Source organism: Actinomadura sp. NAK00032, assembly GCF_013364275.1.
Classification (GTDB): domain Bacteria; phylum Actinomycetota; class Actinomycetes; order Streptosporangiales; family Streptosporangiaceae; genus Spirillospora.
In genome coordinates this window covers 276,635-388,386 of sequence record NZ_CP054932.1, presented here as the reverse complement: position 1 = coordinate 388,386, position 111,752 = coordinate 276,635, and the positions used below count along the sequence as shown (strand labels likewise).

Sequence of the window (111,752 nt, the reverse complement as noted above, 5' to 3'; positions counted from 1 at the left end):
CCCGGTCATCGGCCGGGACGCGGAGATCCGCCGGGTCGTGCAGGTGCTGTCGCGCCGCACGAAGAACAACCCGGTGCTGATCGGTGAGCCCGGCGTCGGCAAGACGGCCGTGGTGGAGGGTCTCGCGCAGCGCATCATCGCGGGCGACGTGCCCGAGTCGCTGCGCGGCAAGAAGCTCGTCTCGCTGGACCTCGGCGCGATGGTCGCGGGCGCGAAGTACCGCGGCGAGTTCGAGGAGCGGCTGAAGGCCGTGCTGAACGAGATCAAGGAGTCCGAGGGGCAGGTCGTCACGTTCATCGACGAGCTGCACACCGTCGTCGGGGCGGGCGCGGCCGAGGGCGCGATGGACGCCGGCAACATGCTGAAGCCGATGCTGGCGCGCGGCGAGCTGCGCATGATCGGCGCGACGACGCTGGACGAGTACCGCGAGCGCATCGAGAAGGACCCGGCGCTGGAGCGCCGCTTCCAGCAGATCTTCGTCGGCGAGCCCACGGTGGAGGACTCGATCGCGATCCTGCGCGGGCTGAAGGGCCGCTACGAGGCGCACCACAAGGTGCAGATCAACGACTCGGCGCTGGTCGCGGCGGCGACGCTGTCGGACCGCTACATCACCTCCCGGTACCTGCCGGACAAGGCGATCGACCTGGTGGACGAGGCCGCGTCCCGGCTGCGCATGGAGATCGACTCCCGGCCGGTGGAGATCGACGAGCTGCAGCGCGCGGTGGACCGGCTGAAGATGGAGGAGCTGAACCTCGCCAAGGAGACCGACGAGGCGTCCCGGCAGCGGCTCGACCGGCTCCGCAAGGACCTGGCCGACAAGCAGGAGCACCTGACCGGCCTCGTCGCCCGCTGGGACAAGGAGAAGGCGAGCCTGAACCGGGTCGGCGAGGTCAAGGAGACGATCGACCAGCTGCGCGGCGAGGCGGAGCGCGCCCAGCGCGACGGCGACCTGGAGACGTCCGCGCGGCTCACCTACGGCGAGATCCCGGCGCTGGAGAAGCAGCTGGAGGAGGCGTCGGAGGCGGCCGAGAACCGCGACGCGATGGTCAAGGAGGAGGTCGGCCCGGACGACGTCGCCGACGTGGTCGCGTCCTGGACGGGCATCCCCGCCGGCCGGCTGCTCGAAGGCGAGACGGCCAAGCTGCTCCGCATGGAGGACGAGCTGGGCCACCGGCTGATCGGGCAGGAGGCCGCCGTCCGCACGGTGTCGGACGCGGTGCGCCGCGCCCGCGCGGGCATCTCCGACCCGGACCGCCCGACCGGCTCGTTCCTGTTCCTCGGCCCGACCGGCGTCGGCAAGACCGAGCTGGCGAAGGCGCTCGCGGAGTTCCTGTTCGACGACGAGCGGGCGATGACCCGCATCGACATGAGCGAGTACTCCGAGAAGCACAGCGTCGCCCGGCTGGTCGGCGCGCCGCCCGGATACGTCGGCTACGAGGAGGGCGGGCAGCTCACCGAGGCCGTCCGGCGGCGTCCCTACTCGGCGGTGCTGCTGGACGAGGTGGAGAAGGCGCACCCCGAGGTGTTCGACATCCTCCTCCAGGTGCTGGACGACGGCCGGCTGACGGACGGGCAGGGCCGCACGGTCGACTTCCGCAACACGATCCTGATCCTCACGTCCAACATCGGGTCGCAGTTCCTCGTCGACCCGACGCTGGAGAACGGCGCGAAGCGGGAGGCGGTGTGGAACGCCGTCCGGAACTCGTTCAAGCCGGAGTTCCTGAACCGCCTCGACGACGTGATCCTGTTCGACGCGCTGTCGACGAGCGAGCTGACCCGCATCGTCGACTTGCAGGTCGACAAGCTGGCCGACCGGCTCGCCGACCGGCAGCTGACGCTGGAGGTCACGCCGGCGGCCCGCGAGTGGCTGGCGCTGACGGGCTACGACCCGCTGTACGGGGCGCGCCCGCTGCGCCGCCTCGTGCAGACGGCGATCGGCGACCAGCTCGCCAGGGAGCTCCTCTCCGGTGAGGTCCGCGACGGCGACGAGATCGTGGTCGATCTCGACGAGGCCGCCGACCGCCTGACGGTCGCCCCGAAGAGCGGTCTCTCCTTCACCAAGTAACGGGGCTACGACGGGCCGGCGCACACCGCGCCGGCCCGTTCGCCTTCCCAGCGTGCGGGCCCGTGAGCAGGGGCGGGAGGCGCCTTCACGGTCCCTTCGAGAATTATTAAAGTTTCTTTAGGGATTCCCCGGCTAGCGTCCCACGGCATTGCGGCACGCCGAAATCCGGTGGCCGCGGGACGACCGTTGGGAGATCTCCTCATGCACAGGTCCGTCGCCTACCCCCTCGCCGCCGCGGCGGCCGTCGCGGCACCGGTGCTCGTCGCCGCCCCCGCGTCGGCGCACGGCTACGTCTCCGCTCCCCCGAGCCGGCAGGCGCTGTGCGCGACGGGCGCCGTCCCCGACTGCGGCCCCATCCAGTTCGAACCGCAGAGCGTCGAGGGCCCGAAGGGGCTGAAGAGCTGCGACGGCGGCCTGAGCCAGTTCGCCGTCCTCGCGGACGAGAGCCGGAACTGGCCCGCCGCGTCCGTCGGGACGTCCGTCGACTTCCGGTGGGTGTTCACCGCGCGGCACCGCACGTCCAACTGGGAGTACTTCATCGGGAACACCAAGGTCGCGACGTTCGACGGCGGGAATCAGCAGCCGGACGCGGTCGTCACGCACAAGGTCGACCTCAGCGAGTTCCCGGGCAGGCGCACCATCCTGGCGGTGTGGAACATCGGCGACACCCCGAACGCGTTCTACAGCTGCATCGACCTGAACGTGGGCGGCGGCGGGGGCGGCGGCTCGCAGCCGGAGCCCACCACGGAGCCGGAACCGGCGCCGAGCCCGACGACGCAGGTTCCGACCGCACCGGCACCGCCGCCGAGCAGCCGTCCGCCCGCGCCGACCGGCGAGCCCGCGACCGGCGGGACGTGGCAGGCGGGCGAGGCGTACAAGACGGGCGACGTCGTGTCCTTCAACGGCGCCCAGTTCCGCTGCCGCCAGGGCCACACGGCGCTCCAGGGCTGGGAGCCGTCGCAGTTCACGCTGGCCCTGTGGCTGCCGCTGTGACGGCCGGTCGCCGCACGCTCCTGCTGGCCGCCGCCGCCCTCACCGTGCCCGTCCTGCTGACGGCGTGCAGCGCCGAACCGGCGAAGACGAAGCCGGCGAGCGCGGCCTCCAGTGCTCCGGCCTCCGGCTACAACGACCAGGACGTCGTCTTCCTGCAGATGATGGTCGCCCACCACGAACAGGGCCTGCAGATGGTGCGCCTGGCCGCCGACCGCGCCCCGCGCAAGGAGGTGCGGACGCTCGCCGCGGCCGTCGACGCGACGCAGTCGGAGGAGCTGAAGCTCATGAAGGCGTGGCTCGGCAAGTGGTCGAAGCCAGCCACGTCCGAGGCGGCGACGCGCACGCATCTGCACCACGGCGCCGCGCCCGCCACCGGCGCCAAGGAGATCGGCACCCTGCGCAAGACGAAGGGCACCGGCTTCGAGCCCGCCTTCCTCAACCTGTTCGTCGGGCACCAGGGCAGCGCGGTGGAGATGGCGCGGGCGGAGCAGAGCAAGGGCGCGAGCCCCGACGCGACGGCGTTCGCGAAGCGGGTCGTGGAGTCGCGCACCGCCGAGATCCGCCAGATGCTGCGCCTGCTCAACACCTGACGGCAAGGCCCGTCCACCGGGTGTGCGCCGGTGGACGGGCCGTCCGCCGTCATACCTCCAGGTTCTCCTCGATGTCGCGGAGCCGGTGCCTGGCCATGGCCAGGTTCGCGCGGGACCTGTCGAGGGCCATGTAGAGGAAGAGGCCCTTGCCCTTGCGTCCGGTCACCGGGCGGATGACGTGGTACTGGCTGGAGATGCTGATGAGGATGTCCTCGATCTCCTCCTTGAGGCCGAGCTGCTCCATGGTGCGGAACTTGGCCCGGACCACCTCGGTGTTCCCGGCGGCGGCCACCTCCAGGTCGAGGGTCTTGGAACTGCCCAGATGCCCGAGGGCCATGCCGCTGTTGTAGTCGACGACGGCGGCGCCGATCGCCCCGTCGATCGTCATCATGTCCTTCAGCGAGAGGTCGAGGTTGGACACGTGCTCCCCTTTCGTTGTCATTGCCTTCGGCGCGGGGTCGACAGGTGGGCGGCGACGGCGCGCGCGACCGGGCGCGACTCCAGATGCAGCCGCCCCACGTTGACGGTCGGTTCCGCGAGGACGGTGAGGGACGCGGTCGGGCCCGCCGCGTAGATCACCACGTAGCCGTCCACCCCGCGGATCACGACCTCGTGGAACGCGCCGCCGTGCGCGGTCAGCGCGATCCGGTGCGCCAGCGACAGGCCCGTGGCCGTCACCGCCGCCATCCCGGTCGGTTCGACGGCCGCGGCCAGGTCGTGCGCGATGAGCAGCCCGTCCGCCGACGCGACGAGGCTGCCGGTGAGCTGCGGGACGCGCGCCCGCAGTGCCCGCAGCTCCGTCGCCACCCCGGCCTCGGGGACCCGCGCCGCCGTCCCCGGCCCCGCTCGTTTCGCCACCTTCGCCAGCCCTTCGATCAGTCGTTTCACCGGTCGTCCGGTCAGCCGAGCTCCACCAGCGCCGCCCGCAGCCGGCCGAGCAGCTCGTGATCGGGCGCGGCCCACTCGACCGCCCCCTCACCCCACTCCCGGGGCTCCCTCTCCACGAGCGGCGCCGTCTCTGCGGGCGGCGCCGTCTCCACGAGGGACGCCGTCTCCACGAGGGACGCCGCGGCCAGGCCGCGGACGGCGAGCAGGCAGCCGAACGCCGTCCGCCCGAGGTCGCGGGCCAGCCGCGCGGGCGTGCGCCGCCCGTCGGCGTTGAGCAGGATCTCCGCCTGGACGCCGGTCAGGATGACGCGCTGCCGCCGCACCCGCCGGACCGGCACGACGGGCGCCGCGTCGACGCCCCCGCCCGGCCAGGCCGCGTCGAGCCGGGCGCGGCGCCGCCGCTGCTCGTGCACGAGCGTCGCCACGCCGATCCGCAGGGCGCCGCCCGCCTGCTTCCCCGCGACCAGCGGTTCCTCCGCGAACACCGGCTCGGCCGCCGAACCGAGCAGGAAGTAGGCGGCGTCGAACAGCGCGAGCAGCGCCGGCAGCTCGGGGCCGGGCCCGCCCGGCAGGTCGCCGGCGCCCGGCACATGCCTGCTCTCGGCGTGGACGACGGCCCCGCCGGCGAGATGGAACGCGCCATCGTCGCCCACGCGCAGCACACCGGTGCACCTTTCCCGCTCCAGTGCGCCGAGCGCGCCGCAAATGTCGCCGCCCATGTCACCCGTCCGCCATTTCCTGGACGAGGCTCCGCATGCGCAGCCGCGCGAGCGCGATATTGCCGTTCTCCCGGTCGAGCAGTAAATGGACGAAGAGGTGCCCGTCGAGGTCGGCTCCGGAGAGGGCCAACAGGTGATATCCCGCGGCGCCGCACACGATGATCTCCTCGATGTCATCGCCCGCCGCGGTCGCGCTGAGCGCCGGCGACGCCAGCACCGCCCGCACCACATCGGTCGCGCCGGCCGCGTCCTCATGCTGGTCAACGATGTCCTCGCGACCGGCCGCCGCGACGGCGAGCCCGCTGGCGCAGTCCACCAGCGTCACCCGCCGGGCCCCCGGGATCGTCATCATCCGGGCAAGGCAGTCGTCGATCCGCACTCATTCCCCCACCGAATGAGAGTTGCAGGAACTCGACCATAGCCACAACTTTGCACCCCGCAACACCAAGCGGTTAAATCCCGCCTACATCTCCCGACCGGAGCATGAATACTGCCCCGTATCCAAACCGGTCAGCCCTGTTTCACCGTTCCATCCGCAGAATCGGCCCGCCCGATCCCGCCAATTCCGTCCCACCCACAACCGCCCAACGCGACCCGCCGCCGACCGGCGGGGCGGTTCCGCTGTGAGCGTGCAGGGGTTCTGCAGGGAAAGGCGCGGAGGCAGAGTTCTCCTCATGAGGCTTCTGATGCTGGGCGGGACGGAGTTCGTGGGGCGGGCCATCACCGAGGACGCCCTCGCACGCGGCTGGGACGTGACCGTCTTCCATCGCGGACGCCACGACCCGCCCGCCGGGGTGCGGTCACTGCACGGCGACCGCACCACCGACGACGGCCTCAAGGCCCTCGCAGACGGCGAGTGGGACGCGGTGGTCGACACCTGGTCGGGCGCGCCGTCCACCGTCCGCGATGCCGCGCACCTTCTGGCGGGCCGGGTCGGGCGCTACGTCTACATATCCAGCGTTTCCGTCTACCAGTTCCCGACGCCGCCCGGCCTCACCGAGGAGACAGCCGTGGTGGACGGCTCTCCAGACGCCGGCGACGTCGACTACGCTGCCGCCAAGCGAGGGAGCGAACTGGCGGCAATCGACACCTTCGGAGACAGGGCCCTGCTGATGCGGGCCGGCCTCATCCTGGGCCCTTACGAGAACATCGGGCGCCTGCCGTGGTGGCTGAACCGCATCGCGCAAGGCGGCGACGTCCTGGCCCCCGGCCCGCGCGACTTGGGCTTGCAGTACATCGACGTACGCGACCTGGCCACCTGGACCTTGGACGCCGCAGAGCAGGGCCTAGGCGGCGCCTACAACCTGGTCAGTCCACCGGCCCACACGACGATGGAGGAGCTTCTCCAAGCCTGCATCCACGTAACCGGCTCGAACGCGAACCTCGTCTGGACGCCCCCGGAGACCATCCTCAAAGCGGGCATCCAGCCGTGGACGGACCTCCCCGTCTGGCTGCCGCCCGGCGAGGCCCACGACACCATGCATCAGGCCAACGCCGACAAGGCCCTCGCCGCAGGGCTGCGTTGCAGGCCCGTCCAGGAGACGGTCGCCGACACCTGGCAGTGGCTCCAGTCCATCGGCGGACGGGCACCGCAGCGCCCAGACCGTCCAGTCGTGGGTCTGGCCCCCGGCAAGGAGGCCGAGACGCTGCGCTCAGGGGAGATGGGTGGAGATCCGGGTGAGGAGGGCGCGAAGTAGGGCCAGTTCCTCGCGGCCTACGGCGTCCTGGACGTTGGTCCACTCGGTCTCGACGGCGGCGGTCAGGCGGGTGACCTCCTCCTGGCCGCGCTCGGAGAGGAACACGAGGATCCTGCGGCGGTCGTCCTCGTCCGGGCGGCGGTAGACCAGGCCCGCGGACACCAGGCGGTCGACCACCTTGGTGAGCGTCGGGGCGGGCAGGAGGGCGTGCTCGGCGATCTCGGTCATCGGATGCCCGGCGCCGTCGGACAGCAGGGAGGTGACGCGCCACTCCTCCACGGTCGAGCCGGCGGTCTTGAGGGCGGCGCCGAGCCGGGCGGTGATGTCGCGCTCGACGCGCGCCAGCACCCGCGGGAGGTCCAGCTCGTGCTGCGGAACACCTGTCGTAGTCATCGCAACAACAAAGATTACCGCGTCGTAGAAAGTATTTTTGGACGCCCATGGGCTACCGTCCCCGTATGGACGACCTGAACGTCGCCCTGGTGGTGCCGCTGCAGGGGCCCGCGGGACTCTTCGGGCCCTCCGCCGAGCTGTGCGCTCGATTGGCACAGGAAGAAATCAATGCCGAGGGCGGCGTGCTCGGCCGCCGGCTGCGGCTCGTCCTCGTGGACGGCGGCGCCCCGCCGCCGGTGGTCGCCGACCGGGTCGGGTCGCTGGTCGGCTCGGGCGCCGCGCACGCGGTCACCGGCTGGCACATCTCGGCCGTCCGGCAGTGCCTGGCGCCGCGCCTGGCCGGGCGCGTCCCGTACGTCTACACCGCGCTGTACGAAGGGGGCGAGCGCTCGCCGGGGGTGTTCCTCACCGGCGAGACGCCCGACGGGCAGCTGCGGCCGGCGCTGCGGCGGCTCGCCGCGGAGTTCGGCGTCCGGCGCTGGACGGTCATCGGCGACGACTACGTCTGGCCGCGCGTCTCGGCGCACGCCGTCCGGTCGTACCTGGCCGAGCAGGGCGCGGTGCTGTGCGACGAGATCTTCGTCCGGCTCGGCACGCAGGACTTCAGCGGCCCGCTGCGCCGGATCGACGCGAGCGGCTGCGAGGGCGTCCTCATGCTGCTGGTCGGCGACGACGCGGTGGCGTTCAACCGGGCGTTCGGCGCGGCCGGGCTGCCGCACCTGCGGTTCAGCCCGCTGATGGACGAGAACATGCTGCTCGCGTCGGGCGTGGAGGGCACGCGCGGGCTGTACGCGGCGGCGGGGTTCTTCGAGACGCTCCCGACCGGGGACGGCCTGGACTTCGGTGCCCGCTACCACCGTCGCTTCGGCGCGCAGGCGCCGCCGCTGAACAGCATGGGGGAGTCCTGCTACGAGGGGGTGCGGCTGCTCGGCGAGCTGTTCCGGCGCAGCGGCGAACCGGACGTGCGAAGAATGAGCGCGCTCGCCGAGGGCATCGGCTACGACGGGCCGCGCGGGCCCGTCGAGGTGCGGGACCGGCACCTGCGGCAGCGGGTGTTCCTCGCCGCCGCCGACGGGCTGGAGTTCGACGTGCTGTGCCAGCTCACCCCTTGACCATTAGTTCATATCAAAATAATTTCTACAGGAACTAAGGGGGTTTCTCATGGCGGCGACCTACGATCTCGGCGACTTCACCCTGCAGGGCGGCGCGACCCTGCGCGGAGCGCAGCTCACCTACGAGACCTACGGCGACCTGGCGGCCGACAAGAGCAACGCCATCGTCTACCCCACCTGGTACTCCGGACGGCACCAGGACAACGAGTGGCTCATCGGCGAGGGCATGGCGCTGGACCCGGCCCGCTACTTCATCATCGTGCCGAACATGCTGGGCAACGGGCTGTCCAGTTCGCCCAGCAACACCCCGCCGCCCTACGACCGCGCCCGCTTCCCGCACGTCACCATGTACGACAACGTCGAGGCCCAGCACCGGCTCGTCACCGAGCACTTCGGCATCGAGCGGCTGCCGCTGGTGACGGGCTGGTCCATGGGCGCGGGCCAGACCTACCAGTGGGGCGTCAGCCATCCCGAGATGGTCGAGCGGATCGCCCCGTTCTGCGGATCGTCCCGCACCAGCTACCACAACCAGGTCTTCCTGGAGGGAGTGAAGGCCGCACTGACGGCCGATGGCGCGTTCGCGGAGGGCTGGTACACCTCTCCCCCTACGCGGGGGCTGCGCGCCGCCGCGCGCGTGTACGCGGGCTGGGGGTTCTCCCAGGCGTTCTACTGGGACCGCCTGTACGAGCGTCTCGGCCACACCTCTCTCGAAGACTTCCTCGTCGGTTTCTGGGAGGGCTTCTTCCTGGACGACCGTGACGCCAACAACCTGCTCACCATGCTCTGGACGTGGCAGAACGCCGATGTCGGCCGCACACCCGGCTTCAACGGCGACACCAAGGCGGCACTCGCGTCCATCAAGGCGCGGGCCCTCGTCATGCCCGCCGAGAAGGACCTGTACTTCCCGCCCGAGGACGAGGAGTGGGCCGTCCAGCACATCCCGGGTGCGGAGCTCCGCGTCATCCCCGGCGTCTGGGGGCACTTCGCCGGCCACGGAAGCAACCCGGAGGACACCGCCTTCATCGACGCCGCCCTGAAGGAGCTCCTGGCCGCCTGACGAGGCCGCGTGACGGGATCCGGCCGCGCGTCCATTGACTATTACTTCACATCCGAATAGTTTCTGTGGGAAGTAATCCGTGCGGCTGGAGGCCCCGTCATGGTGATCTATCAGTACCGCTGCGCCCGGTGCGGACCCGTCGACCTCGCGCTGCCGATGGGCGGCGCGCGCCCCGAGAACCCGTGCGCGGAGTGCGGCGGCACCGCGCGCCGCGTCTACACCGCCCCGGCGCTCACCCGGCCCGGCGCGCCGCTGACCCGGGCACTGGACGCCCAGGAGGCCAGCAGGCACGAGCCCCAGGTCGTCTCGGCGCCGCCGCCGGGGCGTCCGCGTCCCGTCCCGCCCGCCGACCCCCGGCACGCGCTCCTCCCCCGGCCCTGACCATGGGAAGCGTGGGCCTGCTCTACGTCGGCGCGGCCCTGTTCGTCAACGCGCTGATGATGCTCGGACGCGTCGAGGCCCGGTCGGCGGCGCTCCTCAACCTCTTCGTCGGCGCGCTGCAGGTGGTGCTGCCGACGCTGCTGCTCGTCGCCGCCGGGGACGACCTCGCGGCGATCACCGCGGCGGCCGGGATCTACCTGTTCGGGTTCACCTACCTCTATGTCGGCATCGGCCTGCTCGCCGGGCTGGACACCACCGGCGCCGGCTGGTTCTCGCTGTTCGTCGCGCTGGCGGCGCTCGGCTTCGCCGCGATCAACTTCTTCGACGTCCGGGACCACCCGTTCGGGGTCATCTGGCTCTGCTGGTCGTTCCTGTGGTTCCTGTTCTTCCTCGTCCTCGGCCTCAAGCGGGACGAACTGACCCGCTACACGGGCTGGGTCACGCTCGCCAACGCCGCGGGCACCACGACGCTGCCCGCGTTCCTGCTGCTGACGGACGCCTACTCGACGTCCGCCGTGTTCGCCGCCGTCCTGGCCGGCTGCGCCGTGGCCGTCCTCGCGGGGCTGTGGGTCCTGACCCGTCCCGGACGCGTGCCGGCCGGGGCGCCGCCGCAGCCCGTCGCCGGCCCCTGACTCCGTCTCCTTCTCGCACCTTCTCGCCCGATCCGCTTCAGGAGGTACCCCATGCCCGAAGTCGTCTTCAGCGTCGACCAGGCCCGGTCCATGCGCGACCAGAACGTGCCCGGCCACAACCGGTGGCACCCCGGCATCCCCGCCGCGGCGACCGTCCGCCCCGGCGCGGAGTTCCGCGTCGAATGCCGCGAGTGGACGGACGGCCAGATCGGCAACAACGACTCCGCGAACGACGTCCGCGACGTCGACCTGTCGCCCTGCCACATGCTGAGCGGGCCCATCGCCGTCGAGGGCGCCGAACCCGGCGACCTCCTCGTGGTCGACATCCTCGACCTCGGCCCCATCCCGCAGGAGACGGGAGGCATCGCCGGACAGGGCTGGGGCTACACCGGCATCTTCGCCAAGCAGAACGGTGGCGGCTTCCTCACCGACTACTACCCCGACGCCTACAAGGCCATCTGGGACTTCCATGGACAGCAGGCCACCTCGCGCCACATCCCAGGGGTGCGCTTCACCGGCATCACCCACCCCGGCCTGTTCGGCACGGCCCCATCACCGGAACTGCTGGCCCGCTGGAATGCGCGGGAACAGGCCCTCATCGACACCGACCCCCTGCGCGTACCGCCGCTCGCACTGCCGCCCCTCACCGACGGCACGCTCGCCGGGACGCTCACCGGCGACGCCCTCGCGAAGGTCGGCGCCGAAGGGGCCCGGACCGTCCCGCCGCGCGAGAACGGCGGCAACCACGACATCAAGAACTTCACCCGGGGCTCGCGCGTCTTCTACCCCGTCCACGTGCCGGGCGGCATGCTGTCCGGCGGCGACCTGCACTTCAGCCAGGGCGACGGCGAGATCACCTTCTGCGGCGCCATTGAGATGGGCGGCTTCATCGACTTCCACGTCGACCTCATCAAGGGCGGCATGGAGAAGTACGGCGTCACCACCAACCCGATCTTCATGCCGGGCAACGTGGAGCCGCGCTACTCGGAGTTCATCAGCTTCGTCGGCATCTCCGTCGACCACGGCACCGACACCAACCACTACAACGACGCCACCCTCGCCTACCGGAACGCCTGCCTCAACGCCATCGAGTACCTCAAGACGTTCGGCTACAGCGGCGAGCAGGCCTATCTCCTGCTCGGCGCCGCGCCGATCGAGGGACGCGTCAGCGGCGTCGTCGACATCCCGAACGCCTGCTGCTCGCTCTACCTGCCCACGGCCATCTTCGACTTCGACGTCCGCCCGACGGCCGACGGCCCGCGCCGCGCCGACCGCGGCCAGTGCGCCGTCTCGTCCTGACCCGGTCCTGGAACCGCGGCCCGGTCCATGCCCTCGGGCAGGGGCCGGGCCGCGGCCATGGAGCACGGCGCGCACGACCGCGTGACCATCGCGCATCGAGTGGACGCGGCGGGGTCACGTCCGCTAGAGAGACGTCCTATGAGCGCTTTGGTACTCGGGCCACATCTCCGGCATGTGAGTCACCACACCGCGACCATCTGGGTGGAGACCGAACGGCCCTGCGAGGTCCGGGTCGTCAACGAGGAGCACGGCGTCGACGCGTCCGCCCGGACGTTCACCGCACACGGCCACCACTACGCGCTCGTCGAGATCGACGGGCTCGCGGCGGGCTCGCGGATCCCCTACGAGGTGCGCACCGACGGCGACACCGTCTGGCCCGAGGACGACGGCTTCCCGCCGTCCCAGATCAGGACGCTGGACGAGAGCGGCGGGCTGCGGATCTCGTTCGGATCCTGCCGCCGCTCGCCCGGCACCGTGGCGGAGTTCGGGCACGACGCGCTCGCCGCGTTCGCCGAGCGGCTCCGGACCGGCGGCGACGCGGTCACCTGGCCCGACATCCTGCTGATGGTCGGCGACCAGGTGTACGCCGACGAGCTGAGCGAGGAGATGCGCGCGTTCATCGGCGGCCGGCGCGGCCCCGACGAGCAGCCCGCCGACGAGGCCGCCGACTTCGAGGACTACACGCACCTCTACCAGCTCGCCTGGCACGGCGACCCCGCCGTCCGGTGGCTGCTGTCGACCGTCCCGACCCTCACGATCTTCGACGACCACGACATCCGGGACGACTGGAACACCTCCTACGCCTGGCGGCGGGAGATGTGGTCGCAGCCCTGGTGGAAGGACCGCATCACCGGCGGGATCGGCTCGTACTGGATCTACCAGCACCTCGGGAACATGTCGCCGCGGGACCGGGCGTCCGACCCGCTGTTCGCGAAGCTGCGCGAGGCGTCCGACACGACGGGCGACGCCGGGGCCGTCCTGGACGCGTTCGCGGAGAAGGCCGACAAGGAACCTGCCAGTACGCGCTGGAGCTATGCCCACGACTGGGGCGGCACCCGCCTGATCGTCGTCGACAGCCGGTGCTCGCGGCTGCTCACCGCCGACCGGCGCGGGATGCTCGACGACGAGGAGTTCGACTGGCTGGACGGCCAGTGCCAGGGCGGCATGGACCACCTGCTCATCGCCAGCTCCCTGCCCTACCTGCTCCCCATGGCGATCCACCACGCCGAGTCGTGGAACGAGGCCGTCGCCGGCGGCGCCTGGGGCAGGCGCGGCGCGGCGGTCGGGGAGAAGATCCGGCAGGCCGCCGACCTGGAGCACTGGGCCGCGTTCGAGCGGTCGTTCCGCGACGTGGCCGCCGACGTCGTCGCCGTCGGACGCGGTGAGCGCGGCCTTGCGCCGGCGAGCATCTCCTTCCTGTCCGGCGACATCCACTACTCCTACCTGGCGCGGGTCACCGAGCCGGGCACGCAGTCGAAGGTGTCGCAGATCGTCTGCTCGCCGCTGCGGAACCCGCTGCAGGGCAAGTTCAAGTGGGCGAACCGCATCGCCTACTCGCGGGCGTCGGGCGCCCCGTTCCGGATGCTGGCGAAGCTCGCGAAGGTGCCCGTCCCGCCCATCCGGTGGCGGATGACCGAGGGCCCCTGGTTCCACAACGCCATCGCGACGGTCGAGCTGTCCGGCCGCGACTGCAACGTGCGCTGGGAGAGTCCGCACGGCGACGGCCGGCTCAGCGAGATGGGCCGCGCCCGCATCACCTGAGTCCGCGCGGAGCGCCCCGCGGCCCGGGCAAAAGGAAATCGCGTCCGAAATGTATGACGGTCAGTGGTCAAGCGAGCACAACGTGCGAGACCCGGAAAGGTTTCGAGTAGGGTGCGGATACCGGTTCCGAACCTGTGAGCTGCTTCTTCCCGTAAAGATCCGGCGGAAGCGCGGGGCCGGCGCGAAACGGCTGGTAGCGTCCCGCCGCGGCTCCCATTTCATAGTTACCGGGGAGTCGCCAACGGGCGGGTCGTCATGAAAGAGTGGCGAATCGCCGTATTGGCCTACTGGGCTGCAGGGCTTCACTACGCTATAAGCGCCCGGGGTCGCTACGCCGAGTGGGCACGCTGTGAGCTCCCGTGTTGAGGAAGGACGGTGCCGCATGGATCGTTGCGCGCTGTTCGTTGACGCCGGCTATCTGCTGGCGGACGGTGCCATGGCTGTGCACGGCACGCGCCATCGCGAAACGGTCTCGTGGGACTTCGGCGGCCTCCTGCAACTCCTCGGCAACCTGGCCAGGGAGCGCACGGGCATGCCGCTGCTGCGCTGCTACTGGTACGAGGCGACGATCGAGGGCCGCCGCTCGCCCGAGCACGACGCGCTCGCCGACCTGCCCGGCCTCAAGCTGCGGCTCGGCCGCGTCCGGCCCGGCCGCCGCGAGGGCGTCGACACCGAGATCCACCGCGACCTGATGACCCTGGCCCGCAACGGCGCGCTCGCCGACGCCGTGCTGGTCAGCGGCGACGAGGACCTCGCGCAGATCGTCACCGACGCCCAGGACCTCGGCGTCCGCGTCACCGTCGTGCACGTCGCCGTCGACGGCAACTGGACGATCTCCCGGGTGCTGCGGCAGGAGTGCGACGACCTGATCGAGATCGGCTCCGGCCACCTGCGCCCCTACGTCAACCTGCTCGCCGGCATGGACGGGACGTCCGGCTCCTCCCTCGGGACGAGCCCCCTGTCCAACGGGCACGGCGGCAACGGCCACGGCGGCCCGCTCGGCCCGCTGGCCCCGGCCGCGCACAGCGGGCCGCCGCCCGCGTCCCCGGTCACCGGGCCGCCGATCCCGACATCGTCCGCGCCGTCGCTGCCGTCCGTCCGCGACCTCGGCCCGGCCATGACCGGCGGGCTGAGCGGCAGCGCCGGCACCGGTACCGGGCCGATGCCACTGCCCGGCGGCACCGGTGGCGGCCTCGCCGGATCGTCCTACGGCTCCGGCGCCCAGAACGTCCCACTCCAGCCCGCCTCCACGACCGGGCCGTCCCCCTTGACGGGGCCGTCCTCCCTCACCGGGCCGTCCTCCGCCCAGGCGCCCTCGGCACCGGCCCCCTCCGCGCCGCCGATGCCCGCACCGCCGCCGAGCACCGGGCCGCAGTACGGCTCGTCGCCCATCCCCGCGCCGTCCCCGCCGCCCCCGCCCCAGACGCTGCCGTCGCAGCCGAGCGGCCAGCACGGCCCCTACACCGGGCCGCAGCAGCTCCCCGTCCCGGCGCAGAGCACCCCGACCCTCGCGGACGCCGTGAAGTCCGCCCACCAGGAGGGCCAGGACTTCGGCGAGTCCGTCGCCCGCGACGCGCCCGCCCTGTGGCTGGAGGCCGTCCTCGCCCGCAAGCCGCGCATGCCGTCCGACCTGGAGGCGCGGCTGCTGCAGGGCTCCTCGCTGCCGATCGACTTCCTGCTGCACGACGAGGTCCGGCACGCGCTGCGCCGCGGATTCTGGGACGCGCTCGAACGTTCCCGCAGGTGAGCTGACAGGTACGCGGGGGATTCGGCGATCATCGTCGATTCGCCCGCTTCGGCCGGGCGCCGCCGGGTAGCGTTGAAGCGTGACGCATGTGACGGAAGACGATCTCGACGATCTGGAGTTCGACACCCTGCGCACCGGCGATCACATCTCGGCGGCCCGCCGGCTGTCCGAGCTGGCCGAGTCGGTCTCCGGTGGGGTGTCACGCGCCAACGTCCTGCTGCGCGCCGGCGAGCAGTGGCAGCACGCCGGCGACCACGCGAAGGCCGCCGAGCTGTACCGCAGGGCCATGGACGACGGCGGCGAGACCTACGGCGACCCGCGCGCCTACCTCGCCGACGCGCTCTTCGAACTGGGCCACGCCGACGAGGCCCGCACCCTCCTCGACCAGATCCGCGCCGACAGCCCCCGCGACCCCGAGGTCTACCGCGCCGTCGCCGAGGTCCTGTACGCCCAGGGCGACGCCACCGGCGCCCACGAATGGGCCACCAGCGGCGCCGACGTCGTCCTCGCCATCCGCGACCGCGCCGTCGGCACCGGCATGGGCGGCGGCCCCGACGAGGCCCCCGCCCCCGACGCCGACACCCTCACCCCCGGCCCCGACGACGCGGCCATCGCCGAAGACAGCCTCGAAGCCCTCCTCCGCCTCCGCTACCGCGCCCGCGTAGACCTCGGCCGCAGCGAAGACGACTACGACGCACTCCTGGACGACCTCCTCAAGAACGCGTGAGGTCTGAACCGCCGGAGAGGCGGCGTCGGCACGTCCCCCGCGCGGCTAGAGCTCGGTTATTAGTTCGCTTAGGGATTGGGCGACTGTTGTCGGGGGCTCGTGGTCGGTTGTTCGCCAGCCTCTCAGGTGCGCCTCTCTGAGGGCCTGGGCGTGGTTGGCGGGGGCGGTGCGGTCCGCATGGGTGCGGAGGTAGCCGCAGGGCGCCTCCGGCCAATCTGGGGCCAGGGGGAGGTCGTTTCCGGGGTCGGCGTGGTCGTGCTCGCCGCGGCGGGGGAGGTCGGCGTCCACGAAGACGAATCCGGCGACCGGGCGGTGCGCGGCGCGCTGGGCGAGGGCGATGCCCGGCAGGAGGGGGCCGGCGGCGCCGTGGGCGACGAGGGCGAGCGGCGGGGCCGGGGCCGTCGCGGTGATGATCAGGGAGACGCGGGCGATGTAGCGGGGGCCGGTCTCGTCCGGGACGTCCGGCGCCACCACGTCCAGGCCGTAGGAGCGGAGCATCTCCGGCAGGTCGCCCCAGGAGGCCGCGGTGGCGTGCGGGGCGTGCAGCAGGACGACGGTTCCGGGAGTCACGCCGCCGAACCTACACGGGCGGCTGCGGGGTGCCGGGGCGGGGTCAATAGGCTCTGACCGTGAGCGATCGTGACGAACTGCTGCGGCAGATCAAGGACAAGGCCGTGGTGCACGGAGACTTCGTGCTGTCGTCGGGCAAGCGGGCGTCCTGGTACGTGGACCTGCGCCGGGTGACGCTGGACGGGGCCGCGGCGCCGCTGGTGGGGCGGGTCATGCTGGACGAGACCGCCGACCTGGAGTACGACGCCGTCGGCGGGCTGACGCTCGGCGCGGACCCGGTGGCCACCGCGATGCTGCACGCGGCGGCGGCGCGGGGGCGGGCGCTGGACGCGTTCGTCGTCCGCAAGGCGGGCAAGGCGCACGGGCTGCAGCGCCGCATCGAGGGGCCGGACGTCGCCGGGCGGCGTGTGCTCGCGGTCGAGGACACCTCCACCACGGGCGGGTCCGTGCTGACCGCGGTGGAGGCGCTGCGGGAGGCGGGGGCGGAGGTCGTGGCGGTCGCGACGATCCTGGAGCGGGGCGCCGCCGGGCGCATCGCCGAGGAGGGGCTCGTCTACCGGCACCCCTACGACGTCGCGGACCTGGGCTTGGGGTGACGTCCGGTCAGCTCTTGGCCTTGACGAACCACTGGCCGCGCTGGCCGGCGGTCTTGCGCGGCTGCACCTCGCCGTAGATGACGACCTTCAGGGAGCCGCCGTTGCCGGCGACGACCTGAAGGGGCGCCTGCTCGTACTTGAGGGTGTCCCCCGTGTTGAGCGTGGTGTTGGTCAGCACCTTGCCGCCGGTGTCGGCGACGCGGACCACGACGTTGGTGGGCTGCCCGGTCACGCTGATCACGAGGGGTACGTCGGACGCCGGCGTCGCCTTCTCGTTGGCGCTCGGAGTCGTCTTGCCGCCGCTCGTTGGCGAGGCGGCCGTCGACGGCCCGGTCTGATCGGGTTCGCCCGTGATCGCGTTGACCAGGGCCATGCCGCCGACCACGAGAAGGGCCAAGGCGGCCACCACGGCCAATGCCGCGATCAGTATGCGCGCGAGACCCCTAGGGTCCGACCGATGACGTCCCACATGGGGAGGTTAGCGATAACTGTCACCGCTGAGCGACGGACGTGACTCTTCGGGACCATTCTTATTTGGACCGTGGTCCGCTTTACGCCCCTTCAGCACCTCCCGGATGATCGGAATCACCGACAGGACGAGGATCACCGCGACGCCGGGAAGGATGTACTTCTCGATGTCGGGGACCTCGGAACCGAGGAAGTGGCCGAGCAGGAACAGGGCGTCCGTCCAGAGCACGCCGCCGATGGCGTTCCAGATGAAGAACCGCTTGGCGTCCATGCCAAGCATGCCGGCGAGCGGGTTCAGGAACGTGCGGACGATCGGGATGAACCGCGCCAGCACCACCGCCTTCGCGGGACCGAACCGGTTGAAGTAGTGCTCGGCCTTCTCGACCCACTCCTGCTTGAAGATGCGGGAGTCGGGACGCTCGAACAGCTTGCGGCCGTATCTGGCGCCGAGCCAGTGGCCGAGCTGGGCGCCGGCGATCGCCGCGATCGGGCCGCCGATCAGCAGCCAGGGCAGCGACAGCGGCTGGAACTCCTGCCCGTTGACGGTCGAGACCGCCGTGAGGATCCCCGCCGTGAAGAGCAGCGAGTCGCCCGGAAGGATGCAGCCGAAGAGCAGTCCGGTCTCCGCGAAGATGATGGCGAGCACGCCGATCGTCGCGAAGGTGCCGAAGAGCTGCAACCATGCGGTGGGGTGCAGCCACTCTGTGATGTTCAGGGGAAGGGTCGTGAGATCCACACGGCGAGCGTACCTTTCAACCCGCTCCGTAGAGGCGGGATACTGGGGGTGGACGGCATGCCCGACCCGGAAACCGCGTGACCTGGGCGCTCACCTGGGTACGCGGACGACCGGGTGCTACCGCCCGGCGGGACGCCCGGCGGCACCGCTGCGTATGAAAGGACGCTGACAATGCCCATCGCAACGCCCGAGGTCTACGCGGAGATGCTCGACCGTGCGAAGCAGGACGGCTTCGCCTTCCCCGCGATCAACGTGACGTCCAGCCAGACGCTGAACGCCGCGCTGCGCGGCTTCGCCGAGGCCGAGAGCGACGGGATCGTGCAGGTGTCCACCGGCGGAGCCGAGTACCTGTCCGGCTCCACGGTGAAGGACATGGTCACCGGCGCGACCGCGCTGGCCGAGTACGCCCGGGTCGTGGCCGCCAAGTACCCGGTGAACATCGCCCTGCACACCGACCACTGCCCGAAGGACAAGCTGGACGGCTTCATGCGTCCGCTGATCAAGATCTCCCAGGAGCGGGTGGCGCGCGGCGAGGAGCCGCTGTTCCAGTCGCACATGTGGGACGGGTCCGCCGTCGAGCTGCACGAGAACCTGCAGATCGCCGCCGAGCTGCTGGAGCAGTGCGCCAAGGCCCGGATCATCATGGAGATGGAGATCGGCGTCGTCGGCGGCGAGGAGGACGGCGTCGCCAACGAGATCAACGAGAAGCTCTACACGACGCCGGGCGACGCGCTCGCGACCGCCGAGGCCGTCGGCGTGGGCGACAAGGGCCGCTACATCCTCGCGGCGACGTTCGGCAACGTGCACGGCGTCTACAAGCCGGGCTCGGTCAAGCTGCGTCCCGAGGTGCTCAAGGAGATCCAGGACGCGGTCGGCGCCAAGTACGGCAAGGACAAGCCGTTCGACCTGGTCTTCCACGGCGGCTCCGGCTCGTCGCTGGAGGAGATCCGCGAGGCCGTCTCCTACGGCGTCATCAAGATGAACATCGACACCGACACGCAGTACGCGTTCACCCGTCCGGTCGCGGAGCACATGTTCCGCAACTACGACGGCGTGCTGAAGGTCGACGGCGAGGTCGGCAACAAGAAGCAGTACGACCCGCGCTCGTGGGGCAAGGCCGCCGAGACCGCCATGGCCGCCCGCATCGTCGAGGCCGCCGAGAACCTCCAGTCCGCCGGCAAGAAGCTGTAACTCCCAGGGGGGCGACCCCCTGGAACCCCCGTCAACGGTCGAGAGGCCGTTTCCCCGATCCGCTGGCGCGTCTCGGCGAAACAGCCTCTCGACCGGCGGGTCGGGCGGCCTCCGGGCGCTAGGGCGCCCTCCGGCCGCCCGACCCGTGGGTGCCGCTTGGGGTTGGTTGTGGCTAGTTTTTTCATGAAACTGGGTAGGGTGCTGGTGTGGCGCTACCCCGTACGTATGAGTCGCAGAACTGTTCTATCGCTCGGTCGCTGGAAGTGGTCGGCGATCGGTGGACGATGCTGGTGATTCGCAGCGCCTTTCAGGGCGTGCGGCGCTTCGACGACTTCCAGGACGTGCTCGGTGTGGCGCGCAACGTGCTCACCGACCGGCTGAACCGGCTGTGCGACGAGGGCATCATGCGCCGCGTCCCGTACCAGCAGCGGCCGGAGCGGTTCGAGTACCGACTCACCCGCAAGGGCGTGGAACTGTGGCCGGCGGTCATGACCCTGATGATGTGGGGCGACCGCCACTACGCGCCGGACGGGCCGCCGCTGATCATCGGCCATCGCGGCTGCGCGGGCGCGCTGGCGCCGGACTTCACGTGCGACTCCTGCGGCGCGCACCTCGGCCCGTCCGATGTGGATCCCCGGCCCGGTCCGACAGCTTGATCGACTTTTGGGTTGCTTCACGCAACTTTCTGCGATGCAATGAGTTGCATGAAGAAACTCGAAGTGCGCGGCATCGGGGACGTGCGCATCCGGCCGTACGGGATCACCGACGGGCCGCGCGTGCGGCGGATGTCGGACCGGCTCTCGGCCGCCAGCCTCTACACGCGCTTCTTCTCCGGCACGCCCCGCATCCCCGACTACTACGTGGGCATGCTCGACCGGCTCGACCACTGGGACCGCGAGGCCATGGTCGGCCTGGACGGCGAGGACATCGCGGGCATCGCCGAGTACGTCCGCGACTCCGCGCGGCCCTGGCGGGCGGACATCGCCGTCCTCGTCACCGATCCCTGGCAGCACTGCGGGCTCGGCAGCACCCTGGTCGGCTACCTCGCCCAGCTCGCCGCGCGGCGCGGCATCACCGAGTTCGACGCGGACGTGATCCTGACGAACCGGCAGGGGCTCCGGTTCGTCCACCGCGGATGGCCGGCCGCCCGCTCCGTCCTGGACGGCGGCGCGGCCCACTTCACCCTGCCGGTCCTCGGCCCGTGACCCGGGTTGTCGAAGGCGTCGCGGGGCTGCTTACCATGGCCCGCATGACCCAGAACCTGCTCGGCGGCCCTCCTCCGACCGAACTCCCGGACAACACCGAAGCCCGGACGGCCTTGGAGAACGGCGTCGACCCGTTCGAAGTCGCCGCGCGCCACCCGGACTACCCGGGCGCGTGGGCCGAGCTGGCCGACCGTGCCTTCGCCAACGGCTCCGTCATCGACTCCTACGCCTTCGCCCGCACCGGCTACCACCGCGGCCTCGACCAGCTGCGCCGGGCCGGCTGGAAGGGCCAGGGGCCCGTCCCGTGGGAGCACGAGGCCAACCGCGGCTTCCTGCGCGCCCTGCACGCGCTCGGCCGCGCCGCCGCCGCCATCGGCGAGGAGGACGAGGCCGAGCGCTGCAAGGCGTTCCTGCGCGACAGCAGCCCCACGGCCGCCGATACCCTCAACGGCTCCTGATCGAGCGGGCCGCCCGGTGCGCCTGGGCGGCCACGCCCGGAACCCCCGACACGACGAACGGGCCTCCGCCGACCAGGTCACCGACCACGTGCAGGCGCTGATCGGGCCGGTCCCCGATGAGCAGCCGGCCCGTGCCGGCGTCGATCGCCAGGCCGCCGTCCGGGTCCTGCGCGGCGCCCTGGGCCAGCAGGGACGAGGCGAGCGCCTCCGCCGCCCTGGGGATCGCGTGCGGCGGCGGGTTGACCGCGTTGATCACGGCGTCGGCGGTGCGGACGCCCGCCGCGTGCGTGATCCGGAACCGGCGGCCGGCCTCGATCTTCTCGATCCCGGACAGCGCCTCCAGCGTCCCCGCCTCGAACAAGTCCAGGAGCACGGCGGCATTGCGGGGCACCATCGGCGACGCCAGGCTCGTGACCGTGCGGTAGTGGCGGGCGCGGAGACGTTCCCGGTCGGTCGGCGAGAGCAACCGCCATGCCAGGGGGCCGAGAGTGTGCGCGGTTTCCTGGACGATGCGGCGGGCCAGTTGCGGGGCGTCCACCATGGCCAGTTGCTCGCGCAGGTTCGCGGCCGGGTGCCGACGTGTCGCTGCGGCTATCCAGGTGGTCAGGTCGTCCCAGCTTTCGCCGTGTTCCGCCAGCTCCGTGCGGATCAGGTCGGCGAAATCGTTGAGGGGGACAGGGGCATTCAGGGTCCGCAGGCGTTCGGGTGTCAGGTGCCGGATGTCCGTCTTGACCGGGCGCTGCCAGACGAACGGGAGCGTGCCGCTCCGCGACACCAGGCTGATCCGGCCGGTGTGCCCGCGCGCGGCCAGCGACACCACGATGTCGACGGCGGTCAGGCCGCCGCCGATGACGGCCACGTCCCGTCCGGACGGGATGCCCGCGAGGGTCCGTTCCAGCGGGTAGGGGTCGGCGGTGAAGCCGGGTGCTCCCGCCAGCCCGTACAGGTCGCGGGGCGTGCCGCCGCCGACGCACAGGACGACCTGGTCGGCGGTGCGGGTCCGGCCGTCCGCCGTCCGGACGGCCGGGCGGCCGTCGAGGGACACGCTGGTCACCGGTGAAGGAACGACTTCTGTGTTGGTGAATCGGGCCAGCGCGGCCTCGGCGGTGTCCGCCAGGTAGCGCCCGTAGACGGCGCGGGGCGGGATGGGGCTGCCCAGGCGCTCGTCGGTGTAGGTCGCGGGCTGACCGTCCAGCCAGCGCGCGTAGTGCTCCCGGTCGCCGAACCGGATCGACATGATCGGCGGCGGGGCGTTGACGAGGACGGAGTCCAGGTCGGGCCGGTAGGGGCGGCCCCGCCACGGCGTGTCCGAGGGGTCGAACACGGTGACGGTCCGCACGTCCGAGGGGTCGAGGGCGTCCAGCAGCGCGACGGCCGCCGCGCCCGCTCCGATGATCGCGATGTCCATGCCGCCGAGCCTCGCCGCCCGGCCGCGGCCGGCCCATCCCGCGGGACGGGGGATCCGGCCGCGCCCGGATCCCCCATCTGAGGGGGTACGGCGGCGCGGGGCGGCGGGCAGACTGGAACCATGATCGACCAGCGGGAACGGCGGGCCCTCCTCGACGCGGCCGCGCGTGCGGGGGACGCGGCGGGCCTCTTCGCCGCCGCCTCCGCGCGGCTCGGGCGGCTGGTCGGCTTCCAGGCGGCGGCCTGGTCGGCCACCGACCCCGAGACCGGGCTCGTCACCGCGCCGATGCGGGTGGAGAACCTGGGGCGCGGCGAGGACTGCTTCGCCTACTGGGAGTGCGCGCTCCTGGAGGAGACCGTGCTCCCGTTCCGCGAGCTGGCCCGCGCCGCCGTCCCGGCCGCCGGGCTGGCGGCGGGCACCGGCGGGCTGCCCGCGCGCAGCGCCCAGTTCCGCAAGCTCCTCGACCGCCAGGGCGTCGGGGACGAGCTGCGCGCCGTCCTGCGGACCGGCGGGCGGCCCTGGGGCGTCGTCAGCCTGTTCCGTGAGAAGGGCGAGGAGCCGTTCGGCCCGGCGGAGATCTCCCTGGTCGCCGGGCTCTCGGCGCCGCTGGCCGACCGGCTGCGGGAGCTGGCCCGGCCGGTGCGGACGGCGGAGCCCGCCGCCGCGCAGGACCCGGGGCTCATCCTGTTCGACGCGGCCGGGACGCCCATCTCGATCAACGCCGAGGCGCGCCACCATCTCGGCCGCCTCCCGGACGGCCCGACCGTCCCGTCCCCGCTGGGCCCGCCGCTGCCGGTCTGGCTCGCCGGGACGGCCGCGCAGGCCCGTGCCGTCGCCGCCGGGCACGACCGCGGCGCCGCCCGCATCCGGATCCGCACGCGCGACGGCCAGTGGCTCGTCGTCCACGCCTCCTGCATGGACGGCTCCCCCGGCGGCGCGCCCGGCCCGACCGCCGTGGTCGTCCAGCCCGCCACCGGCTCCGACATGGCGCCGGTCATCGCGGAGGCGTACGGATTGTCGGCCCGCGAGCTGGAGATCACCCAGCTGGTCGCGCGCGGGCTGGCGACCGGCGACATCGCCGCCGAGCTGGTCATCTCCCCACATACCGTTCGCGATCACGTCAAGGCGGTGTTCGCCAAGACGGGCGTGTCGAGCCGCGGCGAACTGGTCGCGAAACTGTTCGCGGAGAACTACTGGCCGCGCCGCACCGCGCCCCGTTCGGGGCCCTGACCAGCGGAGCGGATCAGGCTCCGGTTTCCTTGCGGCCGAGGTGCGGGTACGCTTTGATCGCAAGAGGCCCCTTCGCCCTTGCGGCGACCGGGGCCTTCGTCGTGGGAAGGAAGAGTGGCATGCCCGCCATCGTTCTTGTCGGTGCCCAGTGGGGAGATGAGGGCAAGGGCAAGGCAACAGACCTGCTCGGCGGGGACGTCGACTACGTCGTCCGCTACCAGGGCGGCAACAACGCCGGCCACACGGTGGTCATCGGCGACAAGAGCTACGCGCTGCACCTGCTGCCTTCCGGGGTCCTGTCGCCCGACGTCGTCCCCGTGATCGGCAACGGGGTGGTGATCGACCCGGCCGTGCTGCTCCAGGAGATCGACGGCCTGCGCGAGCGCGGCATCTCCTGCGAGCGCCTGCTGATCTCGGCGAACGCGCACCTGATCATGCCGCACCACCGGGCCCTCGACAAGGTCACCGAGCGGTACCTCGGCAAGGCCCGGATCGGCACCACCGGGCGCGGCATCGGCCCCACCTACGCCGACAAGATCAACCGGATGGGCATCCGCGTCCAGGACCTGTTCGACCCGAACATCCTCACGCAGAAGCTCGACCTGGCGCTGCGCGAGAAGAACCAGGTGCTGACGAAGGTCTACAACCGGCGCCGCATCGAGACGGGCCCGATCGTCCAGGAGTACCTGGCGTACGGGGAGCGGCTGAAGCCGTTCGTCGCCGACACCACGCTCGTGCTGAACAAGGCCCTGGACGACGGCAAGGTCGTCCTGCTGGAGGGCGCGCAGGGCACGCTGCTGGACATCGACCACGGCACCTACCCGTTCGTGACGTCGTCCAGCCCGACGGCGGGCGGCGCGTGCGCGGGCTCCGGCGTCGGCCCCACGAAGATCACCCGCGTGATCGGCATCCTGAAGGCCTACACGACCCGTGTCGGCTCCGGGCCGTTCCCCACCGAGCTGCTGGACGAGCAGGGCGAGTACCTGCGCACGACCGGCGGCGAGTACGGCGTCACCACGGGCCGCGACCGCCGCTGCGGCTGGTTCGACGCCGTCATCGCCCGGTACGCGACCCGCGTCAACGGCATCACCGACTACTTCCTGACGAAGCTGGACGTCCTGTCCGGGCTGGAGCGGGTCCCGGTGTGCGTCGCCTACGACGTGGACGGCGAGCGGGTCGACGAGCTGCCCACCACCCAGACGGAGTTCCACCACGCCAAGCCGATCCTGGAGTACCTGGACGGCTGGCAGGAGGACATCACCGGCGCGAAGAAGTTCGAGGACCTGCCGGCGAACGCCCAGGCGTACGTCCGGGCGCTGGAGGAGATGTCCGGCGCGCAGATCTCGGCCATCGGCGTCGGCCCCGGCCGCGACCAGACCCTCTCCCTCCGCCCCCTTGTCTGACGTTCTTCACCCGGCGTTCAGTCACGGACGCTAACGTGCGTGCGGTGATCTCTACCGTCGAGGTGCACGGGCACCGGGGCGCGCGCGGCCTCCGCCCGGAGAACACCCTCCCCGGTTTCGTCCACGCCCTCGACCTGGGCGTGGACGCGATCGAGCTGGACGTGGGCCTGTCCGCGGACGGCGCGGTCGTGCTGAACCACGACCAGGTGCTCTCGGCGCGCAACCTCGTGGACGGCGGCCCCGCCCAGCCCGACGACCCCGGCTTCCCTTATGTGGGCAGGCCGATCCGGGAGCTGACGCTGGCGCAGCTGCGCACGGTGGACGCGGGCGCACGTCAGGGGATGCCCGGCACGGGCATCCCCACGCTGGCCGAGGCGTGCGCGCTGCTCGCCCCTGAGGCGGAGGTCGCTCTCTCAGTCGAACTCAAGACCGATCCGACATGGACGGACGAAGAGGTCGAACTCTTCACCGCCGCCGTGGTGGACGTCCTGAGGTCTCATGGCCTGGCCGGTCGTACGCGGCTGCTGGCCTTCGACTGGCGCGTCCTGGCCGAGGCCCGCAGCCACTACCCGGAGCTGGGACGTGTGGCGCTGATGGAGCGCAAGACGCTCGTCCCCGGCACGTCCTGGCTGGCGGGGCTCTCCCCGGCCGATCCGGTGGCCGCGGCCCTCGCGGCCGGTGCGACCGCCGTCTCGCCGGAGCACGTCATCACCACGCCAGAGCTGGTGGAGCAGGCCCACGCGCTGGCCTTGCCGGTCATCGTGTGGACGGTGAACGGCCAGGACGACATGGTCCGCTTCATCGAGTACGGCGTGGACGCCATCGTCACCGACTACCCAGACCGCCTCCAGGACGTCCTAGCGGCGGTCTAGGCGGGCGAACGGTCGAGGGCCCGGGTCTAGAGCCAGCCGTTGCGGCGGAAGCCCCTGTAGAGGGACAGACAGGCCAGGCCGATGACGCCGAGGATCAGCGGGTAGCCGTAGTGCCACTGGGTTTCGGGCATGAACTTGAAGTTCATCCCGTAGACCCCCGCGATGGCGGTGGGGACCATGAAGATGGCGCCCCAGGCGGAGATCTTGCGCATGTCCTTGTTGTCGGCGACGGTGACCTGGGTCATGTGCGCCTGGAGGATCGGGTTCAGCAGCTCGTCGTAGGACTCGACCTGCTCGCGGACGCGGGTGAGGTGGTCCTCGACGTCGCGCAGGTACTCCTTTATCTCCGCCGGGACGAACCGGCGCCCGGAGAGGTTGCGCAGCGGCCCGGCGAGCGGCCCCACCGCGCGCTTGAGCTGGATGACCTCGCGCTTGAGGCGGTAGATGCGTCGCGACTCGTCGGTGCGCTCCGGGGAGAAGACGGCCTCTTCGACCTCGTCGATGTCCTCCATGACGGCGTCGGCGACGCCGACGTAGCCGTCCACGACGCGGTCGGCGACGGCGTGCAGGACGGCGGCCGGGCCGAGGCCGAGCCGGGCCGGGTCGCGCTCCAGGTCGCGGCGGACGGTGCCGAGTTCGCCGTGGGTGCCGTGCCGGACGGTCACCACGAAGTCGGGCCCGCAGAACAGCATGATCTCGCCGGTCACGACGACCTCGGCGCCGCCGGGCTCGCTCGGGACGTAGCCGACGGTCTTCATGACGACGAAGTGGACGTCGTCGTAGCGCTCCAGCTTCGGCCGCTGGTGGGCGTGGATCGCGTCCTCGACGGCGAGCGGGTGCAGGCCGAAGACCTCGGCGATGTCGGCGAGTTCGGTGGCGGACGGCTCGTGGAGCCCGACCCACACGAAGCCGGCGCTGTCGCCGTCGGGGGTGAGCCGGCCGTCGCGGACCATCCGGACGGCGTCGGCGACGGTGTCGGTGCAGACCCGGTGACCGTCGATGTAGGCGGCCCAGTCGATGACGGCCGAATCGCGGTTCGGAGCCTGCACGCCGCTAGGGCGGCCGCGCGTCTTGAACAGTGCGCGGCCTGGGCGGACTCGTGTCATGGCCATGAGGTGCTCCTAACCCGCCGGCCACACGCGCGCAGCGCGCGCTCAACCCAGGCTGATCAGCGAAGGGAGCGCGCGAAGGCGGTGGCCGGGCGCCAGACGGAGGCGGACGGAAGGACAGTCCTGTGCGGACTGTGAGGGTTTTCCGGCGAACTGCAAGTATCGCCAGGACTCATCCCGACCACCTCCTTTCACGCACCTCGACACCGGGCGGTCAAGCCCGTCGCAGCTTACCAGCCGACATTTAGGACGCTGCCCATAACGGAGAGGTTCACGCACCACGGGTGTGACGGTCGCCTCAGTCGACCCAACGCCCGCGGCGGCGGGCCTTATGCCCGCCCTCCCCGCGCCTCCCCGGCCGGGCCCCCGCGCGCGCCCGGATCTGTAAGCTCGCGTGACGTGCGAGTACTCGTCCTTGGATCGGGTGGCCGCGAGCACGCGCTCGCCCGCGCCCTGCACCGCGACCCAGCCGTCACCGCCCTCCACTGCGCCCCGGGCAACCCGGGCACGGCCGAGATCGCGGACAACCACCAGCTCGACCCGTGCGACCCGACGGCGGTGACCGAGCTGGCCGAGCGGCTGCGCGTCGACCTCGTCGTCGTCGGCCCCGAGGCGGTGCTGGTCGCCGGGGTGGGCGACATGCTGCGCACGCGCGGCATCCCCTGCTTCGGCCCGGACCGCGCCGCCGCGCGCATCGAGGCGTCCAAGGCGTTCGCGAAGGAGATCATGGCGGCGGCCGGGGTGCCGACCGCCGAGGCGCGGGTCTGCGACACGACCGTGCAGGTCGAGGAGGCGCTCGACGCGTTCGGCCCGCCCTACGTCGTGAAGGACGACGGCCTCGCCGCCGGCAAGGGCGTCGTCGTCACCGAGGACCGCGGCGCCGCGTCCCGGCACGCCACCGCCTGCGAGCGCGTCGTCATCGAGGAGTTCCTGGACGGCCCCGAGGTCTCCCTGTTCGCGCTCTGCGACGGGCAGCACGCCGTCCCGCTGCTCGCCGCCCAGGACTTCAAGCGCGCCTACGACGGTGATGACGGCCCTAACACGGGCGGTATGGGCGCCTACACGCCGCTCCCCTGGATCTCCCCGGAGCTGGTGGACGAGGTCATGTCCACGGTCGTGCAGCCCGCAGTGGACGAGCTGCGCCGCCGTGAGATTCCTTACGTCGGGACCCTTTACGCCGGTCTGGCGCTGACGTCCAAGGGCGTGCGGGTCATCGAGTTCAACGCGCGTTTCGGCGACCCCGAGACCCAGGTCGTCCTGGACCGGCTCGCCACCCCGCTCGCCAAGCTGCTGCAAGCGTGCGCGATCGGCGGGCTCGACCCCGAGTTCCGTCCCGAATGGCACCCGGGCTCGGCCGTCACGGTCGTCGTCGCCGCCGAGGGCTACCCGTCCGCCCCCGTGAAGGGCGACGAGATCACCGGCCTGGACGAGGCCGCCGCGGTCGACGGCGCCTACGTCCTGCACGCCGGCACGAAGCTCGGCGGGGAGGGCCGCCTGGTCGCCAACGGCGGCCGCGTCCTGAACGTGGTGGGCACCGGCCCCGACCTCGCCGCCGCCCGCACCGCCGCCTACGAGGCCGTCTCCAAGATCTCGCTGCGCGGCTCCCACCACCGATCCGACATCGCCCTGAAGGCCGCGCGCGACGTCGTCCCTGGGTGATGGGACAATCGTCGGGTGATCGAGCGGTACACACTTCCGGAGATGGGGCGCGTCTGGAGCGACGCGCACAAGTACGAGCTGTGGTGCCAGGTGGAGGTCCTCGTCGTCGAGGCCCACGCCGAGGCCGGCACCATTCCGCCGGAGGTGGTCGAGCCCGTGCGGAAGGCGCCGCCGCCGACGCCGGAGGCGGTGCACGCGATCGAGGCGGTCACGCAGCATGACGTGATCGCCTTCCTGTCGGCGTGGGCGGACAACACCGAGCCCCGCGAGGCGGCCCGGTACGTCCACTTCGGCATGACGTCGTCCGACCTGCTGGACACGGCGCTCGCGCTGCAGCTCGTCGAGGCCACCGACATCCTGCTCGCCAAGGCCGACGCGCTCGTGGCGACGCTGCGCGACCACGCGCTGGCCCACAAGGGCACGCTGCGGGTCGGGCGGACGCACGGCATCCACGGCGAGCCCGACGTGTGGGGGCACCGCGTCGCCGACTTCGCGTTCGCGATGGCCCGCTCGCGGGACCGGCTGCGCCGGGCGCGCGCGGCCGTCGGCGTGATGGCGATCTCCGGCGCGGTCGGGACCTACTCCAACATCGACCCCGCGATCGAGCTGCACGTGGCCCGCAAGCTCGGCCTGACGTCGGCGGACGTGTCGACGCAGGTCGTGATGCGCGACGGCATCAGCGAGTGGGTGTCCGCGCTGGCGATCATGGCGACGGTGTGCGAGGCGGTGGCGCTGGAGGTGCGGCACGGGCAGCGCACCGAGGTCCGCGAGCTGTGGGAGCCGTTCGGGAAGGGCCAGAAGGGCTCGTCCGCGATGCCGCACAAGAAGAACCCGATCATCTCCGAGCGGCTCGCCGGGATGGCGCGGATCGTGCGCGCGCAGATCGTCCCGGTGCTGGAGGGCATCCCGCTGTGGCACGAGCGCGACATCTCGCACTCGTCCACCGAGCGGATCGCGCTGCCGGACGCGTCCATCGCGCTCGACTACATGCTGAATCTCACGAACCGCCTGATGTCCGGGCTCGTGGTGGACGAGGCCCGGATGCGGGAGAACCTGGAGTCGACCGGCGGCCTGATCTACACCTCGACCGTGCTGCTGGAACTGGTCGAGGCGGGCATGTCGCGGGACGACGAGGCGTACCCGCTCGTCCAGAAGGCCGCCATGGAGACCTGGGAGACGGGGACGCCGTTCCGCGAGACGCTCCGCAAGCACGCCGCGGAGGCGGGCCTGGCGCTGGACGAGAAGCGCCTGGACGAGGTCTGCCGCCCGGAGCGCTTCGTCGAACGCCTCGGCCCGGTCTTCGACCGGCTGGCCGAACTGAGCTGAGACCAAGGAGGGGGCCTTGAAGGGGACCCTGACCGAGCTGAACGCCTACCCGCTCAAGAGCGGCGGCGGCACCGCGCTGCGCAGTGCCGAACTGACGGCCAGGGGGCTGCCGTTCGACCGCGAGTTCATGCTCGTCAGCCCCGGAGGCCGGTTCCTGTCGCAGCGGGAGTTCGCGCGGATGGCGCTGCTGCGTCCGTCCTACGACGGCGAGGTGCTGACGGTGCGCGCCCCGGGGGCCGCGCTGCTCGTCCACAAGGCCGCGGACGACGGCGAGGTCCTCGACGTGCACATCCAGCGCAAGGACTGCCTGGGCATCGACCAGGGCGACGAGGCCGCGATCTGGTTCGCGGAGTACCTCGGCGCGGAGTGCCGCCTTGTGCGCTTCACCGGCCACAGGGAGACGTCCAGGGGCGGGGGTGAGGTCATGTTCGCCGACGGGTACCCGCTCCTGGTCATCTCTGAGGAGTCCCTGGACGACCTCAACGCGCGCCTGGACGAGCCCCTCCCGATGAACCGGTTCCGTCCGAGCCTCGTCGTCGCGGGCCTCGGCCCCTACGGCGAGGACGACGTGCGCCTGCTGCGCGTCGGCGAGGCCGTCATCGAGATGGTCAAGCCGTGCTCCCGGTGCCTCATCACGACGACCGACCAGGAGACCGCCGAGCGCGGCCGTGAGCCGCTGCGCACGCTCGCCGCCTACCGCAGCCGGGACCGCGGTATCCAGTTCGGTTACAACGCCGTACCGCGCGCACTGGGCACGCTCACGGTGGGCGACGAGATCGAGGTCCTCGAAGCCCGCTGAGGCCCCGGAAGCCGGAAGCCTCAGCCGATGACCTCGCCGGTCTCCTCGCCGTAGCGGTCCTTCATCGCGGTCGGGACGATCTCCACGGTCAGCCCGGGGAGCGAGGCGATCGCGGTGCTGCCCGCGGCGGCCGGCATCGCGGCGGTGAGGTCGTCCAGCGCGGCCGGGGGCACGCGGACCTCCAGCACGCCCTCCTCCGGCTCCGCGACGGAGAACGCGTCGGCCGGCAGGAACGCCAGCACCGTGTCGTCGGTCCGCAGGACCAGTTCGCGATCGAACGGGAGCCGGCCGCGCAGCGAGTCGGCGATCGCCGGGGCCTGCAGCGCGCCGAGCCGCAGCGTCGTGGACGCGCCGTCGCGCTCCCAGTGCGCCGTGGACACGAACAGCATGCCGCCGCTGGAGCCGTCCCGCGCGATGCCCTCCTCGACGGCGCGGGCGATGTCGGGGTCGGCGAGCAGCGACCGGCGGTCGATGTCGGTCACGAAGAGCGGCAGGTGCGGGGCGAGCGCCGCCGTCATCCCGTCGGCGTTCCACCGGCGCAGCGCGTCGTACTCCTCCATCGCGAGCCCGACGACCTGGAGGAACTCCACCTTGCCGTGCGGGGTGGCGATCTCCCCCAGCTCCGGGTCCCGGACGAACGTCACCGCGCGGATCTCCGAGTCCTCGCGCTCGGCGGCGATCGGCCCGTTGACGTCCATGTGGTGGCCGGCCTCGAACCAGTTGCCGGACGTGAACACGTACCGGCCGAGGTTCTGCAGCAGGCTCGCCGCCCACATCGGCGGCTTCTCGTCGGCGGGGTCGCGGGCGAGCCGGAAGGTGAACTCGAAGCCCCAGCCCGATTCGTCCGGGTTCTCCGACTCCTTGGTGTACAGCTCGGTCATCCCGTAGGACACGTAATGCCAGTGCGGTACGGGTTCCGTCCGAGCGTAGATGCTGATCCCGTCGAGCGGGTCGGGCCCTCCCAGCGCCCACTTGTGGATCGTGCCGAAGTGGAGCGGCCTGGTGTCACCGTAGAGCGGCAGAAGGGCGGCGTCGATGGCGTCCCAGCCGGGTGATTCGTCCATGAATGATCACGATAACCGTCCCTGCGGTGATGCGCCGCCCCTAGGCTCACCTTGGGAAATTTCCTGGGGGAGTGCGAACTTTTGGCGTGTCGCGGAGGTCTCACCTAGCAGACTGGCGCCAGGGTGGCGCGCCGGACGGCACATGCCCGGGCCGGTGGTTTACTGGGGTCGCGTTGGCGCAGAGGGGGGACACCGTTCGGCGCGCTCGGCCCTCGTGCTCCCACTTGATGGCAGGCACCTACCCGCACCCGAGAAGGAGTTAGGCGGCATGAGCATGGGCCACGAGGTTCGCTACCGCGTGCGCGGCGGCAGGCAGCTGCACGGCACGGTCTTCATCCAGGGGGCGAAGAACGCCGTCCTGCCGATGATCGGTGCCTCGCTGATGGCCGCCAAGGGACGGACCGTCCTGCGCAACGTCCCGATCATCGAGGACGTGCGGCGGGCGGTGGAGCTCGCGCGGGCCATCGGGGCCAAGGCCGAACTGCACGAGACCGAGCGCACCCTGGTCATCGACGCCTCGTCGCTGAACAGCCCCGTCCTGCCCGCGGACATCGCGTCCCGGTTCCGCGGCTCGTTCCTGTTCGTCCCGGCGCTGCTGCACCGCCTCGGCGAGGCGGTCATCGAGGGCGTCGGCGGCTGCAACCTCGGCAGCCGCAACCTCGACTTCCACTACAACGGCTTCAAGCGGATGGGCGCCACGGTCACCGAGCAGGTGGCCGACAACGGCGACGGCATCATCCACATCAAGGCGGGCGACCTGCGCGGCGGGACGCTGTACTGCGACACCCCGTCGCACACCGGCACCGAGAACCTGATCATGGCGGCGGCGCTGGCGCACGGCACCACGCTGATCAAGAACGCGGCGCTGGAGCCGGAGGTGCTCGACAACATCGCGATCCTGCAGGCGATGGGCGCCAAGATCAGCGGCGGCGGCACCGGGTTCGTCACGGTCGAGGGCGTGGACGAGCTGACCGCCGTCGAGCACACCGTGATGCCCGACCGGATCGACGCCGGCGTGTTCGTGATGGCCGCCGCGATCACCGGCGGCGAGCTGAGCCTCGTCGGCGCCTCGCTGGAGCACCTCGGCGTCGCCGCCGACAAGCTGGAGCAGATGGGCGTCGAGTTCCACCAGCAGGGCGCCGTCCTGCAGGTGCGCCGCGACCGGACGCTCCGCCCGATCAACGTCATCACCGACGAGTACCCGGGCTTCGCCACCGACCTGCAGTCCCCGATCATGGCGCTGTCGTGCCTGTCCGAGGGGCCGTCCTACATCTACGAGCGGATCTTCGACGGCCGGTTCAAGCTGGCCGACGAGCTGCGCAAGATGGGCGCCGACATCGAGGTGGACGGCAACCGCGCCAAGGTCAACGGCCCGCGTCCGCTGCGCGGCGCCGAGGTCGAGGCGCACGACCTGCGCTGCGGCAGCGCGCTCGTGCTCGCGGGCCTGGCCGCCGAGGGCGAGACGACGATCACCTCCGCCTACTACCTCGACCGCGGGCACGCCCACACCGCCGAGCGGCTGTCGCAGCTCGGCGCGGAGATCGTCCGCGAGGAGGGCTAGCCCCTCGCGAGCCCGCCCCTCGGGGCCCGGAACGGCCGAATGTGGCCCCGCGCTGACCAACTCCGGGTTCGCACCTGACGGGGCGTGTAACGCCGGCCCCGGAATTTCCGGAGCCAAGAGTTACCGGACGACTACGCACCGCTGCCGCGGTCATCTGGACGGACCGCCGGACCAGTGCCCTGACCTGGGAGAAATCCCGGAAAGCGCGCCGGTTCCGGCTGGTTCGTCACCTGGTGATAAATCACCGGCGATGATCATCAAGACCGGCCGGACGGATCACTCGTCTTTCGGCTGCGGTTGACATCGACACGTCCGCATTTCGGCCCGCAGGTAAACCAAACCGGTACCGCAGGGGTCCCTCCTGTACGTGAGAGCGCCAGGAGGGGCCCTTCGCCATGTTTTCGGGTCTTGTTTTTCAACTTCGGACGCCCGAAGATGCTGGATCGAGACTGCCCGAATGGTGACAAATTACTGACCAGGGGGTCGCGTAGGTTACTTTTTCGCCGCACTCTTGATTCGATTTCGCGTCTGGGCGTCACATCTCGTCGCCTTGACCCGATCTGCCAGGCAGAGGGCCCCCGTCCGCTGGGGGCGGGGCCCACGGGACGGCTCCGTCCGCCTCACCCGAGGCGGGAGGGGCCGCGGGAAGGCGAATCGCACGGAACGCGGTGCTGGGTCAGAAGGCAGGGGCGACAAGCCATGAGTCAACCGTTGGGCGAGACGTGCGCGGACAGCTGGTCGGGGCGCTGCCCCCGCCGAGAGGACGGACCGGAAGCGAGCGATCATCGATGACGGCGGCACGCACGGGGTCGGTCACGCCCGATCTCACGATCGGCGTCGTGGGTCCCCACGACCTCGTCGAACGGGTCATGCTGATGGGCCACGGCCCCACCCCGGTACCGAGCCGGCTGGTGGCCGCCGCGTACCGGGACGAGCAGGAGGCGGCCGACAAGGTCGTGCGGCTGGGGTCGGGCGTCGACGTCTGCCTGTTCGCCAGCCCCGTCCCCTACGACTTCGCGCGCAAGGCCGGCGTGCTCACCATGCCCGCCACGTACGTGCCGCTGAACGGCGCCGCTCTCCAGGGCGCGCTGCTGCGGGCGTCCCTCGACGAGCGCTTCGACCCCGCCCGGGTCAGCATCGACGTGCTCGGCCGCGCCGAGGTCGAGGAGGCCTACTCCGAGATCAGCCTCGGCACCGAGCAGGTGCACCTGCGCGAGGAGGCCGCCGGCCCCGGCACGCTCGCCGCGTTCCACGAGCGCCTCTGGCGGCGCGGCGCCACCACCGTCGCGATGACCTGCGTGCACGCCACCGCCGAGCGCATGGAGATGGCGGGCGTCCCGACCATCCGCGTCCGCCCGACCGGCGCCGCGATCCGCAGCTCCCTGCAGACCGCCGCCCTCCTCGGCGCGCACCACCGCCTTGAGGAGTCGCAGCTCGTCGTCGTCCTGGTGGACGTCCCGACCCTCCGCGAGACGCCCCGCCGCGTCACCCCCCGTTACTGGCGGGACGAGCTGAAGCTCGCGCTGCACCGCGTCCTGCTCCAAGAGGCGCACCGCATGAACGCCTCCGTGTGGCCCCTGGACGACCACAGCTACCTGGTCATCGCCACACGCGGCTCTGTGACGACGTCCACCGAGGGCTTCCGCACACCGCCCTTCGTGGAGCGCGTCCGTGAGGAACTGGGTCTCGCCATAGAGGTCGGCATCGGCATGGGCCGCACCGCCCACGAAGCCGAGAACCACGCCCGCGCCGCCTTGGCCCGTTCCCAGAGCTCCCAGCGCGCCCAAGGCTTCGCCTTGGACCGCGATGGCCGCGCCCTGGTCCCGGCTCCCCGCACGCCCCCGCGCGCCCAGCCGCAGGCGAAGCCGAAGGGCCTGGAGATCCTGGCCCGCCTGGCCGACAAGCTGGGCGACCAGGAGCAGCCCCTCATCGTGGACGCGGAGAACGCGGGCAAGATGCTCGGCGTCACCCCGCGCACGGCCCGCCGCCTGCTCCGCACCCTGGTCGAGGAGGGCCTGGCCTGGCCTCTCCCCCCGAACCGCACCCCGCAGCCGGGCCGCCCCCGCCAGCTCTACCGCCTGATCGTGGAGAAACTGGGCTCCGCCAAGACAACGTGACGGTGAGGGCTGATGGAAGTGCCCCCGCCCTCCATCAGCCCTCACCGCGCCAGACCGCTCAGCCGCTCTCCTTGGCGATGGCCTCCCGCACCGCCGGAACGACCTCCCCCGTCCAGCGCTCAAGGGACGTCTCATCCGGCGTGCCCCCGGTCGGCGAGAAGAGCATGAAGCCGGACGCGCCGTGCTCCAGCACCGCGCCGGTCAGCTCCTCGGCCCACTGCTCGGCCGAGCCGCCGACCCAGCGCCCGCCGCCATCGCGGGTGGCGGGCAGCGGGCGGCCGGTGATGCGCCCGGGGAAGTTGAAGACCGTGCGGACCTCGCGCGGGTCGCGGCCCACCGCCGCGGCCGCCTCGTCGACGACCGGCCGCGACGTCCGGTACCGCTCGCTGAGCCAGTCCGCCGCGTGCCCGGGGATCCAGCCGTCGGCCACCCGCCCCGTCGCGGCCAGCGACTTGCGGCCGACCGACCCGGTCCACACCGGCGGCGCGGCCGCCGGAGCCGGCGCGATCCCGTCCACCCGGTAGTGGCGCCCCGCGAAGGTGACCGGCGGACCGCCGCCGGACAGCTTCTTGACCAGTGTGATCGCCTCCTCGAAGGCGTCCACGGCGTCCGCCGGGGAGAGCCGCGGCACCCCCATGTCGGCGATGCGGTCCCACAGGCCGCCGGCGCCCATGCCGACGACGACGCGGCCGCCGGACAGCGCCGCCAGCGACGTCACCGTCCGCGCCAGCATCGGCGCGGGCCGGGTCGGCAGGTTGGTCACGTTGGCGAAGCCCGCGATGCGCTCCGTCCGGCCGAGAAGGAACCCGATGGTCGCGTAGGCGTCGAGCCGCTCACCGAGGTAGGGGTGGTCGGACAGCGAGAACAGGTCCAACCCGTCCCGATCGGCCCGCTCCACCATGCGCATCAGCGCGGGCTGGTCGTCAAAGGTGCTGTGCGCTCCGAAACCGAAGACGACATCATGTGCGGTCATTACCGTGCCTTTCGTTCACTGAGGGGACTCACCACGCATACGCCTCGGGCGCGGGCTTGCCCCCGTTCAATCCGGGCGCCGGGAACAGCTCGTCGAGCCGGGCCAGGACGCCTTCGTCCAGAGTGATGTCGAGCGCGCGCAGCGAGCCGTCGAGCTGCGCGGCCGTCCGCGGACCGATGATCGGACCGGTCACGCCGTCCTGCGCGAGCAGCCACGCCAGCCCGACGTGGGCCGGGTCCTCGCCGAGGTCCGCGCACAGCTTCTCGTAGCCCGCCACGGCCTCCCGGTGCCGGGCGAGCGCGGCGGCGGAATGCCCCGACGTACCGCGGGACGCACCGCCTTCGCGCTCCTTGCGCAGGACGCCGCCGAGCACACCGCCGTTCAGCGGCGACCACGGGATCAGGCCGAGCCCGTAATGGCGCGCCGCGGGCAGCACCTCCAGCTCCACCCAGCGGTTCATCAGGTTGTAGATCGACTGCTCGGAGACCAGCCCGAGGAAGTGCCGGGACCGCGCGGCCTCCTGCGCCTGCGCGATATGCCATCCCGCGAAGTTGGACGAGCCGAAGTAGAGCACCTTCCCCTGCTGCCGCAGGACGCTGAACGCCTCCCAGACCTCGTCCCAGGGAGCCTCCCGGTCGATGTGGTGCATCTGGTACACGTCGATGTGGTCGGTCTGGAGCCGCCTGAGCGACTCCTCGCACGCGCGCCGGATGTTCAGCGCGGACAGGCGTCCCTCGTTGGGCCAGTCGCCGGTGGGCAGGTAGACCTTGGTCGCGAGGACGGTCCGCTCGCGCCGGCCGCCGCCCGCGGCGAACCACCGGCCGATGATCTCCTCGGTGACGCCGTCGCCCGGCGTCTCGCCGTAGACGTTGGCCGTGTCGAAGAAGTTGACGCCGTGCCCGTGCGCCAGGTCCATGATCGTGTGGGCGTCGGCCTCGGAGGTGCGCGGCCCGAAGTTCATGGTGCCGAGGACGAGCCGCGAGACCGAGAGGCCGCTGCGGCCGAGACGGGTGTAGTCCATGGTCGTGCCTTTCAGGCGGTGGGGCCGAACTGGCCGATGAAGCGGCCGGTGAACAGGTCGGCGCCCTTGTACTCCGCGACCATCGCGGGCGGCGCGACGAACGGCCCGTCAGGTGAGGGCAGCTGCGCGACGCCGCCGTCCGGCCCGAGCGGCAGCATGATCATCGGGTACGGCAGCGGCTGGTAGGAGGCCGCGGGCGGCGCGCCGTTCAGCTGCCCGAGGATGTTCTTGGCGACGACCTCCGCGTGCTGCATCGCGTAGCCGGCCATCTTGGCCTCGGCCACATCGGTGATGTCGCCGACCGCGTAGACGTGCTCGTGCCCCTTGACGTTGAGGAACTCGGTCACCGGGACCCGCCCCTGCGCGTCGCGCGCCGTGAGCCTGCCGTCGGCGAGGTAGTCGCTGTTGGTGCTCACCCCGAAGGCGCGGAACCAGATGTCGGCGGCGATCTCGTCCCCGCCGGTGGTCGTGACGGTGAACGCTCCGGCCTGCCCGGCCCCGGTGCTCGGCGGCGCCGTGAGCCCGGTGCCGAGCCGCAGGTCGATGCCCCGGGCGTCGAGCTGGCCGCGCAGATCGTCGACCACCTCGGGCTGGAATCCCGGGAGCAGTTCGGCGGCCGGGTCCGCGATGGTCACGTGCTTGCCGGGCCAGACGTTCTTGATCTCACCCGCCAGTTCCAGGCCGACCGGCCCCGCCCCGAGGATCAGCACGCGGCCCGCCTGGCGCAGCTCCTTGTGCGTCCGGCGCAGATCGTCCAGCGCCTCGTCGATCGAGTCGGAGCCGGGCTTGGCGGGGTACGCGTAGCTGGAGCCGGTGGCCAGCACGATGTAGTCCGCGTCGACACGGCCGCCGGAGGCCAGCGCGACGCCGCCGGGGTCGACCGACACCGCGCGGTCGCGGACCAGCCGGCCTTCGGTGAGCAGCGTCTCGAAGGGGAAGAACATGTTGGCGGCCCAGTCGGGCCGCGTCAGCGCCCGCAGCGACGCCGCCGCGTTGACGAACGCGTCCCGGGGGTCGATGAGGACGACGTCCGCCTCGGACTCCAGCGCCTTGGCGACCGCTGCGCCCCCGTAGCCTCCACCGACGACCGCGACTGTACGGCTCATAGCTGCACGCTCCCTTAACGAAGGTTTGAGTTCGTAGTACGAACGGTAACAGTTCGTCCTACGAACGACAAGCCCACGCTCGCGGGAGCGGCATCAGCTCACACCGCCGACACCCCCTCGTCCGGTTCCTTGAAGACCAGCGGGGCCTCATTGTCGAGGACGACCCGCCCCAGCAGGCGGGCGAGCATCTCGCGCTCCTGCGGACTGAGACCCGCCGGCAGCTCGTCGATCCGCCTGCAGGTCTCGGTGTAGAACTCCTCGGCCAGCTCCGCGCCCCGCTCGGTCAGCGCGACCCGCACCGCGCGCGTGTCCCGAGGGTCCGCCTCGCGCCTGACCAGCCCGTTCCGCTCGGTGCGGTCCACCAGCCCGGTGAGGCTCGACTTGGCCAGCCGCAGCATCGCGCCCAGCTCGCTCATGCCGTACGACCGCGACATCAGCACGCAGAGCAACTGCCCCTGCTGCGGAGTCACCCCGTACTCCCGGCCCGACTCCGCGTACACCGCATTCACCAGGAACGAGGACCGCACGAGCGCGGCCACGACCCCGATCCGCCCATCATCTTCCTTAGCCACATGGCCAGAGTAACACCGAACACCCTCTATAATTCGCGCCACGAACATCGCCACTGCGCTTGCCGGACCGGCCGTCAGATTGTCTGGGGGAGGGCGAAGCGGTCCAGGAGGGCGGGGTTGTGGAAGGCGGTCACGGCGGCGATCGACGGGCCGCGCAAGGTGAGAACCTGGACGGCGAACGCCCGGCCGTCCAGGTACATCGCGAAGCCCGGTGGCCGTGGCTGATCGGCGCGCGGGCGGTGCAGGGCGCCGGTGCCGCCCTGGTGATGCCACTGGCGATGGCGCTGCTCAGCGCCGCCCATCCGCCGGAGGACCGGCCGAAGGCGCTCGGCCTGTTCGCCGGGCTCACCGGGCTCGCGGTCGTCGCCGGACCGGTGGTGGGCGGCGCCGTGACCGAGGGCCTCGCCTGGCAGCGGTGCGCTGTCGCTGGCCGGGGCCGTGGCGGCCCTGGCCATTCCGGGCCGCCACACTGCCCCCGCCCCGGTCGTGCCCCGCACGGCAAGGGCGGCTGCCGGTCGTCCCTAGTTGCGGTGGGGGAAGGCCCTGGCGACGGTCAGGAAGGCGTCGTTCTCCTCCGGGGAGCCGATGGAGACGCGGGCGCCTTCGCCGTCGAACGGGCGGACGCTCACGCCGTAGGCGTCGCAGGCGTCGGAGAACTCCATCGTCCGGTCGCCGAGGCGCAGCCAGACGAAGTTCGCCTCGGTCGGCGGGACCGTCCAGCCGTCGGCGAGCAGGGCGCCCCGGACGCGGTCGCGCTCCTTCACCGTGCCCTCGACGCGCTCCATCAGTTCGTCGGTGGCCCTCAGCGACGCGACGCCGGCGGCCTGGGCGACGGAGTTCACGCTGAACGGCAGGAACGTCTTGCGGATCGCGCCCGCCACGTCCGGGTGCGCGACGAGGTAGCCGATGCGCAGGCCCGCGAGCCCGTACGCCTTGGAGAACGTGCGGAGGACGGCGAGGTTCGGGCGGTCGCCGCGCAGGGTGAGGCCGTCCGGCACCTCGTCGTCGCGGATGTACTCGCGGTACGCCTCGTCCAGCACCACCAGGCAGTCGGCGGGGACGCGGTCGAGGAACGCCTCCAGCCGGGCGCGCCGGACGATCGTGCCCGTCGGGTTGTTCGGGTTGCAGACGAAGATCAGCCGGGTGCGGTCGGTGATCGCGTCGGCCATCGCCTCCAGGTCGTGCGTCTCGTCCTTCAGCGGCACCTGGACGCCCGTCGCGCCCGACAGCGACACGAGGAGGGGGTACGCCTCGAACGACCGCCACGCGTACACGACCTCGGCGCCCGGCTCGGCGACGGCCTCCAGCAGCATCTGCGTCATCCCGACCGAACCGCAGCCGACCGCGACGTGGTCGGCGGGGACGCCGCAGAACGCGGCGATCTCCTCCGTCAGCGCGGTCGCGTTGTTGTCGGGGTAGCGGTTGACGTTCCGGGCCGCCTCGGCGATCGCGTCCACGACCGACGGCAGCGGGCCGTGCGGCGACTCGTTGGACGACAGCTTGTACGAGCGGCCCTCGGGCGACACCACGACCTTGCCGGGCTTGTAAGCCACGAACCGGTCGAGGACGGAGCGGAAGCGCGGAGTGTTTGCCTCGGACACCGTTGTCCTCCAAGTTGCGCAGGGGTGATGACCCCACAGCCTACGCAGCGTCCGGAATCAGCCGGCAACGTCCCTCATCATCCAGCAGACGGCCACGATCCGGACGAACTCCCAGTCACCGGGATCGTGCGGCCACCAGCCCCGGTTGAAGGCGTCCTCCGCGAACTCCGTCAGGTACCCCATCAGCTCGTCCGGGCCCGCGGCGCCCAGCTCGTCGCGGAGCGCGGCCACATGCTGGTCGACGGCGGCCGCGAGGCCCGGGGAGCCGGCCATCTCCTCGACACCGGCGTCCCCGATGTCGCGGACGAGCAGGCCGAGCGCTTCGTCACCGTTCACAGGAGCCGAAAATAGCAACCGCCGGCCGATGCGCGCGACATCGCCCCAGGTCAAGCCCTGGGACGCAGCATCGGCGGGCGGAGCTGCGTGGCGTCGCCGCGCCGGTACAGCCGGGCGGGACGGCCGCCGTCGCGCGTCGTGGTCCGGTCGGTGGGGATGAGGAACCGGTCGGCGCCGGTGACCTTCCGGTGGAAGTTGCGCGGGTCGAGGCTGGTGCCCCACACGATCTCGTAGACGCGGCGCAGCTCGGCGACGGTGAACTCGGGCGGGCAGAACGCCGCGGCGAGCGAGGTGTACTCCAGCTTCGCCCGCGCCCGCTCCATCCCGTCGCACAGGATCCGCCGGTGGTCGAACGCGGCCTGGTCGCGGTGGACGAGCTCGTCCACGGCCGTCCACAGCACCTGGGCCCGGCTGGACGCGGGCAGGTCGGGCGCCAGCCCCAGGTAGGCGACGCTCACGACCCGCTGCCGGGGGTCGCGGTCGGGGTAGCCGTAGGTGGCGAGCTGCTCCAGGTGGATGCGCACGTCCGCGAGCCCGGCCCGCTCCGCCATCAGCCGGGACGCGGCGACCGGCAGGTCCTCGTCGAGCTGGATGAAACCGCCCGGCAGCGACCACGCTCCGTCATAGGGCGCCCGGTCCCGCCGCCACATCAGCGCGCACAGGCGCTGCTCCCGCACGGTGAGCACGACAAGATCGACGGAGACGGCGAGCCGGGGCACGGACATGCATCGAACTTAGCGGGACCGGCCGCCCCCCAACGCCAAGAAGGCCCGGCGATGCCGGGCCTTCAGGGGGTTCGGGGTCAGTCCTCCTTGGGGACCTCTACGGCCGGGACCGCCGGGGCCGGGCCGTTGTGGCCGTTGGCGGCGGGCTGGGTGTTCAGGTTGGCGAGCAGCTGCCGCGCCACGCCGAGGCCGGTGCCGCCGAGCGTCAGGGCCTTGGCGAGCATGTCCTCGACGCCCTCGGCGCCGTTCAGCACGACCATGTTGTCGACGTTGCCGAACACGCCCGCGCCGGCCTCGACGATCTGCGGCCACTGCTCGGCGAGCTGCTGCGCGATGACGGCGTCGGTGTTCTTCGCCAGCGCCTCCCCGCGGGCCTTGATCGCCTCGGCCTCGGCGAGGCCCTTCTGGCGGGTCGCGTCCGCCTCGGCCTCACCGAGCAGCCGGATGGCCTCCGACTCCCGCTGCGCCTTCAGCTGGACCTCGGTCGCCGCGGCCTGCGCGTAGGAGATGCGCTCCTCGCGCTCGGCCTCGGCCAGCTTCACCTGCTCGTACGCCTTGGCGTCCGCCGGCTTGCGGACCTCGCTCTCCAGCCGCTTCTCGGTGCGCTCGGCCTCCAGCTCGGCGTTGCGGGTCTCCTTGAGGATGACCTCCTGCCGGGCCTGCTGCGCGGCCTGCTGCACCTGGCCCTCGTACTCGGCCTTCTTCATCTCGGTGTCGCGGATGACCGCGGCGTTCTGCCGCTCGGTCTCCTGCTCCCGCTCGGTGGCCTCCTGGTTGCGCTCGGCCTCGGCGATGCGGGCGGCGGCGGCGACCTTCGCGGCGTGCGGACGGCCCAGGTTGGTGATGTAGCCGGTCTCGTCGTCGATCTCCTGGATCTGCAGGGAGTCGACGACCAGCCCGAGCTTGCTCATCTCGTCGGCCGCGGAGCTGCGCGTCTCGGACGTGAGGCGCTCGCGGTTGAGGATCAGGTCCTCGACGGTGAGGTTGCCGATGATGGAGCGCAGGTGACCGGTGAACAGCTCGTGGATCGCGCCGTCCATGGACGACTGCTGCTCCAGGAACCGCCGCGCCGCGTTCGCGATCGAGACCAGGTCGTCGCCGACCTTGTAGATGACCACGCCGCGCACCTTGACCGGGATGCCCTGCTGCGTCACGCAGCTCACTTCGAGGTTGGCGGCGCGGCTGTCGAGCTGCAGCCGCCGCGACACCTGGAAGCCGGGCAGGACGGACGTCCCCTTGCCGGTCACGATCTTGAATCCGAGGCTGTCCACGCCGTCGATCGGCTTGGACTTGGCGCCGAGCCCGGAAATGATCAGAGCCTCGTTCGGCTCGGCGACCCGCCAGACCATCTTGAACAAGATGATCAACACGATGACGGCGACGGCGACGCCGATCGCCACGGCGAGCACGGGCATGCGGCCTCCTCTTCAGATATCGGCGCGGGCGGTACAAGTCCGGCCGCGTTTCCCCTCAGACGCGCGGGCGGCGCGTTCGGTTCTCCCCGCGGATGGCCTCATCGGGCCAATGGGTCACCGGGGCGGCACGTCACTGGGGCAGCGCGGGCGCCACGTACACCGTCCGGGGCGGGTGGTACTCGACCACCACGATGATCGAGCCGACGCCGATCTCCTCGCGCGGGTCCACGGGGTGGGCGTAGAACGCCTCGACCCCGCCGCGGATGGGGATCATGACCTCGCCGACGAGCCCTGGACCGATCCGACCGGTGACCCGGCCCTCCCTACCGATCAAGCACACCCCCGCTGGGAACGAGCCCGGGGCGTCCGCCCCGTGTAAGCCGAACCGTATCCGCTCGGCGAGACCGGCGGCGAGCCGCGTGACTCACGGCAGCACGCGCTCGGCCTGTTCGTGCGCCTCGCGGGCGAGCCGCTCGGCGTCCTCGCGGGTGGCGGTCGGGCCGAAGACCGTGACGGTGGCGAGGTAGTGCCGGCCGCGGAACACCACGTACCAGGTGCGGGCGCGGGCGTCGCCGCCGGTCGTGCTGACCCCGACGGTGCGCGAGCCCTCCCCGATGTCGCCCTTCGGCGTCTCGACCACGCGGTGCTCGGCCCACTGCGAGCCGACCTTCGTGCGGAACCTCAGGCACCCCGACGGGACGCGCGCGTTGACCTGCTTCTCCGCGTCGGCGGCGGACATGCCCATCAGCGTCTCGGTGGCGGTCTGCCCGGCGGTGCCGGTGAAGGAGACCAGGGCGGCCGGAACGTCGCCGGCCACGGTCCCGCCGGGACGCGACGCCCCGCACCGCGGCTTGTCCAGGGTCGCCTCGCGCTGCAGCCTGGCGGCGTTCTGGATCGCCTTCAGCGACCCGTACTCGCCGGAGTCGGGCTCACCGGCCCGCCGGTAGCCCGGGGCCTCGCCGAGCAGCGCCTGCGCCAGCTGGTCGGAGGTGAACCCGATGCCCGCGACCTCGGCCCGCGCGGTACCGCCCACCTCCCGCGCCCGCTCCCCGCCGCCCCCGCAGGCGACCGCGACGACGGACACCCCGGCCACCACGACCGCCAGACTCCTCTGCCCCATCCCGCGACATTACGACCCGAACCCCGCGCCGGACCCCGGACGACACGCCCCGACCACGAAACCGCAAAGACAAGCCCGGCGCAGCGCACGAACACCGAACGGCGTGGCGCACTCACACACCGACCGCAGCGGAGCGCCAGCGGAGCGGAGGGCGGTGTCAGGTTTGTTCGGCTCGGTCGTTGTACTCGGCCGCGTAGTCCTGGCCGGACATCTTCTGGATGGTCTCGACGATCTCGTCGGTGATGGCGCGGCGGGCCTTGGCGGGCGGCAGGTCGCGGTAGTGGGAGAAGTCCATCGGGGGGCCGATCCGCACGGTGGGGCGGGGGCCGAAGACGCGCGGGAACCCGGCGCCGATGGGCTGGATCTTCTCGGTGCCCTCCAGGGCGACCGGCAGGACGCGGGCGCCGGACTCCAGGACGAGCCAGCCGACGCCCGTCCGGCCGCGGTAGAGGCGGCCGTCCGGGGAGCGGGTGCCCTCCGGGTAGATCGCGAACGCGCCGGCGTTGTCGAGGACCTCGGCGGCCTGTTCCAGCGCGCCCATCGCGGCGCGGCGGGCGCCGCGGCGGACCGGGACGTGCCCGAGGTTGGTGAGGAACCAGCGGACGAAGCCCTTCTTCAGCCCGCCGCCCTCGAAGTAGTCGGCCTTGGCGATGTAGGTGACCGGGCGCGGCACCGCGAGCGGGATGATGAAGCTGTCGATGAACGACAGGTGGTTGCTCGCCACGATCAGCGGCCCGTAGGCCGGCACGTTCTCGCCGCCGACCACCCGGGGCCGGAACAGCAGCCAGAGGATCGGACGCACGACCCGCGTCATGAACGTGTAGAACACCAAGCCTCCCGAATTCGCCACCGCCACTGTAACCTCTGCGCCGATCCGGGCCCGGGTCAGTGTCCGTCTTTCCGGCCGGGAGGCGGGTAAGAAATGGCCAAAGCCCAGGTCAAACGGGCTGCGCACGGGATTGCCGGGCCATTCTTACCCTTCAGTAAGTTTCTCTTGAGTAAGTTATTGCCTCCGTTTCCCGGATGACCCCGGACGCATCCGGACGCCCCGGACGGCATGTCGGGTAGAGTCTGGACGTGGGACCGGCAGGGGCGTCCGGTACGGCGTTACGGTCCGGGACGCGGGCGGCGGGCCCGGTCCCGATTCCCGGTGAGAGCTTGGAATGCGGGCACGGGTGCGCGATCCTGAGGAGTCACCTGAGATGGCCGGGTACCACCGGAGTGGGGCGTGAGGTGACCATGGACTTCGACATCAGCCTGATGCGCGACGACCGCTGCGCGGTCGTGCGCGTGCAGGGCGACATCGACGTGGTGTCACGGACGCGCTTCGAGGAGACCCTCTTCGAGGTCGTCGACACGGGCGAGCCGATGGTCGTCGACATGCGCGAGGTGACCTTCTGCGACTCGACGGGCCTGAACGCGCTCGTCGCCGCCAACCGCCGCGCGATGGAACGCGGCTCCCACATCGCGCTGGTGGCGCTGCCGCCGCGCGTCCAGCGGGTCTTCCGCATCACCGGGATCGACAAGTTCATCCCGATCTTCGACACGCTGCGCGAGGCGATCGTGTCGTTCCCGTCCACCACGACCCCCTGACCCGGCGGGGCGGCCCGAGGCGTCAGGTGCAGCCCTCGAACTGGGGGACGCTCGTCGTCAGCTTCAGGCCCGACTTGCCGAACCACTTGGTGAGCAGGCGCTCGGCGGTGCCGTCCTGGTACATCGCGGTGATGGCGCGGTTGACCTCCTCGCAGCCCTTCAGGTCGCCCTTCTTGAGGCCGACGCCGTACTTCTCGTCGGTGAACGGCGCGTTGATCATGCGGCCGGGGCGGCCGGCGGCGAACCCGGCGAGGATCAGGTCGTCGGTCGACACCGCGTCCAGCCGGCCGGCGGCGAGGGCGTCCATGCAGGCGCCGTAGGTGCCCACGGTGACCGGCTTCGCGGCGACCTTGCGCTCCTCGATGACGCGGCGCCAGGAGTTGGAGCCGGTCACCTCGCAGATCCGCTTGTCCTTCAGGTCGCGGACGTCGCGGATCGCGCCGGCGTCGGCGCGGACGAAGGTGTCCTGGTGGGCGACGTAGTATGGCCCGCCGAAGGTGACCTTCATCTTGCGCTTCGGGGTGATCGAGTACGTCGCGACGATCATGTCGACGGTGCCCTTGGCGAGCGCCTCCTCGCGGACGGACGAGTTCGTCGTCCGCCACGTGATGCGGCTCTTCGGGACGCCGAGCCGCCCCGCGATGTAGGTGGCGACGTCGACGTCGAAGCCCTCGTACGTCCCGTCCGGGCGCTTGACGCCGAGCGCAGGCTGGTCCTCCTTCACGCCGATGACCAGCGAGTCCTTGCCGGCCACGGACGTCTTCTCGGTGCCGCCGAGGCCGCAGCCCGCGAGCACCGAGGCGGCCAGGACGGCGGCGGCCGCGGCCCGGGTGAACGTGGTGGTGGCGCGCATGGTCTGCTGCTCTCCTCCGGTCAGCGGAACTCGGCCAGCCGGGGACGGATCCCCGCGAGCACCAGCAGGGCGATGACGGCGGTCCCGACGGGCGGGACGGCGTTCCAGCCGCGCAGCCCGCCGTCGGCGTCCGCGATGGCCTTGTCGAAGGCGTCCTGGTGGACGGCCGTCAGCGCGCTGAGCGCCGCGTCGTAGGCGCCGAAGTCGCGGATGGCGTTGGACGTGCGGCCCATCCGCAGGTCGATGGCGCCGGCCCGGTTCCCGGACGCCGCGAGCCGCCGCATCTCGGCGTCGTTGCGCTGGACGACCCGGTACGCCGCCAGCGTCTTCGCCAGCGTGTCCGCTTCACGCCCCTTGTCGGTCGTGCGCGCCTCGTCCCCGAAGAAGCCGAGGAACGGGACGGCGCCCCGCCCCGGCTTGTACGGGGCGACCTTCTGCTCCAGGCCCGCGTAGTAGTTCTCCAGGTTCACCGGCTTGTCGCCGAGGTCCGGGTAGATCACCGCCAGGGACTTGTCGAGGTAGGTCTGCTCGTAGGTGTCGGCGCGGCCCGGGTCGAGCAGGTAGCGGCTCTCGTCGGCGAACGCGCTGTGGCTGATCGCCCGCGCCCGCGACAGCTGGAGGATGGAGTCGAACCCGTCCTCCTTGGCCTTCTTGATGTGGCCCGCGTGCGCCGTCAGCAGGCCCGCGCCGACGGCGGTCAGGACGATCGTGCCGAGCGTCGCCAGCACCAGCGCCGGGTTCAGCATGCGGCGGAACGTCCGCGCCAGGTACAGCTGCGTCGCGATCAGGAGCAGCAGCACGAGCAGGCCGGTGACGGCGACCCAGGTGCGGCCCGCGAGGACCGCCGTGCGCTTCGTCTCGTACGACTGCCGGACGTGCGCGCCGCTGTCGAGCGTGATGTTGTACGCCTTCGGGAGCAGTTGCAGCTTCATCAGGTCGCACGCCTCGCGGTAGGCGTTGATGACCTGGGGCGGCAGCTCGCCCGGCGCGTGGTCGGACTGGGCGTCGAGCTGCATCGCCCGGCCGACCAGCCACTCGTAGCGGCCGAGGCCGTCCAGCACCTCCTGGACGGTCAGCTTCAGCGCGGGGTCGCGGCCGGCGAGCTGCGCGGCCTGCACCGCCGCGGCGTGGGCGTCCGCGCGGCGCTTCTCGTACGTCCGCAGCGACGCGTCGTAGCCGATGCCGAGGTTGTGCTCGCGGCCGATCAGCAGGATGTTCGACACCTGCGCGTCCATGTCGCTGAGCGCGAAGTACAGCGTGCCCGTCGCGACGACCTGCGGGCCCGCGTCGTGCCCGATCGTCTGGACGGAGTCGCGCGCGTTCCCGATCGCGACGGCGAGGACCGCCAGCAGCGCGATCAGCGCGGCGAGGCAGAGCACCGCGTGGGCGCGGATGCGGCCGGGGATCGTCCGCGTCCAGCCGCCCCGGAAGAACGCCCGCAGACGGCCGCCGCGCTGCGGTTTCGCATCGGTGGGGGCCGGGCCGGGAGACGGGGCGGGGGGCACTGGGGCGGGGGGCGTCCGGGGAGCGGGAACCGCCGGCTGCGCGGGACTCATCGTCATGGCGGGCCCTCCTGCAAGGACAGCGTGATGGTCGTCCAAGCGCCCACATGGATGCGGTCGCCGTCACGCATCGGCACCGGCACGTTCACCGGGATCGGCTCGGTCCCGCCGTTCACCGTGGTGCCGTTCGTCGAACCGGGGTCGACGAGGTTCCAGGAGCCGTCCGGCTGCGCCAGCAGGACGGCGTGCAGATGCGACACGCCGGGGTCTTCGGGCGGCGCGCCCAGGTCGATCTCCGGGAGGAGCCCGCGGGACGCGCTGCGCCGCCCGATCCGGACCTGCCCGCCGCGCAGCGGGACGCGGCGCTCCGGGCAGTACGGCGGGAACGTCAGGCCCGCAGCGTCCGGCCCCATCTCGGCGAGGACCGCGTCGAAGTAGGCGCGGTCCGCCGCGACCAGCGCCGACGGCCATGACGACACGGCCGGGGCGCTGCCGGTGCGGGGCTGCGGCACCAGCGGCACCGCCCGCGCCGCGCGGTCGATCGACAGCTCGACCGTATAGAGGGTGCCGGTGTCGAAGTCGTAGCCGTCGGCCTCGCAGAAGCGGCCCGAGCGGGGCGTCCCGCAGTGCGGGCACACCGGCGGCTCGGCCGGGTCGGCGGCTGACGGCGCGGGGGCTGACGGCGCGGGGGCTGACGGCGGGGCGGGGATGGCGTCGCCGCAGACGTCGCAGTACCGACCGTCCGCGGACGTGTGCCCGTTCGGGCAGACCGGCATGGGCCTCAGCCTCCCGCCTCGTCGCCGTGCCGGGTTCGGACGGTCCGGACGGACCGGGTGTCGAGCGACATCTCGTCCGCCTTCGCCACGTCCCGCTTCAGCCGGACGGTGCCGGACGCCTCGTCCACCACGTCCACGACCCGGCCGAGCAGGCCGGAGATCTGCTCGTTCCCGACCTCCCGCGCCAGCACGACCGCGCGGCCGAGCCGGGCGGTCGCGGTGTCCTCGTCGCCGCGGCGCCGCGCCTCCAGGCCCTCCTGGATCGCCTCCGCGAGCTCCGACTGCCCGGTGTGGTGCGCGACCCGCCGGTTGATCGCGGTCGAGCGGGCCTCGTCGTCCGTCCACTCGGCGAGGATGTTCCCGGACCCGAGCACCTGGTCGCCCGCGAGGAGCCTCACCCCCGCCGCCCGCATCTGCCGCCCGATGTCGCCGGGCGGCACCTCGACGCACAGGTGGTACTCGCGGGACTCGCTCCCCCACGCGCCGAGCGGGTAGTCGCCCGTCTGCGCGCCCGAGTCCACACGGCGGTCGGTCAGGTCCTCCACGGCCGGGACCATCTGCTTGACGAACTGGAGCCGCGCCTGCCGCGGGGTCCAGACGCGCATCGCGACGTCCGCGACCTCCTTGCCCATCGCGGCGCGCGTCATCGCCAGGAAGTCGGCCTCCAGGTCGGCGGGGTCGGGGACGTCCAGGAACCCGCCCAGCAGCGCCGAGGTGATCTTGCGCAGCTCGGCGACCTCCCAGTCGGTGCCGACGCCCCGCGCGTCGCACAGGAACTTCCCGGTGCACGCCGCCAGCGCCGCGTCGAGCTCCTCCTCGGACTCGTGCTGGTTCTTGCCGTCGGTCAGCAGGATCGCGTGCCGGACGGCGTCGTCGTGCCCGGCGAACAGCCGCTCGGCGAGCCGCAGCCACGACCCGATCGCCGTCCCGCCGGCCGCCTCCAGCCGCCCGATCGCGTTCACCGCGCCGCGCCGGGACGCCTCGTCCGCCGCGATGAGCCGCTCCCCCTGCGGGTAGACCATCCGCGGCCGGTTCGCGCCCGCGACGACCGCGAAGTGCACGCCGTCCCGCAGCACGTTCACCGCGGCCCGCGCGGCGCGCTTCGCCGCCGCCATCTTGCCCCGGTACGACATCGACCCCGACGTGTCGACGAGGATGATCTCCGCCGCCGGAGCGCCGCCGGCCCCGCCGCCTCCGCCACCGCCTCCACCGCCGCCGCCGGACGAGCGCGCCTCCACGGTCACGATCGCGTGCATCTCCCGCCCGCCCGCCGGAAGGTAGGCGTTCTGGTCCACACGGACGGTGAACTCCGGAAACCCGCTCATCAGCCCCGCTCTCTCCCGGCTCCGGGCGGCGGGCTGGGCAGCACCGCCACCGTCACGTTGTCGTGGCCGCCCGCGTCCAGCGCCGCCCGCAGCAGCCGCCGCGCCGCATCGTCCGGACCGTCGCCGCCCAGCGCGACCGCGTCCTCGTTCCACCGCCGCCGCAGCCCGACGTCGCGGTAGCGGTCTCGGGTCTGGGCGGGCTCGACGCAGGCGGGGCAGGGCGCGATGGGGGTGCGCTGGGGGGCGTTCATCTGATACCTGCAGCGTGGAGACCCCGTCCTTCAGGGCGGGGAGGAAACGCGGGATGCTCGGGCACGTTGACTCTCCGGGTTCTGTCGGTGGCGGTCGGTACGGTCGGTGCGTGTCCCGGTACCGGCTGTGCCCGACCCCTGCCCAGGAGGCTGGGCTGCTGGAGCACTGCTCGCATGCCCGGTTCGTATGGAATTTGGCTGTGGAGCAGCAGGCATGGTGGACGCCTCGGCGGGGTCCGGCGCCGGGGTATGCCGCGCAGGCCCGGCAGTTGACCGAGGCTCGTGCCGCGTTCGGGTGGCTGGCGGCCGGTTCGCAGACAGTGCAGCAGCAGGCGCTTCGGGACTTCGCGCAGGCGATGGCGAACTTCTTCGCGGGCACGCACCGGCGTCCGACGTGGCGTAAGGCCGGGGTGCACGAGGGTTTCCGGATCGTCGGGGTGCGCGGCCGTGCGTGGGATGTGCGGCGGCTGGGCCGCCGCACCGGTGAGGTGCGGGTCCCCAAAGTGGGCTGGGTGCGGTTCCGCTGGTCCAGCCCCGTCCCGCCCGGGGTGAAATCGTTCCGAATGACCCGCGACCGCGCCGGACGCTGGCACGTCGCATTCGCCACGATCCCCGACCCGGTGCCCGCGCCCGGTAACGGTGAGGCGGTCGGTGTGGATCGGGGCGTGGCCGTGTCCGCCGCGTTGTCCACCGGCCAGACCAGCACCGTGCCGGGCCTGACGCCGGGTGAGGCCGAGCGGCTGCACCGGCTGCTGCGCCGCCTGGCCCGTGCGAACCCGGGTTCGAACCGCCGTGCCCGCGTCAAGGCCGCCATAGCCGGGCTCAGAGCACGTGAGGCCGACCGCCGCAAGGACTGGGTGGAGAAGACCTCGACGGATCTGGCGCGCCGCTTCGACCTGATCGCCGTCGAGGACCTCAACATCGCCGGGATGACCCGGTCGGCCCGCGGCACCATCGACGCACCCGGCACCGGGGTTCGGGCCAAGGCCGGGCTCAACCGCTCGATCCTCGCGGCGGGGTGGGGCCGGCTCGTCACCCGGCTGGAACACAAGGCACCCGGACGCGTCGTCCGAGTCGACCCGCGTTACACGTCGCAGACCTGCAACGCCTGCGGGCACCGCGCCCCGGACAACCGCGAGAGCCAAGCGGTGTTCCGATGCGTCGCCTGCGGGCACCGGGCCAACGCCGACATCAACGCCGCCCGCAACATCAAAGACACCGCCGTGGGACGCACGGTGGCCGCGCGGGGAGGCAGGGCGATGGCCCGGCCGGTGAACCGCGAACCTCAACCTGCTCTCCTGCCTTCGTAGGGGACGGGTTAGAATCCCCGCCTTCGGGCGGGGAGGACGTCAAGGTCAGAAGAGCGTCCTCGGGCGGACGGCGTTGGCGCGTTTGACCATCGCGTGCCGGTGCTCGGCGTCGTCGGCGAGCTTGGCGAGGACGCGGTAGGTGTCCTCCAGCTTGGCGCGCAGGGCGGCCTCGGTCATGTCGGTGCCGAGGATCCGCTGCCGGACGCCGGCCGGGATCGGCGCGCGGCCCGCGCGGAGCCAGGCGAGGGCGGCCGCCAGGACCTCGGCGGTGAACGCGGCGGCCCGCTCGGTGTCGAGGCGCAGCGAGGCCAGGCGGCGGCCCGCCTCGATGAGCACGGCGGCGTTCAGCTCGCCGGGGCTGCGGCCGCGGACGACCGTGGCGACGGCGGCGAGCTGCGCGGCCAGGTAGTGGCTGGAGATGCGGGGGACCGAGTCCAGGACGCGTTCGGCGGCGGCCCGGTCGCCGGCGGCGAGAGAGGTGCGGGCCAGCCCGAACGCGGCGCTGACGTGGGTGGGGTCGGTGCGCCAGACCGTCTGGTGGTAGTGGCTGGCGCTGCGCGTGTCGCCCAGCGTCTCGTAGCAGAACGCGAGCGCCAGCTTCGGCGCCTGCTCGCCGGGTGCCAGGTCGTACAGGTCGTTGAACACGGCGACGGCCTCGCCGCCCTGCCCGCCGGCGAGGGCGCGGACGCCCCGGTACCAGTCGACGCGCCAGTCGTCGGGGGCCTCGGCGGCGATCTCCTCCAGCAGCCGGGCGGCGCCGTCGAGGTCGCCCAGCTCGATGCGGACGCGCACCAGCGCGAGCCGCACCTCACGGGACGCGACGGGGGCCGAGCCGAGCGCGGCGGCCAGCTCGGCCGGGTCGCGGGCGGTGAGCCCGGACAGGAACGCGGCGGCCGGGTCGGCGGCCGACACCAGCGGGACGGGCAGCGCCGCCGCGGCGGCCCGGGGCTCCAGCGGCACCAGGATCGTCGACGGCGCGCCGTCCAGGGCGGTGACGATCTCGGCGCCGGCCGTGGCCTGCTCCGGCCCGAACAGCGGCGACGGCGCGGGGCGGGGGCGCCCGTCCTCGGCGGCCAGCACCTCGCGCAGGACGCCGGTGAGCTGCTCGGCCATCTCGGCGGCGCTCTGGAACCGCCGGGTCGGGTCGGGGTGCGTGGCCCGCCGCAGCAGCCGGTGGTAGGACTCGTGCCGCTGGAACACCGGGACCTCGTGGCGGGGCGGCAGGCTGCGCAGGTGCCGCCCGGTGTAGCCGCGGAACGGGAAGCTGAGGACGGCGAGCGTCCGGCCCACCGTGTGGAGGTCGGAGGTGACCGACGGGCCCTGCGAGCCGATCTCGGGGGCCTGGTAGCCGGGCGTCCCGAAGATCGGGCTGTCCACGTCGAACGCGCGGCGGACCCCGCCGAGGTCGATCAGCTTGAGCTGCTCCTCGGACTGGATCGCGTTGTCCGGCTTGAAGTCGCAGTACAGCAGCCCGACGCCGTGCAGGTAGCCGAGGGCGCTCAGCACCTCCAGCCCGTACGCGATCACCTGGCCGAGCGGCAGCGACGCCTGGTCGCCGTGGTCGGCGCGGATGCTGAGCAGGATGTCCTTCAGCGAGCGCCCGCCGACGTACTCCATCACGATGTAGCCGGAGTCGCCGTGCCGGACGAAGTTGTAGATCTTGACGATGTTGGGGTGCTCGACCTCGGCGAGGAACGCGCGCTCGGCGGTCGCGGCGGCGAGCGAGTCGGCGTCCCCGGTGTCGAGCAGGCCCTTCAGCACGACCCAGCGCTCGCTGACGTTGTGGTCGCGGGCCAGGTACACCCAGCCGAGGCCGCCGTGCGCGAGGCAGCCGAGCACCTCGTACTGGCCGCCGACCAGTTCGCCCGCGCGCAGCTTCGGGGTGAACGAGAACGGGTGCCCGCAGCTGCGGCAGAACCCCTCGGTACGGCCGGGGCGCCCGTTGCGGCTGCGGCCGACCTTCTCGTCGCAGCGGCTGCAGAAGCGCCGGTTCTCCGGCACCTCCGGGTTCTCCATGATCGCCGAGGCGGGGTCGCGGGCCGGGACGGGCGGGACCTCGACGAGCCCGGCGCCGAGCATCCCGCGCCGGGCCGAGCCGCTGGATCCGGTGCCGCGGGTGCCGCCGCGCGAGGCCGTCCGGCCGGACCCGACCGTCCCGCGGCCGGACCCCGCCGAGCCGCCGGCGGTGCCGCCGGCCGTGCCGCTCGGCGCGGACGTGCGGGGCTCCCTGCTCGTCGGCGGCGCGAACGGCGTCTGCGTGGTGACGGCGGCGACCGGCACCCGGGCGGGCGCCGCGCGCGAGTACCCGCCCTGCGCCGGACCGGCGGCGGCCGGGCCCGCGGGTGCGGGGGCCGGGGTGGGGGTGGGACGGCTCGGGGGCGGGGCCTCGGCGGGCGGAGGCACGGAAGCCGAAGCGGGGCCCGAAGCCGGGGCGGCAGCCGGGCCGGGAGCGGGAGCGGGAGCCGGGGCCATGCCGCAGACGTCGCAGAAGCCGTCCGCGTCCACCTGGCCCGTGCAGCCGGGCTGGGTGCATCGGTTCATCGCCGCGTCCCCGTCTCGGTCTCGGTCACCCTGATCGCCCGCTGGTACTCGGCCAGCAGCGCCGTCGCGCGGCGCAGGTCGCAGGGGGCCGTCCACAGCACTTCGCGGGCCTCCCCGTACAGGCCGGTGAGCAGCTCGTCCTCGGCCAGGCCGAGCCGGGCCGCCTTCGCGCGGTACGCCTCGAGGCGGCCGCGCAGCTCGCCGCGCCGGTCCAGCAGGCCGGCACTGAGACGCAGCTCACCGCGTGCCCGTTCCAGCGCGTCCTCGGCGGCGCGCTCCAGCTCGGCGAAGCGGCCCGCCATCTCCACCCAGCGGCCCGCCTCGCGGAGCCGTTCGAGGGCGGCGAGCCGGTCGCGCAGGGCCGCGCCGAGGCCCTCCGGCGGCGCCGGCAGGTTCGGCGAGTGGATCTTGGCGAGGACGGTCGCGTAGGTGTCGAGGGCCCGCCGCCCGGTCTCCTCCGTCTCCTCGATCACGGCCGTGATCCGGGCGACGAGGTCGGCGTACTCGTCCCGCATCCGGGCGACCCCGGCGAGCTCGTCGCCGAGCGCGGTCAGCACGGTGCGGACGCGGTCGAGGCGGGCGGTGTCGGGGCGGCCGTCGCGGACGAGCGACAGCGGGTCGGTGCGGACGACGCGGCCGAGCGCGGTCAGTTCCCGGCCGACCCGGTCCAGCTCGGGGTGGCGGGTGCCGTCCAGCGTGTGCGCGAGCCGCGTCGCGGCCCGCCAGCTCTCCTCGGCCTCCTCCAGCGGCACCAGCAGGACCGTCCAGGCCGCGTCGGCGGCGGCGACCTCCCCCGCGACGAACTCGTACGCGTCCGACATCATCGCGACGGCCTCGTCCAACGTGATCCGTTCCTCCTGCGGCCCGAGCAGCGTGCGGTGCTCCAGCGGGATCTCCCCGTCGGGCAGTTCCACCGAGCATCCCGACAGCAGCCCGGACAGCTCCGTCAGCGTCGCCGCGTCCGGCCGGGCCGAGCGTTCGCGCAGCTCGCACGCCTCGTCCAGGACGCTCTGGTAGGCGTCGAAGAGCCGCCACAGCGTCGTCAGCCGGGCCTGCGCGTCCTCCCAGCGGCGCCATGTCTCGCCGGTGAGCCGCGCGCCCGTCAGCAGCCGGACGCCGGGCTGGCGGTCGAGTTCGACCAGGGACGCGGCGATGCGCTCGCGCTCGTCGCGGAGCGTGCGGAGGGCATGGTCGACGCCTTCACGACTCATGGGCGCGGCGGCCCCGGCCCCGCTCTGGTCCAACGTCTGCCCCGCGTTCGCTTCTCCGGTCCCCCCGAGCATGCCCTTCGGCGGTGCCGGTCTGGGAGCACGGACCGGACCACTATCGGACGTTCGCTCGCATACAAGTGTGATCCGTGACACTAACCCAGACAAGGTGCTTTCGCCCATGCCCGCGGCGCAAGCCGTGCGCACGCGGCAAGGCGCGGGCGGGCGCCGAGCCGTACCCTTTGGACCGGGAACGTCGTTGACCGAAGTGACGTTACGACAGGTAGTCCGTCTACGAGAGGAGTGGTGAGTCCGCAGTGTCGGACCCCAGTCATAGACCCGGTGCCCCATGCTGACCGCGGTGCTGGGAGTGCTCGCGGTGATCCTTCTCACCGCCGCCACCGGGTACTTCGTCGCCCAGGAGTTCGCCTACGTCGCCGCGGACCGCGCGACCCTGGAGCAGGCCGCCGAGAGCGGCGACACGTCCGCCAAGAGAGCGCTGAAGGTCATCAGCCGGGTGTCGTTCATGCTGTCGGGCGCGCAGCTCGGCATCACGATGACGACTCTGGTCGTCGGCTTCATCGCCAAGCCCGCCCTCGCAGAGCTGATACAGCCGCTGCTTGAGGTGCTGGGCGTCCCCGTAGGCGCCACTGGCGCGATCGCACTCGCGACGGGCTTCGTCCTGGCGACGCTCATCCAGATGCTTCTGGGCGAGCTGTTCCCCAAGAACCTCGCGCTGGCGCGGGCGGAGTCGCTCGCGCGCGCTCTGGCGTCGTCCACCCTCGTGTACCTGACGGTCGCGGGCCCCATCATCCGGCTGTTCGACCGCGCCGCCGAGCGGCTGCTGCGCGCCGTGGGCGTCGAGCCCGTGGAGGAGCTGCACAGCGGAGCGACGCTGGAGGAGCTCGGCGACATCATCGGCAGGTCGAGCAGCACCGGGCACCTGCCCGCCGACCTGTCCGGCCTGCTCGACCGGGCCCTGTCCTTCGGCGACCTGACGGCCGACGAGGTCATGGTGCCGCGCCCGCAGGTCCGCGCGCTGCCCTCGACCGCGCCCGTCGGCGAGTTGATCGCGCTGATCCGGGAGACCGGGCACAGCGCCTACCCCGTCTACGGGACGGAGGTCGACGACGTCGTCGGCGTCGCGGGCGTCCGCGAGGTCGCCGACGACACCCTCGACCCGGCCACCCCGGTCGGCGAGATCGCCCGCCCCGCGCTGCTCGTCCCCGGCAGCCAGCCGCTGTACGGGGTCATCGAGCACATGCGCGACTCCCGGCAGGAGTTCGCCTGCGTCGTGGACGAGTACGGCGGCCTCGCCGGCATCCTCACCTTCGAGGACGTCGCCGAGGAGCTGGTCGGCGAGATCACCGACGAGACCGACGGGTTCGAGGTCGTCCCGACGTCCGGGCCGGACGGGTCCTGGCTCGTCGACGCCGGCATGCGCATCGACGAGGTCGGCCGACTCACCGGGCTCGGCCTGCCGGAGGGCGACGCCTACGACACCATCGGCGGGCTCGTCATGGCCGAGCTGCGCCGCCTCCCGCGCGCCGGCGACCGCCTCACCGTCGCCCTCGACAGCGGCTCCGTCGAGCTGGAGGTCGTCAGCCTGGCCCGCCGCGTCGCCGAGAAGATCCTGATCAGGACGGCCCCGGCGGCCGTCCCGGCGCCGCGCTCGCCGTCGGTGGAGGTGTCATGAGCCCGCTGCCGTCGCTGCTGATCACCGTCCTGCTGCTGCTCGGGAACGGCTTCTTCGTCGCGGCCGAGTTCGCGCTCGTCGCCGCCAACCGCGGGCAGCTGGAACGCGCCGCCGCCAAGGGCAGCCGCCCCGCCGTCGCCGCCGTCGCGGGCGTCCGGGAGCTGTCGCTGATGCTCGCCGGAGCGCAGTTCGGCATCACGATGTGCTCGCTGGGCCTCGCGATCGTCACCGAGCCCGCGTTCGAGCACTTCCTCGAACCGCCGCTGCACGCCCTCGGCGTCCCCGAGGCGGGCGTCACGGCCATCGCGCTCGGCACCGCGCTCGCCGTGGTGACGTTCCTGCACATGGTCATCGGGGAGATGGCGCCGAAGTCGTGGGCGATCGCGCACCCGGAGCGGTCGGCGCTGATCCTGGCGCTGCCGTTCCGCGCGTTCGCGAAGGTGTCGCGGCCGATCCTGTCGTCGCTGAACGCGACGACGAACGCGCTGCTGCGGCTCTTCCGCGTCACGCCCAAGGACGAGCTGGACAGCCACACCGACCCGGCCCGGCTCAGCCACCTGGTCGGCGAGTCGCGCCGCCTCGGCCTCATCGGGCGGCACGACCACGAGCTGCTCCGCCGCGCCATCTCCGCCCGGGAGGCGACCGTCGGGCGGCTCGTCGTGCCCGCCACGTCCGTCACGACGATCGGCGCGGACGCGACCGCCGCGCAGATCCGCCGGACCGCCACCGCGAGCGGCCACAACCGGCTGCTCGTCCGGTCCGGGGACGGGGCGATGACCGGCATCGTGCACGTCCGGGCCGCCATCACCGAGCCGGACGGGGACCGCCGCGCCGACGACCTGGCGCACCCGGCGCCCGTCCTGACGGCGGAGACGACCGTCCTGGACGCGGTCAGCCGCATGCGCCGCGACCGCGCCCAGCTCGCCGTGGTGAACGACGAGCGCGGCGAGTTCGCGGGCATCGTCACCCTGGACGACCTCCTGGCGGAGCTACTGGCGACGAACCCGCACTGACACAGGCCGCGTACCTGCGACGACAGCGCAGTTGTCGAGGTGCTGCAACGGGATTCGTGGTTCATCGTGGACCTATGAGGAAGCACAGCCACGGGCACGGGCACGGCCACGGGCACGGTTTGCGTCCGCACTCCCACGAGGCGGCCGACAAGGTGGACTCGGCACTGGAGGCCAGCGCGCAGGGCCTGCGCGCCCTGTGGATCTCACTCGCGGGCCTGGGCGCGACCACCGTCCTCCAAGCGGCGGTGGTCGCGCTCACCGGCTCGGTGGCGCTCCTGGGCGACACCCTCCACAACGCGGCGGACGCGCTGACGGCCGTCCCGCTGGGGATCGCGTTCCTCCTCGGCAGGCGCCCGCCTACACGCCGCTACACCTACGGCTACGGGCGTGCCGAAGACCTCGCCGGCGTCGTCATCGTGCTGGCGATCGCCGCGTCCTGTGTCATCGCGGGCTACGCGGCCATTGAGCGGCTGGCTCATCCACAGCCTGTGGACCATCTGCCCGCTGTGGTCGGCGCCGCCTTGGTGGGCTTCCTGGGCAACGAACTCGTGGCCCGCTACCGCATCCGTGTAGGACGCCGCATAGGCTCGGCCGCCCTCGTCGCAGACGGCCTCCACGCCCGCACGGACGGCTTCGCTTCCCTGGCCGTCCTCCTGGGGGCCGTGGGCATCGCCCTGGGCGCCCCCTGGGCCGACCCGGTAGTGGGCTTGCTCATCACCGTCGCGATCTCGTTCCTCCTCTGGCAGACGGCCCGCGAAGTGTGGCGCCGCCTGATGGACGCTGTGGACCCGGACCTCGTCGACCGCGCCGAAGCCGCCCTCGCCGCCACCCCGGGCGTCCTGTCCGTGGGCGACGTCCGCCTCCGTTGGATCGGCCACAATCTGCGCGCCGAATGCGACGTCGTCGTCGACCCCGCCAGCACCGTCGTCCGGGCCCACAAGGTGGCCGTGGACGCCGAGCACAGCCTGCTGCACGCGCTGCCGCGCCTGTCCGGCGCCGTCGTCCACCCCGACCCCGAACCCCGCCCCGGTGAAGATCACCACGCCGCCCTCGCGGGCCACCGCTGATCCTTGACCTGTGAGACGTTAGTCCTCTGCAGAAGGGGAAAAAGGGCCCCGGAGGGTCGATCTGGGACGGGATGAAGTCGTGAAACAGCCGGCAGACGCCAACGATCCGGACGAGCAGGACCCGACGCACGCACCGGCCGCCCCAGAACCCGCCACGCCGTCGGCCGACGCGGAGGCCGCTCCGGAAGACGAACCCGAGGTGGACGTCCGGTCCGCGCTGGAGACCGTGCCACTCGACGGCGAGGGTTCCACACCGCCGCTGGGCACGGACGTCGCCGACTGGGGCGGCGCCGAACTGGTCGAGAGCGTCTACGGCCCGCTGAGCGAGTTCTACGAGCAGCTCGACGCGCGACTCAGGGAGGCGCCCGAAGACGCCCCACCGGTGGGCTGGGCGCCGCACATCGCCGCCTTGCGCGCGTTGCGGGACGAGCGCCTCACGGGCGACTGGGAGGTACTCGCCCGCTTCCTGGTCGCGCCCGCGTCGCTGGAGGAGACCGAGGCCCTGCGCCTCGTCCACGTGGAACCGGGCGCCGAGGCCGAGGCCGTCCGGAAGGTGATCAAGGAGCTCACGGCATCGGACGAGCGCGCCCTCCTCATCGCCCCCACCCCGGAGCAGGCCGCCGACCTCCTACGGACCATGGAGGACGACCCCGAGGTCTTCTCCCTGCTGATCGAGACACGCCCAGAGACAGCCGAGGCCCGATCAGTCCAGACCCGCGCATTGCCACCCATCAAGGACGCTCCGCCCCCCGCAGAGCCCCCGCCAGTACGAGAACCGGGGTCCCACGGCACGGTCGAGTTCAAGCCCCTACGCGGCCCGTCCACCCCAGCCGAAAGCGCCTCCGCCGTCACCCGAGCGGAGCCCTTGCCAGCCCTCCCAGACGAACCGGCCGCCGACACCACCCGAGTCCAAGCACTCCCCACACTCCCAGACGACCTGGACGACGCTGCCGCACCGTCTGCCACCACACCAGCCAAACCACTACCCGCACCCCCAGGCGAGAGCACACACACCGCGCAAGACGAGACGCCAGCCACTGCACCGCCCCACGCGGACGCCGACGACAGTGCGTCCGACATCACCAGAGCCGAACCACTGCCCGCGCTGCCAGAAGAGAGCACGCACGCCGCGCAGGGCGAGACGTCGGCCGCTACATCGGCCCAAGCGGATGCAGACGACAGTGCATCTGACATCACGCGGGCCGAACCACTGCCCATACCGCCAGACGAGGACGCACACGCGGCGCAGAGCGATGCACCGGCCGCTGCCCCGGCCCAAGCGGAAACAGGCGACAGCGCATCCGACGTCACACGGGCTGAGCCGCTGGCCGTGCCGGCGGGCGAGGGCGCGTATGTCGCGCAGGATGAAGCACTGACCACGCCTTCGGACGAACCAGGTCTGCGTGACGGCGCGCGGGAGGAGGCGTTGGCCGGGGCGTCGGCGCCGGAGAGTCGGGTGCGGGGGGCGGCGCTGCGGCCGGTCGGGGATGCGTGGCGGCAGGCTTGGGAGACCGAGGTGCGGATGCTGCGGCGCGGGCTGATGTGGCTGGAGCAGTGGCCGCGGGACGCGGCGGCGCTCCAGGCCGTCCAGGCGGAGAATCTGCGGCGCGGCGAGGAGCTGGAGGTCGAGCAGGCGGCGCTGCGGGACGCCATTGAGGAAGCGCGCTCCATGGCCGTGGAGGCCGAGCAGGCGGCGGTGGAGGCCGAGGCGGAGGCGGAGCGGCTCGAAACCGTCCAGGAGGAGGCCGAGGCGGAGCTGGTGGAGCCGCGCGCTGAGGCGGACCGGCTCCAGGCGGAGGCCGATCAGGCGGCGGACGAGGCGACCGCCATGACGCGGACGGCCGAGGCGTCCTACGCGCGGTGCGCGCAGTTGGACGAGCGGGCGAAGACGGCGCAGGCCGAGTTGCAGGGCGCGCGGCAGGCGGAGGCGTCCCTCACCGATGAGCTCGCGCGGGCGCGCGAGGCGCTGCCAGGGGCGGCGGAGGAGGCGCACCGGCTGACGGCGGCGGACGCGGACGCCGCCGCCGAGGGCCACGCCGCCTACTACCGGCTGGTGTCGGCGGAGTCGGCGCTGTCGGGGGTCCGGAGGAAGATGACGCTGGGCCAGAAGCTGCATGTGGCGTCGCCGCCGTCCGATCTCAAGAGCCTGCGTGCCGAGGTCAAGGCGCGGACCAGGGAGGCGGACGAGGCGGCCAAGCGCGCGCGGGAGGCCAAGGACCTCGCCGAGCACGCGGAGCGGGTGCGGCGGGGGCTGGCGTCGTTCGTGTCGGAGGGCGGGGCGCGCCTGAAGCACGCGCAGGAGGCCCAGCAGCGGCTCGGCACCGAGCTGACGTGGCTGGCGGGCGAGCGGGAGAAGGCCGGGGCCGAGCACCAGGAGCACGCCCGGCGGGCGTCGGAGGCCGTGGAGCACGCGACGGAGTCGGGTGTGCGCGCGCGTGCCGCGCAGCAGGTGGCGCAGGAGATCGAGGGCCGGGCGACCGCCGCGCGGACGTCCCGTGAGGCGGCGCTGGCAGCGGTGGGCCGGGCGCGGGCGGACGCGGAGGCCGCCGCCGCGCGGGCGGCGGAGACGGCCACGGTGCTCGACCGGCGAAGCGCCGAGGCGTCGGAGGAGATGTCGGTCCGGGAGAGCGATCTGGAGGCGGTCGCGCAGGCCGAGGCCCGGACGCGGGAGAACGTCGCGGAGATCTGCGGCGCCGATCCGAGCGAGGACCCCGGCGCCGTCCCGGCGCACCAGCGGCGGGCGATGGCCAGGATCGAGCAGCTCACCGGCTATCTGGAGGGCACGCGGGCGGCGGACGGCGAGGTCCTGCTCCGCACCGCCGACGTCGTCGTGGGGACGCCGCTCGGCGCCGCGCTGACCGCGCCCGAGCAGGAGTTCGACGCGTTGATCGCCGCGGACGCGGGGTCGCTGACGGACGCCGAGTTCCTCATCGGGGCCGTCCGGACGCGCCGCTGGGTGCTGGTCGGCGCGCTCGGGTCGCGGCCGCCGGAGTACCGCGAGTACGCGGGCGGGCCGGCTCCAGAGCTGAGCCCGTTCGAGCGCGCCGCCGTCGCCGCCGAAGGCTAACCGCGCGAGCGGTTCGTTCAAGACCGGGGACGGTGGAGCGGCCGACACTGGCCGCCATGACCGAGCAGACCTTCACGCCCGCATTGGGCCGTTTCGCGTTGCCCCGCCTCTACGACTCCGTGATCGCGCTGACACGGGAGCGGCTGTGGCGGAGCATGGTCGCCATGCATGCGGCGCTGCGGGACGGCGACGTCGTCGTGGACGTCGGCTGCGGCACGGGGTCGCTGGCCCTGCTGCTGCACGCGGTCGAGCCGGGCGCGCGGGTTATCGGCGTCGATCCCGATCCGGAGGTGCTCGCGATCGCCCGCAGCAAGCCGGGTGCCGAAGCGGTGGAGTGGCGGGCCGGTATGGGGGACGCGCTCACGGACATCGTGGACGCCGGGTCCGCAGACACCGTGGTGTCCAGCCTCGTTCTGCATCAGTGCCCCGTGCCGGTGAAGCAGGCGATCCTGGTCTCGATGCTCGAAACGCTGCGGCACGGCGGAAGGCTCGTGGTCGCCGATTACGGGGCGCAGCGCACCCATCCGATGCGCCTGGCCTTTCGCATGGTGCAGTTCGCGGACGGCCGTGAGGACACGCAGTTCAACGCGGACGGCGCCTTGCCGGGGCTCATGTCCGAGGTCGGTTTCCGCCAGGTGCGGGAGGCGGGGACGGTGTCAACGGTCACCGGCTCGATCTCGCTCTATACCGCTCGCCGCGGCTAGGGCGCGGACGGCCTCCGCAGGAGTGAGGCCCATCATCCGGCGCATTTCCCGGGTGAAGTGGGATTGGTCGGCGAAACCGCCCGTGAGCGCGGCGACGCTCAGCGGCTGCCCTTCGCGCAGTGCCTCCGCCGAGCGGGCCAGGCGCCGCCAGATGCGCCAGCGGGTGAGCGGCATGCCGAGTTCTGCCCGCGCCAGGGCGCGTAGACGCTGTGGGGAGAGGCTCACCTGCGCGGCCAGGGCCGTCATCGAGGTCTGCTCGTCCAGCAGGGCGCGCATGGCGTCCAGTAGTCGCCCGTCGATTTCGCTGGACGGACGGCCGCCGGCGGCTCGCACGTCCGCCTCGCTAAGGCTGCTCATGGCGGGGGCAGGGGTGATGCCGCTGCCGCAGAGCGCACGCAACTCGTCGGCGAAAGCGCAGTGGGGTTCGACGTAGAAGATGCGCAGGGCCTTCGCCGGGTGGAGGCGGTGACCGACCATGGGCGGCACGAGCAGCGCCACGTCGCGGTGATGGGTTCCGGACGCGTCGTCCATCGCGACCTCACCGTGGACGGCGATGGCCACCTGAAAGGCGGCGTGACGGTGGAGAGTCCCCTCCGTCACGCCGCCCTGGTAGAGCGCGTAGCCGTCGCCGATGGTGAAGTACAACCGCTCCGTCCCGTCCACGCGCCTAGTCGTCGTCGTCCGGGACGAAGAGGTGCAGCAGCCAGCCGACCACACCGACGACGATGGCGCCCCAGAACGCGGGCCAGAAGCCGTCCACGTGGAAGGGCAGTTCGAGACGTTGCGCGACCTCGCTCGTCAGCATGAGCAGCAGTGCGTTCACGACGAGGCCGATGAGCCCCAGCGTGAGGATGTAGAACGCGCACCCGAGCGTCTTGATGATCGGTTTGAGGACGGCGTTGACCAGGCCGAAGATGGCGGCCACCGCGACGAGGGTGAGGACGCGCCTGCCGGTCGTCTGGTCGCCGAGCGAGATGCCGGCGATCAGGACCGTGGCGGCCCACAGGGCGACCGCGGTGATGCCCACCTTGAAAAGAATCCGCACACTACGAGCATCTCCGGGGCGTGCCGCGCACAGCATCCCTCCCCGTGACGATTCGGGCGGGCGGCCGGGTCATCACCAGGTACTAGCGCGTCCTCAGTCGTTCCGCTCGAAGAAGGGGGACGTGGCGGGGATGCGCGACCGGCCGCCCGCGACCCGGACGCCGCCCGGCGCGGTGGTGGCCGGCTCGGGCCGCCCGGGGGGCGGCGCCTGCGGGCCCTGCGGGGCCTGCGCGGGGCGCCGGCCGCCGCTCTGCCGGACGCGGGCGAGCTCCCGCTCCAGGCGGCGCTTCTCCATCTCCAGCGTGGTCAGCGACTCCTGGTGCTCCTCGCGCAGGTCACGCAAGTCCCGGCGGTTGCGGATGCGGCGGGCGGCACCGGTGAAGGTGAGCATCATGCCGATGAGGAAGACGACGGCCACGCCGGCGCCGCTCAGGAACACCTGCCATTCGTTGTTCACGCCCGGCACGCTCTGGCCGAAGACGACGAGGTCGGCTGCGTCGGTGTTGTCCAGGACGACGCCGGCACCGGCTGCGATGGCGGCCGCGACCAGGAGAAAACCGAGGAACACCATGGGCGGATCTCCTCTGCAGTGACTCCGGAGGGGGGACGGAGGATGACCACGATGCCAGATTGAAACGGGATCATGTCGCATTCGCGGCATAAATCCGTTACGCCCGTCCTCAGCGGGGACGTGTGGGTTCCGGCCGACCGTACCGGGTAATGGACGTGTCATCGCGACGAGATCCCCCGTGGAGGAGCCATGTCTCTGCAGGCCATCGTGTTCGACCTGGACGGGGTCCTGATCGACTCGGAGCCGGTGTGGGAGGAGGTGCGCCGCGGCTACGTCGCCGAGCACGGCGGGCGCTGGCTGCCCGACACCCAGGACCGGCTGATGGGCATGAGCACCGAGGAATGGGCGTCCTACATCGCCACCGACCTCGTGGACGGCGTCACCGCCGAGGAGGTCGCCTACGAGGTGGTCGACCAGATGTCGCAGCGGTACGACGACGGGTTGCCGCTGCTTCCCGGTGCGGAGGACGCCGTTCGGAGGCTCGCCCAGTACCGTCCTCTGGGCTTGGCCAGTTCGTCCCCGCGCGCGCTGATCGACCTGGTGCTCGGGAAGCTCGGCGTGGAGGGCCTGTTCCGCACGACCGTGTCGACCGAGGAGGTCGAGAACGGCAAACCGGCCCCGGACGGGTACCTCACCGTGGCCGCCCAGATGGACGTCACGCCCGGGAACTGCGTCGCCATCGAGGACTCCAGCAACGGGCTCCGCTCAGCGCACGCCGCCGGGATGACGGTCATCGCGATCCCGCGCCCCGCACACCCGGCCTCGGAGGACGCCCTGGCCCTCGCCGCGCACGTCGCGTCCGACCTGAGCGAGGTCACCCCGGACCTGGTGGAGGTTATCCACAGGTAGGCGTTCGGGCGGCGGGCGTCGGCGGCGGTTCATAGTATGGGCCGATGACTTCCCCCGAGATCCCGGAGACGCTGGAGACACTGCGGCGCGTGTTCGGCTACGACACGTTCCGGGACGGCCAGCGGGAGATCATCGACCATGTCGTGGCCGGCGGGGACGCGCTCGTCCTGATGCCGACCGGCGGCGGGAAGTCGCTGTGCTACCAGATCCCGGCGCTGGTCCGGAAGGGCACCGGCATCGTGATCTCGCCGCTCATCGCCCTCATGCAGGACCAGGTGGACGCCCTGCGCACCGCCGGCGTCCAGGCGGGCTTCCTCAACTCCACCCAGGACATGGACGAGCGCCGCGTCGTCGAGGCCCAGTTCGTCGCGGGCGAGCTCGACCTGCTGTACCTGGCGCCCGAGCGGCTCCGGCTCGGCGCCACCGTCGACCTCCTCGACCGCGGCGACGTCTCCCTCTTCGCGATCGACGAGGCGCACTGCGTCTCGCAGTGGGGGCACGACTTCCGGCCCGACTACCTGATGCTGTCCGGCCTGCATGAGCGCTGGCCGGACGTCCCGCGCATCGCCCTCACCGCCACCGCGACCGAGGCCACCCGCAAGGAGATCGCGGCCCGCCTCCAGCTCGACCAGGCGAAGCACTTCATCGCGAGCTTCGACCGCCCGAACATCCAGTACCGGATCGAGCCGAAGACCGACGCCAAGCGCCAGCTCCTGCGCCTGCTCCAGACCGAGCACCAGGGCGACGCGGGCATCGTCTACTGCCTGTCCCGCAACTCGGTCGAGAAGCACGCCGCGTTCCTCACCGAGAACGGCATCGAGGCCCTCCCGTACCACGCGGGCCTCGACGCGCAGACCCGCGCCGCGAACCAGGCGCGCTTCCTGCGCGAGGACGGCCTCGTCATCGTCGCGACGATCGCGTTCGGCATGGGCATCGACAAGCCCGACGTCCGCTTCGTCGCCCACCTCGACCTGCCCAAGTCCGTCGAGGGCTACTACCAGGAGACCGGCCGCGCCGGGCGCGACGGCCTGCCGTCCACCGCCTGGCTCGCCTACGGCCTCCAGGACGTCGTCAACCTCCGCAAGATGATCGACGGCGGCGAGGGCGACGCCGCCCACCGGCGCCGGCAGGCCATCCACCTCGACTCCATGCTCGCCCTCTGCGAGACGGTCGAGTGCCGCCGCGTCCAGCTCCTCGACTACTTCGGCCAGTCGGGCGAGCCCTGCGGCAACTGCGACACCTGCCTGACCCCGCCGGAGACCTGGGACGCGACCGTCGCCGCCCAGAAAGTCCTGTCGGTCATCGTGCGCCTCGACCGGGAGCGGCGCCAGAAGTTCGGCGCCGGCCACATCATCGACATCCTGCTCGGCAAGAAGAGCGCCAAGGTCATCCAGTTCGACCACGACTCGCTGAAGCCCTTCGGCGTCGGCGCCGACCTGCGCGAGGCCGAGTGGCGCGGCGTGATCCGCCAGCTCCTCGCGCAGGGCCTCATCGCCGTCGAGAGCAACCACGGCACCCTGCTCCAGACCGACACCAGCGGCGACGTCCTGCGCGGCGAGCGCACAGTGATGATGCGCCGCGAACCCGAACGCCCCGCCACGAAGGCGGCGAAGACCGCCAAGGCCGCGAAGGCCCCGGTCGACCTGCCCGACGAGGCCATGCCGATCTTCGAGCGCCTCCGCACCTGGCGCGCCGCGACCGCCAAGGAGCAGGGCGTCCCCGCCTACGTGATCTTCCACGACGCCACCCTGCGCGAGATCGCCACCGCCCTCCCCACGACCCTCACCGAACTGGGCCGAGTGAACGGCGTAGGCGAGAACAAACTCGCCAAATACGGCACCCAGGTCCTGGAAACCCTCACCCCACCCGACTAGCCCGCCGCCGGTCGGGAAGCGGCTTCGCGGGCGGCGCGGTGGCCTGATTCGACGGCGCCGTCGATGTAGCCGGCCCAGCGGGTCGCCGTCTCCGTGCCCGCCCAGTGCAGGGGGCCGACCGGGCGGCGGAGGGACGGGCCGTAGCGGGTCAGGGTCCCGGGTGTGGCGAAGGCGCCGTAGCAGCCCCGGGAGTACTCCTCCTCCGCCCAGTCCCGCTCGATGTAGGCGATCGGGTCGCGGGCGCGCGGGCCGAAGTAGGCGGCGAGGTCGGCGATGACCTGGGCGCGGCGCTCCTCGGCGGGCAGGCGGGCGGCGATGTCGGCGTGCCGTCCTTCGAGGAAGCCCACGAGGACGCCCGGCGCCCCGCCCTCCGGGGTGTTGTCGAACGTGATCCCGAACGGCCGGCGGTCGCTGGTGACCTGGCCGCTGAACCCGTCCGCGCGCCAGAACGGCTCGTCGTAGGCGACGTTCACCTTGATGACCCGCCCCATCGGCATGCGCTGGACGAGCTGGTCGCGGTCGCCCGGCAGGCCGGGGCTGAACCGGATGCGGGCGGCGAGCGGCGGCGGGACGGCGATGATCGCGCGCCGCGCCCGGATCTCCCGCCCGCCGGCGCGGACGCGGACGGAGCCGTCCGTCCACTCGATGCCCGTCACCGGGGAGTTCAGCGCGACGCGGTCGCCCAGCTCGTCCGCCAACGCGAGCGCGATCCGCTGGGAGCCGCCGGAGACGCGGTCCTGCTGGGCGCCGCCGGTCGTGTCGATCAGCGGGTCGAGCCCGCCGGCGGACGCCATGTAGAAGCCCGCCCACAGCGCCGACATGTCGCCCGCCTCGGCGGAGAAGACGGCCTGCGTGATCAGCCGCATGAACGCGCGGCCCGCGCTCGTGCGCAGGTTCCGGCGGATCCACGTCTCGAAGGTCTGCCCGTCCAGCGCGGCCGCGCGCCGCGCGGCCCACGGCTCGTCCACGGGGATGCCGCGCACCAGGCGGGCGATCTGCAGCTGGCTCTGCGCGATGTCGGCGAGCGCCAGCGGCGACAGCCGGGGGATGCGGCCGGTGTACTCGCCGCGCGTCCTGCCGAGTTCGGCGATGTGCCGCCCCTCGTCGTACGTCGGGTACGTGGGCAGGCCGAGTTCGCGGAGCAGGGCGAGCACCCTGTCCTGACCTGGGCCGACCCATTGGCCGCCGACCTCGATCGGCTCCCCGCCGGGCAGCTCGCCGTTGAGCAGCCGCCCGCCGACCCGGTCGCGGGCCTCCAGGACCGCGACGTCGTGCCCGTCCCGGACGAGGTCACGCGCCGCGACCAGCCCCGCCACACCGGCCCCGATGACCACGATGTCCGCCATGTCCCGCTCCCATGCACGACGCATCTGACATACATCTTGTATGTGTTATACATGCCGCATGGAGCCTGTCAAGACCCGGCGCGAGCGGTACGTCGCGAGCACGCGCGCCGCGCTGCTCGACACCGGCCGCCGCTTCTTCGCCGAGCGCGGCTTCGCCGACGTCTCCGCCGAGGAGCTCGTCCGCGCCGCCGGCCTCACCCGCGGTGCCCTCTACCACCACTTCGCGGGCAAGCAGGGCCTGTTCGAGGCCGTCTTCGAAGACCTGGAGGCGCGGGCGGCCGACCGCATCAGCACCGCCATGACCGCCGCCACCGACGACGCCTGGGGACGGGCCTCGGCCGGAATCCGGGCGTTCCTGGACATCTGCTCGGATCCCGAGTACCGCGAGATCGTCCTGCTCCAGGGGCCCCTCGCGCTCGGGTGGCGGCGGTGGCGCGAACTCGACCAGCGCCACCTCGGCACCCTCCTCACAGACGGCCTCTCGGCCCTCCTCGGCGAGTCGGGCCGGCACCAGGTCGGACTCGCCTCGGCCGCCTTCTACGGCGCGCTCACCGAACTGGCCCTCTCCATCGCGGACGCGGACGACCCCGAGCAGGCCCGCGAGCAGGCCGTCCAACTGATCGGCGGCATGCTGAACGGCATTCGGTGAACTCCCAGGGTTCTCCCAGCCTTCCCGGAGGTCTACTGCCAGGCGCGCCCGATTGCATGGCCGCATGAAACTCGTGAGCATCGCGGCCGGAGCCGGCGCCGCCGGCCTCCTCGGGCTCGGCCTGTACGTCGCGGCCCCGGCCTTCGCCGCCGATCCCGCGCCGTCCGCCTCCCCCACCGCGCCCCACGCCCGTCCCGGCAAGGACCATCCGGGTAAGCGCCACCCCTTCCGGCACGCGCGCGCCTTCCGCGGCGTCCACGGCGAGGCGACCGTCAAGCGCAAGGACGGCTTCCACCTCGCGACCTGGCAGCGCGGCAAGATCACGTCCGTGTCGTCCGGCGGCGTCACCGTCCGCAGCGAGGACGGCGTCTCCTGGACGTGGGCGGCCAACGGCGACACCCGCGTCCGCAAGGACGGCGAGAAGTCCGCCCTCAAGGCCCTCGCCAACGGCGACCAGGTGCTCGTCGCCGGCGAACGCTCCGGGAGCACCCGCACGGCCCGCCTGATCCGCGTCCCCAAGCACCGCTAGCGCCGCAGGAGTCGGACGGTACCTTCTGACGGAAGGTTCGTCTGCGCGCGCGGAGCGAAGAGGGGGCGATGAGCGAGAGCCGGCGGGTGCTCGTCGTGGACGACGAGGCCAACATCCGCGACCTGATCGAGGTCGCGCTGCGCTTCCACGGCTTCGCGACCGTCACCGCCGCCACCGGCGAGGAGGCGCTGCGCGCGGCCCGCCGCGAGCGGCCCGACCTCGTGCTGCTGGACGTCATGCTCCCCGGCGTCGACGGCTTCGAGGTGTGCCGGCGGCTCCGCGCCGACGGCGACCAGGTCCCGGTGATCTTCCTGACCGCGAAGGACACGCCGTCCGACACGGTCACCGGCCTCACCCTCGGCGGCGACGACTACGTCACCAAGCCATTCTCGATCGAGGCGCTGATCGCGCGGGTGCGGGCCGTGCTGCGCCGGGTCGCCCCGCCCCGGTCCCCGGTGGACGCGGGCACCGTCCTGCGGGTCGCCGACCTCGAACTCGACGAGGCCCACTGGACGGTCCGCCGCGGCGGCGTCGACGTCGACCTGTCCCCGACCGAGTTCCGCCTGCTCGCCTACCTGATGCGCAACGCGGGCGCCGTCCTGTCGCGCGGGCAGCTGCTCGCCGGCGTGTGGGGCTGGGACCACGGCAACCCGCAGGTCGTCGAGACCTACATCAGCTACCTGCGCCGCAAGCTCGACCCGCTCGGCGGGCCGCTGATCCACACCCGGCGCGGCATCGGCTACTCGCTGCGGCCATGACGCTCAACGCCCGGCTGCTGGCCGGCCTCCTCGCCGTCACGACCGCCGGGCTCGCGATCATGGGCGCGGTCAGCGCGCTCGTCCTGAACGGCTACCTGATGCACCGGGTGGACGAGCAGCTCCAGGCCACCCGCGACCGCGCCGTGACGCGGCTGCTGCGCCCCGGCCTGCCCGAGCAGGGGGCCGCCCCCGCGCAGTTCGTGGTGCTGGCCGTCGGGCGGACGGGACGGGTCCGGGTCCTCAGCGGCGACGTCCCGGACCCGGCGTCGGCCGTCACCGCGATCGAGAAGCTCGGCCCGGACGAGCTGGCCGCCCGCGCCCGCGGCCTCGAACCGTTCTCCCTGCCGGGCCTGCGGGCCGTCGCGCGCCCGTGGCGGAACGGCATCGTCGTCGTCGCGGCGCCGCTCGCGGAGATCCACTCGGCCGTCCGGAACCTGGTGCTGTCGGAGGTCGCGACGGCCGCGCTGCTGCTCGCCGCGCTGATCGTGCTCGGCCGGTGGCTCATCCGCCGCGGCCTGCTGCCGCTCGACCGGATGGCCGCCACCGCGCACGCCATCACCGTCGGCGGCGACCTGCGCGCCCGCATGCCCGGCCCCGGCGACCGCACCGAGGCCGCCCGGCTCGCCGCCGCCATCAACGTGATGCTGGAGCGGATCGAGCAGGCGTTCTGGGCGCGCAGCCGCTCCGAGGCCCGGGTCCGCGAGTTCGCCGCCGACGCGTCCCACGAGCTGCGCACCCCGCTGACGACCATCCAGGGCTACGCGGAGCTGTACCGGCACGGCGCCCTCGGCCCCGCCGAGCTGCCGGACGCGATGCGCCGCATCGAGGGCGAGGCCCGCCGCATGAACGACCTGGTCACCGACCTGCTGGAGCTCGCCCGGCTGGACCGCGAGACGTCCCTGCAGCCCGTCCCGACGGACCTGGCGGCCCTGGCGCGGGACGCCGTCGCGGACGCGGCCGCCGCCGAACCCGACCGTCCCCTCACGCTGGACGCCCCCGAGACCCTGGTCGCGAACGTCGACGAGGCGCGCATACGGCAGGTACTGGCGAACCTGTTGGCCAACGTCCGCGCCCACACACCCCCCGGGACGCCTACGACCGTCCGTCTGGCCCCGGGCCTGATCGAGGTGGCGGACGAGGGGCCCGGCATGTCGGCGGAGGACGCCGCCCGCGCGTTCGAACGCTTCCACCGCGCGGGCCAGGGCACGGCCGGAACCGGCCTCGGCCTCCCCATCGTCGCCGCCATCGCCGCCGCCCACGGCGGCCGCGCCGAACTCCGCTCCGCCCCCGGCGCCGGCACGACCGTCCGCGTCACGTTCCCCGTGGCGGACGGCCGGCGCTCCCACTGAGCGGGACAGGCGGGTGTCGGGGGCGGCGGCGTCCAGCACAGTCGATCGTCGGATGGCCTCGTCCCGTAAGGAACCGCGCATGGCCGGCTGGAGTCATCGGTACGCGAAGATCAACGGCCTCGACGTCCACTACGTCGAGCAGGGAACCGGGCCGCTCGTCGTCCTGCTGCACGGCTTCCCGCACACCTGGTTCAGCTGGCGGCACCAGATCGGCCCGATCGCGGACGCCGGATTCCGCGTCGTGGCGCCCGACATGCGCGGCATGGGGCAGACCAGCGGGCCGTCCGACCACCGCGAGTACGTCCCGGACCGCATCGTCGCCGACGTGACCGGCCTGCTCGACCACCTGGGCGCGGAGAAGGCGGTGTTCAGCGGCCTCGACTTCGGCCTGTTCGCCGCCTACGACCTCGCCTACCACCACCCCGAGCGGATCGCGGCGATCATCGGGCTGGAGAACCCGTTCATCACGCCGTCCGCCGAGCCGCCGCTGGCGATCGCCGCCCGGCAGGGCCGCAAGCACTTCAACCACATCAACTACTTCACCGCCGAGCCCGGCGCCGCCGACCGCGACCTAGCCGCCGCGCCCCGCGCATTCCTGCGCAAGCTCTTCTACGCGCTTTCCAGCGATTACCACTACCTCGACGTCTGGCGGAAGCCGTCCGGGACGACCTATATCGACGCCCTTCCGGAAACACCGCCCCTCCCCTGGACATGGCTGACGGAAACGGAACTGGAGTTCTACGTCGCCGACTACAGCCGCAGCGGCTTCACCGGCGGACTGAACTGGTACCGCGCCATGGACCTTTCCTGGGAGTACCGGAAGCCGTATGCGGGACGGAAGAAGAACCCCGTCCCCTTCTATTTCATCGGAAGCGAGCAGGACGTCGACCTGGAGGCGTGGCACGGCGACGACCCGCTGAACCACCTCGGCGACCACTACGACGATCTGCGAGCGGTCCGGATGATCAAAAAGGCCGGGCACATGATGCAGATGGAGAAATCCGGCGAGACGACCGCGGCGATGCTCGAATTCCTCGCGGCGGGGAGGAACGAATGGGTCTGACCGAGAACCGCGTCGCGGTCGTCACCGGGGCGAGCCGCGGCGCCGGAAAGGGAATCGCGCTGGCCCTCGGGGAGACCGGCGCGACGGTCTACGTGACCGGACGGACGCGCACCGAGTCCGACCTGCCCGGGACGGTCCTCGCCACCGCGAAGGAGATCACCGAGCGCGGCGGCACCGGCGTCCCGGTGATCTGCGACCACTCCGACGACGCCCAGGTCGAGGCCCTGTTCAAGCAGGTCGAGCGGGAGTCGGGGGCGTTGGACGTCCTCGTCAACAACGCCTTCACGATCCCCGACGGCCTGGCCAGCAAGGGCCCCTTCTGGGAGAAGCCGCTGGCGCTCCAGAGCATGTTCGACGTCGGAATGCGGTCGGCCTACGTGGCGAGCTACTACGCCGCCCCGCTGCTCGTCAAGAACAACGCGGGCCTCGTCGTCAACACCTCGTCCTTCGGCGGCCGCTGCTACATGCACGGCCCCGCCTACGGCGCAGGCAAGGCCGCCGTCGACAAGATGGCCCACGACATGGCCGTGGACTTCAAGCCCTACAACGTCGCCGCCGTCTCGCTCTGGATGGGCCTCCTCAAAACCGAGCGCAACAAGGCGCTCTTCGAGGGCGTCCCCGACCGCTACCAGTCGTTCGCCGCGGGCGCGGAGTCCCCGGAGTTCAGCGGACGGGTGATCGACGCCCTCGCCCGGCACCCCGACCGGATGCGCTGGACCGGTCAGGTGCTCATCGGCGCCGAACTCGGCGCGGAGCTGGGCGTCACCGACATCGACGGCAACCGGCCCCGCTCCCACCGCGCCATGCTGGGCGACACGCCGACCTACAGCGACGCCGTGGTCGATTAGGCATCCCTTTCAGCTCCACCCACCCCGGTCACGTGTTTACTACGTCTTGCCGATTATTCGCATTACTAACTTAAATGCGGGTCACCCAGGACCAAGACCACACCCGCCAAACGTGGCCGCACGACCACAAGAAAGCAATCCACCCACCAAGCCAGTCACGTCCTCACTCCCCCGAAGCGCCCACACCCCGCCAATTCAACTTTGACCAGCTAAGTTTGTGGCGATAGGTCGGGAATATCCCGTGAACCGGGTCCTGACCGGACGGCTCGCGGGAGTTATCATCCGAAACGGGGACCGCTCCCAGATAACGGTCCCCGCAGTTCAGGACGCATCTGACGCCGTCCGAATCGCGCCGGATGCCTGGCATGACGGTGAGGTCGGATCACTATGGGACGACGCCAGTCCCGTTCGCGGCGGTGCGGCCATCCCCGACGTCCGCTGTCGCATTCCTTCGTCCATCCCTGCCCGGCCCACCCGAGACCGAGCGAGACACGGCGATGGGACTCCACCAGGGAGGCACCATGACCCACGTCGAGCAAGAGTCCACCCCGCAGACACCGCCGGCGGTCGCCGACCCGGCGCCCCTGGGCCTCGCGGCCTTCGCCCTGACCACGTTCCTGCTGTCCGCCAAGAACGCCGCCTGGACCGACGGCACCGACGCCTGGCTCGGCTACGCCCTCGGCTACGGCGGTCTCGTCCAGCTCCTGGCGGGCATGTGGGAGTTCCGCAACCGCAACGTGTTCGGCGCGACGGCCTTCTCCTCGTACGGCGGCTTCTGGATCGGCCTCGGACTGTACGTCGTCCTCGTCGCCGGCGGCACGACCCCCGCCCAGGAGGCCAACGACCTCGGCTGGATCCTGCTGGCCTTCGCGATCTTCAACACCTACATGATGCTGTGGGCCACGCAGGTCAACCAGGCCGTCCTCGCGGTGTTCGTCGCCCTGGAGGCCACGGAGATCATCCTGTTCATCGGCAACTTCGCCGGCAGCGAGACCACCATCAAGATCGGCGGCTACATCGGCATCCTCACCGCCATCTGCGCCTGGTACGCCTCCGCCGCCGGCATCATCAACGGCATGCTGGGCCGCACGTTCCTGGGCGTAGGCCGCCCCTTGTTCACCCACCTGGCCCCAAGCGCCGGCCCCCACCCCCGCTGACCACCCCGGCGCCCCCGCCCCCCAAGGCGGGGGCGCCGCCACGCGGAGCCCGTCCACCCACCGCAGCCTGGGACGTACAAAACCGCGGCCGCCGATCGCAACCTGCCCCGCACGCCGATCAGCGCTTCACCGGATCTCGGGAACCAGCGGCAAACTTGCTCCATGCCAACTTCGCCGCTCATGCGCAAGGTCCGTTTCGATGTTCGGCCTTGGGGGGACGGCCCTGCCCCCGCACGCGAACTCCTGCCGTACATCGACAACGTCAGCCTTGTGGACCTCGTCTCCGGCTTCGAGCACGCCGCCGGCCATGACGCACCTGGCGCATACGCCGGGATCGTGCTCGATTACTTCAACTTCGGCGACCTGACCGCCTACCTCATGGGACGACCGGACTCCACCTACTGGACGAAGCGCGGCGCGATCGCCTTTCTCGGCTGTGACTGCGGCGAGGTCGGCTGCTGGCCGCTTGAAGCGCGCGTGCTCATTGATGACGACCTGGTGACCTGGCAAGGGTTTGCTCAGCCCCACCGCCCCACGCGCGACTACGGAAGCTTCGGCCCCTTCACATTCCAACGGAACCACTACGAACGCGCAGTGCGCGAGGCGGCTGCCCTCACATCCAGCCCTTGATCGCTGCAAGAGACAGCGGTCGCCGCCACTGGGGAAGACATCGGCCCACGATCTTGAAACCAGCACCCATCCAACCCAGCGGCCACTTACCGTGATCCGCAAGCGACCGTACGCCCCCGAGCGGCAGGAAGGCTCACGGCCGGGGAGACGAATGCCGGACGCTCGTCCTGACTCCGCATCTCGTCGACACTCCCATGGACGCTTTCTCCAAGCCGGCCGAGCGGGCGGGCCTCGGCCACTGGCATCCGCATAAGCTGCGCCACTCGGGAACCTCGCAGATGCTGGCGCAATGGACGCCGTCCCACGCCGTCTCCGACGATCCGCGGACACACGTCCATCGCGACCACAAAGGACGTCCATGGGCATCTGCTCACCGAGAGCGGCTGAGTCGCTGAGCCGCGCCCTCTTCGAGGCCCGACCGGGTGCTCACGGCTCCCATGGCGCACGCAAAAGCCCCCTTGCACGATCGCAAGGGGGCTCTGACCTGGTGCGCACCCGAAGGGATTCGGACCCCTGACCTTCTGATCCGTAGCAAGATCACGGCGGTCCAGGCATGTCTCCCGGTGTCTCCTGGCCAGCGCGGCGACCTCCCGCCCGTCCAAGGTCATCCGACCTCGTTGTCAGCAAGCGCGTTAGCACCCACCCCCGTCCCGGAGGGTGCGCCCGCGCGAACGGCGAGACGCTGTGACAGACGGATTCGCGCGGGCGTGCCCTCCGGCCCGCGGGGGGCTGAGGGTCGCGCGGCCCCCCTTCGCGCACGTCCAACCCGACGAGGCGAGAGGGCTCGTAGATGTCGACCTACTCGCTTAGAGCTCGTAACACGATCACGATCCGGGCTTCTTGAGGCGTGTCCACGCACACGCGGGTCGTCGGCGGTGCGCGCCCCGAAGACGCGATGTCCTTCGGGGCACGCGGCAGGGGTTCGGGTTCAGGCGTTGTAGCCGCCGTGGGCGTCCAGCACCGCGCCCGTGACGTACGACGCGGCGGGGCTCGCCAGGAAGGCGATCGCCGCGGCGATTTCGTCGGGGTGCCCCATGCGTTGCAGGGACAGCGAGCTGAGCAGGGCCTTGAGGGTGTCGGGGTCCGGCGGTTGCATGCCGCTGTCCATCAGCCCGGCTTCCACGACGTTGGCCGTGATGTCGCGGGGCCCGAGGTCCCGTGCGACCCCCATGGTGTACCTCTCGATGCCTGACTTGGTCGCCGAGTAGTCGGCAACGCCCGGGACGCCGACCCGGGAGCCCAGTCCGGAACTCACCGTGATGATGCGGCCGCCCGTGCGCAGCACTCGGGAGGCGGCCCGGATGACGGCGATCACGCCGAGGTAGTTGGTGGCGTGCATCCGGTCCAGTGCGGCGGTGTCGGCGTCCGGGTCGTCCACCGTGCGGCCCTGCTCCACCGAGATCGCCGCGTTGTTGACGAGGATGTCCAGGCCGCCGAAGTGCGCGACCACGTCGTTGATCAGCGCCGGCGCCCGGCTCGTGTCCGCCTGGTCGGACTTGAAGGCGACGGCCTTCGCTCCCTTGCCGTGCACCTCGTCGACGACGGCCTGCGCCTGCTTCTCGGAGCTGACGTAGGTGAAGGCGACGTCGGCGCCCTGCTCGGCCAGCAGCCGTACGGTCGCGGCTCCCAGTCCGCGCGATCCCCCGGTGACCAGGGCGACCTTGCCCGTGAGTGGCCTGCTCATTCTTCTCACCTCGTTGATTGATCCCTTTCCGACAGTCGCAACATTAATTGTTACGACAACCCGTTGCAACCTTCCCTGTTACGACTGCCGTAACATGAAGCGTTGTGGCCGAGAGGAGGAGCCCATGAGCGCCAACAGCAGGCTGACCATCGCCGCCCACGCGCTGGCCTGGATCGGCCTCTACCAGCGCCAGGGCCATGAGGTCGCCACCTCAGAGCAGATCGCGACCAGCGCGAACACCAACCCCGTGGTGATCAGACGACTGCTCGGCGAGCTGCGCAGGGCCGGGCTCGTGGAGTCCCGGCGGGGCGTGGGCGCGGGCTGGTCGCTGGCACGCGAGCTGGAGTCGATGACCCTGCTCGACGTGTACGAGGCAGTGGAACCCGGGCCGCTGTTCGCAATGCACCGCACCACCCCGGACCAGGGATGTGTGGTGGGTCACGGCATCCAGCCGGCAATGCAGAGCATCTACGAGGGCATCGAGGATACCGTGAGACACGAGCTGGCCCGCGTCACGCTCGCGCACGTACTGCGGGACGTACTCGCGGCACCTCGCTAACCACCCCATTGCGCCCTGACATCACCAAGATCTCAAGCTCAACTCAGATCGGGTGTCCGTGAAATGGGGGGAAGCTCAGGCGGTGTGGATCTCGGTGAGGGTGCGGCGGCCGATGTTGCGGACGTGTGGGAGTTGGCCGCTGCGGATTATGCGGACCAGGTCGCCGATCGTCCGGGGTCTGGGGGCTGTTGCAGCACAGGGCGTTGGCTGCCCTGGTTGACAGGTTCAGGCATGAGAGCAGGCAGCGTGTGGTGTGCTCCTCGGGCTCGTCGGGGTCGGGGCGGGTGCTGGAGTAGGTCTCCGGTAGGACGGCGCGGGTCGTGGTCGCCAGGAGGTTGACCAAGTCTCCGACTGTGTGGACGCCCAGGCAGCTCGCGGGGCATTGCATGGTGGTGCGGGTGGTGGTCGGTGGGGTTCACCTCGGGTGCCATGCGTGTGCCCTGGCGTTGGTGATCTCGTCGCGTAGTTGGCGGACGTCGGGGGCGGAGAGTAAGCGGTCGCCGCCTGGCAGGGGGACTGCCGGGTGCGTCCCTGACCAAGCTCCACAACGCACCCAAGGACGGGACGTCACCGGCCGAACTGCTCCCGCACGCGCGACTTCACGACCTCCGCCACATCCACGCGACGACCCTCCTCCTGGCGGGCGTCCCCGTCCACGTGGTGGCCGCGCGGCTCGGGCACGCTGACCCGTCCATCACGCTCCGGGTCTACGCACACGTCATCAATGAGCAGCTCGTGGAGGCGGCCGAGATCTTCGCCAAGCGTGTGGAGAACGCCGCCTAGATCAGATGCCCTGTTAGCAAGACCGTTAGCAAAGCCCCCTTGCGGAAGATCGCAAGGGGGCTTTGACCTGGGCGCACCCGAAGGGATTCGAACCCCTAACCTTCTGATCCGTAGTCAGATGCTCTATCCGTTGAGCTACGGGTGCCTGACGCATCCCAACTGTACCGGCTCCACGGACCTGTCCGCGAATCGGTTGGTGGATGAGAGGTCACGGATCTGTGACTTGAGTCACGGAACCCATCGTGGCGGTGATACGCCAAAGGGGTGATCGAGGCGGGAGTGACCTGGGATGTCCCCGTTCCCGCCCGAAGCCCAACCCCCTGAAGGAGAAACCCCATGCGCATGTCCGCCACCAAGCTGGTCGGCGCCCTCGCCGTCGGTGGCCTGATGCTCGGCTCTACGGGATGCGGCGCCATCGACGCCATCGCCGGCGGGAAGAAGACGACCGCCTGCAAGAACATCGAGTCGGAGCTGCGGAGCTTCTCCACCGGTGGCATGTCCATGACCTCGCCGAGCGGCGCGTCCTCGACCGCCCAGAAGTTCTCGGACACGGCCGCCAAGGTCCGCTCGGAGGGCCAGAGCGCCGGCGGCGACGTCGAAACCGCCGCGACCGCGTTCGCGGGCGACCTCGACAAGACGGCCGAGATGCTGCGGAAGCTGAGCTCCGGCAACACCTCGTCCATCGGCCGGCCCGACACCGCCGCCATGCAGCGGCACGGCAACGACCTGGCCGAGGCCTGCGGCTTCAACGGGTTCCGCCTGGGGTAACCCTGCCGACGCCTCGCTCCCGCGGCCCCGGGAGCGGCACGTCCGCGGCCGTCACGCATTATGCTGCTGGAGCCACGGGACGCAGGCTTTGCCGGTTGGCTCGCCGAACCGGTAGCCTGTCCTGAGCCCGAGGGCTCCTGGAGGATTCGCCTAGTCCGGTCTATGGCGCCGCACTGCTAATGCGGTTTGGGTTCACGCCCATCCGGGGTTCAAATCCCCGATCCTCCGCCTCTCTGACCAGGGACTTCGTCCAAGATCTCGATCCGGACGAAGTCCCTGTCGCTTTCCGGGATGTCCGTTTTTCCGCGCCCGGTGTGCACATGGTGTGCACGGGACGTCGGCGGAGTGCGCTTGTGCCCGTCTGAGGCCGGGTGCCGCCGCTCTCGGGCTTGGTTACCCTGCGTGTTTGCCGCGCCTGTTGCGGCGGTCCGCGAATGAGATCACGTTGGCGGCTGCAGCAGGTGTCTCCGGCTGAGGTCGGCGCGGTACGACCGCAGCCACGGCCTCTGCCGCCGCCCGGGACACCTCTGGAAGCACCGAGGTGTAGGTGTCGGCGGTGAACGAGTGCCGGGCATGGCCGAGCGTCTCGCTGATCACTTTCATGTTGACGTTGCCCAGCAGGGCGAGCGTCGCCGCTCCGTGCCGTAGATCGTGGAAGCGAATCGGCGGCAGAGGCTCACCTCCGATCACCACCTGGACGGCGCGCACGGAGGTTCGGTGGTGACGGGAGATCCTGTCGACGGACCAGCCCTCTTCGGAGTGCCTGTGCTGGACGAGTCCGTACTTCCTGATCAGGTCCTCGAACCGTGTGGAGATCCACTGCGGACGCAGCCGGGTTCCGTCCTCACGGGTGAAGACCCGTCCGGAGTCCACCCATACTTCGGGGCCGGCGACGGACCTTTCACGTTCCTGACGGGTCCTCCAGTCCAGCAGAACCGCGATGGTCGCCTCGTCCAGCGCCACGGTGCGCTCACCGGCCTCGGACTTGGTGTCGTCGTACTCGTCCGCCTGGGTCTCGGAATCAGGGCTCGTCTCGCGGACAGTCAGCGTGCCCGCGCCCTGCAGATCGGTGTCCGCCCACGCCAGCCCCGCGACCTCGGCACGACGCAGCCCGCGGAAGGCGACCAGATGGAAGAGGGCATACAACCGCTCGTCCGCGATGAAGTCGAGGAAGGCTCCCGTCTGGGCGGGTGTCCAGACCATCACCGGCCCAAGCACCTTCCCAGTCTCCTGCCACCGTTCGACACGTTCGGCCGTCCAGACGAGCGGCTTCACCCGCCTTCCTTTGACGCGAGGTGGTTCTACGTGCGCGATCGGGTTCTCCCTCAGGCGCTTGGACTTCACCGCCCAGTTCAGAGCGGAGAGCAGGACCGCATGGATCTTCTTCACCCGTGTCGGGGAGATAGGTTTGGTCTGTTTGCGGCGTGGAGCCTCACCGACCTTCAGCGGTCTCGTCGAGTACGCCCGGACTTCAAGGAGGCGTCTGAGCAGCTCACTGGGCTTGTCTCCCTCTGGAAGCGGGCGGTTGATCTGCAGGATCGCCTCATACAGGTCGATCACGTGCTTGTCCCTCAGGTCGACCAGCTTGAGGTGCCCCAAGCCGGGCACCAGGTAGAGCTGGACGATCTCCGCATAGTCCGCGAATGTCGAGCTTGACAGGCTCTCCTTCTTGGCCGGAAGCCAGATTTTCTCCAGGTATGCGCCCGTCTTCAGGTTTCGATCGAGCTGCCGTCCATGGATTTCGGACTTCCCGAGCTCTTCCATGAGTGCCTGCTGTGCGGCCTTCCTGGTCTTGAACGGGCCGACGGTCGGTTGTCTTCGTCGGCCGCTGCTTCCTGCGGGCGCGTCGTAACGCGCCCACCATGCGCCGTGGTTCCGGTTGACCAGCTTCGGGCACTTGCCCGTGGGGTACTTTTCGCCGGTTTCGAGATTGCGGCAGCCGCAGCGTTTGTAGGTCGTGCCTCGCATGTCTTCTCCTCCAGGAGCGCTTGCTTCCGTGGTATCGGAGGTGTGAGACGGCTTGACGGACACCGCTCTAGTCGTGAGGCCGTCTTCTCAGCACCTGGGACACCGCTTGAACACTCACGCCGAGTTCGTCGGCGATCTCCGTGAGCGTGAGGCCGTCGGCACGGGCTTCGCGGAACGCTTCCCGCCGGACGGCGGCAAGGCCCCCGATGACCTCACGGGCGAGGGTGGCGAGAGGCTCCGAGACACGCGCAGGAGGTAGCGGTTTGAGGCCTCGGAGTCCAGTTGGCCTTCGGCCAGTTGGTTCATCAGCCAGCTGTTCAAGGCGCTCTTGCGGGCGCTTGGGGAGCTCATCGCAGACCTTCGATCTGCCATCACTCACTCACGGAGAGTCAACTACAGGTGGGTAGATCTTTGCAAGGAGTGCCTTGCAGTAACACCGAGATCAGCGCCCCGTCCCCGGGATGCCGAGCTTCATCGCCATCCCGGGGCGAGCGTCCTTCCAGGACATGCCACCGCTATCCGGGTCGCTGCGAATCGATGAGGCCGGCTCCCCGTCGGACTACGTCACGCCGAGCAGCTTGCGGAGTTCCGCGGTCGGCACCCGGTAGGCGGTGCCGACTCGGATGATGCGGCATGGGAAGTCGCCGCGTTTCGCCAGTTCGTAGGCGTATGTCCGGGACAATCTCAGGGCGCGGGCTGCGGTCATGATGCTGACGACCGTGGGGAGTGTGTCGAGGTCTTCTTGTCGCATGGTCTGCATTCGGATGCCTCCGTGTCTTGGTACGTGGTGATGGGTGAGGCCTTCGTCGTGGCGGATTGTCACCGGCGCTGTCGGCTTGACCGGAGTGACGGTGAAGCGCTAGGCGGTGCGTGTCTGCCGACGGTCGTCGGTGATAGAGGAGCCCACGGGTTGGGGAAGGCGGCCATGGCCAGGCGTGCTTGCGAGGACATGGCCGCCTGTGCGGTCGGTTGTGACGTATCTGCGGGGTCGGCGGGTCCCGCTCCGCGAACTTGCGCGGCGGCCTTCCGGGTGGCGTCGGCTTGTGCCTGACGGCCCTGGAGTTGGCGTAGCTCGGCGATGGTGTCGAGCAGCGTGATGAGGCTGGCGACAAGCACCATGACCGACGCCGTCGCTTGGTTCTGCTGGTTCTGCATCGAGCCGGTGAGCGCGAATAGCCGGGCGGCAGTGCGCAGGGCGTTGCCAGCCGGGGTGGGCCGCGGAATGCGGCCGTAGGGTGCGCGCGCGGCGCGGTCGTAGGTGTCGGCGGCGCGACGGAGATGGTGGTTGCCGGTGGCCTGGGCAGCGGTGTGGAGGGCATCGGAGGCGGCCCAGCAGGCGTCTTGGGCTGCGTGCGGGTTCGTGGCGAGATGGCGACGGACCTGGGCGGTGGCGTAGGTGGCGGCGCGGGCCGCGTCGTCGTAGAACGCCTGTCGCTCCTCAGCGGTCAGGTCGCTGTGGTCGTTGGATGGCACATGGCCTGTGGTCGGTGATGTCCACCGTTGTTGGAGGCGGGTGAGCGACAGGTCGTCGGCAAGACGGCTTCCCGGGTACCAAGCCGGTTCTCCATCGCCGGGTTCGGTGGGGAGTGCGACGGCATAGCCGGTGACCTGCCCAAAGACGTGCTGGCTGTAGCGAACCTTGAGCAGCAGACCGCAATCCTGAAGTTGGTCGAGGAATTCGGTGGTCGTCCGAGCTTCGTCCACAGCGCGGCGGACGGCCGTCCGAAGCACAGCCCGCTTCGTCCGCGCGGACAGATGCCGTCCGTCCAGCGGACGGACGACGGACGGGGTGCGGACTGCGCCGTCAGCACTCGTCCAGCGAAGGCGAAGTTTTGGCAGCGTGAGGTCGGCGGCAAGCTTGCCGCCCCCGTACCAAACCGGCTGCCCGTCCACGTTGACATCACCGGGCGCAGCCACGGCATATCCGGTCAGTTCGCCGACCATCCGCTGACTGAACCGCCGCCGGACGAGGACACCGTCGGCCTGGAGGCGTTCGAAGAACTCCCTTTCGCTGCCGGCGCCGGCGGCCGCGGTCTGGACTTTGCGACGCAGGAGGGTACGGGACGGCAGCGGCTGGCCACGGCGGACGGCCTTCTCGTTTTCGCCGCGTTTGGGGCGGCGGGCGGCGGTGCGGTCCGCCGGCACCGTGGGCCGCAGGCCGAACCGCTCCTCCACTGCCCGGCAGGCGTCCCGGACCCGGTACCCGTCGTTCCACACCTCCGGGCGGACGCCGTCCGGACGCGCCAGCGTGGCCACGATGTGGACGTGGTCGTCAGCATGCCGGACGGCGATCCAGCGGACGGCGTCAACGTCCCCCACCGGAACCAGGCCGGTCTGTTGCATGATTTCGGCGGCGATCTGCGCCCACTGCTCATCCGCCAGAACCGGGTCCTCGGGAGCGGCCCGTACGGCGCAATGCCAGACAGGCTTGCGGTAGTTTCGCTCACCGAGCAGCGCCAGCGGCTGGGCCAGTACACCCTCCAAATGGCGAAAGTCGCGGCTGCCGTCGGGACGCACTGTCGGTTCCAAGTCGGCCGCGTCCCCGAAAGCCGCCACTATGTGCGGATCACGATGCTCGCCGTGGGCGCCCGGGCCATAGAGGTACCGCAGCAGCCCCTGGACCCGGACACCGCGCAAAACCTTCCCGATCACCCTGTGACGCTCGGCGCCGAGAGTTCAGGGGCCGTGGCATGCGCTGTCACGGCAGCCGCTTTCTCAAGTCGTCGGCCAGTTCATCCAGCTTGCGAACCGTCTGCGCTGCGGCACGTGCGTACCACTGGATCGTCGACGACACCTCTCCCGAGTTCAGTGCGGCGACGGCCTGGTTGAGATTGACGCCGATCCGCTGCGCCTGGCCACGCGCCTGCATGACGGCCTTCAATACCTCGCGCACCTGGTTGTGTTCTACTCGCGGCGTCCCGCTCGCCGCAGCCAGTAGCATCAGCGCCGCCCACGCCGCGGTCGCGAGGTGCTCCCGCTCGGCGGCCCTCGACACCGCTGCGTGTTCATCGTCCGAGAGCAGGATGTACAACACCCGCCTTCGCTTCGACCCGCTACGGGGCCGGCGGTTGCGCCCCTTCGCCAAGCTCAACGCAGACTCGGCACTGCCGTCTTCGACCATCAGCCTCCTGACCCGGGATCGCGCTCGATCCCGTCCGCCTGCTGTGGACCGCGCCCGGTCCGCAGCGATAACGCTTGCGTTTTCCATTTCTTGCCCTGCTTCGAGCGCGGTCCCGCGAGAGACCTCAGGACACGGCCACTTATGCACGCTCAACAGCACGACTAGCTTGCGGACGCGCAGAGGAAGGGCCGTCGTCGGGCCCTACGTGACCAGCGCTCAGCGCTAACCGCCGCCACCACTGACCGCTTCGAGGCAGCGGTCTTTCCCGACGGGGCTGCTTCTACCGCCGGTGGTCGGACCCTGGAACGTTCGCCCTGCTGTCCACAGGGTTGTGGACGGTGAAGAGCGCCCCTTGCGTTCCAGAAAGGCACCCACTCCTCCGTCCGCGCTGACGCATTGAAGGCACCGGCAGGAGAGGCGTCACATGGCACCCGGGCTCCCAGCCACGGGCTTCCGACAAGCCTGCTGCCCGTCCAGTTCCAGAGCGAGTCGCTCAGCGACCCCGTCGTTGTGAAGCTCTAGTCCGTCCATACAGGGTGCTCTCCTGATCAACCTGAATCGGGACCTTGCAGGACTCCTCTCTACGGGGGGCTCGCCAACAGACGGTTCAACCGTCTGCGCCCACCCTCTCCCAGCACCCGCCAGTCTGGCCACTTTAAGCATCGGCGTGGCGTGTTGTTACTTAAAGACATCAGCAGGCAGGTCAGAGGTTGTCGCGGCCTAGAACCTGCAGGAACACCTCGCACTGCACACCGCCGATGCCGCTCGCCGAGTCCATCGGTCGAGGGGGTTCCGCACCTCTCGAGACTCCTGCCCGTAGGCATTCAGAAGTCGAGCGATCGCCGATTCGGGGCTCGTCGCAGCCCGAGCCGGGTTCGCCGGGTCGAGGGCGGTTCGGCAGCGAGCGGCGCCTCGGGGACCACGCCGAACCTCGCTGGCGCCTCGGCTGCCATGCCGCAACAGTTCACGTCGCGTCGATGACCGCGAAGACGACCTTGCCGGCGTCGTCGGCCAGGGCGCGGATGCCCCAGCAGCGGGCGTACTGGTCGACGATGAACAGCCCCCGTCCCGTCTCGTTGGAGGTGTCGGCCGCCAGCATCTGCGGGAGACCGCAGGCGGCGTCCTGGACCTCCATCCACAGCGCGTCGTCCTCGGTACGACTCAACCGCAGGATCACGTCCTCATCCCTGTCGGACGTCGCGTGCTGGAGGGCGTTCGTGACCAGCTCGCTGGCCACCAGGCACGGCACGAAGTCGTCCATCCCGTACTCGCCGGTGACCAGCCGCACGAACTGCCGGACCTCCGCGACGACCTTAGGGTCGCGCTTCACCACCATCTCGTTCTGGGGCGCCTCGCCCATGAACATCTCCTCACCTTGTGTGATGCAAGCAACACAGTGAGGCACTTTTCGGCTACGGTGTGGTTGCCGCCGGAAGGTGGCAGACAAAGGAAGATCATCTCCCCCAAGGGCAGATGCCAACGAGAGGCAGCTGACATGTCCCCACGTCGCCAGCGTCGCCCCAGCGAGTCCCCCGCTCTCATAGCCTTCGGCCGGCAGATGCGCCGACTGCGCGAGGCGAAAGGCGTGAAGCAGGAGACCATCGCCCACCTTACGCAGGTCAGCGGCCCGCAGGTCAGCAAGATCGAGAACGGCAAGAAGCGCGCCACCCGCTCATTCGTGGAATTCGTGGACGAACACCTGGAAGCAGGCGGCGCCCTCATCAACCTCTGGGAGGACCTCAACAAGGACGGCCACCCCGTCCCGATCTGGTTCGACTGGCCGAAGAGCGAAGCCGACGCCGCGATGCTGGTCACCTACCAGCACTCGGTCATTCCCGGCCTGGTCCAGACCCCCGCCTACGCACTCGCAATCCTGCACGGCAATCAGGAGGCTGCAGACGCCCGGATCGAGCGCCAGAAGATCCTCAAGGACCCGCGGGAGGACGGCTCCGCCCCGCCGATCTACGTGATCCTGATCGACGAGCAGGCGCTCTCCCGCCAGGTCGGCACCCCAGAGACAATGAGGGAGCAACTGGAGCACCTGGTCGAGACGAGCATGTTGCCCAACATCACGGTTCAAGTAGTGTTGGGAAGCGGCGAACATGACGGCAACATGGGCGCATTCGTGGTCGCGACGATGGCAGACCGGAGCGAAGTCGCCTACATCGAGACAGCCGTCCGTCCCCTCACGACGGACGACCCCGCAGACCTGTCCGTCGTTGCACGAACCTTGGTCAGCCTACGTTCACGGGCACTGACAGAAGAAATGTCACGTGAACTCATAAGAAAGGTGGCCCGAGAAAAATGGACCTGAAGAACGCCACATGGCGCAAGAGCAGCCACAGCGGCTCCAACGGCGGCGACTGCGTCGAACTAGCGGACGCGGCTAGCACGGTGGTGGCGGTACGGGACAGCAAAGACCCGCACGGCCCCGTCCTCCTGCTGACCCACGCAGCCCTGCGCACAGCCCTCCAATCCGCCACCGACACACACTAACCACCCGCCCCCGCGCCGCCCCTGACCGCCGAGCAGCGGCGAGTCGTCCCGTCCCCTCGACCCGGACGACCAGCCGCACCCCACCGACCCCACAGGCAAGACCCCGCGCCCGGCCGTCTCGCCCAGAGGCAGCCTCAGCCGAGCAGACACGCCCGCTGGCAAGTTCAGCCGCGCGTCCGACACTGGCCTCATGCCTCTCGAAAACCTCACACGGCGAAAGGCAAGCCGAACCCACAGCAATGGCGGCGAGTGCGTCGAGTTGGCGAGTGCGCACGGCTGACCTGGTCGGACTCCGTGCGGCGCTCACCCGGGCGTCCAGGACCACAGTCGTTCGGGTCGGACATTCAGCATCGCCTTCCCCTTGCGGCAATGGCGTCCCGCTCGATTATTGAAGAAGATCAGGGCCGTGTCCGGGATGGGGTGGGGTCGCGTGGGTAGCGGGATGGGCGGCGCATGCCGGTGGTGCGGCCAATGAGGCCCCGCCTGAACATCGCGTTAAACGTCCTGCTCGTGGTCGTGCTCGCCCTTCTGGGCATCCTGACGAACTACGCGACCGGGGGCGACGACGCGCCGCTGCCGCTGGACCTGCTGCGCAAGATCGCCGTTCCCGGGCTCGGCGTGCTGATCGTGGCGTTGATCGTCCTGACGGCGGTGTCGGCACGGCTGGAGAATCCGCCGCGAGCGCCGGAGCGTGAGTGGGATCCGGGTCGCACTCCGTATCCGGGGCTGGAGGCGTTCGCCGAGGACGAGGCAGCGGTGTTCTTCGGACGAGATGAGCCGGTGAGCACGCTGCTCCGACAGCTGTACCAGCACGATGGCGAGCGGTTCGTGGTCATCGCCGGGGCTTCGGGGAGCGGCAAGTCCTCGATGGTGCAGGCGGGCCTGATCCCCAGGTTGCGCGGGCGCCGCTGGCTGGTGCAGCCGGTACTGACGCCGGGGTCCGATCCGATGGCTGCGTTGGCGACGACGTTCGGCAGCGCTCGGGACGCAGAACGGTTGCGAGGGTCGCCGTCTGCGCTGGCCGAACTGGTCGCACAGGCGCGGCGACGGTCCGGGCGGCGCGATGCCCGCGTCCTCATCACCGTCGACCAGTTGGAGGAGCTGTTCACGCTTGCTGGATCCGACCAGCGGGACCTGTTCCTGTCGGCGCTGTCGGCGGCGTTGCGCGCCGATTCCAGGTTGTGGGTGGTGGCGACGGTCCGCATCGAGTTCCTGCGCTCCTTCCTGGAGACCGGCCATGCCGCACTGTTCGCTCGCCCCATAGCACTCGGCGCGTTGACGCGGGCCGAACTCGTGACGGTGGTTGAGGCACCCGGCGCGCTGGCCGGGCTGCGGTTCGAGCCTGGCCTGGTCACCAGGATCGTCGAGGACACCGGGACGGCCGATGCACTGCCGCTGTTGGCCTATCTGCTGCAGGAGCTGTATTTCGCTGCCGGGCGCGGGAAGGTCGCCACGTTCGACGCGTACCGCCGGCTCGGCGGGGTGGCGGGCGCGCTGTCCCGGCAGGCTGACCAGCTCGTCACTGCGCTGCGCGGAGACGAGGGCATCGAGCCGATCCTGGCGGTGCTGTTCAAGTTCGTCACCACGGAAGGGACCGAGGCCACCCGCCGCCGCGTCGTCCTGGACGATCTGAGCGAGGACGAGCGACGCGTCGTCACCGCGTTCGTGGAGGCCCGGCTGCTGGTCACCGACGTGTGGGAGGGAACGCCCATCGCGCAGGTCGCGCATGAGGCGCTGTTCCGTCAGTGGGCGCCGCTGCGCCAGGAGGTGGAGGCACGGGCGGAGTTGCTGCGGCGCCGCGCCGAGCTGGAACGGTGGGCCGCGGACTGGCGCCAGGCCGGGCACAAGGTCGACTACCTGCTGACCGGCGAGCGACTCCAGCTCGCGTTGCAGTGGCTGGAGGGCCTGGAGTCGGCCGGGCAGGACAGCGGCGAGATCCGCGCGTTCATCGAGGCGTCCAAACGGCGCGACCTGGCGTTCCTGCGGCGCGTGTCGGAGGGGATCGGCCAGTACGTCCTGGCCAACGCCGAGCAGTACCCTGAGCTGGCGATCCTGCTGGCTGCGGCGGCGTTGTCGGAATGTCCGCCGACACCGGCCGCCACACGCGCGCTCATGGCGGCGTTGGCCTTCAGCCACCTGACCCACGTGCTGGACGGGCACACCGACGCGGTCCGCAACCTCGCCTGGTCGCCCGATGGGGCCCTGATCGCCACCGCGTCGCGTGATGGCACATGCCGGCTGTGGGACGCGACCACTGGCTCCAACACCGCCGTGCTGGAGCGCCACCACGGCATGGTGGAGATGGTCGCCTGGGCACCGGACGCCCGCCGCACCGCCACCGCCTCCCGCGACCACACCGTCCGCGTCTGGGACAGCACCACCGGCCGCACGCTGGCTGTGTTGGCGGGCGCCACCGACGTCGTGCGAACCGTTGCCTGGTCACCGGACGGAACCAAGATCGCCTCAGGAGCCCGCGACCGAGTGGTGCGCATCTGGCGGGCCGACACCTACGAACTCCTGACCGAATTGCACGGCCACACCGACAACATTCTCGGCATCGCCTTCTCGCCCAGCGAGAACCTGCTGGCCACCGGATCCCATGACAGGACCGTCCGTATCTGGGATCTTGCCACGGGCACGGCCACGGTGCTCCACGGTCACCAGGACTTCGTGGAAGGTGTCGCCTGGTCCCCTGATGGAACCTTCGTCGCGTCGGCCGGGGGCGACGCGACCATGCGCATCTGGGACGTCCACTCCTCAGCACAGACCGGGCTCATCCGCTGCCACGGCACCCGGGTGTGGAACGTGGCGTGGTCACCCGATGGCACCTACCTGGCCAGTTGCGGCAGCGACAACACCGCCCGCGTCTGGAATCCGCGGACCAGTGAGGAGATCTTCGCCCTCCGCGGCCACACCGACGACGTGTGGGGCGTCGTGTGGTCGCCCGACGGCGCGCATCTGGCCACCGGCTCGGCCGACACCACCGCCCGCATCTGGGACGTCACCCCCAAGGGCGCCGAGAGTCTCCAACTGGCCGGCCATCGCGGCCCCGTCCGCGCCGCCGCGGTCACGCCGTCCGGACGGTTGATCGCCACCGCTGGTGACGACGCGACGATCCGGATCTGGGACGCCGCCGACGGCACCCTCCACGCTGTGATCAACGACCACCGGGACACCGTCCACGATCTCGCCTGGGCCAGCGTGGAGGGGCGCACGATGCTGCTCTCCTGCTCCAGCGACCGCACGATCGGCCTGTGGAGGCTGGACGAAACCTCGCCTGGTGACATCTCCGGCGAACGAATTCCCAGCAGCGACATTCATGAGGCCGTGGCCTGGCGTCCCGGCTCGGACACCTTCGTAACCGCAGGGCACGACCGCATCATCAGCATCCACCCCCGCGGCGACCACGAATCCGCCGAGAGCCTGGACGGTCACCACGACTGGGTCGTCGGCCTCGCCTGGTCCCCCACCGGGACGCATCTCGGCTCCACCTCCGACGACCGCACCGCCCGCATCTGGAACGTCCATGACCCCGGCGAAGTCATGACGCTGAACGGCCACGCCAACTGGGTCGACGACATCGCCTGGTCCCCTGACGCACGCCGGGTCGTCACCGGCTCCGCCGACGGAACCGCTCGCGTCTGGGACACCACCACCGGCGAGCAACTGGCCGTCCTCAACGCCCACGAGGCCCGCGTCGCCAGCGTTGCCTGGTCACCCGACGGCTTCATGATCGCCACTGCGTCCTACGACCGCACCGTCCGTCTCTGGGCGGGCAGGACCTACGCCGAGATCGGCGTCATCGGTGTCCATCGCGGCCCGGTCGTCTCCGTCACCTGGACTCCGGACAGCCAGACCGTCATCTCCGCCTCCTTCGACGGCACCGCCCGGCTCTGGCCCTTCAACGTCGGCCTCGACGTCCTGAAATCCAAGGCCGGGACCCGCGTGTTCCGCCCCCTGGCGCAAGAAGAACGCCTCGCCCACCTGCTCCCCGAACCCGATCAGTAGACCTGCTCGACCACCCGCACGTCGCGATCGACCAGATACTCGGACGGGTCCAGCCCCATCGCCTCCCGCTCCGGCGACGCCCAGTACCGCTGGTTCGCCTCCTCGAACGTCTCCTCCCCCTCGTACCAGATCACCCACACGAACCGGCTGCGCTCGTGATCAAGCCAGGCACCCCCGATCCCGAACCCCAGCTTCAACCGCAGCGGCACCACCGACTCCCGCCATCTGGCCGCCCACTCATCGAGCAGGCCCTCCCTGATCGTGTACGTCCTCAACTGGACAGTCTTCGGCACGATGACCCCTCTTCCACCTGGAATCTGCAGCGTCGGCTAACACCCGCCGCAAAACTCACACAACCATGGGCCCGCCCCGTCGAGCATCTCGACCTGTGGCCCTGGCGGGCGTCCTCCTGGCCGGGTACCTCCATATCGAGTCCTCTCCCTTCTCGGTGAAGGGCTCATGACTGGTCCGGGAGCGGTGTCAGCTTGGCCGCGTCTGTCACCAGCCATTGCGCGGGAGGAGGAAGTCCGATCGCCAAAAAGTACCCCGAGTTCCATCTGCGCCTGCGGAACGGCGACCGAACTCGCGGTCGCGGCCATCCCCCAGGCCGCCGACCGCGACCCCGTCCACGCCCGGCTCGCCCCTGTACGAGCACATGCGCAGTGGTTACTGGACCGCCATCACGATTCCTAGCTCCTGACCGCAGGCGACCGTCCCGCGCAGGATGACCACAAGGCAGCTCGGAGCCCCGGTCGTACCGGCTCAGCAGGTAACCGGATGATGCCGGTGGTGGATCGGTGAGTGCCGCGTTACCGTCGGTGGCCGGTGTTAAGTTGGCGGCGCCTGTCACCGTCAGCACTTAGGACGAGGGAGTCGAATGGCCGACGAGTTCCCAGAGTTCCAGCTCCGCCTCCCGAACGGCGGCCCGGTCGCGCACGGGCGGCTTCTGAAGGAAATAGGCTTGAACGGCAGCCACAAGTTCAGGGTGCTCGCCGGATCGCCTGCGCGGTCCGACACCTCGCCGTCGTTCCCTCGGACCAATCCGTCCTCACACCGAAGCCGTGCGGCTTTGATCAGCGATGAATCCCTGGCGACGTCCACAAGGTGGCCTGGCTTCCTCGAAGTGACCGAGGACATCGACTGCAACTCCGCATCGGCCGCAGCGGAGATCATCCTCGGCCGCAACTCCAACGGTCAGGTGGTCTGGAAGACCTCAAAGGGACATCCGCTCGGTGACTATCTTGCCCAGGACGGGTGGGGACGACGGCGCACCTGGCTCGTCCGGGCAGCACACGCGTACACGACCGACTTCCTCCAGCAGACATGGTTGCAGGAAGGATGCGTCTCTCTGGAGGCGACGCGATTCGACTGGGGCACGCTCAACCAGGGCATGAGCAAAGACGCACTGCGCAGCCTGGCGGAAGAAGTCTATGAGTCCACCTTGTCGTACAGCGCGAGGCGACGAGTCGTCGATGAGTTCTACATATTCCTTTCCCGGATGAAGCCGGACGATGGCGTGTGCACGATCTCCGGCGGAATGCTTCATATTGGCAAGATCACCGGCCCGATCGCACGGGTCGGGTCGGAGTCCGGCAACTGGCATCTGCAACGTCCGGTGGAATGGGAGAACACCGGATACGTTCTTGAGGAACTTCCCGAGGAGGTCCAGCAGAAGCTCTCAGTCCAGCAGGACGTCGCCGACCTGACGTCCGTCCAAGCCATGATCGACGGCCTAGGCCGGACCGATGAGGAACTCGCGGACGAGGTGAAGGACGCTGTTGAAAGCGCGGCTACCGCCCTGGCCGCGCGCCGGGAGCTGGAGCTGCCCGAGCCGGACGATGAACTGGCGCGGGAGTTGCTCGTGCATGACGCTGCTTGGCTACGCGAGGTACGCGATCTGCTTTGGGACGAACGGCAGCTCGTTTTCTACGGGCCGCCCGGCACCGGCAAGACATATCTCGCTCAGAAGTTGGCAGAGTTCCTCGGCGGCGGACGTGAGCAGGTCAAGCTGGTGCAGTTCCACCCCTCCTACGCCTATGAGGACTTCTTCGAGGGATTCCGGCCGCAGGAGGATCCGGAGACCCGGCAGGTCGCGTTCCGGCTGGCGGCCGGCCCGCTGCGCGAGCTCGCCGATCTCGCCTCCAGCGAGGGCAACCGGCACGTTCCCCATTTCCTCATCATCGATGAGATGAACAGAGCCAACCTGGCAAAGGTGTTCGGCGAGCTCTACTTCCTGCTTGAGTACCGCAACCGGTCGGTGCGGCTGACGTACTCCAACGACGACTTCGCCCTGCCGCCCAACCTGTTCGTCATCGGCACCATGAACACCGCCGACCGGTCCATCGCACTCGTGGACGCCGCGATGCGCCGCCGCTTCGCCTTCGTCGAACTGTCCCCGCGCACCGAACCGACCAAGGGGGTGCTGCGCCGCTGGCTCGCCACCAAGGAGCGCGACACCGAGCCGGCCGACCTGCTGGACGAGCTGAACCGCCGGATTCCCGACCCCGATTTCCAGATCGGGCCGTCCTACCTGATGAAGCCGGGCGTCTATCGAGAGGGGGGCCTTGAGCGCACCTGGCGCACCAAGATCCTTCCGCTGCTGGAGGAGTACCACTACGGGGAGGATGTGAGGGTCGAGCAGCGATACGGCCTAACATCCCTGCGCGAGTCGATCACTCCGCCACAGGCATGACGGACATCGCTCTCACCGAGCATGGGGCGGCGTTGTCGCTGCCCCTGTCCGAAGCACTCGGCCGGGCCGTGGCTGCCTCCCGCGTGGTTGAAGCCGCGCCGGATCCAGACGCCCCGGGACGGTGGCGGCTGAAGGCCGCAGGCAAGGTCGGAGTCGCGGCTGTGACTACACCCGGCGGCGAGACCCTCACCATCCGGGTCACTCCGAAAGTGCCGATCCGCCGTTTGCTCTTCTTGCTCGGCTACGCGCTCGACGCCAAGGGCTGGCGCGACGAGGAGGTGTCCCTCGACGCGGAACCCGAACTCCTCCCGGCACTCGCACATCTCTTTGAGCAGCAGGCTGACCGGGCCCTCCGCCAAGGGCTGCTTCAGGGGTATCGCACCACCGAGGAGACCTCTCTGGTCATGCGCGGGCGACTGCGAGAGGCCGACCAACTCCGGCGGCATCACGGCGAATTCCCCGCCCTCGAACTCGTCCACGACGAGTACACAACCGACATCGCCGAGAATCGGCTCGTGCGAACCGCCACCGACCGCCTCCTCCGCCTGCCGGGTGTTTCGAGGGATCTGCGCGGCCGGCTGCTGAGGCTGCGTGTCCGGCTGGCCGACGTCACCCCGATCGGGCGGGGCCATGAACCGCCGGTGTGGCGCCCCACGCGCTTGAACGTCCGATATCAGCCCGCGGTGCGTCTCGCCGAACTCGTTCTGCAGGGCATCTCCGTAGAGCACCGGGCCGGAGACATCACCGTCAGCGGCTTCCTGCTCGACATGGCACGCGTCTTCGAGGATTTCGTCACGGTCGCCCTACGCGAGGCGCTCAAAGCGGGAGGCGGCTACAGCGTGCTCCAGGCATCCCACTACCTGGACGAGGGCCATGCGATCCGGATCGTGCCCGACTTCGTCCACTGCACCGATGACGGCACCCCGCACGCCGTGGCCGACGCCAAGTACAAGTCCGAAAGACCCGACGGCTTTCCCGACGCAGATCTATACCAGATGCTCGCCTACTGCACCGCCCTCCACCTCCCGGACGGGCACCTCATCTACGCGAAAGGCAACGCCCCGCACGCCACCCACCGTGTCCGGAAGACCGGCATCACCATCCACCAGCACACCCTCGACCTGGACAAGCCGCCAGCCACCCTGCTCGCCGATGCCCAGACCCTCGCCGAGCGCCTCTTGCCACGAACATCCCTGCACGGCGCAGAGCCCGCACCCCATCCCTTCTGAGAACGGATGATCCGGAGGGTGATGGGTTCAGATGCGTGCTGCGATCAAGGACACGTCCCGCTCCCGATCGGGCAGCCGGTTCTCCTCAAGGTTCAAGCGGGCTCCTAGCCAGCCGTATGGCCTCCGGCTGTCGAACCATGGGCTGGAGGACGGGCCGCGCTGGTCTGCCGATAGCCAAGATGAGCCGTCCGATGCAAACTTATCTGGGGTGGCCAGGACTACGATCGGATGCTAGAGAACTTCTAACTGGATCGCGCAACGGCCCGGGCAACAGGTGCGGATCCCGTAGTCGGCACACAGCGGCGAAGTCGTCTCCACAGAGACAACACGACCATCTAGAGGTGGGTGTGGATCAGAATTTCGAACGATCCGTCTTCATCGGAAACAACACCGGTATCGTGTCTACCGGGGATAATGTCTCGATCTCCCAGATCACTCTTGCGCAAGGCGCACTGAAGCCGCCAGCAGCGGTGCCCGCTCCCCCGAATATGTGCGGGTCAAACAAGGGCATTAGCCGAGTCTTCCAAGGGCGAGTTAACGAGCAGGAACGCTTGAAGGGAATACTTGACGGACCCCCTGGCTCGGTCGCTGTGATAACCGGATGCGGCGGCGTTGGGAAGACGTCCTTGGCCACTCAGACGGCATTCGGATACCGGAGTATCTACAATCCCATTTGGGAGCTTTCTGCCGAAGACGCCAGTCAGATCGATTACGGACTATCTCGCCTGGCGAGTTGCATCGATCCGGCAATGGTCGATCAGCCAAGCGAAGTCGCTGCGGAGTGGGCGCGGGGCTGGCTTCAAAGTCATGACGATTGGCTACTAATTCTGGACAACGCCTCATCCGCTAGGGATGTGCGCACTCTGCTCAGCCGGCTGCCCCGAGGACGATTCGTCATCACTAGTCAACAGGCCACAGGGTGGCACCACATCGGCTCCGTGATAGAACTCGACGTTCTAGACCCCGGCACCGCGCTGGAACTGTTGGTCACGATCGTTGGCCGGTCATCCTTGAACAGCGAGGACCTGGCCGACGCTGCCGTGGTGTGCGATGAGCTAGGCAATCTTCCACTCGCCATCGAACTCGCGGCAGCCAATATCGCGCAGACCCGAGCCAAACCGCGCCACTATCTTGAGAACTTGAGGGTCGCTCCGCTCGATGTTCTCAACGACTACTCGGCATCGGACGACTCGGCACACACAGTCGCCAGAGTCCTACAGGCCAATCTGGAGAGAATCAGCGGCTATCCCCTGGCTGAAGAACTACTTCACATAATGGCATTCTTTGCTCCCGAAAAAATTCCTTGTTCACTGTTCTTTCGGATAGACTCCCCACAAAAAGTGCGCACAGCTGTTGGGCTGCTTGCCAAGTACAGTTTGGTCCGTTGGGCCGAAGACACGGACGAGCCTACGTTGCACGTCCACCGCCTCGTACAGAAACTTGTTATGGCTTCGAGTCAGGTCTCCGCAAACGGTACATTTGAGTCGTCGTCTACCGCGGCAAATCTTCTACGCGAGGCGATGTGCGAAGAGGATCCACTGGGGGGCTTCAAGACACGATGGCATCGCAGTTTGATTCCGCATGTCGACTCGCTGATCTCAAAGATTGGAGCGAACGAGGAAACCCTTGGAACAGCCGCGCTCTATTGGATAGTCGGGCATTTTCTTCTCAGCCAAGGGCAGTTGGTTCACGCGAACTCTTATGCAGAAATGGCGCATCGAGTGATGGCCCAAATCGGTGGAGGCCCTATAGGTTCGCCGGATATCCAAAACTTGCTTGGGCAGATACAACTCGCCACAGGAAACTCAGCGAAAGCAATCGAACATTTCCGGCAGGCTCTGGATAATACGACTTCGGGATTCAGTAAAGAGAATCAAGACGGATGGGTCTACCAGGTTAACTACGCCCGGGCCCTTCTCGCAGGAGGGGACCACGCCACTGCCATCTCGATCCTCACCAGAGTTGTATCCGACTGTACGAACATACTCGGCAAAGACGACCCTCTGACGCTCTCCGTGCGGGCGAATCTCGGCCAAGCGCATGAGATCAGCGGAGATAAAGCTACGGCGATATCACTCTATAGTCAGATCCTTTTGGACCGGCGGCGGACACTGGGTTTGGACCACGAAGCAACTGCCGCTTCGCTGGCGACGCTCGGAAATATCTACCTCACCAGCGGTGACCCAGTTAGCGCCGTCCCTTATCTTGAACAGGCTCTTGACATCAGAGCACGAATACTAGGCAGTGATCACCTGGATACAGTAGTTTCAAGGAACAATCTTGCAGTTGCTCTCTGCGGAATCAATGAACCACACCAAGCAATTCCACTTTTGGAGGGTGTGATTAGTAATGCATCAGGAATCTTCGCCCCCGGGAGCGCCGAACTGACGAGTACACAGGAAAGACTTGCCAGTCTTTACGTTTCCACAGGGCAGCCGCATCGCGCCATTTCATTGTACAGCGACCTGCTAAAAACTCGAATCCAAACCGTTGGAGTCGACCACCCAACAACTTTCACAATCTATAACTTGCTAGGCTTTGCGTATAGGGCAGTCGGCAACCTCAAGCGCGCTATCGTCTACTACGAGAAGGCACTAAGTGGGCGCACTCGAGTCCTTGGCGTAGAGCATCAGGACACATTTATCTCACGCAACAATCTAGCTTATGCCTACAGGCTCGCCGGAGACTTCGCTCGAGCGATTCCACTCTACAAAGAGACTCTTGATTATGCCGCAACCAGACTAGGCCGTAGTCATCCAGCCGTCATCAAAATGGACGACGATATTCGCTCTCTGCAAAATCGGATGTAGCACCGAGTGATGGACTGCAGGGTTTAGCGAACAGTAGATATTGCCAGTTCTATCTCGACTGCTCGATCGTTGGGGGCGCGCCTTGTAGGCGACTTCATGGACGACCGTATCCTTACGTGTCCCTCTTCACTGTGAAGGAACCACCGTCTCCGGTCGCAATAACCCCGAGGTTGGCCTGCACCGCAACCGACCGCTCACCCATCGCAGTCATCCGCAATCCACTAGCCGACGGCGCCTCGGCAACAAGCTGCCGCACTTCGCTTTCGAGCTCCCTGTCGCCTTCCATCGCCTTGCGGAGCGCCTTGCGGAGCGCCGCTACATTGTCGGGATCGTCCGGTTGGGCGATGACATCAGCCAACTCTTCGGGGAGTTCCTCGCCGTCCCGTCGGGCTCCGAACACCCGCTGAAGAATCCTGCGCCCGACCCCGACCGTGGCTTCCGCAGCGTTGTCCTCAACCTGTGCAAGCACCGCGCCCCCGTAGGCGCTCACCGCCGCCGTCAGATAGGGGGTGGCTGATTCGACCACCTGAATGAGATCGCCAGTCATGCCTATCGCGCTCCCTGTGCGGCCGAAACTCAACACCGAGCGCACTCCGTCCGATGAGTCCGCCCGCGACAGCAGCCGCTAAGCATACCGTGATCCTTCGCGACGTCACCAATCGTAACTCATCGACTCCTTACAATGCTTGCAAAGACGGCAACCGATCCTGTGTCCGAAGCTGGAACGTCATCTCCTGTCGACTTGGCAGTCTGTCCAACAGCGAGCTGATTCCATCCTCATCGGTTTGGTGATGGAGGGTGAGGATGGCCTGCACGATGGCGGTTAGGTGCTGGGTGAGCAGCGGGCCTTTCGCAGGTTGTGCCATCCCTTGAGAGCGGCGGCGCCTCGCTCGCCCAGGGCGCGGACCTTGGCGTGGTGCTGGTTGAACAGCTTCTTGCGTTTGTCCAGCTTGCGATGCTTCTTGCGTTTGTAGGGTGTGCCGACAGCGCCGCCGGCGCCGACGTACCCCTTGTCGGCGTAGCAGGCGATCGTCCGGGCCGTCAGAGCATCGATGATGCCGTGCTCGCGTGCGGCGGTCAGAACATGTGTGGAGCCGGGCAGGGCCGGCGACGCCCAGATCAGCTCGCCGTGCGGGTCGGGAGGACCTGGACTTTCATGCCTGGTCGGTGGTGTTTGCCCGAGTAGTGGAGCCGGTCGCCTTCGCCCGACAGTCGGTCGGTGGCCACCAGGGTGCCGTCCAGGTTGACGTAGGCCTTGCGCTGGGCGAGCCTCGGGGCTTGCCGCAGGTCGGGTGCCAGTTCAGCGAGCACTTCGATCACCTCGGTGACGTAGCGGTGCGCGGTCGCGGCACCGACGCCGAACGCCGCCGCCAGGCGGGCGAAGGTCTCGTTGCGGCGCAGGTGCGCCAGAACCAGCAGCGCTTGGCGGTCTGGCGGCAACCGCCGCCACCGTGACCCGACCCGGCGCCGATGCCTGCGGATCAGATCGGCCACGAAGCTGCGGGCCGAGCGAGACAGGTCAAGGGCAGCGCGATAGAACAGCATCGGAGCTCCTGGTGGTCAAGATCGTCGCAAATCTCGATCTACCAGGAACTCTCTTGTTGTCGCTCACGCCGCGCGGGACGCAACCAGCCCGTGACCTGCGGCCTCAGGTTGGAATTTCCTCAGCACCTTAGGTCGAATCTTGCTTGCCGACAGACCCGGCCTGGCGATTACGGTGAGTGCTCACTTCACGATTGTTGCAGTGGAGGTCCTTGGCGGTTGGTGAGCACAGGGTGCGCACGAACTGTAATGGATCACAAGTGACGCAGGGCAACTTCATGGACACTGACCTGCGGGAATGCGGATTCGCTCGGACCGTGAACTACCCCATAACACGCCAAAAATGGAACTGCTAATGCGGTTTGGGTTCACGCCCATCCGGGGTTCAAATCCCCGATCCTCCGCCACTCTGACCAGGGACTTCGTCCAAGATCTCGATCTGGACGAAGTCCCTGTCGCATTTTGGAATGTCCGCTTTGGTGGGGTCGCCTCCTACACCCGCGACCCACACCGAGCAGGTCACTGGAGTGCCGCGCTCTGGATTGGACCGGCCCGTGACGGCGATGCCGCATCGTCGATCGCGTCCGGCAGACCGGTCAGACGGTCAACTGTGCGCGTCAGGCGATCAACTGCGGTGGCGCGGACCCGGCGAGGGTGTAGGGCATGTCAACGCCTCAGTCCTCGACGCCGTCCACCGTCACTGCGCCGCCCGAGTCGCCCGTTAGGTCCGGCGGCTCGGCGAACTGGTCACCGATCGTCGCGCTCGCCGCCGGGATCGCGGTGCTCGTCGGCAGCGAGTTCCTGCCGGCCAGCGTGCTGCCCGCCATGGCCGCCGACCTCGGGGTCAGCGAGGGCACCGCCGGTCTCGCGGTCGCCGCGACCGCGGTCGCGGGCGCGGTCACCGCCCCCAGCATCGCGGTGCTGCTGCCCCGGACCGACCGGCGCACGGTCCTGACCTGGCTCCTGGTCGCGGCGGCCGTCTCGAACCTGGCGGTGGCGCTCGCCCCCGGTTTCGCCGTCCTACTCCTCGGCCGCCTCGTCCTCGGCGCCGCGATCGCCGGGTACTGGTCGTTCGCGTTCGGCGCCGGCACCCGCGCCATGCCGGGACGCGACAGCGTGGTCTCAACGTCCATCGCGCTGGGCGTCACCCTCGCGACGATCGGCGGCGTCCCGTTGGCGTCCCTGCTCGGCGACGCGGTCGGCTGGCGGCTGGTGTTCGGGGTCGCGGCGGCCCTCAGTATCGTCGCCGCCCTGGCCGTGGCCCTGACGTTGCCGCCGGTGCCCCCGCACCCGGCCGCCGGAATGGCGATGCTGCGGGCGGCGCTCGCCAACCGCCGGCTGATGGCCGGGGTGCTGGGCGTGGTCCTGGTCGCGTTCGGCAACTTCGCCGCCTACCCCTTCATCCGGGTCGCGATCGAGGACGTCGACGCGGGCGCCACGGTGTGGCTGCTGCTGGTCTGGGGCGTGGGCGGGCTGGCGGGCAACCTCGCCGCCGGGCGGTTCGCTGGACGGTTGCGCGCGGTGGTCGCCGCGGCCCCGCTGCTGCTGGCCGGCGGCCTGCTGGTCACCGCGACCGCACCGTCCCTGCCGGTGCTGGCCGCGGGGGTCGTCGTGTGGGGCCTGGCCTTCAACATGGTCCCGGTCGCCACCCAGCTCTGGGTGACCCGCGTCGAGCCCGAGCGCGCCGAGTCGGCCCTGTCGTTGCAGGTCACCGCGTTCCAGGTGGCGATCACGCTGGGGTCGGCGTCAGGAGGCGCGCTCCTGGACGCCGACGGCGTGCAGGCGGCCTTCCTGCTCGGCACGGGGTTCGCCGCGGCGGCCGGGCTGCTTTTCGCCGCGCTGCGCGTCCCGCGTGGGTGACGGCTCCCGCCAGGCCTGCGGCGCGACACCGTGATGGGACGAGAACGCCCGGCTGAAGGCGGCGGTGGAGCCGTATCCGACGGCGGACGCGATGTACTCCACCGGACGCGAGGGGTCCGCGAGCAGTCGGCGCGCCTCCCGCATGCGTATCTCCCGGAGCAGCTCCGCGGGTCCGCGGCCGAGTGCGCGGCGGAACCGCTCGCCCAGAGCGGAACGCGACAGGTGGACCAGGCGGGCCATCCCCTCGACGGTCCACGGCTCGGCCGGACGGGCGGTCACGGCGGCCACCACCGCGGTGACGGCCTCGTCCGGCGGACCGGCGTCGCCGCCCTGGTCCTCTTGCCAGGAGGTGGTCATCGCCGCGCCGATCAGGTTGCCGTAGCTGGCGGCGAACAGGGTCGGCCGGCACGCACGTTCGAGCGGGCACTGCGTGACGAGCGCCAGGACACCGCCGTGCCGGGCACCGAAGCCGCGGACCACCAGCGGGCTGGGGAGCCGACGGACCGGGACGGCCATGCGCAGGTCCGCCACGACCAGGACGGACTCCTCGTGCCGCCGCGACGCGGTGAGCCGGTGAGCGGTGCGGGCGTCGATGAGGACGGCGTCCCCCTCGGCGAGTGACTGCTCATCGAACGCCGTCTCAAGCGTGAACTCGCCCGCCAGCACCAGCGCCCACAGCGGGGCCGGCGGTTCTGTGAGCACTGCGCCCGCCGGCAGCTGGACATGGTCCATGCTCGACATCTCCCACGCCGGTTCCGCCCAGGCTGGTTCGGCCCACGCCGGTTCCGGCGAGGAGGTGCCGACGTCGTCCGCCCGTGAGACAACCACGATGTTCGCCACGTGAGCTGAAGCGCAGGCCAGACGGCGGCCTATTCCCGCGCGTCCTGGATAGCGCCTCAGGAGTGACGCAATCGGATGCGCTCTGTGATGCCGTATCGGACGAAGGAGCGGGGCCTCGACAAGCCACTTGTTGATGGCAGAACTACGCCTTGACTTTTCTTCTGCAGCCGGGGCACGGGCCTCGCCATATCTGACGAGCTACGGAACTGAACGCGGAGGGGCGGGACAGGAGGGCACGCCCCTCCGCTGATCTTCAGGTTCGGTCGATGACCGCGAAGACGACCTTGCCGACGTCGCCAGCCAGGGCGCGGATGCCCCAGCAGGGGGCGTACTGGTCGACGATGAACAGGCCGCGGCCCGTCTCGCTCGTCGTGTCGGGCGCCAGCATGTGCGGGAGGCCGCAGGCGGCGTCCTGGACCTCCATCCACAACGCGTCGTCCTCGGTTCGGCTCAACCGCAGGACCACGGCCTCGTCGGTGTCGGACGCCGCGTGCTGGAGCGCGTTGGTGACCAGTTCGCTGGCCACCAAGCCGCAGAACTGATCACCTGGCAACACACGATCGTTCCCGGTCTGCTGCAGACTTCGCCCGAAGTGATGCGGGAACAGATCGAGCACCAGATCGCCCTCAGCGAGCTACCCAATGTCACCATGCAAATCGTCCGCAACAATGGACGTCCAGCAGGCACAGGCGGCGCGTTCGTGGTGGCTAGCATGGAGGACCGGAGCGAGGTCTCTTACATGGAGACGACGGTACGAGGCATCACGACCGACGACCCCTCGGACCTCGCCAAACTCTCCGAAACGCTCCGAGAGATGCGAGCGAGGGCCCTCCCCGAAGACATGTCCCAGGACATGCTGAGAAAAGCACTGGAGAAATGGACCTGAGTAACGCCACCTGGCGCAAGGCAAGCCGCAGTGGCGAAAACGGCGGGGACTGCGTCGAGCTGGCCGACGTGGCTGGTGCGTCGGCCGTGGCGGTGCGGGACAGCAAGGACCCGGACGGCCCCGTCCTCCTGCTGACCCGCACGGCCCTGCGCACGGCCGTCCAGTCCGCCGCCGACACCCACTGACCACTCGGCCCCCCGGCCGCCCCTGACCACCGAGCGTCTCCGAGGGGCGATCCGCAGCGCGGTGGGTGCGGGTTTCCACAGGAGGGCCGGGCGGCCGTCCCCATGGGTCGCGACGGGTCCGATTCCGTAGCGTCCACTCATGATCAAATTTTCCAGATGGACGGCGTTCGCGGTCTCCAGCGTGACGGCGGCGGCGGCCTTTGCCGCGGTCACGGTCGTCCGCGCCGCTCCCGACGCGCATACGGCGCAGCCCCAGTCGAGCCTCACCCGTTCGGCCTCGGAAGGCTTCCAGGAGACGTTGAACGAGCTGGTGAAATCCAAGGCGGCCACGGCCGTCCTGCTCCGCGTGCGGACCGCGGACGGCGGCGAGTGGTCCGGCGCGGCGGGCGTGTCCGACGTCCGGACCGGGCGGCCCGCCGATCCGGCCGGGTACTTCCGGATCGGCAGCGTCACCAAGACGTTCGCGGCGACCGTCCTGCTGCAACTCGTCGACGAGGGACGGCTGCGGCTCGACGACCCCGTGGCCGAGCACCTGCCCGGCGTCGTCCCCGGCGGGGAGCGGATCACGGTGCGGCAGGTCCTCCAGCACACCAGCCTGCTTCGCGACTACATGAGCGACCCTGGATGGTCCACCAACCGCTGGCGCGGGGCGGAACGGTTCCGCAGCTACAAGCCCGACCAGCTCCTGGCGCAGGCGTTCCGCACCCCCGCCCACAATCCCCCGGACGTCACCTGGAAGTACTCCAACACCAACTACGTGGTCGTAGGGCGGTTGATCGAGCGGCTGACCGGGCGGCCGTACGGCAAGGAGGTGGAGCGGCGTGTCCTGCGCCCGCTCCGGCTGACCCAGACGATCGTTCCCGGCAACCGCCCCGGCCTGCCCCGCCCGCACGCGCACGGCTACGTGCAGCTGCCCGACGGGCGAACCGTGGACGCCACCCGCATGAACCCCTCCCTCGACTGGGCGGCGGGCGAGATGATCTCCACCACCCGGGACCTCGGCCGGTTCCTCGACGGACTGCTCGGCGGGCGGCTGCTGTCCCCCGCGACGCTCGCCGCGATGCGCACCGTGCACCCCACCAACGCCGGGTTCTCCTACGGGCTCGGGCTCCAGGAGTACGCGCTGCCCTGCGGCAAGCGCATGATCGGGCACAGCGGTCAGCTCATCGGCTACACCACCTACGCGCTCCGCTCCGACGACGGACGGCAGATGAACCTGTCGGTCAACCTCGGCTCCGCGCCGCCCTCGACCGACGAGCTCTACGCCCTCGCCGGCAAGGTGTTCTGCTGACGCCCGCGCCACGCGGTGGACCCTCAACCGCCATCCAGGCGTGCGCCGCCGTGGCTTCGGGACTCCTCATGACGCCGGTCCGGGAATGTCCGAGGCGGTCGGCAGCATGCCTGCATGGAATGGCGACCCTGGCTGAGACGCTGGAGTGATGAATGGGTGCGGAGCGCCGGCCCCGAAGCCGACCCGGAAGTAGCGCGCACTCGCTGGCTCGGTTTCGCCCCTGCCGCTGAGCAGGCCGTCGCGGCGGCCGAGGCGCGGATCGGCGTGCGGCTGCCACCGGCCTACCGGGAGTTCCTCCTGACGACGGACGGCTGGCGCGATGCCGGGATGTTCGTCTGGCGGATGCGCGACACCTCCGACATCGGGTGGCTCCGCGACCTCGAGCCTTACTGGGATGACGGCTGGGCGGAACTCTGCGAGGACGAGCGGGAGGGCACCTGCCTCAGCCGCGGGCTGCTGATCTCCAGAGAGGCCGATGCCGGAATCTTGTTCCTGGACCCCGGCAGCGTCGACGACTCGGGCGAATGGGCCGCCTACAGCCTGTTCTCCTGGAGGGCCGAACCGCCTGAGCGGTTCGCCTCCTTCACCGCGTTGATGGAGGACCTCTACGCCGAGTTCCATCGCATGCGCAAACCGGAAGGCGGAACCCGCGACTCATGGGACGCCAAGGTCGAACAGGCTCGCCTGGACGCCCTCGCCGGTGATGCCGACGGCGCCGACGCGGTCCTGGCCGAGGCCGAGGATTTCGGCCTCGAACGCGCCACTGTCCTGCGCGCGCAACTCCAGGTCTTCGTCGGCCGTCCGTCCGGGCACTCCCTCGGGCGGTTGCTGCATTCCGACTTCGTACCCGCGGGGTTTCTGGCCGATCCGCTGTTCACCGAGGAGTTCCTGCCTCTGCTGTTCGCCCAGCACGCCGAGTGCTCCTTGCCCGGCCGCAACTCGCAGCTTCAGATGGCGATGAACGGCAACGACCCGGACCTTCACCTGCTCGTCGGCGCGTACCAGGCGCGCATTCGCAACGGCGAGCGCCCCATGACGTATGGCAATCCCGAGTTCGACGGCCTGATCCGGGACGCGGTGGACGAGCACGGAGCCGAGCCCGACGCCCTCTGGCGGGACATCGACGCCGCGTTCGCCCATTGGCGCCCGCGCACCCGCGACCACATCGCACCGGTCGCCCTGCTGGCAGACCCGGCCGTGACGGCCGCCCTCACGCCGGAACGCCGCCGGAACCTGCTGTCCCGCCCACGAGGTGACCGCCGATGATGCCCTTTCCGAACCGGGACGATGTCGCGGTGGAGCAGATCATCGGCGCCTGCGGCCGCGACCACGACATTCCCGGCCGGACCCGCCTGGAAGCGACCGCGACCGAGACCGACGAGGGCGGGCAGACGATCAACATCAACCGCACCGCCTGCCGGAAATGCGGAATGATCCGCGTCACCCGGTGGCGAGCCCCCGAGCCGGACGCCAGCGGCACCTTCTTGGCGCTCGCCACCTACGAGCGGCCCGAACCGGGCGACGTCCCCGGCATCACCGAACGCGCGCTCCAGGTGACCGAGAAGGAACTCGCCGACTTCATCGCCGCGCGCGGCTTCCCCGGCGGCATCCCCGCCGGCTTCGCCCCGGATCGACGCGCCACCGCGGCAGAGGAGCACCTCGACCTCACGCTCCGCATCCGGGCGGGCCAGTTCACCCTCCTCGACCGCGCTCGCTCGCTCGGCGACATCCTCCCGGTCCCCGCCTACGCCGAGTCGGCCGGCCTCATCGACGCCGTCCCAGGGGCGGCGCTGTTCTGGCCGCCCGTCCAGGACGGCGACCTGTCCCTAGCCGTGACGATCTCCCCCACGCCCCCGGAACCCGCCCCCGCCTACGACCGGATCGCGGAACTGAGCTGCCGGTTCCACACTGGCCGCGCCGTCCTCCGCGAACTCGCCGGACGCGAACTGCCGCTGCCGCCGCTCCCCGCGGGCCACGGGGATTACCGCCTCCGCTTCCATGCGAAGCCGTCCGGGTGCCTCCTCCAGATCTGGAACCAGCCCCGCACGAGGCCGAAGGTGCTGGTGAGCCCGCCAACCGACGGTCCGGGATGAGTCGTCGCTGAACTCGGCCAAACAGATGGAGAACCGGGACGCTGAGCTCCCGCCCCGGCCCCGCCCCCCGTCACGGCCACGGTCACGGTCACGGTCACGGAGCCGGCCACGGAGCCGGCTCTCCTGTGTGGCCATGGTGTGGCCCGATTTCCGTGGGAGGAGGGCTTCGGCCTGACCGTGTCATCCACCGGCGACCGCGTCCGGCTGGACCATCCCGGCGGCATCGCCTGGCCCCGGACCCGTGAGCAGTACTTCGGGCTTACTCGGCGGGGCGGTCGTAGGTGAGGAAGGCGGCGCCGCTGGCGAGCACGGTGTGGTCGGTCAGTTCCCAGGTGCGCGGGTCGAAGGCGGCCGTGCGGGAGAAGAGGGGGATGCCGGTGCCGATGGTCAGCGGGCCGACCTTCAGGATGAGCCGGTCGATCTCGCCGTACAGGGCGCCGGCGAGTTCACCACCGCCGACGAGCCAGATGTCCTTGCCGTCCTGACGCTTGAGCTCCCGGACCTTCTCTGCGGGGTCGGTGGCGACGAGCTCGACGGCCGGGGCGGGGCTCTCGGTGAGGGTCCGGGAGAAGACCAGGTGCCGCAGGTGCGGGTATGCGTCGGCGATCCCGGCCTTCAACCCGATCTCGTAGCTGCGACGTCCTTCCAGGACGGTGTCGAAGCAGGTGCCCTCGGCGGTGACCGACAGCGCCGTCCGCGCCGGTCCGGGGAGGGTCTCGGGGTAGTTGGCCACGAGGTGCTCGATGTAGTCGGCGGGGATGGGCCAGAAGCCGTCCGGGCCGGTGGGGTCGGCGCCGTCCGGTCCGGCGATGAAGCCGTCGAGGGTGGTGGCGATGTAGTAGACGAGCTTTCGCATGGAGACGCCCTTCCGAGCACTGCAGTCGTAGTACTGTGATTGAAGTGATCTGAACTTTAGTACTGCACTTGCAGTGGTGTCAATCGTCCTCCGTGGAGGCTCCATGCGGCAGAACCCGACTCGGCGCAACGCGCTCCTCGACGCCGCCATCGACGTCCTGGCCCGGGAGGGCTCGCGCGGTCTGACGCTGCGCGCGATCGACAAGCAGGCGGGCGTGCCCACCGGCACGGCCTCCAACTACTTCGCCAACCGGGACGAGCTGCTCGCCCAGGTGATGCGCCGCACCCGCGAGCGCCTCACCCCCGATCCCGAGGCGCTCGCCGAGACCATGAAGCAGGCGCCGTCGCACGAACTGGTCACCGAGCTGATGCGGCAGTTGCTGGCCCGGATGCGCGGCGACCGCGCCGGCAACCTCGCCATGCTCGAACTGCGCCTGGAGGCCACCCGCCGCGCCGACCTGAACGCCGAGCTCAGCGGATTCCTCACCGAGGAGCACCGCGAGATCGTCGACTACCACGTGAACGCGGGCCTGCCAGGCGACCGCACCGGCGTCGCCCTGCTCTACTTCGCCATGGCCGGACTGCTCGTGGACGACCTCACCGCCCCCGCCCTCCTGGAGCCCTACTCGACCGACGACCTCATCGAGCAGATGGTGAACCGCCTCCTCCCTTGACCTCGCCGACGAACGTCTCGCTCCGTGTCCCCAGTGCACGACGTGACGGGCAAGGCCGGAGCCACTTCACCGGCGCCCCCGGCTTTCTGCGGCGCCGTGTCGGTGTGGGCGGGCATAGTGCCGCATATGTTCAGCGGACTTCACGACATCGACTGGTCGTCGATGGAGCATGCGTACGGCTCGGCCGAGGAGGTCCCGGGCCTCCTGCTGGCGCTGCGCTCCCCGGACGCAGAGGAGCGGGAGAAGGCTCTCAGTAGGTTCTACGGCGCGGTCCATCACCAGGGCGATGTGTACCCGTGCACGACGGCGAGCCTTCCGTTCCTGTTCGAGCTGGCCGATGACGTCACGACGCCCGGCCGGGCCGACGTGGTCGGGTTGCTGGTCAGCATCGGATCGCAAGCCCTCGATCACTGTGACGGACCGTACGGCGGCTCTGAAGCTCAGCTTGCCGCGGTCGCGGCCATGCGCGGCCGTATTGAGACGCTCATCGGGTTCAGCCGCGATCCCAATGTCCGCGTGCGCCGAGCTGCGATCCCCGCGCTCGGGTTGTTCATGGACGACGTCGACCGGGCTTCTGCGGTGCTGCGTGGTCGGCTGCCGGCCGAGCCGGGCGTTGTCGAGCAACTGCTGATCGTTGAAGCGATGGGGGCCCTGGCCCTGCGTCTGCCGGAGCGCGCCCAGGTTCAGGCGATGACGTGGTTCACCGAGCTCGCCGCCGACTCGGCGGCAACACCTCAGACCAGGCTCGCGGCCGTGGTCCAGCGGGCTCGGTGCGCGCCCGAGCAGATCGGCGATGACACCATCGCGACCGCGGTCGGCCTGCTGCGCGAGCTGGACGCTGCCGCGGTACCGGCCGAAGCATGGTGCGACCCGCCTCGCCCAGCGGGCCCCGCGGCCTCTGGAGACGGAGCGCCGCCGCAGATCGCGGCCGCGTTCGAGGATCTCGAACGTCACCGTCAGGTCTTTTCGCCAACCACGGATCTGCTGCGCAGCTTCCACTGGACCTTGGCAGCAAGGGTTTCGCAGCGTACGACGCTTCTCGCCGAGCAACTGCGCAGCCGCGATCCCGGCTCCCGCCTGGACGCCATCCGGATGAGCGCCGACCTCATGAAGTCCTGGCGCGGGGACCACGCACGGCTCGTCAGCCTCGTCGCAGAACACCTCAGCGCGTCCCACGCCCAAGTTGCCGCTGAGGCGGCGGCCACGTTGAACGCCTGCCATGCGATCGCCGAACCGGCCCGCGAGGCACTGGCAGCGCACGTCGCCGCGCAGTACGCCACGTACGGGCCAGATGTCTGGTGCACCCCGCAGCCGCACCTGCGCAGGAGTCATCAAGAGGCCGTCCAGGCGCTTGCCCGTCTCGGTGATCCGCGAGCGCTGCCGAGCGTCCTCACGGCCCTGGACACCGGCGACGACGCCTGGCGGGCCGTGCAGGTCGCTGGAGCACTGCCGCAGGCCGCCGACCAGCTGGTACCCCGCCTGGGCGGCCACCTGAGAAGTCTCGACCTCACCCAGGCGCTGTGGGAGATGAGCGCGCGTTCCGACCTGGCGGCCCTGGCCGCCCTCGCCGACGACAGCGCCATCGATGTGATCACCGAGACCCTCGCTGAGGCGGTGGCTCATGAGCTGTGGTCGGTCACGTGCTCGGCCTTGGAGGCGTTGAGGGCTTTCGGCCCGTCGGCGGCCCCCGCTCTGCGAACGGCCCGGCTCCTGATCACGGCCTCCGACGCACATGTGCGTCCCGCCGCCATTGCCGCGCTATGGGCCATAACCGGCGACCCGGACGAAGTCATGCGGCCGCTGCTCGGCCTGCTCGACGACTCCATCCCGTTCCGGATCAGCGCGGCGGCCGACGTACTCGCCGAGATCGGCCCTCGCGCGGAGGAGGCACTGCCTCGTCTGCGGGGTCTGTTGAGCCACGGCTACGAGTGGGTCCGGGTTCCGTGCGCGACCGCCCTCTGGGACATCGGCGGCGACGCCGAGGCCGCCGCCGTGCTGGACACGCTTCTCCAAGCCTGGGCACAGAACCCTTCGACCGCCGACCATGCCGTTGCATGTCTGGACCGCATGGGCCCGGCCGCACGACCCGCCCTGCCCCAACTCCGCTCTGAACTGCACCACGCTCAGCGCCGCGGCAGATACAACAGCATCGGCAACGACGAGAAGCTGCAAGAGATCAGCCGCACCCTCATCGGACGGCTGACCGCGAACTAACGCCTCAGCCGGCCGCGAAGCCGTTTCTCTCCATGACCGTCATGTGCGTCAGTGCCCGCGAGAGAGGCACATGCCATGATCGTGTCGTCCTCAGTCTCTGGCTGGTTGCCGGGTGACGGTCCGGAGGGGTGACATGGAGAGAGTCGAAATCCGTCCGCGGCCGTGGCTTCTGGGGATGGTGCTGGCCGGCGCCCTCGGGTTCAGTGCCTTCGGCCTGGCGGCGGTCGTTTATGGCGATTCGGGCGCGATCGCGTTCGGCCTGGTGACGGTGATCTTTTTCGGCGGCGGGACGACGTCCGCCATGCTGATCATGGCCCGGCGACGATTCGTGTCACTCACGTTGACTCCTCTGGGGATCGAGGTGAACGGGGGGCTGATCCCCTGGGAGGACGTCCAGGCGGTCGGGGTGATGAAGGCGTCCACCGAACTCCTTGGCATAAGACTCGCCAGGTACGACCGCTACGTGGCTTCGATGATGCCGGCCGATCGAATCGTGGCCGAAGAGCGCATGCGCTGGTTCTTACGGCCGATCGCCGCCATCGACGGTCTGTTCCCCGGTGCGGGCCTGGGAAATATTGCCCGGACGGCCTCGTCGCTCGAACGAGGGCTCCGGTTGGGCCGGAACAGATTCGGATGGGAGTTCGTGTTCAGTCCCGTAATGATCGATCGCCCCCTGGTCAGTTTCGTTGCGTTCGTTGAGGATTACCGTCGCTCGTCGCCACCGGCTAGGGACTCGTGAACCGTCACGCCCCGTCCCGTGGGGGCCGGTTCCTGGCCCTCCTGATGGGACCAAGGGCGCGGTACTGTCGGGCGCGTGTATTTCGTGTCCCGGTGGCGAGAGGAATCGCCATTCAGTAAGCGAGTGGTCACGGTGTCCGACGCCACTGTGCTCGGTTGGTTTCGCCGCGGCTGGAACAGC

Annotated in this window: 106 protein-coding genes, 2 tRNA genes and 2 pseudogenes (2 of these 110 running past the window's edge); 63 read left to right on the top strand and 47 right to left on the bottom strand. The window is 70.6% G+C overall.

Annotated features, from left to right (window positions below):
• The 3 genes from clpB to HUT06_RS01935 all read left to right on the top strand — a co-directional run.
• Positions 1-2,065: the 3' portion of an ATP-dependent chaperone ClpB gene (gene clpB / locus HUT06_RS01945; protein ID WP_176194115.1), read on the top strand. The gene continues 533 nt to the left of window position 1, outside the view; 2,065 of the gene's 2,598 nt are visible here — the last part of the coding sequence; the start codon falls outside the window, past its left edge; it ends in the stop codon at positions 2,063-2,065.
• Positions 2,066-2,266: 201 nt separating this feature from the next.
• Complete coding sequence (locus HUT06_RS01940) at positions 2,267-3,058, top strand: lytic polysaccharide monooxygenase (RefSeq protein ID WP_176194114.1); 792 nt, start codon at positions 2,267-2,269, stop codon at positions 3,056-3,058.
• The gene (locus tag HUT06_RS01935) at positions 3,043-3,648 is read left to right on the top strand and encodes a DUF305 domain-containing protein (RefSeq protein WP_176194113.1); all 606 of its coding nucleotides are present in this window, start codon (positions 3,043-3,045) and stop codon (positions 3,646-3,648) included. Before HUT06_RS01940 ends, HUT06_RS01935 begins: the two co-directional genes overlap by 16 nt.
• 49 nt (positions 3,649-3,697) lie before the next feature.
• Here HUT06_RS01935 and HUT06_RS01930 read toward each other — a convergent pair whose 3' ends face one another.
• The 4 genes from HUT06_RS01930 to HUT06_RS01915 are packed head-to-tail and all read right to left on the bottom strand — an operon-like array spanning position 3,698 to position 5,634.
• Positions 3,698-4,069, bottom strand: a complete 372-nt coding sequence (locus HUT06_RS01930) for a hypothetical protein (RefSeq protein ID WP_176194112.1) — start codon at positions 4,067-4,069, stop codon at positions 3,698-3,700.
• A 17-nt stretch (positions 4,070-4,086) separates the two neighbouring features.
• Positions 4,087-4,536: a roadblock/LC7 domain-containing protein gene (locus HUT06_RS01925; protein ID WP_254714926.1), complete on the bottom strand. Its 450-nt coding sequence runs from the start codon at positions 4,534-4,536 to the stop codon at positions 4,087-4,089.
• Between the two features lie 11 nt (positions 4,537-4,547).
• Positions 4,548-5,255, bottom strand: a complete 708-nt coding sequence (locus HUT06_RS01920; protein ID WP_176194111.1) for a hypothetical protein — start codon at positions 5,253-5,255, stop codon at positions 4,548-4,550.
• Between the two features lies 1 nt (position 5,256).
• Complete coding sequence (locus HUT06_RS01915) at positions 5,257-5,634, bottom strand: hypothetical protein (RefSeq protein WP_254714925.1); 378 nt, start codon at positions 5,632-5,634, stop codon at positions 5,257-5,259.
• Positions 5,635-5,929: 295 nt separating this feature from the next.
• Here HUT06_RS01915 and HUT06_RS01910 point away from each other — a divergent pair, with 295 nt between their 5' ends.
• The gene (locus HUT06_RS01910; protein WP_176194110.1) at positions 5,930-6,952 is read left to right on the top strand and encodes an NAD-dependent epimerase/dehydratase family protein; all 1,023 of its coding nucleotides are present in this window, start codon (positions 5,930-5,932) and stop codon (positions 6,950-6,952) included.
• Here HUT06_RS01910 and HUT06_RS01905 read toward each other — a convergent pair.
• The gene (locus HUT06_RS01905; RefSeq protein ID WP_176194109.1) at positions 6,908-7,345 is read right to left on the bottom strand and encodes a MarR family winged helix-turn-helix transcriptional regulator; all 438 of its coding nucleotides are present in this window, start codon (positions 7,343-7,345) and stop codon (positions 6,908-6,910) included. The genes HUT06_RS01910 and HUT06_RS01905 overlap by 45 nt on opposite strands.
• A gap of 65 nt (positions 7,346-7,410) precedes the next feature.
• On the opposite strand from HUT06_RS01905, the gene HUT06_RS01900 reads away from it, so the two are divergent.
• The 8 genes from HUT06_RS01900 to HUT06_RS01865 all read left to right on the top strand — a co-directional run bounded on the left by HUT06_RS01900 (position 7,411) and on the right by HUT06_RS01865 (position 16,061).
• Positions 7,411-8,457, top strand: coding sequence for a substrate-binding domain-containing protein (locus HUT06_RS01900; protein WP_217711146.1), 1,047 nt, complete (start codon positions 7,411-7,413; stop codon positions 8,455-8,457).
• A gap of 49 nt (positions 8,458-8,506) precedes the next feature.
• Entirely contained in the window at positions 8,507-9,514 is a 1,008-nt protein-coding gene (locus HUT06_RS01895) for an alpha/beta fold hydrolase (protein ID WP_176194107.1), read from the top strand.
• 99 nt (positions 9,515-9,613) lie between these two features.
• On the top strand, positions 9,614-9,895 hold the full coding sequence (locus HUT06_RS01890; protein ID WP_176194106.1) for an FmdB family zinc ribbon protein: 282 nt from the start codon (positions 9,614-9,616) through the stop codon (positions 9,893-9,895).
• 2 nt (positions 9,896-9,897) lie between these two features.
• The gene (locus tag HUT06_RS01885) at positions 9,898-10,527 is read left to right on the top strand and encodes an AmiS/UreI family transporter (RefSeq protein WP_176194105.1); all 630 of its coding nucleotides are present in this window, start codon (positions 9,898-9,900) and stop codon (positions 10,525-10,527) included.
• 51 nt (positions 10,528-10,578) lie between these two features.
• Complete coding sequence (gene fmdA, locus HUT06_RS01880) at positions 10,579-11,826, top strand: formamidase (protein WP_176194104.1); 1,248 nt, start codon at positions 10,579-10,581, stop codon at positions 11,824-11,826.
• A gap of 174 nt (positions 11,827-12,000) precedes the next feature.
• Positions 12,001-13,587, top strand: a complete 1,587-nt coding sequence (locus tag HUT06_RS01875) for an alkaline phosphatase D family protein (protein ID WP_254714924.1) — start codon at positions 12,001-12,003, stop codon at positions 13,585-13,587.
• Positions 13,588-13,969: 382 nt separating this feature from the next.
• On the top strand, positions 13,970-15,334 hold the full coding sequence (locus tag HUT06_RS01870) for an NYN domain-containing protein (protein ID WP_176194102.1): 1,365 nt from the start codon (positions 13,970-13,972) through the stop codon (positions 15,332-15,334).
• A 79-nt stretch (positions 15,335-15,413) separates the two neighbouring features.
• Complete coding sequence (locus HUT06_RS01865; protein ID WP_254714923.1) at positions 15,414-16,061, top strand: tol-pal system YbgF family protein; 648 nt, start codon at positions 15,414-15,416, stop codon at positions 16,059-16,061.
• Between the two features lie 45 nt (positions 16,062-16,106).
• Here the strand turns inward: HUT06_RS01865 and HUT06_RS01860 are convergent, their stop codons facing one another.
• Positions 16,107-16,631 carry a hypothetical protein gene (locus HUT06_RS01860; RefSeq protein WP_176194101.1) on the bottom strand — a complete coding sequence of 175 codons (525 nt, stop codon included), beginning with the start codon at positions 16,629-16,631 and terminating at the stop codon, positions 16,107-16,109.
• A 59-nt stretch (positions 16,632-16,690) separates the two neighbouring features.
• Here HUT06_RS01860 and pyrE point away from each other — a divergent pair, with 59 nt between their 5' ends.
• Entirely contained in the window at positions 16,691-17,227 is a 537-nt protein-coding gene (pyrE, locus tag HUT06_RS01855; RefSeq protein WP_176194100.1) for an orotate phosphoribosyltransferase, read from the top strand.
• 7 nt (positions 17,228-17,234) lie between these two features.
• Here the strand turns inward: pyrE and HUT06_RS01850 are convergent, their stop codons facing one another.
• Both HUT06_RS01850 and HUT06_RS01845 read right to left on the bottom strand, forming a co-directional pair.
• Complete coding sequence (locus HUT06_RS01850) at positions 17,235-17,633, bottom strand: RodZ domain-containing protein (protein ID WP_254715717.1); 399 nt, start codon at positions 17,631-17,633, stop codon at positions 17,235-17,237.
• A gap of 72 nt (positions 17,634-17,705) precedes the next feature.
• The gene (locus HUT06_RS01845; RefSeq protein WP_176194098.1) at positions 17,706-18,431 is read right to left on the bottom strand and encodes a DedA family protein; all 726 of its coding nucleotides are present in this window, start codon (positions 18,429-18,431) and stop codon (positions 17,706-17,708) included.
• Between the two features lie 171 nt (positions 18,432-18,602).
• Between HUT06_RS01845 and fbaA the strand changes: the two genes are divergently transcribed.
• The 4 genes from fbaA to HUT06_RS01825 all read left to right on the top strand — a co-directional run bounded on the left by fbaA (position 18,603) and on the right by HUT06_RS01825 (position 21,285).
• A complete protein-coding gene (gene fbaA, locus HUT06_RS01840) occupies positions 18,603-19,622 on the top strand; it encodes a class II fructose-bisphosphate aldolase (protein WP_176194097.1) in 1,020 nt (339 codons plus the stop codon).
• A gap of 206 nt (positions 19,623-19,828) precedes the next feature.
• Complete coding sequence (locus HUT06_RS01835) at positions 19,829-20,278, top strand: helix-turn-helix domain-containing protein (protein ID WP_176194096.1); 450 nt, start codon at positions 19,829-19,831, stop codon at positions 20,276-20,278.
• A 48-nt stretch (positions 20,279-20,326) separates the two neighbouring features.
• On the top strand, positions 20,327-20,827 hold the full coding sequence (locus tag HUT06_RS01830; protein ID WP_176194095.1) for a GNAT family N-acetyltransferase: 501 nt from the start codon (positions 20,327-20,329) through the stop codon (positions 20,825-20,827).
• Between the two features lie 35 nt (positions 20,828-20,862).
• Positions 20,863-21,285: a DUF3151 domain-containing protein gene (locus HUT06_RS01825; RefSeq protein WP_217711145.1), complete on the top strand. Its 423-nt coding sequence runs from the start codon at positions 20,863-20,865 to the stop codon at positions 21,283-21,285.
• On the opposite strand, the gene HUT06_RS01820 is transcribed toward HUT06_RS01825, so the two are convergent.
• Positions 21,272-22,693 (bottom strand): FAD/NAD(P)-binding protein, encoded by a 1,422-nt coding sequence (locus HUT06_RS01820; protein WP_176194093.1) that lies wholly within the window; start codon positions 22,691-22,693, stop codon positions 21,272-21,274. The two genes, HUT06_RS01825 and HUT06_RS01820, sit on opposite strands and share 14 nt — an antisense overlap.
• A gap of 120 nt (positions 22,694-22,813) precedes the next feature.
• Between HUT06_RS01820 and HUT06_RS01815 the strand changes: the two genes are divergently transcribed.
• The 3 genes from HUT06_RS01815 (at position 22,814) to HUT06_RS01805 (ending at position 26,198) form a co-directional block, all read left to right on the top strand.
• Positions 22,814-23,923, top strand: a complete 1,110-nt coding sequence (locus HUT06_RS01815; protein WP_176194092.1) for a helix-turn-helix transcriptional regulator — start codon at positions 22,814-22,816, stop codon at positions 23,921-23,923.
• 119 nt (positions 23,924-24,042) lie between these two features.
• Positions 24,043-25,326 carry an adenylosuccinate synthase gene (locus HUT06_RS01810; RefSeq protein WP_176194091.1) on the top strand — a complete coding sequence of 428 codons (1,284 nt, stop codon included), beginning with the start codon at positions 24,043-24,045 and terminating at the stop codon, positions 25,324-25,326.
• Positions 25,327-25,370: 44 nt separating this feature from the next.
• On the top strand, positions 25,371-26,198 hold the full coding sequence (locus HUT06_RS01805) for a glycerophosphodiester phosphodiesterase family protein (RefSeq protein ID WP_176194090.1): 828 nt from the start codon (positions 25,371-25,373) through the stop codon (positions 26,196-26,198).
• A gap of 26 nt (positions 26,199-26,224) precedes the next feature.
• On the opposite strand, the gene HUT06_RS01800 is transcribed toward HUT06_RS01805, so the two are convergent.
• The gene (locus HUT06_RS01800) at positions 26,225-27,310 is read right to left on the bottom strand and encodes a magnesium and cobalt transport protein CorA (protein ID WP_176194089.1); all 1,086 of its coding nucleotides are present in this window, start codon (positions 27,308-27,310) and stop codon (positions 26,225-26,227) included.
• A 396-nt stretch (positions 27,311-27,706) separates the two neighbouring features.
• Between HUT06_RS01800 and purD the strand changes: the two genes are divergently transcribed.
• From purD to HUT06_RS01785, 3 genes are read left to right on the top strand one after another with little or no spacing between them, the layout of a single operon-like run.
• Complete coding sequence (gene purD, locus HUT06_RS01795; RefSeq protein ID WP_176194088.1) at positions 27,707-28,966, top strand: phosphoribosylamine--glycine ligase; 1,260 nt, start codon at positions 27,707-27,709, stop codon at positions 28,964-28,966.
• Positions 28,967-28,981: 15 nt separating this feature from the next.
• Positions 28,982-30,292 (top strand): adenylosuccinate lyase, encoded by a 1,311-nt coding sequence (purB, locus tag HUT06_RS01790; RefSeq protein WP_176194087.1) that lies wholly within the window; start codon positions 28,982-28,984, stop codon positions 30,290-30,292.
• Between the two features lie 16 nt (positions 30,293-30,308).
• Positions 30,309-31,091: an MOSC domain-containing protein gene (locus tag HUT06_RS01785; protein WP_176194086.1), complete on the top strand. Its 783-nt coding sequence runs from the start codon at positions 30,309-30,311 to the stop codon at positions 31,089-31,091.
• Between the two features lie 20 nt (positions 31,092-31,111).
• Here the strand turns inward: HUT06_RS01785 and HUT06_RS01780 are convergent, their stop codons facing one another.
• Entirely contained in the window at positions 31,112-32,155 is a 1,044-nt protein-coding gene (locus tag HUT06_RS01780) for a suppressor of fused domain protein (RefSeq protein WP_176194085.1), read from the bottom strand.
• Between the two features lie 274 nt (positions 32,156-32,429).
• Here HUT06_RS01780 and murA point away from each other — a divergent pair, with 274 nt between their 5' ends.
• A complete protein-coding gene (murA, locus tag HUT06_RS01775; protein WP_176201078.1) occupies positions 32,430-33,716 on the top strand; it encodes a UDP-N-acetylglucosamine 1-carboxyvinyltransferase in 1,287 nt (428 codons plus the stop codon).
• Positions 33,717-34,504: 788 nt separating this feature from the next.
• A complete protein-coding gene (locus tag HUT06_RS01770) occupies positions 34,505-35,833 on the top strand; it encodes a transcriptional regulator (protein WP_176194084.1) in 1,329 nt (442 codons plus the stop codon).
• A gap of 58 nt (positions 35,834-35,891) precedes the next feature.
• Here HUT06_RS01770 and HUT06_RS01765 read toward each other — a convergent pair whose 3' ends face one another.
• The 4 genes from HUT06_RS01765 to HUT06_RS01750 all read right to left on the bottom strand — a co-directional run bounded on the left by HUT06_RS01765 (position 35,892) and on the right by HUT06_RS01750 (position 39,505).
• The gene (locus tag HUT06_RS01765) at positions 35,892-36,806 is read right to left on the bottom strand and encodes an LLM class flavin-dependent oxidoreductase (protein ID WP_176194083.1); all 915 of its coding nucleotides are present in this window, start codon (positions 36,804-36,806) and stop codon (positions 35,892-35,894) included.
• A 28-nt stretch (positions 36,807-36,834) separates the two neighbouring features.
• Complete coding sequence (locus HUT06_RS01760; protein ID WP_176194082.1) at positions 36,835-37,827, bottom strand: aldo/keto reductase; 993 nt, start codon at positions 37,825-37,827, stop codon at positions 36,835-36,837.
• Positions 37,828-37,838: 11 nt separating this feature from the next.
• Entirely contained in the window at positions 37,839-38,933 is a 1,095-nt protein-coding gene (locus tag HUT06_RS01755) for an NAD(P)/FAD-dependent oxidoreductase (RefSeq protein WP_176194081.1), read from the bottom strand.
• Positions 38,934-39,031: 98 nt separating this feature from the next.
• Positions 39,032-39,505, bottom strand: coding sequence for a MarR family winged helix-turn-helix transcriptional regulator (locus HUT06_RS01750; RefSeq protein ID WP_176194080.1), 474 nt, complete (start codon positions 39,503-39,505; stop codon positions 39,032-39,034).
• Positions 39,506-39,771: 266 nt separating this feature from the next.
• On the opposite strand from HUT06_RS01750, the pseudogene HUT06_RS45500 reads away from it, so the two are divergent.
• Positions 39,772-39,858: pseudogene (locus tag HUT06_RS45500) on the top strand (hypothetical protein); the annotation flags it as partial.
• A gap of 168 nt (positions 39,859-40,026) precedes the next feature.
• On the opposite strand, the gene hisC reads toward HUT06_RS45500, so the two are convergent.
• From hisC to HUT06_RS01710, 7 genes are all read right to left on the bottom strand, one after another.
• Positions 40,027-41,106, bottom strand: a complete 1,080-nt coding sequence (gene hisC / locus HUT06_RS01740; protein WP_176194079.1) for a histidinol-phosphate transaminase — start codon at positions 41,104-41,106, stop codon at positions 40,027-40,029.
• A gap of 57 nt (positions 41,107-41,163) precedes the next feature.
• A complete protein-coding gene (locus tag HUT06_RS01735; RefSeq protein ID WP_176194078.1) occupies positions 41,164-41,442 on the bottom strand; it encodes a DUF6401 family natural product biosynthesis protein in 279 nt (92 codons plus the stop codon).
• A 50-nt stretch (positions 41,443-41,492) separates the two neighbouring features.
• Complete coding sequence (locus HUT06_RS01730; protein ID WP_176194077.1) at positions 41,493-42,167, bottom strand: NUDIX domain-containing protein; 675 nt, start codon at positions 42,165-42,167, stop codon at positions 41,493-41,495.
• A 77-nt stretch (positions 42,168-42,244) separates the two neighbouring features.
• Positions 42,245-43,582 carry a flotillin family protein gene (locus tag HUT06_RS01725; protein ID WP_176194076.1) on the bottom strand — a complete coding sequence of 446 codons (1,338 nt, stop codon included), beginning with the start codon at positions 43,580-43,582 and terminating at the stop codon, positions 42,245-42,247.
• A gap of 130 nt (positions 43,583-43,712) precedes the next feature.
• Positions 43,713-43,916: a hypothetical protein gene (locus HUT06_RS01720; protein WP_176194075.1), complete on the bottom strand. Its 204-nt coding sequence runs from the start codon at positions 43,914-43,916 to the stop codon at positions 43,713-43,715.
• A gap of 90 nt (positions 43,917-44,006) precedes the next feature.
• The gene (locus HUT06_RS01715) at positions 44,007-44,702 is read right to left on the bottom strand and encodes a hypothetical protein (RefSeq protein ID WP_176194074.1); all 696 of its coding nucleotides are present in this window, start codon (positions 44,700-44,702) and stop codon (positions 44,007-44,009) included.
• A 157-nt stretch (positions 44,703-44,859) separates the two neighbouring features.
• Positions 44,860-45,531: a 1-acyl-sn-glycerol-3-phosphate acyltransferase gene (locus HUT06_RS01710; RefSeq protein WP_176194073.1), complete on the bottom strand. Its 672-nt coding sequence runs from the start codon at positions 45,529-45,531 to the stop codon at positions 44,860-44,862.
• Between the two features lie 410 nt (positions 45,532-45,941).
• Between HUT06_RS01710 and HUT06_RS01705 the strand changes: the two genes are divergently transcribed.
• Entirely contained in the window at positions 45,942-46,295 is a 354-nt protein-coding gene (locus tag HUT06_RS01705; protein WP_176194072.1) for an STAS domain-containing protein, read from the top strand.
• Positions 46,296-46,317: 22 nt separating this feature from the next.
• Here the strand turns inward: HUT06_RS01705 and HUT06_RS01700 are convergent, their stop codons facing one another.
• The 5 genes from HUT06_RS01700 to HUT06_RS01680 are packed head-to-tail and all read right to left on the bottom strand — an operon-like array spanning position 46,318 to position 51,002.
• Positions 46,318-47,148, bottom strand: coding sequence for a glutamate ABC transporter substrate-binding protein (locus HUT06_RS01700; RefSeq protein WP_176194071.1), 831 nt, complete (start codon positions 47,146-47,148; stop codon positions 46,318-46,320).
• A 20-nt stretch (positions 47,149-47,168) separates the two neighbouring features.
• The gene (locus tag HUT06_RS01695; RefSeq protein WP_254714920.1) at positions 47,169-48,710 is read right to left on the bottom strand and encodes a hypothetical protein; all 1,542 of its coding nucleotides are present in this window, start codon (positions 48,708-48,710) and stop codon (positions 47,169-47,171) included.
• Positions 48,707-49,426 (bottom strand): FHA domain-containing protein, encoded by a 720-nt coding sequence (locus HUT06_RS01690; RefSeq protein ID WP_176194070.1) that lies wholly within the window; start codon positions 49,424-49,426, stop codon positions 48,707-48,709. Before HUT06_RS01690 ends, HUT06_RS01695 begins: the two co-directional genes overlap by 4 nt.
• A gap of 5 nt (positions 49,427-49,431) precedes the next feature.
• The gene (locus HUT06_RS01685) at positions 49,432-50,751 is read right to left on the bottom strand and encodes a VWA domain-containing protein (protein WP_176194069.1); all 1,320 of its coding nucleotides are present in this window, start codon (positions 50,749-50,751) and stop codon (positions 49,432-49,434) included.
• Positions 50,751-51,002 (bottom strand): hypothetical protein, encoded by a 252-nt coding sequence (locus tag HUT06_RS01680; RefSeq protein WP_176193776.1) that lies wholly within the window; start codon positions 51,000-51,002, stop codon positions 50,751-50,753. The genes HUT06_RS01685 and HUT06_RS01680 overlap by 1 nt, the downstream gene beginning before the upstream one ends.
• 53 nt (positions 51,003-51,055) lie before the next feature.
• Between HUT06_RS01680 and HUT06_RS01675 the strand changes: the two genes are divergently transcribed.
• The gene (locus HUT06_RS01675) at positions 51,056-52,312 is read left to right on the top strand and encodes a transposase (RefSeq protein ID WP_254714919.1); all 1,257 of its coding nucleotides are present in this window, start codon (positions 51,056-51,058) and stop codon (positions 52,310-52,312) included.
• A 45-nt stretch (positions 52,313-52,357) separates the two neighbouring features.
• Here the strand turns inward: HUT06_RS01675 and HUT06_RS01670 are convergent, their stop codons facing one another.
• Complete coding sequence (locus HUT06_RS01670; protein ID WP_217711144.1) at positions 52,358-54,853, bottom strand: serine/threonine-protein kinase; 2,496 nt, start codon at positions 54,851-54,853, stop codon at positions 52,358-52,360.
• Positions 54,850-56,064: a hypothetical protein gene (locus HUT06_RS01665; RefSeq protein ID WP_176194067.1), complete on the bottom strand. Its 1,215-nt coding sequence runs from the start codon at positions 56,062-56,064 to the stop codon at positions 54,850-54,852. Before HUT06_RS01665 ends, HUT06_RS01670 begins: the two co-directional genes overlap by 4 nt.
• A gap of 346 nt (positions 56,065-56,410) precedes the next feature.
• On the opposite strand from HUT06_RS01665, the gene HUT06_RS01660 reads away from it, so the two are divergent.
• The 5 genes from HUT06_RS01660 (at position 56,411) to HUT06_RS01640 (ending at position 63,608) form a co-directional block, all read left to right on the top strand.
• On the top strand, positions 56,411-57,757 hold the full coding sequence (locus HUT06_RS01660) for a hemolysin family protein (RefSeq protein WP_176194066.1): 1,347 nt from the start codon (positions 56,411-56,413) through the stop codon (positions 57,755-57,757).
• Complete coding sequence (locus tag HUT06_RS01655) at positions 57,754-58,770, top strand: hemolysin family protein (protein WP_176194065.1); 1,017 nt, start codon at positions 57,754-57,756, stop codon at positions 58,768-58,770. The genes HUT06_RS01660 and HUT06_RS01655 overlap by 4 nt, the downstream gene beginning before the upstream one ends.
• A 74-nt stretch (positions 58,771-58,844) precedes the next feature.
• Positions 58,845-59,837: a cation diffusion facilitator family transporter gene (locus tag HUT06_RS01650; protein WP_176194064.1), complete on the top strand. Its 993-nt coding sequence runs from the start codon at positions 58,845-58,847 to the stop codon at positions 59,835-59,837.
• A 79-nt stretch (positions 59,838-59,916) separates the two neighbouring features.
• Complete coding sequence (locus HUT06_RS01645; protein ID WP_176194063.1) at positions 59,917-62,904, top strand: hypothetical protein; 2,988 nt, start codon at positions 59,917-59,919, stop codon at positions 62,902-62,904.
• Between the two features lie 56 nt (positions 62,905-62,960).
• Positions 62,961-63,608: a class I SAM-dependent methyltransferase gene (locus HUT06_RS01640; protein ID WP_176194062.1), complete on the top strand. Its 648-nt coding sequence runs from the start codon at positions 62,961-62,963 to the stop codon at positions 63,606-63,608.
• On the opposite strand, the gene HUT06_RS01635 is transcribed toward HUT06_RS01640, so the two are convergent.
• From HUT06_RS01635 to HUT06_RS01625, 3 genes are all read right to left on the bottom strand, one after another.
• Positions 63,561-64,253, bottom strand: coding sequence for an AraC family transcriptional regulator (locus HUT06_RS01635; RefSeq protein ID WP_254714918.1), 693 nt, complete (start codon positions 64,251-64,253; stop codon positions 63,561-63,563). The genes HUT06_RS01640 and HUT06_RS01635 overlap by 48 nt on opposite strands.
• 22 nt (positions 64,254-64,275) lie before the next feature.
• A complete protein-coding gene (locus HUT06_RS01630) occupies positions 64,276-64,653 on the bottom strand; it encodes a phage holin family protein (RefSeq protein ID WP_254714917.1) in 378 nt (125 codons plus the stop codon).
• A 93-nt stretch (positions 64,654-64,746) separates the two neighbouring features.
• Positions 64,747-65,223, bottom strand: coding sequence for a hypothetical protein (locus tag HUT06_RS01625; RefSeq protein ID WP_176194060.1), 477 nt, complete (start codon positions 65,221-65,223; stop codon positions 64,747-64,749).
• 189 nt (positions 65,224-65,412) lie between these two features.
• On the opposite strand from HUT06_RS01625, the gene HUT06_RS01620 reads away from it, so the two are divergent.
• Both HUT06_RS01620 and recQ read left to right on the top strand, forming a co-directional pair.
• Entirely contained in the window at positions 65,413-66,072 is a 660-nt protein-coding gene (locus HUT06_RS01620; RefSeq protein WP_176194059.1) for an HAD family phosphatase, read from the top strand.
• A gap of 44 nt (positions 66,073-66,116) precedes the next feature.
• Positions 66,117-67,946 carry a DNA helicase RecQ gene (gene recQ, locus HUT06_RS01615; protein WP_176194058.1) on the top strand — a complete coding sequence of 610 codons (1,830 nt, stop codon included), beginning with the start codon at positions 66,117-66,119 and terminating at the stop codon, positions 67,944-67,946.
• Here the strand turns inward: recQ and HUT06_RS01610 are convergent.
• A complete protein-coding gene (locus HUT06_RS01610; RefSeq protein ID WP_176194057.1) occupies positions 67,943-69,292 on the bottom strand; it encodes a flavin monoamine oxidase family protein in 1,350 nt (449 codons plus the stop codon). The two genes, recQ and HUT06_RS01610, sit on opposite strands and share 4 nt — an antisense overlap.
• 58 nt (positions 69,293-69,350) lie before the next feature.
• Here HUT06_RS01610 and HUT06_RS01605 point away from each other — a divergent pair, with 58 nt between their 5' ends.
• From HUT06_RS01605 to HUT06_RS01570, 8 genes are all read left to right on the top strand, one after another.
• Positions 69,351-69,941, top strand: coding sequence for a TetR/AcrR family transcriptional regulator (locus tag HUT06_RS01605; protein WP_176194056.1), 591 nt, complete (start codon positions 69,351-69,353; stop codon positions 69,939-69,941).
• Positions 69,942-70,005: 64 nt separating this feature from the next.
• Positions 70,006-70,470 carry a DUF5666 domain-containing protein gene (locus HUT06_RS01600; RefSeq protein ID WP_176194055.1) on the top strand — a complete coding sequence of 155 codons (465 nt, stop codon included), beginning with the start codon at positions 70,006-70,008 and terminating at the stop codon, positions 70,468-70,470.
• Positions 70,471-70,538: 68 nt separating this feature from the next.
• Positions 70,539-71,228 carry a response regulator transcription factor gene (locus HUT06_RS01595; protein WP_176194054.1) on the top strand — a complete coding sequence of 230 codons (690 nt, stop codon included), beginning with the start codon at positions 70,539-70,541 and terminating at the stop codon, positions 71,226-71,228.
• Positions 71,225-72,577, top strand: a complete 1,353-nt coding sequence (locus HUT06_RS01590) for a HAMP domain-containing sensor histidine kinase (RefSeq protein WP_176194053.1) — start codon at positions 71,225-71,227, stop codon at positions 72,575-72,577. Before HUT06_RS01595 ends, HUT06_RS01590 begins: the two co-directional genes overlap by 4 nt.
• Positions 72,578-72,656: 79 nt before the next feature.
• Positions 72,657-73,640 carry an alpha/beta hydrolase gene (locus HUT06_RS01585; protein ID WP_176194052.1) on the top strand — a complete coding sequence of 328 codons (984 nt, stop codon included), beginning with the start codon at positions 72,657-72,659 and terminating at the stop codon, positions 73,638-73,640.
• On the top strand, positions 73,631-74,488 hold the full coding sequence (locus HUT06_RS01580) for an SDR family NAD(P)-dependent oxidoreductase (RefSeq protein WP_176194051.1): 858 nt from the start codon (positions 73,631-73,633) through the stop codon (positions 74,486-74,488). The genes HUT06_RS01585 and HUT06_RS01580 overlap by 10 nt, the downstream gene beginning before the upstream one ends.
• A 521-nt stretch (positions 74,489-75,009) precedes the next feature.
• Entirely contained in the window at positions 75,010-75,645 is a 636-nt protein-coding gene (locus tag HUT06_RS01575) for an acetate uptake transporter (RefSeq protein WP_176194050.1), read from the top strand.
• A 180-nt stretch (positions 75,646-75,825) separates the two neighbouring features.
• Positions 75,826-76,275 (top strand): hypothetical protein, encoded by a 450-nt coding sequence (locus tag HUT06_RS01570; protein WP_217711142.1) that lies wholly within the window; start codon positions 75,826-75,828, stop codon positions 76,273-76,275.
• A gap of 928 nt (positions 76,276-77,203) precedes the next feature.
• Here HUT06_RS01570 and HUT06_RS01565 read toward each other — a convergent pair.
• Positions 77,204-77,959 carry an SDR family NAD(P)-dependent oxidoreductase gene (locus HUT06_RS01565; RefSeq protein ID WP_176194049.1) on the bottom strand — a complete coding sequence of 252 codons (756 nt, stop codon included), beginning with the start codon at positions 77,957-77,959 and terminating at the stop codon, positions 77,204-77,206.
• A 124-nt stretch (positions 77,960-78,083) separates the two neighbouring features.
• Between HUT06_RS01565 and HUT06_RS01560 the strand changes: the two genes are divergently transcribed.
• Entirely contained in the window at positions 78,084-78,518 is a 435-nt protein-coding gene (locus HUT06_RS01560; RefSeq protein ID WP_176194048.1) for an Rrf2 family transcriptional regulator, read from the top strand.
• A 636-nt stretch (positions 78,519-79,154) separates the two neighbouring features.
• Positions 79,155-79,301 carry a hypothetical protein gene (locus tag HUT06_RS01555; RefSeq protein WP_254715716.1) on the top strand — a complete coding sequence of 49 codons (147 nt, stop codon included), beginning with the start codon at positions 79,155-79,157 and terminating at the stop codon, positions 79,299-79,301.
• Positions 79,302-79,373: 72 nt separating this feature from the next.
• Here HUT06_RS01555 and HUT06_RS01550 read toward each other — a convergent pair.
• Positions 79,374-79,446: transfer RNA gene (locus HUT06_RS01550), tRNA-Arg, on the bottom strand.
• A gap of 191 nt (positions 79,447-79,637) precedes the next feature.
• Here HUT06_RS01550 and HUT06_RS01545 point away from each other — a divergent pair.
• Together HUT06_RS01545 and HUT06_RS01540 are read left to right on the top strand one after the other, a co-directional pair.
• Positions 79,638-80,069, top strand: a complete 432-nt coding sequence (locus tag HUT06_RS01545) for a hypothetical protein (RefSeq protein ID WP_176194047.1) — start codon at positions 79,638-79,640, stop codon at positions 80,067-80,069.
• Between the two features lie 139 nt (positions 80,070-80,208).
• A tRNA-Ser gene (locus HUT06_RS01540) sits at positions 80,209-80,297 on the top strand.
• 165 nt (positions 80,298-80,462) lie between these two features.
• Here HUT06_RS01540 and HUT06_RS01535 read toward each other — a convergent pair.
• From HUT06_RS01535 to HUT06_RS01510, 6 genes are all read right to left on the bottom strand, one after another.
• Positions 80,463-82,037, bottom strand: coding sequence for a tyrosine-type recombinase/integrase (locus HUT06_RS01535; RefSeq protein WP_176194046.1), 1,575 nt, complete (start codon positions 82,035-82,037; stop codon positions 80,463-80,465).
• A gap of 67 nt (positions 82,038-82,104) precedes the next feature.
• Entirely contained in the window at positions 82,105-82,416 is a 312-nt protein-coding gene (locus HUT06_RS45495) for a sigma factor-like helix-turn-helix DNA-binding protein (RefSeq protein WP_176194045.1), read from the bottom strand.
• Between the two features lie 180 nt (positions 82,417-82,596).
• Entirely contained in the window at positions 82,597-82,788 is a 192-nt protein-coding gene (locus HUT06_RS01525) for a helix-turn-helix domain-containing protein (protein WP_176194044.1), read from the bottom strand.
• 68 nt (positions 82,789-82,856) lie between these two features.
• Positions 82,857-84,689 carry a hypothetical protein gene (locus tag HUT06_RS01520; protein WP_176194043.1) on the bottom strand — a complete coding sequence of 611 codons (1,833 nt, stop codon included), beginning with the start codon at positions 84,687-84,689 and terminating at the stop codon, positions 82,857-82,859.
• 46 nt (positions 84,690-84,735) lie between these two features.
• On the bottom strand, positions 84,736-85,158 hold the full coding sequence (locus HUT06_RS01515) for a hypothetical protein (protein ID WP_176194042.1): 423 nt from the start codon (positions 85,156-85,158) through the stop codon (positions 84,736-84,738).
• Between the two features lie 964 nt (positions 85,159-86,122).
• Positions 86,123-86,518, bottom strand: coding sequence for an ATP-binding protein (locus HUT06_RS01510; protein WP_176194041.1), 396 nt, complete (start codon positions 86,516-86,518; stop codon positions 86,123-86,125).
• A gap of 135 nt (positions 86,519-86,653) precedes the next feature.
• Between HUT06_RS01510 and HUT06_RS01505 the strand changes: the two genes are divergently transcribed.
• The 3 genes from HUT06_RS01505 (at position 86,654) to HUT06_RS01495 (ending at position 91,662) form a co-directional block, all read left to right on the top strand.
• A complete protein-coding gene (locus HUT06_RS01505) occupies positions 86,654-87,472 on the top strand; it encodes a helix-turn-helix transcriptional regulator (protein WP_302931770.1) in 819 nt (272 codons plus the stop codon).
• Positions 87,463-87,654 carry a DUF397 domain-containing protein gene (locus tag HUT06_RS01500; protein WP_176194039.1) on the top strand — a complete coding sequence of 64 codons (192 nt, stop codon included), beginning with the start codon at positions 87,463-87,465 and terminating at the stop codon, positions 87,652-87,654. Before HUT06_RS01505 ends, HUT06_RS01500 begins: the two co-directional genes overlap by 10 nt.
• 453 nt (positions 87,655-88,107) lie before the next feature.
• The gene (locus tag HUT06_RS01495) at positions 88,108-91,662 is read left to right on the top strand and encodes a WD40 repeat domain-containing protein (RefSeq protein WP_254714915.1); all 3,555 of its coding nucleotides are present in this window, start codon (positions 88,108-88,110) and stop codon (positions 91,660-91,662) included.
• Here the strand turns inward: HUT06_RS01495 and HUT06_RS01490 are convergent.
• On the bottom strand, positions 91,656-91,955 hold the full coding sequence (locus HUT06_RS01490; RefSeq protein ID WP_176194038.1) for an NIPSNAP family protein: 300 nt from the start codon (positions 91,953-91,955) through the stop codon (positions 91,656-91,658). The two genes, HUT06_RS01495 and HUT06_RS01490, sit on opposite strands and share 7 nt — an antisense overlap.
• A gap of 584 nt (positions 91,956-92,539) precedes the next feature.
• On the opposite strand from HUT06_RS01490, the gene HUT06_RS01485 reads away from it, so the two are divergent.
• From HUT06_RS01485 to HUT06_RS01475, 3 genes are all read left to right on the top strand, one after another.
• Complete coding sequence (locus HUT06_RS01485) at positions 92,540-94,354, top strand: DUF4357 domain-containing protein (protein WP_176194037.1); 1,815 nt, start codon at positions 92,540-92,542, stop codon at positions 94,352-94,354.
• Complete coding sequence (locus HUT06_RS01480) at positions 94,351-95,583, top strand: McrC family protein (protein WP_176194036.1); 1,233 nt, start codon at positions 94,351-94,353, stop codon at positions 95,581-95,583. Before HUT06_RS01485 ends, HUT06_RS01480 begins: the two co-directional genes overlap by 4 nt.
• A 626-nt stretch (positions 95,584-96,209) precedes the next feature.
• Positions 96,210-98,393, top strand: a complete 2,184-nt coding sequence (locus tag HUT06_RS01475) for a tetratricopeptide repeat protein (protein WP_176194035.1) — start codon at positions 96,210-96,212, stop codon at positions 98,391-98,393.
• 112 nt (positions 98,394-98,505) lie between these two features.
• Here HUT06_RS01475 and HUT06_RS01470 read toward each other — a convergent pair whose 3' ends face one another.
• Both HUT06_RS01470 and HUT06_RS01465 read right to left on the bottom strand, forming a co-directional pair.
• Positions 98,506-98,940 (bottom strand): hypothetical protein, encoded by a 435-nt coding sequence (locus HUT06_RS01470; RefSeq protein WP_176194034.1) that lies wholly within the window; start codon positions 98,938-98,940, stop codon positions 98,506-98,508.
• A 244-nt stretch (positions 98,941-99,184) separates the two neighbouring features.
• Positions 99,185-99,938: pseudogene (locus HUT06_RS01465) on the bottom strand (transposase family protein); the annotation flags it as partial.
• Between the two features lie 660 nt (positions 99,939-100,598).
• Between HUT06_RS01465 and HUT06_RS01460 the strand changes: the two are divergent.
• Positions 100,599-101,795 (top strand): MFS transporter, encoded by a 1,197-nt coding sequence (locus HUT06_RS01460; RefSeq protein WP_176194033.1) that lies wholly within the window; start codon positions 100,599-100,601, stop codon positions 101,793-101,795.
• Here HUT06_RS01460 and HUT06_RS01455 read toward each other — a convergent pair.
• Complete coding sequence (locus HUT06_RS01455; protein ID WP_176194032.1) at positions 101,682-102,527, bottom strand: helix-turn-helix transcriptional regulator; 846 nt, start codon at positions 102,525-102,527, stop codon at positions 101,682-101,684. The two genes, HUT06_RS01460 and HUT06_RS01455, sit on opposite strands and share 114 nt — an antisense overlap.
• A gap of 361 nt (positions 102,528-102,888) precedes the next feature.
• On the bottom strand, positions 102,889-103,188 hold the full coding sequence (locus HUT06_RS01450) for an ATP-binding protein (RefSeq protein ID WP_176194031.1): 300 nt from the start codon (positions 103,186-103,188) through the stop codon (positions 102,889-102,891).
• Between the two features lie 42 nt (positions 103,189-103,230).
• Here HUT06_RS01450 and HUT06_RS01445 point away from each other — a divergent pair, with 42 nt between their 5' ends.
• The 5 genes from HUT06_RS01445 to HUT06_RS01425 all read left to right on the top strand — a co-directional run bounded on the left by HUT06_RS01445 (position 103,231) and on the right by HUT06_RS01425 (position 107,090).
• Positions 103,231-103,521 carry a Scr1 family TA system antitoxin-like transcriptional regulator gene (locus HUT06_RS01445; protein ID WP_176194030.1) on the top strand — a complete coding sequence of 97 codons (291 nt, stop codon included), beginning with the start codon at positions 103,231-103,233 and terminating at the stop codon, positions 103,519-103,521.
• Entirely contained in the window at positions 103,512-103,706 is a 195-nt protein-coding gene (locus HUT06_RS01440) for a DUF397 domain-containing protein (RefSeq protein ID WP_176194029.1), read from the top strand. Before HUT06_RS01445 ends, HUT06_RS01440 begins: the two co-directional genes overlap by 10 nt.
• A 139-nt stretch (positions 103,707-103,845) precedes the next feature.
• On the top strand, positions 103,846-104,997 hold the full coding sequence (locus HUT06_RS01435) for a serine hydrolase (protein ID WP_176194028.1): 1,152 nt from the start codon (positions 103,846-103,848) through the stop codon (positions 104,995-104,997).
• Positions 104,998-105,111: 114 nt separating this feature from the next.
• Entirely contained in the window at positions 105,112-106,263 is a 1,152-nt protein-coding gene (locus tag HUT06_RS01430; protein ID WP_176194027.1) for an SMI1/KNR4 family protein, read from the top strand.
• Entirely contained in the window at positions 106,260-107,090 is an 831-nt protein-coding gene (locus tag HUT06_RS01425) for a hypothetical protein (RefSeq protein WP_176194026.1), read from the top strand. The genes HUT06_RS01430 and HUT06_RS01425 overlap by 4 nt, the downstream gene beginning before the upstream one ends.
• A 259-nt stretch (positions 107,091-107,349) precedes the next feature.
• On the opposite strand, the gene HUT06_RS01420 is transcribed toward HUT06_RS01425, so the two are convergent.
• Positions 107,350-107,946: a dihydrofolate reductase family protein gene (locus HUT06_RS01420; protein ID WP_176194025.1), complete on the bottom strand. Its 597-nt coding sequence runs from the start codon at positions 107,944-107,946 to the stop codon at positions 107,350-107,352.
• Positions 107,947-108,049: 103 nt separating this feature from the next.
• On the opposite strand from HUT06_RS01420, the gene HUT06_RS01415 reads away from it, so the two are divergent.
• The 4 genes from HUT06_RS01415 to HUT06_RS01400 form a co-directional block, all read left to right on the top strand.
• A complete protein-coding gene (locus HUT06_RS01415) occupies positions 108,050-108,619 on the top strand; it encodes a TetR/AcrR family transcriptional regulator (protein ID WP_176194024.1) in 570 nt (189 codons plus the stop codon).
• A 126-nt stretch (positions 108,620-108,745) separates the two neighbouring features.
• Complete coding sequence (locus HUT06_RS01410) at positions 108,746-110,833, top strand: HEAT repeat domain-containing protein (protein ID WP_176194023.1); 2,088 nt, start codon at positions 108,746-108,748, stop codon at positions 110,831-110,833.
• Between the two features lie 133 nt (positions 110,834-110,966).
• Positions 110,967-111,572, top strand: a complete 606-nt coding sequence (locus HUT06_RS01405; protein WP_176194022.1) for a hypothetical protein — start codon at positions 110,967-110,969, stop codon at positions 111,570-111,572.
• Between the two features lie 75 nt (positions 111,573-111,647).
• Positions 111,648-111,752: the 5' end (the start) of a hypothetical protein gene (locus HUT06_RS01400; protein ID WP_176194021.1), read on the top strand. The gene runs 888 nt beyond the window's last position; 105 of the gene's 993 nt are visible here — the first part of the coding sequence; the start codon lies at positions 111,648-111,650; the stop codon falls past the right edge of the window.

Excerpts from the sequence above, each read along its gene's own strand:
- HUT06_RS01535 (WP_176194046.1), bottom strand. The coding sequence starts at position 82,037 with ATGCGAGGCACGACCTACAAACGCTGCGGCTGCCGCAATCTCGAAACC.
- HUT06_RS01870 (WP_176194102.1), top strand. The coding sequence starts at position 13,970 with ATGGATCGTTGCGCGCTGTTCGTTGACGCCGGCTATCTGCTGGCGGAC.
- HUT06_RS01410 (WP_176194023.1), top strand. The coding sequence starts at position 108,746 with ATGTTCAGCGGACTTCACGACATCGACTGGTCGTCGATGGAGCATGCG.
- HUT06_RS01455 (WP_176194032.1), bottom strand. The coding sequence starts at position 102,527 with ATGGACCATGTCCAGCTGCCGGCGGGCGCAGTGCTCACAGAACCGCCG.
- fmdA (WP_176194104.1), top strand. The coding sequence starts at position 10,579 with ATGCCCGAAGTCGTCTTCAGCGTCGACCAGGCCCGGTCCATGCGCGAC.
- HUT06_RS01575 (WP_176194050.1), top strand. The coding sequence starts at position 75,010 with ATGACCCACGTCGAGCAAGAGTCCACCCCGCAGACACCGCCGGCGGTC.
- HUT06_RS01770 (WP_176194084.1), top strand. The coding sequence starts at position 34,505 with ATGACGGCGGCACGCACGGGGTCGGTCACGCCCGATCTCACGATCGGC.
- HUT06_RS01605 (WP_176194056.1), top strand. The coding sequence starts at position 69,351 with ATGGAGCCTGTCAAGACCCGGCGCGAGCGGTACGTCGCGAGCACGCGC.
- fbaA (WP_176194097.1), top strand. The coding sequence starts at position 18,603 with ATGCCCATCGCAACGCCCGAGGTCTACGCGGAGATGCTCGACCGTGCG.
- HUT06_RS01920 (WP_176194111.1), bottom strand. The coding sequence starts at position 5,255 with ATGGGCGGCGACATTTGCGGCGCGCTCGGCGCACTGGAGCGGGAAAGG.
- HUT06_RS01680 (WP_176193776.1), bottom strand. The coding sequence starts at position 51,002 with ATGAACGCCCCCCAGCGCACCCCCATCGCGCCCTGCCCCGCCTGCGTC.
- HUT06_RS01885 (WP_176194105.1), top strand. The coding sequence starts at position 9,898 with ATGGGAAGCGTGGGCCTGCTCTACGTCGGCGCGGCCCTGTTCGTCAAC.
- HUT06_RS01515 (WP_176194042.1), bottom strand. The coding sequence starts at position 85,158 with ATGGTCGAAGACGGCAGTGCCGAGTCTGCGTTGAGCTTGGCGAAGGGG.
- HUT06_RS01755 (WP_176194081.1), bottom strand. The coding sequence starts at position 38,933 with ATGAGCCGTACAGTCGCGGTCGTCGGTGGAGGCTACGGGGGCGCAGCG.
- HUT06_RS01825 (WP_217711145.1), top strand. The coding sequence starts at position 20,863 with ATGGCCCGCATGACCCAGAACCTGCTCGGCGGCCCTCCTCCGACCGAA.
- HUT06_RS01435 (WP_176194028.1), top strand. The coding sequence starts at position 103,846 with ATGATCAAATTTTCCAGATGGACGGCGTTCGCGGTCTCCAGCGTGACG.
- HUT06_RS01625 (WP_176194060.1), bottom strand. The coding sequence starts at position 65,223 with ATGGTGTTCCTCGGTTTTCTCCTGGTCGCGGCCGCCATCGCAGCCGGT.
- HUT06_RS01660 (WP_176194066.1), top strand. The coding sequence starts at position 56,411 with ATGCTGACCGCGGTGCTGGGAGTGCTCGCGGTGATCCTTCTCACCGCC.
- HUT06_RS01730 (WP_176194077.1), bottom strand. The coding sequence starts at position 42,167 with ATGTCCGTGCCCCGGCTCGCCGTCTCCGTCGATCTTGTCGTGCTCACC.
- HUT06_RS01430 (WP_176194027.1), top strand. The coding sequence starts at position 105,112 with ATGGAATGGCGACCCTGGCTGAGACGCTGGAGTGATGAATGGGTGCGG.
- HUT06_RS01815 (WP_176194092.1), top strand. The coding sequence starts at position 22,814 with ATGATCGACCAGCGGGAACGGCGGGCCCTCCTCGACGCGGCCGCGCGT.
- HUT06_RS01690 (WP_176194070.1), bottom strand. The coding sequence starts at position 49,426 with ATGCCGGTCTGCCCGAACGGGCACACGTCCGCGGACGGTCGGTACTGC.
- HUT06_RS01900 (WP_217711146.1), top strand. The coding sequence starts at position 7,411 with ATGGACGACCTGAACGTCGCCCTGGTGGTGCCGCTGCAGGGGCCCGCG.
- HUT06_RS01910 (WP_176194110.1), top strand. The coding sequence starts at position 5,930 with ATGAGGCTTCTGATGCTGGGCGGGACGGAGTTCGTGGGGCGGGCCATC.
- HUT06_RS01650 (WP_176194064.1), top strand. The coding sequence starts at position 58,845 with ATGAGGAAGCACAGCCACGGGCACGGGCACGGCCACGGGCACGGTTTG.
- HUT06_RS01585 (WP_176194052.1), top strand. The coding sequence starts at position 72,657 with ATGGCCGGCTGGAGTCATCGGTACGCGAAGATCAACGGCCTCGACGTC.
- HUT06_RS01830 (WP_176194095.1), top strand. The coding sequence starts at position 20,327 with ATGAAGAAACTCGAAGTGCGCGGCATCGGGGACGTGCGCATCCGGCCG.
- murA (WP_176201078.1), top strand. The coding sequence starts at position 32,430 with ATGGGCCACGAGGTTCGCTACCGCGTGCGCGGCGGCAGGCAGCTGCAC.
- HUT06_RS01415 (WP_176194024.1), top strand. The coding sequence starts at position 108,050 with ATGCGGCAGAACCCGACTCGGCGCAACGCGCTCCTCGACGCCGCCATC.
- HUT06_RS01620 (WP_176194059.1), top strand. The coding sequence starts at position 65,413 with ATGTCTCTGCAGGCCATCGTGTTCGACCTGGACGGGGTCCTGATCGAC.
- HUT06_RS01510 (WP_176194041.1), bottom strand. The coding sequence starts at position 86,518 with ATGGGCGAGGCGCCCCAGAACGAGATGGTGGTGAAGCGCGACCCTAAG.
- HUT06_RS01715 (WP_176194074.1), bottom strand. The coding sequence starts at position 44,702 with ATGGGGCAGAGGAGTCTGGCGGTCGTGGTGGCCGGGGTGTCCGTCGTC.
- HUT06_RS01705 (WP_176194072.1), top strand. The coding sequence starts at position 45,942 with ATGGACTTCGACATCAGCCTGATGCGCGACGACCGCTGCGCGGTCGTG.
- HUT06_RS01895 (WP_176194107.1), top strand. The coding sequence starts at position 8,507 with ATGGCGGCGACCTACGATCTCGGCGACTTCACCCTGCAGGGCGGCGCG.
- HUT06_RS01655 (WP_176194065.1), top strand. The coding sequence starts at position 57,754 with ATGAGCCCGCTGCCGTCGCTGCTGATCACCGTCCTGCTGCTGCTCGGG.
- HUT06_RS01695 (WP_254714920.1), bottom strand. The coding sequence starts at position 48,710 with ATGACGATGAGTCCCGCGCAGCCGGCGGTTCCCGCTCCCCGGACGCCC.
- HUT06_RS01670 (WP_217711144.1), bottom strand. The coding sequence starts at position 54,853 with ATGAACCGATGCACCCAGCCCGGCTGCACGGGCCAGGTGGACGCGGAC.
- HUT06_RS01570 (WP_217711142.1), top strand. The coding sequence starts at position 75,826 with ATGCGCAAGGTCCGTTTCGATGTTCGGCCTTGGGGGGACGGCCCTGCC.
- HUT06_RS01495 (WP_254714915.1), top strand. The coding sequence starts at position 88,108 with ATGCCGGTGGTGCGGCCAATGAGGCCCCGCCTGAACATCGCGTTAAAC.
- HUT06_RS01500 (WP_176194039.1), top strand. The coding sequence starts at position 87,463 with ATGGACCTGAAGAACGCCACATGGCGCAAGAGCAGCCACAGCGGCTCC.
- HUT06_RS01890 (WP_176194106.1), top strand. The coding sequence starts at position 9,614 with ATGGTGATCTATCAGTACCGCTGCGCCCGGTGCGGACCCGTCGACCTC.
- HUT06_RS01800 (WP_176194089.1), bottom strand. The coding sequence starts at position 27,310 with ATGGCCATGACACGAGTCCGCCCAGGCCGCGCACTGTTCAAGACGCGC.
- HUT06_RS01675 (WP_254714919.1), top strand. The coding sequence starts at position 51,056 with ATGCTCGGGCACGTTGACTCTCCGGGTTCTGTCGGTGGCGGTCGGTAC.
- HUT06_RS01470 (WP_176194034.1), bottom strand. The coding sequence starts at position 98,940 with ATGACTGGCGATCTCATTCAGGTGGTCGAATCAGCCACCCCCTATCTG.
- HUT06_RS01440 (WP_176194029.1), top strand. The coding sequence starts at position 103,512 with ATGGACCTGAGTAACGCCACCTGGCGCAAGGCAAGCCGCAGTGGCGAA.
- HUT06_RS01445 (WP_176194030.1), top strand. The coding sequence starts at position 103,231 with ATGCGGGAACAGATCGAGCACCAGATCGCCCTCAGCGAGCTACCCAAT.
- HUT06_RS01940 (WP_176194114.1), top strand. The coding sequence starts at position 2,267 with ATGCACAGGTCCGTCGCCTACCCCCTCGCCGCCGCGGCGGCCGTCGCG.
- HUT06_RS01685 (WP_176194069.1), bottom strand. The coding sequence starts at position 50,751 with ATGAGCGGGTTTCCGGAGTTCACCGTCCGTGTGGACCAGAACGCCTAC.
- HUT06_RS01765 (WP_176194083.1), bottom strand. The coding sequence starts at position 36,806 with ATGACCGCACATGATGTCGTCTTCGGTTTCGGAGCGCACAGCACCTTT.
- HUT06_RS01565 (WP_176194049.1), bottom strand. The coding sequence starts at position 77,959 with ATGAGCAGGCCACTCACGGGCAAGGTCGCCCTGGTCACCGGGGGATCG.
- HUT06_RS01405 (WP_176194022.1), top strand. The coding sequence starts at position 110,967 with ATGGAGAGAGTCGAAATCCGTCCGCGGCCGTGGCTTCTGGGGATGGTG.
- HUT06_RS01820 (WP_176194093.1), bottom strand. The coding sequence starts at position 22,693 with ATGGACATCGCGATCATCGGAGCGGGCGCGGCGGCCGTCGCGCTGCTG.
- HUT06_RS01905 (WP_176194109.1), bottom strand. The coding sequence starts at position 7,345 with ATGACTACGACAGGTGTTCCGCAGCACGAGCTGGACCTCCCGCGGGTG.
- HUT06_RS01560 (WP_176194048.1), top strand. The coding sequence starts at position 78,084 with ATGAGCGCCAACAGCAGGCTGACCATCGCCGCCCACGCGCTGGCCTGG.
- HUT06_RS01780 (WP_176194085.1), bottom strand. The coding sequence starts at position 32,155 with ATGGACGAATCACCCGGCTGGGACGCCATCGACGCCGCCCTTCTGCCG.
- HUT06_RS01810 (WP_176194091.1), top strand. The coding sequence starts at position 24,043 with ATGCCCGCCATCGTTCTTGTCGGTGCCCAGTGGGGAGATGAGGGCAAG.
- HUT06_RS01595 (WP_176194054.1), top strand. The coding sequence starts at position 70,539 with ATGAGCGAGAGCCGGCGGGTGCTCGTCGTGGACGACGAGGCCAACATC.
- recQ (WP_176194058.1), top strand. The coding sequence starts at position 66,117 with ATGACTTCCCCCGAGATCCCGGAGACGCTGGAGACACTGCGGCGCGTG.
- HUT06_RS01525 (WP_176194044.1), bottom strand. The coding sequence starts at position 82,788 with ATGCGACAAGAAGACCTCGACACACTCCCCACGGTCGTCAGCATCATG.
- HUT06_RS01460 (WP_176194033.1), top strand. The coding sequence starts at position 100,599 with ATGTCAACGCCTCAGTCCTCGACGCCGTCCACCGTCACTGCGCCGCCC.
- HUT06_RS01480 (WP_176194036.1), top strand. The coding sequence starts at position 94,351 with ATGACGGACATCGCTCTCACCGAGCATGGGGCGGCGTTGTCGCTGCCC.
- HUT06_RS01485 (WP_176194037.1), top strand. The coding sequence starts at position 92,540 with ATGGCCGACGAGTTCCCAGAGTTCCAGCTCCGCCTCCCGAACGGCGGC.
- HUT06_RS01610 (WP_176194057.1), bottom strand. The coding sequence starts at position 69,292 with ATGGCGGACATCGTGGTCATCGGGGCCGGTGTGGCGGGGCTGGTCGCG.
- HUT06_RS01425 (WP_176194026.1), top strand. The coding sequence starts at position 106,260 with ATGATGCCCTTTCCGAACCGGGACGATGTCGCGGTGGAGCAGATCATC.
- HUT06_RS01545 (WP_176194047.1), top strand. The coding sequence starts at position 79,638 with ATGCGCATGTCCGCCACCAAGCTGGTCGGCGCCCTCGCCGTCGGTGGC.
- HUT06_RS01580 (WP_176194051.1), top strand. The coding sequence starts at position 73,631 with ATGGGTCTGACCGAGAACCGCGTCGCGGTCGTCACCGGGGCGAGCCGC.
- HUT06_RS01760 (WP_176194082.1), bottom strand. The coding sequence starts at position 37,827 with ATGGACTACACCCGTCTCGGCCGCAGCGGCCTCTCGGTCTCGCGGCTC.
- HUT06_RS01590 (WP_176194053.1), top strand. The coding sequence starts at position 71,225 with ATGACGCTCAACGCCCGGCTGCTGGCCGGCCTCCTCGCCGTCACGACC.
- HUT06_RS01640 (WP_176194062.1), top strand. The coding sequence starts at position 62,961 with ATGACCGAGCAGACCTTCACGCCCGCATTGGGCCGTTTCGCGTTGCCC.
- HUT06_RS01420 (WP_176194025.1), bottom strand. The coding sequence starts at position 107,946 with ATGCGAAAGCTCGTCTACTACATCGCCACCACCCTCGACGGCTTCATC.
- HUT06_RS01505 (WP_302931770.1), top strand. The coding sequence starts at position 86,654 with ATGTCCCCACGTCGCCAGCGTCGCCCCAGCGAGTCCCCCGCTCTCATA.
- HUT06_RS01725 (WP_176194076.1), bottom strand. The coding sequence starts at position 43,582 with ATGCCCGTGCTCGCCGTGGCGATCGGCGTCGCCGTCGCCGTCATCGTG.
- HUT06_RS01665 (WP_176194067.1), bottom strand. The coding sequence starts at position 56,064 with ATGAGTCGTGAAGGCGTCGACCATGCCCTCCGCACGCTCCGCGACGAG.
- HUT06_RS01700 (WP_176194071.1), bottom strand. The coding sequence starts at position 47,148 with ATGCGCGCCACCACCACGTTCACCCGGGCCGCGGCCGCCGCCGTCCTG.
- HUT06_RS01600 (WP_176194055.1), top strand. The coding sequence starts at position 70,006 with ATGAAACTCGTGAGCATCGCGGCCGGAGCCGGCGCCGCCGGCCTCCTC.